Source organism: Pontibacterium sinense, assembly GCF_015209595.1.
GTDB lineage: Bacteria > Pseudomonadota > Gammaproteobacteria > Pseudomonadales > Balneatricaceae > Pontibacterium > Pontibacterium sinense.
The window spans coordinates 1-115,343 of the sequence record NZ_JADEYS010000013.1; the positions used below are offsets into that span (position 1 = coordinate 1).

109 protein-coding genes (1 of these 109 running past the window's edge) are annotated in these 115,343 nt (G+C 49.8%); 62 read left to right on the top strand and 47 right to left on the bottom strand.

Going from position 1 to position 115,343, the window contains the following annotated elements; genetic code table 11:
• The first annotated feature begins 624 nt into the window (after window positions 1–624).
• The 10 genes from mobA (at window position 625) to rfbB (ending at window position 10,542) form a co-directional block, all read left to right on the top strand.
• Complete coding sequence (mobA, locus tag IOQ59_RS21635) at window positions 625–1,734, top strand: molybdenum cofactor guanylyltransferase MobA (protein WP_193953813.1); 1,110 nt, start codon at window positions 625–627, stop codon at window positions 1,732–1,734.
• 429 nt (window positions 1,735–2,163) lie between these two features.
• Window positions 2,164–3,285 carry an alanine racemase gene (gene alr / locus IOQ59_RS13010; RefSeq protein ID WP_193953814.1) on the top strand — a complete coding sequence of 374 codons (1,122 nt, stop codon included), beginning with the start codon at window positions 2,164–2,166 and terminating at the stop codon, window positions 3,283–3,285.
• Window positions 3,286–3,304: 19 nt separating this feature from the next.
• Window positions 3,305–4,093, top strand: a complete 789-nt coding sequence (locus IOQ59_RS13015; RefSeq protein ID WP_193953930.1) for a putative hydro-lyase — start codon at window positions 3,305–3,307, stop codon at window positions 4,091–4,093.
• Window positions 4,094–4,167: 74 nt separating this feature from the next.
• Window positions 4,168–4,902 carry a 5-oxoprolinase subunit PxpA gene (locus IOQ59_RS13020; protein ID WP_193953815.1) on the top strand — a complete coding sequence of 245 codons (735 nt, stop codon included), beginning with the start codon at window positions 4,168–4,170 and terminating at the stop codon, window positions 4,900–4,902.
• Entirely contained in the window at window positions 4,899–5,585 is a 687-nt protein-coding gene (gene pxpB / locus IOQ59_RS13025) for a 5-oxoprolinase subunit PxpB (RefSeq protein WP_193953816.1), read from the top strand. The genes IOQ59_RS13020 and pxpB overlap by 4 nt, the downstream gene beginning before the upstream one ends.
• Complete coding sequence (locus IOQ59_RS13030; protein WP_193953817.1) at window positions 5,575–6,531, top strand: 5-oxoprolinase subunit C family protein; 957 nt, start codon at window positions 5,575–5,577, stop codon at window positions 6,529–6,531. The genes pxpB and IOQ59_RS13030 overlap by 11 nt, the downstream gene beginning before the upstream one ends.
• Before the next feature lie 28 nt (window positions 6,532–6,559).
• Window positions 6,560–7,435 (top strand): DUF4392 domain-containing protein, encoded by an 876-nt coding sequence (locus tag IOQ59_RS13035; RefSeq protein WP_193953931.1) that lies wholly within the window; start codon window positions 6,560–6,562, stop codon window positions 7,433–7,435.
• 106 nt (window positions 7,436–7,541) lie between these two features.
• Window positions 7,542–8,399 (top strand): D-amino acid aminotransferase, encoded by an 858-nt coding sequence (locus IOQ59_RS13040; protein ID WP_193953818.1) that lies wholly within the window; start codon window positions 7,542–7,544, stop codon window positions 8,397–8,399.
• 505 nt (window positions 8,400–8,904) lie between these two features.
• Entirely contained in the window at window positions 8,905–9,387 is a 483-nt protein-coding gene (locus IOQ59_RS13045) for a Crp/Fnr family transcriptional regulator (protein ID WP_193953819.1), read from the top strand.
• Window positions 9,388–9,534: 147 nt separating this feature from the next.
• On the top strand, window positions 9,535–10,542 hold the full coding sequence (rfbB, locus tag IOQ59_RS13050) for a dTDP-glucose 4,6-dehydratase (RefSeq protein ID WP_193953820.1): 1,008 nt from the start codon (window positions 9,535–9,537) through the stop codon (window positions 10,540–10,542).
• Window positions 10,543–10,658: 116 nt separating this feature from the next.
• Here rfbB and IOQ59_RS13055 read toward each other — a convergent pair whose 3' ends face one another.
• Entirely contained in the window at window positions 10,659–10,871 is a 213-nt protein-coding gene (locus IOQ59_RS13055) for a hypothetical protein (protein ID WP_193953821.1), read from the bottom strand.
• Window positions 10,872–11,234: 363 nt separating this feature from the next.
• On the opposite strand from IOQ59_RS13055, the gene IOQ59_RS13060 reads away from it, so the two are divergent.
• The gene (locus tag IOQ59_RS13060; RefSeq protein WP_193953822.1) at window positions 11,235–11,678 is read left to right on the top strand and encodes a MarR family winged helix-turn-helix transcriptional regulator; all 444 of its coding nucleotides are present in this window, start codon (window positions 11,235–11,237) and stop codon (window positions 11,676–11,678) included.
• Window positions 11,679–11,836: 158 nt separating this feature from the next.
• Here IOQ59_RS13060 and IOQ59_RS13065 read toward each other — a convergent pair whose 3' ends face one another.
• Window positions 11,837–13,369, bottom strand: a complete 1,533-nt coding sequence (locus IOQ59_RS13065; RefSeq protein ID WP_193953823.1) for an aldehyde dehydrogenase family protein — start codon at window positions 13,367–13,369, stop codon at window positions 11,837–11,839.
• A gap of 385 nt (window positions 13,370–13,754) precedes the next feature.
• On the opposite strand from IOQ59_RS13065, the gene IOQ59_RS13070 reads away from it, so the two are divergent.
• A complete protein-coding gene (locus tag IOQ59_RS13070) occupies window positions 13,755–14,189 on the top strand; it encodes a VOC family protein (RefSeq protein ID WP_228050891.1) in 435 nt (144 codons plus the stop codon).
• A gap of 391 nt (window positions 14,190–14,580) precedes the next feature.
• Here the strand turns inward: IOQ59_RS13070 and IOQ59_RS13075 are convergent, their stop codons facing one another.
• The 3 genes from IOQ59_RS13075 to IOQ59_RS13085 form a co-directional block, all read right to left on the bottom strand.
• Window positions 14,581–15,132: an outer membrane beta-barrel protein gene (locus tag IOQ59_RS13075; protein ID WP_193953824.1), complete on the bottom strand. Its 552-nt coding sequence runs from the start codon at window positions 15,130–15,132 to the stop codon at window positions 14,581–14,583.
• Window positions 15,133–15,429: 297 nt separating this feature from the next.
• Window positions 15,430–16,803: a molecular chaperone gene (gene yegD / locus IOQ59_RS13080; protein WP_193953825.1), complete on the bottom strand. Its 1,374-nt coding sequence runs from the start codon at window positions 16,801–16,803 to the stop codon at window positions 15,430–15,432.
• Window positions 16,804–16,913: 110 nt separating this feature from the next.
• Complete coding sequence (locus IOQ59_RS13085) at window positions 16,914–17,441, bottom strand: RNA methyltransferase (protein ID WP_193953826.1); 528 nt, start codon at window positions 17,439–17,441, stop codon at window positions 16,914–16,916.
• Window positions 17,442–17,626: 185 nt separating this feature from the next.
• Here IOQ59_RS13085 and IOQ59_RS13090 point away from each other — a divergent pair, with 185 nt between their 5' ends.
• Window positions 17,627–17,956 carry a hypothetical protein gene (locus tag IOQ59_RS13090; RefSeq protein WP_193953827.1) on the top strand — a complete coding sequence of 110 codons (330 nt, stop codon included), beginning with the start codon at window positions 17,627–17,629 and terminating at the stop codon, window positions 17,954–17,956.
• A 73-nt stretch (window positions 17,957–18,029) separates the two neighbouring features.
• On the opposite strand, the gene IOQ59_RS13095 is transcribed toward IOQ59_RS13090, so the two are convergent.
• Complete coding sequence (locus tag IOQ59_RS13095) at window positions 18,030–19,226, bottom strand: MFS transporter (RefSeq protein ID WP_193953828.1); 1,197 nt, start codon at window positions 19,224–19,226, stop codon at window positions 18,030–18,032.
• 651 nt (window positions 19,227–19,877) lie between these two features.
• Between IOQ59_RS13095 and IOQ59_RS13100 the strand changes: the two genes are divergently transcribed.
• Entirely contained in the window at window positions 19,878–20,939 is a 1,062-nt protein-coding gene (locus IOQ59_RS13100) for a hypothetical protein (protein WP_193953829.1), read from the top strand.
• A gap of 21 nt (window positions 20,940–20,960) precedes the next feature.
• On the opposite strand, the gene IOQ59_RS13105 is transcribed toward IOQ59_RS13100, so the two are convergent.
• Entirely contained in the window at window positions 20,961–21,536 is a 576-nt protein-coding gene (locus IOQ59_RS13105; RefSeq protein ID WP_228050892.1) for an NnrU family protein, read from the bottom strand.
• A gap of 92 nt (window positions 21,537–21,628) precedes the next feature.
• Window positions 21,629–22,630 carry a permease gene (locus IOQ59_RS13110; RefSeq protein ID WP_228050893.1) on the bottom strand — a complete coding sequence of 334 codons (1,002 nt, stop codon included), beginning with the start codon at window positions 22,628–22,630 and terminating at the stop codon, window positions 21,629–21,631.
• A 131-nt stretch (window positions 22,631–22,761) separates the two neighbouring features.
• Here IOQ59_RS13110 and IOQ59_RS13115 point away from each other — a divergent pair, with 131 nt between their 5' ends.
• The 4 genes from IOQ59_RS13115 (at window position 22,762) to IOQ59_RS13130 (ending at window position 25,287) form a co-directional block, all read left to right on the top strand.
• Complete coding sequence (locus tag IOQ59_RS13115; protein ID WP_193953831.1) at window positions 22,762–23,064, top strand: ArsR/SmtB family transcription factor; 303 nt, start codon at window positions 22,762–22,764, stop codon at window positions 23,062–23,064.
• 106 nt (window positions 23,065–23,170) lie between these two features.
• Entirely contained in the window at window positions 23,171–23,620 is a 450-nt protein-coding gene (msrB, locus tag IOQ59_RS13120; protein WP_193953832.1) for a peptide-methionine (R)-S-oxide reductase MsrB, read from the top strand.
• Between the two features lie 3 nt (window positions 23,621–23,623).
• Window positions 23,624–24,163, top strand: a complete 540-nt coding sequence (msrA, locus tag IOQ59_RS13125; protein ID WP_193953833.1) for a peptide-methionine (S)-S-oxide reductase MsrA — start codon at window positions 23,624–23,626, stop codon at window positions 24,161–24,163.
• Window positions 24,164–24,318: 155 nt separating this feature from the next.
• The gene (locus tag IOQ59_RS13130; RefSeq protein WP_228050894.1) at window positions 24,319–25,287 is read left to right on the top strand and encodes an SEC-C metal-binding domain-containing protein; all 969 of its coding nucleotides are present in this window, start codon (window positions 24,319–24,321) and stop codon (window positions 25,285–25,287) included.
• A gap of 74 nt (window positions 25,288–25,361) precedes the next feature.
• Here the strand turns inward: IOQ59_RS13130 and IOQ59_RS13135 are convergent, their stop codons facing one another.
• The gene (locus IOQ59_RS13135) at window positions 25,362–26,165 is read right to left on the bottom strand and encodes a thiazole synthase (RefSeq protein WP_304621443.1); all 804 of its coding nucleotides are present in this window, start codon (window positions 26,163–26,165) and stop codon (window positions 25,362–25,364) included.
• A 70-nt stretch (window positions 26,166–26,235) separates the two neighbouring features.
• Window positions 26,236–26,439 (bottom strand): sulfur carrier protein ThiS, encoded by a 204-nt coding sequence (gene thiS / locus IOQ59_RS13140; RefSeq protein WP_193953834.1) that lies wholly within the window; start codon window positions 26,437–26,439, stop codon window positions 26,236–26,238.
• A gap of 1,007 nt (window positions 26,440–27,446) precedes the next feature.
• Between thiS and IOQ59_RS13145 the strand changes: the two genes are divergently transcribed.
• From IOQ59_RS13145 to thiM, 9 genes are all read left to right on the top strand, one after another.
• Window positions 27,447–28,838, top strand: coding sequence for an aminotransferase family protein (locus IOQ59_RS13145; RefSeq protein ID WP_193953835.1), 1,392 nt, complete (start codon window positions 27,447–27,449; stop codon window positions 28,836–28,838).
• Between the two features lie 409 nt (window positions 28,839–29,247).
• Complete coding sequence (pdxR, locus tag IOQ59_RS13150; protein ID WP_193953836.1) at window positions 29,248–30,723, top strand: MocR-like pyridoxine biosynthesis transcription factor PdxR; 1,476 nt, start codon at window positions 29,248–29,250, stop codon at window positions 30,721–30,723.
• Window positions 30,724–31,021: 298 nt separating this feature from the next.
• The gene (gene ald, locus IOQ59_RS13155; RefSeq protein ID WP_193953837.1) at window positions 31,022–32,128 is read left to right on the top strand and encodes an alanine dehydrogenase; all 1,107 of its coding nucleotides are present in this window, start codon (window positions 31,022–31,024) and stop codon (window positions 32,126–32,128) included.
• Window positions 32,129–32,196: 68 nt separating this feature from the next.
• The gene (xsc, locus tag IOQ59_RS13160; RefSeq protein ID WP_193953838.1) at window positions 32,197–33,960 is read left to right on the top strand and encodes a sulfoacetaldehyde acetyltransferase; all 1,764 of its coding nucleotides are present in this window, start codon (window positions 32,197–32,199) and stop codon (window positions 33,958–33,960) included.
• A 188-nt stretch (window positions 33,961–34,148) separates the two neighbouring features.
• Entirely contained in the window at window positions 34,149–35,153 is a 1,005-nt protein-coding gene (gene pta / locus IOQ59_RS13165; RefSeq protein WP_193953839.1) for a phosphate acetyltransferase, read from the top strand.
• Window positions 35,154–35,650: 497 nt separating this feature from the next.
• Complete coding sequence (locus IOQ59_RS13170) at window positions 35,651–36,853, top strand: OprD family outer membrane porin (RefSeq protein WP_193953840.1); 1,203 nt, start codon at window positions 35,651–35,653, stop codon at window positions 36,851–36,853.
• Between the two features lie 249 nt (window positions 36,854–37,102).
• The gene (locus IOQ59_RS13175) at window positions 37,103–37,402 is read left to right on the top strand and encodes a DUF6506 family protein (RefSeq protein ID WP_193953841.1); all 300 of its coding nucleotides are present in this window, start codon (window positions 37,103–37,105) and stop codon (window positions 37,400–37,402) included.
• A 12-nt stretch (window positions 37,403–37,414) separates the two neighbouring features.
• On the top strand, window positions 37,415–38,032 hold the full coding sequence (locus IOQ59_RS13180; RefSeq protein ID WP_193953842.1) for a helix-turn-helix transcriptional regulator: 618 nt from the start codon (window positions 37,415–37,417) through the stop codon (window positions 38,030–38,032).
• Between the two features lie 48 nt (window positions 38,033–38,080).
• The gene (gene thiM / locus IOQ59_RS13185) at window positions 38,081–38,899 is read left to right on the top strand and encodes a hydroxyethylthiazole kinase (RefSeq protein WP_193953843.1); all 819 of its coding nucleotides are present in this window, start codon (window positions 38,081–38,083) and stop codon (window positions 38,897–38,899) included.
• Window positions 38,900–38,970: 71 nt separating this feature from the next.
• Here thiM and IOQ59_RS13190 read toward each other — a convergent pair whose 3' ends face one another.
• Both IOQ59_RS13190 and IOQ59_RS13195 read right to left on the bottom strand, forming a co-directional pair.
• Entirely contained in the window at window positions 38,971–42,789 is a 3,819-nt protein-coding gene (locus IOQ59_RS13190) for a bifunctional diguanylate cyclase/phosphodiesterase (protein ID WP_193953844.1), read from the bottom strand.
• 621 nt (window positions 42,790–43,410) lie between these two features.
• Complete coding sequence (locus IOQ59_RS13195; RefSeq protein ID WP_193953845.1) at window positions 43,411–43,602, bottom strand: hypothetical protein; 192 nt, start codon at window positions 43,600–43,602, stop codon at window positions 43,411–43,413.
• Window positions 43,603–43,839: 237 nt separating this feature from the next.
• On the opposite strand from IOQ59_RS13195, the gene IOQ59_RS13200 reads away from it, so the two are divergent.
• Window positions 43,840–44,457 carry a LysE family translocator gene (locus IOQ59_RS13200; RefSeq protein ID WP_193953846.1) on the top strand — a complete coding sequence of 206 codons (618 nt, stop codon included), beginning with the start codon at window positions 43,840–43,842 and terminating at the stop codon, window positions 44,455–44,457.
• Window positions 44,458–44,461: 4 nt separating this feature from the next.
• Here the strand turns inward: IOQ59_RS13200 and IOQ59_RS13205 are convergent, their stop codons facing one another.
• The 6 genes from IOQ59_RS13205 to IOQ59_RS13230 form a co-directional block, all read right to left on the bottom strand.
• Window positions 44,462–45,010, bottom strand: a complete 549-nt coding sequence (locus tag IOQ59_RS13205; RefSeq protein WP_193953847.1) for a MerR family transcriptional regulator — start codon at window positions 45,008–45,010, stop codon at window positions 44,462–44,464.
• Between the two features lie 106 nt (window positions 45,011–45,116).
• Window positions 45,117–45,491: a hypothetical protein gene (locus IOQ59_RS13210; RefSeq protein ID WP_193953848.1), complete on the bottom strand. Its 375-nt coding sequence runs from the start codon at window positions 45,489–45,491 to the stop codon at window positions 45,117–45,119.
• 82 nt (window positions 45,492–45,573) lie between these two features.
• Complete coding sequence (locus tag IOQ59_RS13215) at window positions 45,574–46,254, bottom strand: haloacid dehalogenase type II (protein WP_307727006.1); 681 nt, start codon at window positions 46,252–46,254, stop codon at window positions 45,574–45,576.
• A gap of 137 nt (window positions 46,255–46,391) precedes the next feature.
• The gene (locus IOQ59_RS13220; RefSeq protein ID WP_193953850.1) at window positions 46,392–46,736 is read right to left on the bottom strand and encodes an antibiotic biosynthesis monooxygenase family protein; all 345 of its coding nucleotides are present in this window, start codon (window positions 46,734–46,736) and stop codon (window positions 46,392–46,394) included.
• A 147-nt stretch (window positions 46,737–46,883) separates the two neighbouring features.
• On the bottom strand, window positions 46,884–48,017 hold the full coding sequence (locus tag IOQ59_RS13225; RefSeq protein ID WP_193953851.1) for a pyridoxal-phosphate-dependent aminotransferase family protein: 1,134 nt from the start codon (window positions 48,015–48,017) through the stop codon (window positions 46,884–46,886).
• Between the two features lie 64 nt (window positions 48,018–48,081).
• Window positions 48,082–48,777: a hypothetical protein gene (locus IOQ59_RS13230; protein ID WP_193953852.1), complete on the bottom strand. Its 696-nt coding sequence runs from the start codon at window positions 48,775–48,777 to the stop codon at window positions 48,082–48,084.
• Between the two features lie 319 nt (window positions 48,778–49,096).
• On the opposite strand from IOQ59_RS13230, the gene IOQ59_RS13235 reads away from it, so the two are divergent.
• A complete protein-coding gene (locus tag IOQ59_RS13235; protein WP_193953853.1) occupies window positions 49,097–49,264 on the top strand; it encodes a hypothetical protein in 168 nt (55 codons plus the stop codon).
• Between the two features lie 113 nt (window positions 49,265–49,377).
• Here the strand turns inward: IOQ59_RS13235 and IOQ59_RS13240 are convergent, their stop codons facing one another.
• The 4 genes from IOQ59_RS13240 to IOQ59_RS13255 all read right to left on the bottom strand — a co-directional run bounded on the left by IOQ59_RS13240 (window position 49,378) and on the right by IOQ59_RS13255 (window position 52,960).
• Window positions 49,378–49,875 (bottom strand): universal stress protein, encoded by a 498-nt coding sequence (locus IOQ59_RS13240; protein WP_193953854.1) that lies wholly within the window; start codon window positions 49,873–49,875, stop codon window positions 49,378–49,380.
• Window positions 49,876–49,953: 78 nt separating this feature from the next.
• Window positions 49,954–51,297: a TRAP transporter large permease gene (locus IOQ59_RS13245; protein WP_193953855.1), complete on the bottom strand. Its 1,344-nt coding sequence runs from the start codon at window positions 51,295–51,297 to the stop codon at window positions 49,954–49,956.
• 15 nt (window positions 51,298–51,312) lie between these two features.
• Window positions 51,313–51,870: a TRAP transporter small permease gene (locus tag IOQ59_RS13250; protein ID WP_193953856.1), complete on the bottom strand. Its 558-nt coding sequence runs from the start codon at window positions 51,868–51,870 to the stop codon at window positions 51,313–51,315.
• A gap of 85 nt (window positions 51,871–51,955) precedes the next feature.
• Entirely contained in the window at window positions 51,956–52,960 is a 1,005-nt protein-coding gene (locus tag IOQ59_RS13255) for a TRAP transporter substrate-binding protein (protein ID WP_193953857.1), read from the bottom strand.
• A 657-nt stretch (window positions 52,961–53,617) separates the two neighbouring features.
• On the opposite strand from IOQ59_RS13255, the gene IOQ59_RS13260 reads away from it, so the two are divergent.
• From IOQ59_RS13260 to IOQ59_RS13270, 3 genes are all read left to right on the top strand, one after another.
• On the top strand, window positions 53,618–54,211 hold the full coding sequence (locus tag IOQ59_RS13260; RefSeq protein WP_193953858.1) for a helix-turn-helix domain-containing protein: 594 nt from the start codon (window positions 53,618–53,620) through the stop codon (window positions 54,209–54,211).
• Between the two features lie 637 nt (window positions 54,212–54,848).
• Complete coding sequence (locus IOQ59_RS13265) at window positions 54,849–56,189, top strand: NAD(P)/FAD-dependent oxidoreductase (RefSeq protein ID WP_193953859.1); 1,341 nt, start codon at window positions 54,849–54,851, stop codon at window positions 56,187–56,189.
• A 10-nt stretch (window positions 56,190–56,199) separates the two neighbouring features.
• Window positions 56,200–56,565, top strand: coding sequence for a cupin domain-containing protein (locus IOQ59_RS13270; RefSeq protein WP_193953860.1), 366 nt, complete (start codon window positions 56,200–56,202; stop codon window positions 56,563–56,565).
• Between the two features lie 273 nt (window positions 56,566–56,838).
• Here IOQ59_RS13270 and IOQ59_RS13275 read toward each other — a convergent pair whose 3' ends face one another.
• The 4 genes from IOQ59_RS13275 to IOQ59_RS13290 form a co-directional block, all read right to left on the bottom strand.
• Window positions 56,839–58,221, bottom strand: a complete 1,383-nt coding sequence (locus tag IOQ59_RS13275; protein ID WP_193953861.1) for an L-serine ammonia-lyase — start codon at window positions 58,219–58,221, stop codon at window positions 56,839–56,841.
• Between the two features lie 127 nt (window positions 58,222–58,348).
• Window positions 58,349–59,602: a serine hydroxymethyltransferase gene (gene glyA, locus IOQ59_RS13280; RefSeq protein WP_193953862.1), complete on the bottom strand. Its 1,254-nt coding sequence runs from the start codon at window positions 59,600–59,602 to the stop codon at window positions 58,349–58,351.
• A 17-nt stretch (window positions 59,603–59,619) separates the two neighbouring features.
• A complete protein-coding gene (locus IOQ59_RS13285; RefSeq protein ID WP_193953863.1) occupies window positions 59,620–60,075 on the bottom strand; it encodes a GlcG/HbpS family heme-binding protein in 456 nt (151 codons plus the stop codon).
• A 124-nt stretch (window positions 60,076–60,199) separates the two neighbouring features.
• Window positions 60,200–61,336: an aminotransferase class V-fold PLP-dependent enzyme gene (locus tag IOQ59_RS13290; protein ID WP_193953864.1), complete on the bottom strand. Its 1,137-nt coding sequence runs from the start codon at window positions 61,334–61,336 to the stop codon at window positions 60,200–60,202.
• A gap of 358 nt (window positions 61,337–61,694) precedes the next feature.
• On the opposite strand from IOQ59_RS13290, the gene IOQ59_RS13295 reads away from it, so the two are divergent.
• From IOQ59_RS13295 to IOQ59_RS13335, 9 genes are all read left to right on the top strand, one after another.
• Window positions 61,695–63,344, top strand: coding sequence for an electron transfer flavoprotein-ubiquinone oxidoreductase (locus tag IOQ59_RS13295; protein WP_193953865.1), 1,650 nt, complete (start codon window positions 61,695–61,697; stop codon window positions 63,342–63,344).
• 413 nt (window positions 63,345–63,757) lie between these two features.
• Window positions 63,758–65,947, top strand: a complete 2,190-nt coding sequence (locus tag IOQ59_RS13300) for a bacteriohemerythrin (protein ID WP_193953866.1) — start codon at window positions 63,758–63,760, stop codon at window positions 65,945–65,947.
• A gap of 530 nt (window positions 65,948–66,477) precedes the next feature.
• Window positions 66,478–67,887 (top strand): aminotransferase-like domain-containing protein, encoded by a 1,410-nt coding sequence (locus tag IOQ59_RS13305; protein ID WP_193953867.1) that lies wholly within the window; start codon window positions 66,478–66,480, stop codon window positions 67,885–67,887.
• A gap of 419 nt (window positions 67,888–68,306) precedes the next feature.
• Window positions 68,307–69,167: a hypothetical protein gene (locus IOQ59_RS13310; protein WP_193953868.1), complete on the top strand. Its 861-nt coding sequence runs from the start codon at window positions 68,307–68,309 to the stop codon at window positions 69,165–69,167.
• Between the two features lie 311 nt (window positions 69,168–69,478).
• Entirely contained in the window at window positions 69,479–70,909 is a 1,431-nt protein-coding gene (ccoN, locus tag IOQ59_RS13315; protein ID WP_193953869.1) for a cytochrome-c oxidase, cbb3-type subunit I, read from the top strand.
• Between the two features lie 20 nt (window positions 70,910–70,929).
• Window positions 70,930–71,550 carry a cytochrome-c oxidase, cbb3-type subunit II gene (gene ccoO / locus IOQ59_RS13320; RefSeq protein WP_193953870.1) on the top strand — a complete coding sequence of 207 codons (621 nt, stop codon included), beginning with the start codon at window positions 70,930–70,932 and terminating at the stop codon, window positions 71,548–71,550.
• A gap of 46 nt (window positions 71,551–71,596) precedes the next feature.
• Window positions 71,597–71,740: a cbb3-type cytochrome oxidase subunit 3 gene (locus tag IOQ59_RS13325; RefSeq protein ID WP_193953936.1), complete on the top strand. Its 144-nt coding sequence runs from the start codon at window positions 71,597–71,599 to the stop codon at window positions 71,738–71,740.
• Window positions 71,737–72,654 (top strand): cytochrome-c oxidase, cbb3-type subunit III, encoded by a 918-nt coding sequence (ccoP, locus tag IOQ59_RS13330; RefSeq protein ID WP_193953871.1) that lies wholly within the window; start codon window positions 71,737–71,739, stop codon window positions 72,652–72,654. The genes IOQ59_RS13325 and ccoP overlap by 4 nt, the downstream gene beginning before the upstream one ends.
• A 92-nt stretch (window positions 72,655–72,746) precedes the next feature.
• Window positions 72,747–73,871 (top strand): phosphoserine transaminase, encoded by a 1,125-nt coding sequence (locus IOQ59_RS13335; protein WP_371871865.1) that lies wholly within the window; start codon window positions 72,747–72,749, stop codon window positions 73,869–73,871.
• Window positions 73,872–73,999: 128 nt separating this feature from the next.
• Here IOQ59_RS13335 and IOQ59_RS13340 read toward each other — a convergent pair whose 3' ends face one another.
• Window positions 74,000–76,429, bottom strand: coding sequence for a GcvT family protein (locus IOQ59_RS13340; protein ID WP_193953873.1), 2,430 nt, complete (start codon window positions 76,427–76,429; stop codon window positions 74,000–74,002).
• 140 nt (window positions 76,430–76,569) lie between these two features.
• Between IOQ59_RS13340 and IOQ59_RS13345 the strand changes: the two genes are divergently transcribed.
• Both IOQ59_RS13345 and IOQ59_RS13350 read left to right on the top strand, forming a co-directional pair.
• The gene (locus IOQ59_RS13345) at window positions 76,570–77,460 is read left to right on the top strand and encodes a LysR substrate-binding domain-containing protein (protein WP_228050900.1); all 891 of its coding nucleotides are present in this window, start codon (window positions 76,570–76,572) and stop codon (window positions 77,458–77,460) included.
• Between the two features lie 36 nt (window positions 77,461–77,496).
• On the top strand, window positions 77,497–78,405 hold the full coding sequence (locus IOQ59_RS13350) for a LysR substrate-binding domain-containing protein (RefSeq protein ID WP_193953875.1): 909 nt from the start codon (window positions 77,497–77,499) through the stop codon (window positions 78,403–78,405).
• Window positions 78,406–78,410: 5 nt separating this feature from the next.
• On the opposite strand, the gene IOQ59_RS13355 is transcribed toward IOQ59_RS13350, so the two are convergent.
• The 5 genes from IOQ59_RS13355 to IOQ59_RS13375 form a co-directional block, all read right to left on the bottom strand.
• A complete protein-coding gene (locus tag IOQ59_RS13355; protein WP_193953876.1) occupies window positions 78,411–78,884 on the bottom strand; it encodes an acyl-CoA thioesterase in 474 nt (157 codons plus the stop codon).
• Window positions 78,885–79,120: 236 nt separating this feature from the next.
• Window positions 79,121–79,663, bottom strand: a complete 543-nt coding sequence (locus tag IOQ59_RS13360; RefSeq protein WP_193953877.1) for a hypothetical protein — start codon at window positions 79,661–79,663, stop codon at window positions 79,121–79,123.
• Window positions 79,664–79,922: 259 nt separating this feature from the next.
• Window positions 79,923–80,780, bottom strand: a complete 858-nt coding sequence (locus IOQ59_RS13365) for an ABC transporter permease (RefSeq protein ID WP_193953878.1) — start codon at window positions 80,778–80,780, stop codon at window positions 79,923–79,925.
• A 3-nt stretch (window positions 80,781–80,783) separates the two neighbouring features.
• A complete protein-coding gene (locus IOQ59_RS13370) occupies window positions 80,784–81,593 on the bottom strand; it encodes a taurine ABC transporter ATP-binding protein (RefSeq protein WP_193953879.1) in 810 nt (269 codons plus the stop codon).
• A 97-nt stretch (window positions 81,594–81,690) separates the two neighbouring features.
• Complete coding sequence (locus IOQ59_RS13375) at window positions 81,691–82,692, bottom strand: taurine ABC transporter substrate-binding protein (protein WP_193953880.1); 1,002 nt, start codon at window positions 82,690–82,692, stop codon at window positions 81,691–81,693.
• A gap of 450 nt (window positions 82,693–83,142) precedes the next feature.
• Here IOQ59_RS13375 and IOQ59_RS13380 point away from each other — a divergent pair, with 450 nt between their 5' ends.
• The 5 genes from IOQ59_RS13380 to folD all read left to right on the top strand — a co-directional run bounded on the left by IOQ59_RS13380 (window position 83,143) and on the right by folD (window position 89,414).
• Complete coding sequence (locus IOQ59_RS13380; protein WP_193953881.1) at window positions 83,143–83,892, top strand: electron transfer flavoprotein subunit beta/FixA family protein; 750 nt, start codon at window positions 83,143–83,145, stop codon at window positions 83,890–83,892.
• Window positions 83,892–84,854, top strand: a complete 963-nt coding sequence (locus IOQ59_RS13385; protein WP_193953882.1) for an electron transfer flavoprotein subunit alpha/FixB family protein — start codon at window positions 83,892–83,894, stop codon at window positions 84,852–84,854. Before IOQ59_RS13380 ends, IOQ59_RS13385 begins: the two co-directional genes overlap by 1 nt.
• A gap of 122 nt (window positions 84,855–84,976) precedes the next feature.
• Window positions 84,977–85,831, top strand: a complete 855-nt coding sequence (gene purU, locus IOQ59_RS13390) for a formyltetrahydrofolate deformylase (protein WP_193953883.1) — start codon at window positions 84,977–84,979, stop codon at window positions 85,829–85,831.
• 54 nt (window positions 85,832–85,885) lie between these two features.
• Entirely contained in the window at window positions 85,886–88,333 is a 2,448-nt protein-coding gene (locus IOQ59_RS13395; RefSeq protein WP_193953884.1) for a GcvT family protein, read from the top strand.
• A gap of 232 nt (window positions 88,334–88,565) precedes the next feature.
• Entirely contained in the window at window positions 88,566–89,414 is an 849-nt protein-coding gene (folD, locus tag IOQ59_RS13400; RefSeq protein ID WP_193953885.1) for a bifunctional methylenetetrahydrofolate dehydrogenase/methenyltetrahydrofolate cyclohydrolase FolD, read from the top strand.
• 3 nt (window positions 89,415–89,417) lie between these two features.
• Here folD and IOQ59_RS13405 read toward each other — a convergent pair whose 3' ends face one another.
• The gene (locus IOQ59_RS13405; protein WP_193953886.1) at window positions 89,418–90,239 is read right to left on the bottom strand and encodes an HNH endonuclease; all 822 of its coding nucleotides are present in this window, start codon (window positions 90,237–90,239) and stop codon (window positions 89,418–89,420) included.
• Window positions 90,240–90,301: 62 nt separating this feature from the next.
• On the opposite strand from IOQ59_RS13405, the gene IOQ59_RS13410 reads away from it, so the two are divergent.
• The 3 genes from IOQ59_RS13410 to IOQ59_RS13420 all read left to right on the top strand — a co-directional run bounded on the left by IOQ59_RS13410 (window position 90,302) and on the right by IOQ59_RS13420 (window position 92,296).
• Window positions 90,302–91,042 (top strand): transposase, encoded by a 741-nt coding sequence (locus tag IOQ59_RS13410; RefSeq protein WP_228050895.1) that lies wholly within the window; start codon window positions 90,302–90,304, stop codon window positions 91,040–91,042.
• Between the two features lie 221 nt (window positions 91,043–91,263).
• Window positions 91,264–91,872, top strand: coding sequence for an MBL fold metallo-hydrolase (locus IOQ59_RS13415; protein ID WP_193953887.1), 609 nt, complete (start codon window positions 91,264–91,266; stop codon window positions 91,870–91,872).
• Window positions 91,873–91,888: 16 nt separating this feature from the next.
• Window positions 91,889–92,296, top strand: coding sequence for a DCC1-like thiol-disulfide oxidoreductase family protein (locus IOQ59_RS13420; protein WP_193953888.1), 408 nt, complete (start codon window positions 91,889–91,891; stop codon window positions 92,294–92,296).
• A 63-nt stretch (window positions 92,297–92,359) separates the two neighbouring features.
• Here IOQ59_RS13420 and IOQ59_RS13425 read toward each other — a convergent pair whose 3' ends face one another.
• The gene (locus tag IOQ59_RS13425) at window positions 92,360–93,745 is read right to left on the bottom strand and encodes an aminotransferase-like domain-containing protein (RefSeq protein WP_193953889.1); all 1,386 of its coding nucleotides are present in this window, start codon (window positions 93,743–93,745) and stop codon (window positions 92,360–92,362) included.
• A 181-nt stretch (window positions 93,746–93,926) separates the two neighbouring features.
• Here IOQ59_RS13425 and IOQ59_RS13430 point away from each other — a divergent pair, with 181 nt between their 5' ends.
• Window positions 93,927–94,526 (top strand): LysE family translocator, encoded by a 600-nt coding sequence (locus IOQ59_RS13430; RefSeq protein ID WP_371871866.1) that lies wholly within the window; start codon window positions 93,927–93,929, stop codon window positions 94,524–94,526.
• Window positions 94,527–94,571: 45 nt separating this feature from the next.
• Here the strand turns inward: IOQ59_RS13430 and IOQ59_RS13435 are convergent, their stop codons facing one another.
• Window positions 94,572–95,159, bottom strand: coding sequence for a fasciclin domain-containing protein (locus tag IOQ59_RS13435; RefSeq protein ID WP_193953890.1), 588 nt, complete (start codon window positions 95,157–95,159; stop codon window positions 94,572–94,574).
• Window positions 95,160–95,588: 429 nt separating this feature from the next.
• Between IOQ59_RS13435 and IOQ59_RS13440 the strand changes: the two genes are divergently transcribed.
• Window positions 95,589–97,652, top strand: coding sequence for a methyl-accepting chemotaxis protein (locus IOQ59_RS13440; protein WP_193953891.1), 2,064 nt, complete (start codon window positions 95,589–95,591; stop codon window positions 97,650–97,652).
• A gap of 45 nt (window positions 97,653–97,697) precedes the next feature.
• Here IOQ59_RS13440 and IOQ59_RS13445 read toward each other — a convergent pair whose 3' ends face one another.
• The gene (locus tag IOQ59_RS13445) at window positions 97,698–98,882 is read right to left on the bottom strand and encodes a DegT/DnrJ/EryC1/StrS family aminotransferase (RefSeq protein WP_193953892.1); all 1,185 of its coding nucleotides are present in this window, start codon (window positions 98,880–98,882) and stop codon (window positions 97,698–97,700) included.
• Window positions 98,883–98,894: 12 nt separating this feature from the next.
• Window positions 98,895–100,202, bottom strand: coding sequence for a histidinol dehydrogenase (gene hisD / locus IOQ59_RS13450; protein ID WP_193953893.1), 1,308 nt, complete (start codon window positions 100,200–100,202; stop codon window positions 98,895–98,897).
• Window positions 100,203–100,389: 187 nt separating this feature from the next.
• On the opposite strand from hisD, the gene IOQ59_RS13455 reads away from it, so the two are divergent.
• Window positions 100,390–101,295 (top strand): LysR family transcriptional regulator, encoded by a 906-nt coding sequence (locus IOQ59_RS13455; protein WP_193953894.1) that lies wholly within the window; start codon window positions 100,390–100,392, stop codon window positions 101,293–101,295.
• A gap of 144 nt (window positions 101,296–101,439) precedes the next feature.
• Entirely contained in the window at window positions 101,440–102,879 is a 1,440-nt protein-coding gene (locus IOQ59_RS13460; protein WP_228050896.1) for a pyridoxal phosphate-dependent decarboxylase family protein, read from the top strand.
• 19 nt (window positions 102,880–102,898) lie between these two features.
• Here IOQ59_RS13460 and IOQ59_RS13465 read toward each other — a convergent pair whose 3' ends face one another.
• Window positions 102,899–103,843 carry a DMT family transporter gene (locus IOQ59_RS13465; RefSeq protein WP_371871867.1) on the bottom strand — a complete coding sequence of 315 codons (945 nt, stop codon included), beginning with the start codon at window positions 103,841–103,843 and terminating at the stop codon, window positions 102,899–102,901.
• 226 nt (window positions 103,844–104,069) lie between these two features.
• On the opposite strand from IOQ59_RS13465, the gene IOQ59_RS13470 reads away from it, so the two are divergent.
• A complete protein-coding gene (locus IOQ59_RS13470) occupies window positions 104,070–104,264 on the top strand; it encodes an Ada metal-binding domain-containing protein (protein WP_228050902.1) in 195 nt (64 codons plus the stop codon).
• A gap of 21 nt (window positions 104,265–104,285) precedes the next feature.
• On the opposite strand, the gene IOQ59_RS13475 is transcribed toward IOQ59_RS13470, so the two are convergent.
• From IOQ59_RS13475 to IOQ59_RS13485, 3 genes are read right to left on the bottom strand one after another with little or no spacing between them, the layout of a single operon-like run.
• Window positions 104,286–105,203 carry a DMT family transporter gene (locus IOQ59_RS13475; RefSeq protein ID WP_228050897.1) on the bottom strand — a complete coding sequence of 306 codons (918 nt, stop codon included), beginning with the start codon at window positions 105,201–105,203 and terminating at the stop codon, window positions 104,286–104,288.
• 59 nt (window positions 105,204–105,262) lie between these two features.
• Complete coding sequence (locus IOQ59_RS13480; RefSeq protein ID WP_193953895.1) at window positions 105,263–105,769, bottom strand: DUF934 domain-containing protein; 507 nt, start codon at window positions 105,767–105,769, stop codon at window positions 105,263–105,265.
• Window positions 105,753–107,411, bottom strand: a complete 1,659-nt coding sequence (locus IOQ59_RS13485) for a nitrite/sulfite reductase (protein ID WP_193953896.1) — start codon at window positions 107,409–107,411, stop codon at window positions 105,753–105,755. The genes IOQ59_RS13480 and IOQ59_RS13485 overlap by 17 nt, the downstream gene beginning before the upstream one ends.
• 225 nt (window positions 107,412–107,636) lie before the next feature.
• Between IOQ59_RS13485 and IOQ59_RS13490 the strand changes: the two genes are divergently transcribed.
• Both IOQ59_RS13490 and IOQ59_RS13495 read left to right on the top strand, forming a co-directional pair.
• Entirely contained in the window at window positions 107,637–108,071 is a 435-nt protein-coding gene (locus IOQ59_RS13490; RefSeq protein ID WP_193953897.1) for an HIT family protein, read from the top strand.
• A gap of 2 nt (window positions 108,072–108,073) precedes the next feature.
• Complete coding sequence (locus IOQ59_RS13495) at window positions 108,074–108,490, top strand: DUF1294 domain-containing protein (RefSeq protein ID WP_371871868.1); 417 nt, start codon at window positions 108,074–108,076, stop codon at window positions 108,488–108,490.
• 60 nt (window positions 108,491–108,550) lie between these two features.
• Here IOQ59_RS13495 and IOQ59_RS21470 read toward each other — a convergent pair whose 3' ends face one another.
• From IOQ59_RS21470 to IOQ59_RS13505, 3 genes are read right to left on the bottom strand one after another with little or no spacing between them, the layout of a single operon-like run.
• Window positions 108,551–108,781 carry a GDCCVxC domain-containing (seleno)protein gene (locus IOQ59_RS21470; RefSeq protein WP_304621444.1) on the bottom strand — a complete coding sequence of 77 codons (231 nt, stop codon included), beginning with the start codon at window positions 108,779–108,781 and terminating at the stop codon, window positions 108,551–108,553.
• Entirely contained in the window at window positions 108,781–109,248 is a 468-nt protein-coding gene (gene merC / locus IOQ59_RS13500) for an organomercurial transporter MerC (RefSeq protein WP_307727008.1), read from the bottom strand. The genes IOQ59_RS21470 and merC overlap by 1 nt, the downstream gene beginning before the upstream one ends.
• A gap of 20 nt (window positions 109,249–109,268) precedes the next feature.
• A complete protein-coding gene (locus IOQ59_RS13505; protein ID WP_193953899.1) occupies window positions 109,269–109,664 on the bottom strand; it encodes a MerR family transcriptional regulator in 396 nt (131 codons plus the stop codon).
• A gap of 291 nt (window positions 109,665–109,955) precedes the next feature.
• Between IOQ59_RS13505 and IOQ59_RS13510 the strand changes: the two genes are divergently transcribed.
• The 3 genes from IOQ59_RS13510 to IOQ59_RS13520 all read left to right on the top strand — a co-directional run bounded on the left by IOQ59_RS13510 (window position 109,956) and on the right by IOQ59_RS13520 (window position 112,793).
• A complete protein-coding gene (locus IOQ59_RS13510; RefSeq protein ID WP_193953900.1) occupies window positions 109,956–110,390 on the top strand; it encodes a c-type cytochrome in 435 nt (144 codons plus the stop codon).
• Window positions 110,391–110,830: 440 nt separating this feature from the next.
• Window positions 110,831–111,295, top strand: coding sequence for a cyclic nucleotide-binding domain-containing protein (locus IOQ59_RS13515; protein WP_193953901.1), 465 nt, complete (start codon window positions 110,831–110,833; stop codon window positions 111,293–111,295).
• A gap of 328 nt (window positions 111,296–111,623) precedes the next feature.
• Window positions 111,624–112,793, top strand: coding sequence for a MerR family transcriptional regulator (locus tag IOQ59_RS13520; protein ID WP_193953902.1), 1,170 nt, complete (start codon window positions 111,624–111,626; stop codon window positions 112,791–112,793).
• 158 nt (window positions 112,794–112,951) lie between these two features.
• On the opposite strand, the gene IOQ59_RS13525 is transcribed toward IOQ59_RS13520, so the two are convergent.
• The gene (locus tag IOQ59_RS13525; RefSeq protein ID WP_193953903.1) at window positions 112,952–113,293 is read right to left on the bottom strand and encodes a DUF2956 domain-containing protein; all 342 of its coding nucleotides are present in this window, start codon (window positions 113,291–113,293) and stop codon (window positions 112,952–112,954) included.
• Window positions 113,294–113,411: 118 nt separating this feature from the next.
• Entirely contained in the window at window positions 113,412–114,386 is a 975-nt protein-coding gene (locus tag IOQ59_RS13530) for a nucleoside recognition protein (RefSeq protein ID WP_193953904.1), read from the bottom strand.
• Window positions 114,387–114,517: 131 nt separating this feature from the next.
• Between IOQ59_RS13530 and IOQ59_RS13535 the strand changes: the two genes are divergently transcribed.
• Window positions 114,518–114,979 carry an Lrp/AsnC family transcriptional regulator gene (locus IOQ59_RS13535; RefSeq protein WP_193953905.1) on the top strand — a complete coding sequence of 154 codons (462 nt, stop codon included), beginning with the start codon at window positions 114,518–114,520 and terminating at the stop codon, window positions 114,977–114,979.
• A gap of 297 nt (window positions 114,980–115,276) precedes the next feature.
• Here the strand turns inward: IOQ59_RS13535 and IOQ59_RS13540 are convergent, their stop codons facing one another.
• Window positions 115,277–115,343, bottom strand: partial view of a hypothetical protein gene (locus IOQ59_RS13540; RefSeq protein WP_193953906.1) — the end only. 278 nt of this gene lie beyond the right edge of the window; 67 of the gene's 345 nt are visible here — the last part of the coding sequence; its start codon lies off the right edge, out of view; the stop codon is at window positions 115,277–115,279.

Below are 115,343 nucleotides of genomic sequence, written 5' to 3' on the forward strand. Positions count from 1 at the left end.
TGAAACAGCAAACTGAATATGTACCTCAAATGACCTAATCAATCACTTGAGGCACATATGGAGAGATGGTATCTACAGGGCTAAGTTGTTGGGGCTGATGTAAGTGCTCTGCCTATCAGCAGCGTTAGGTTAATAGACGCGTAGTGATGCCCCGCATTTGTGCCTGCTATCAGGTTGAGTGTTGGGTATCGCGTTGCTCGACCCAACCTACAGGGTAGCAATGCTTAATGTCGGTTGGAGCGAGCGCAGGTAATTTCCAGCAGGTGTCTTCCACTTCTGTGATCTGTGCTTCGCTCGTTTGCGCAACGTTCTGTGTTGGGTATCGCGTTGCCTGGCCCAACCTACGAGGCTGTAATGCTTAATGTTGGTTGGGACGAGCGTAGCGATTCCCAACATCTATCTCCCAATTCAGCGACCCGCGTCTCGCTCGTTTTCCCGCAGTACCCATCCGTTCCGCCAAATTGGTCCTAACCTTAATCGTTGTCGTTAATACACTGATTAATCAGGTAAATATGGCAAATCGAAATTCAGCGTTATATTTAGAGTATTCAGGCTTTTAGTCGAGGTGTCGTTCAGGTACTTTGGCTAGCTTTGTTTCCGTTCGGTCGATCAGGAGTGCGCCACATGTCAGAGTTGAACAAATACGCCGAGAAGGTGACCGCGGTCATTCTGGCCGGTGGTATGGCACGCCGTATGGGAGGAATGGATAAAGGTTGGGTGGAACTCAGCGGAAAACCGTTGATCAGCCATGTACTGGAAACAATCCGGCCTCAGGTTGGTCGTTGTCTGATTAATGCCAATCGCAGTATGGACGCGTACAGTGCATTAGGGATGCCTATTGTTAGTGATCTGGAAGGGGATTTTCAGGGGCCATTGATGGGGATGGCAACCGGCTTGCATCATGCTCCCACGGACTGGGTGATGTTTGTACCTTGTGATACGCCTTCGCTGCCGGATGATCTGGTCAACCGGATGTTGAAGATGGCTGAAGCATCGGGTGCAGAGATTGCTGTCGCGAATGACGGTAATCGTATGCAGTCGGTTGTTGCGCTGATGCGTCGTGAACTACTGAGTAGTTTGCAAACGGCTCTTAAAGAGGGCGAGCGTAAAGTTGATCGCTGGTACGGTCAGCATAAAGTGGTCGAGGTCGACTTTTCCGATAAACCGGATGCATTTGTCAATGTGAATAGCCGCGATGAACTGGCGGAGTTGCAGCAGATGCCAGCGCTGCTCGGGTTTGTGGCGTGGAGTGGTACAGGCAAAACCACCTTGTTTCGAAAGTTGATCCCGTTGCTAAAAGAGCAGGGGGTACGTGTGGGTGTGATTAAGCATGCTCACCATAAGTTTGATATTGACCACCCCGGTAAAGACAGTTACGAATTACGTAAATCCGGCGCAGATCAGATGTTGATTAGCTCCCACACCCGCTGGGCTTTGATGGTGGAGGAGGATCAGGGGGATTATCCTTCCTTTGCCCGCATGTTAAGTCGCATGGATCACTCAACTCTGGACTTGGTGCTGGTTGAGGGTTTCAAGCGCGAAGCGATCCCAAAAATTGAACTGCATCGTACAGTGTTGGAGAAAGATCTCATTCATCCAACCGATGACAGTGTTATCGCAATTGCTGCGGATAGGCCATTAGCCCTTCAGCGAGAGATACCACAGCTGGATATCAATGATGAAACGGCGGTATTGCAGTTTGTGTTGGACTACTTGGCGGAGCAGCAACGCTAGGCATATTCGGCAGGTGTTCTGAGCGCTAGCTATTCTAGGGCGTCGGTATCTCTGAGAGGAGAACCGGCGTTTTTCCGTTTTAGGGAACGTGATTCGGTCTTTTTTACTCCAAAATAAAGTGGTTTGGACAATTGGCCCAACGCCGATTTGTCTGTTGGTCCTTAGTGGGGCTCCTTGTGCTTTTCTATAGTGCATGTCTGGGTCGGTTTTGTGGGCCTTTTTGTGCCGTTAGTGGTTTATGTTGGTGCAAGTCGTTGTAAGAAACTTTGGTTTTGGGGTTTTATCCTGTTTGAGTTTTCTTAACGAAAATTAATCCTGAAAAATGCAGTGAAAACGCAGCTATTTTTCTGGTTTGGGTATTGGGTATCAGTACAATATTCGGTTCGGGTTTTATTTGCTGCCCGATGTGCTGCTAAAGAGGAATGTTGAATGTTCTACCGTGACACCTGGGTCGAAGTCGATCTGGATCGTATCGCCGAAAACGTAAGCAATATTAAACGCCATGCGGGGTTTGAAAACCTTTATGCCGTGGTGAAAGCGAATGCGTATGGTCATGGTGACGTTGAAGTAGCCCGTGCAGCACTGGATGCCGGTGCCAACATGCTGGCCGTCGCCTTTCTGGATGAGGCGCTGAATCTGCGTCGTGAAATTAGAGACGTTCCGGTATTGGTGATGGGCCCGATTCGCCCAGCCGATATTGCAGTTGCTGCAGAACAGAATATTGATGTAACGGCCCACGATCTGAACTGGATCGAAGCCGCTGCGGGTTATCAGGGTGTACCTGCAAACGTGCATCTGAAAATTGATAGTGGCATGCATCGAATTGGTGTGACCAATGCAGAAAGCTTTGCCAAAGCCTGCAGCATGCTAGATGCGGAAACGAACCTGAATCTGATCGGTTTGTTCACGCACTTTGCGACCGCCGATGGCTGTGTTGATCACTACCAGAATCAGATCGATAAAGTGAAAGCGATTACGGCTGATACTGATCTGAGTCGCTTCAAATACGTGCACCAGTCCAACAGCGCTGCCTTGTTGCGTCATCCGCAGCAGACGGCGGCAAATGGTGGTCGCCTTGGTATCTCCATGTATGGACTGGCACCGAGTGATGAGTTCGAACTGCCATGCGAACTGAAGCAGGCATTTTCTCTGCACAGCCGTATTACCCAGGTTAAACGTCTGAAGGCGGGTGACAAAGTGGGTTATGGCGCGACATTCGAAGCAGAAGAAGACATGTTGGTCGGCGTGATGCCAATCGGTTATGCCGATGGCTGGTTGCGCTACCATCAGAATCGTCCTGTTGAGATCAACGGGAAAGAATACCCAATCGTTGGACGTGTGTGCATGGATCAGACCATGATTCGCGTTGACGAGAGCGTGTGTGTCGGTGATCAGGTCAGCCTGATCAATGACAACATTACTGTTGATAACGCCGCTCAGGATCTGGGCACCATCAACTACGAGATCGTTTGTTCCATCTCTGACCGTGTGCCACGTGTTTATAAACGTGGTGGTGAGACCGTATCTGTACGCAACGATCGATTTAAATAAGGAGCCGTTAAAGATGGTCATGAATACTGAAATGTCTCCGGTAGAACTGCGTCGCGCAGTGCGTTCCGGCGAATTTACAGGCAACACCTCCGGTGTGGCGCAGGGTTTCGTACAGTGCAATCTGGCGATCCTGCCGGCTGACTGGGCGAATGAATTCCTGCAGTTCTGCCAGCTGAACCAGAAACCGTGTCCGCTGGTGGGTATGTCCGCACAGCCGGGCGATACCGGCATTCTGGCGCTGGGCGAAGATCTGGATATCCGTACCGATGTGCCGAAATACCGCATCTTTAAGGACGGTGAATTCGCACAGGAAGTCGATGATATTCGTGACTACTGGCGTGATGATCTGGTGACCTTTGCTTTGGGTTGCTCATTCTCTTTTGAAGAAGCACTGATTGCTGATGGTCTGGATGTGCGTAACGTCACCGAAGGTGTGAACGTTCCGATGTACCGCACCAACGTGGCCTGCAAACCAGCGGGTCGTTTCAGCGGTGATACGGTTGTCTCCATGCGTCCAATGAAACCGGTTGATGCGATCCGTGCGATCCAGATCTGCAGCCGTTTCCCATCTGTACACGGCGCACCGATTCACTTTGGTGATCCTGCGCAGATCGGCATCTCAGATATCAATACGCCGGATTACGGCGATGCCGTGACCATTAAAGACGGTGAAGTTCCTGTGTTCTGGGCGTGTGGTGTAACACCACAGGTCGCGCTGGAACAGGCTAAACCACCGTTCTGTATCACTCACAGCCCGGGTCACATGCTGGTGACCGATCTGCCAAACAGCCGTCTGGCCGTGCTCTGAGTTCTGAATACGTATTAAGTGAGTAAGCGGTCTGGAACGCGCAACGTCCGGACCGGTTACAGAGGATTATAAGAATGACAATAAAACTGAACTGCGATCTTGGTGAAAGCTTTGGTGCCTGGACAATGGGTCTGGACGCCGCTGTGATGCCCCACATTGATCAGGCAAATATTGCCTGTGGTTTCCATGCCGGTGATCCACTGGTAATGCAGCGCACACTGGCGCTGGCGAAAGAGAACAATGTCACCGTGGGTGCACATCCGGGTTATCAGGATCTGGTCGGTTTTGGTCGTCGTTCTATGAATTGTCAGCCAGCGGAAATTGTTGCACTGATGCATTACCAGATCGCTGCGCTGGACGGCATGGCCCGTACGCAAGGTCTGGAACTGACCTACGTTAAACCGCATGGCGCACTGTACAACGACATGATGGCACGCGACGACGTTCGCGCCGCTGTGATGCAGTCTATTGCTGAATACCACCGCCCAATCGCGTTGATGTTGCAGGCAACACCGCAGGGTGACCAGCACCGTGCCGAAGCGAAAGACACAGGCATTGAAGTGTTGTTCGAAGCTTTTGCCGACCGTTGCTATGACGATGACGGCAAACTGCTGGCCCGCAGCAAGCCGGGTGCGGTGCATGACCGTGAAAAGATGCTGGCTCAGGTTGAACAACTGTGCAGTGAAGGCACAGTGACAACGGTCAGTGGTAACACCCTGAAAATTGATGCGGATACGCTGTGTGTACACGGTGACAACGAAGCCGGTGTGCGTGCGATCGAAGCGATTCGCGGAGTGATTGAAGCATGAGAATAGAGGTTGCAGGCGAAAATGCCCTGATCCTCTATCTGGGTGAACACGGTGAGCCGGGTGTGGCAAACCGGGTTGAACAGGCTTCCCGACTGCTGAAGCAGGAACTGGGTGAGAAGCTGATTGATCTGGTGCCTTCATACGCCTCTGTATTGCTGATTTTTGATATGTTCCGCTGCGATCATCTGGACGTACGTCGGGGTATCCGCAAGGTGATGGCTAATCTGTCCGATGAATCATCCGAGCAGGGTCGTATCGTGACGCTGCCGGTGTATTACGGTACAGACTCCGGTGAAGATCTGGAGCAGTTGGCACGTAATGCGAAGCTGACCATCGACGAAGTGATCCAGATCCATCAGGCCGGTGAATACCGCGTGTATGCCATCGGCTTTGCACCGGGTTTTGCGTATCTGGGTGATGTGGATGAGCGCATTGCTGCGCCGCGTCTGTCGACACCTCGCCAGCGTGTGCCGCGCGGCGCTGTGGCGATTGCTGATCGTCAGACCGCCATCTATCCGGCGGTTTCTCCGGGTGGTTGGAATTTGATTGGACGTTGCCCGCAGCGCATGTTCGATCCAGACGCACAGCCAACGATGCCGGTAGAAGTCGGTGATCGCGTGCGTTTCGAAGCGATTAGCCGCAACGATTTTTTTGAACTGGGAGGCAGCTTAGATGACGCATAACAATGCTCAAACTCAAGGCTTCCGAGTTCGTCAGCCGGGCCTGATGACGTTGATTCAGGATGCCGGTCGATTTGGTAAACACGGCATTGGTCTGACATGTGGTGGGCCGTTGGATGCTGAAGCGTTCAGCTGGGCTAACCGCCTGTGTGATAACAGCACTGACGTCACCGCGCTGGAAGTCAGCTTTGGCGGATTGATTCTGGAAGCTCAGATCAACACTCGTATTGCAGTGACCGGTGCTGAACTGCCATTGAGCATCAACGGTCAGGCAAAAGAGCAATGGCGCAGTCATGCCATTAATGCCGGCGATGTGATTGAGCTGGGTTATGCCACCGCAGGTTGCCGCGCGTATCTGGCAGTTGCAGGTGGATTCCATATCGAACATAGCTTTGGCAGTGCCGCAACCGTCACGCGTGAATCCATTGGTGGGTTGAACGGTGGCAAGCTGGCACCCAATGATTTTCTGCCGTGTACCGCTGCATCGGCGAACGGTTGTCTGGTCCTGCCGGAACAGCACCGTCCGACCTATGACAAGCGTGCACATCTGCGTGTGATTCCGGGTTATCAGAAACATGCGTTCAGTGATCTGCAAATGGCGCGCTTTTTCAGCAGCGAATACCAGACGACGGATCGCAGTGATCGCATGGGATATCGCGTCAGCGGACCTGAGATCAAGCCTTCACTGGATGGCATCTTGTCTGAAGGGATCTGTCACGGTGCGATTCAGGTGCCTGCAGACGGTCAGCCGATCATTCTGCTGAACGACCGTCAGACGATTGGTGGCTACCCGAAACTGGGTTCTATGTTGTCGTTGGATACCGCGAAGCTGGCGCAGATGACGCCGGGCGCAACCCTGACATTTGAAGCCATCACCATTGATGATGCCCACAATTTGCACCTGCTGACCCAACGCCGCAACGCGGTGATTGAACCGCTGGCCTGCTAAGAATAATAACTGGAGTACCTTCGTGAATATGAAACAGGAAATTACCCCCCAGTCCCAGATGCAAGAAGCGATGAAGCTTAGCCTGGCGATTGAAGAACTGTTGGTATCCCGTGACCTCCGTGGCATGAAAACAGTGCAGGGCATGATGTTGCCAGGTTACTGCTTGCGTGCAGCGATGATGATGCAGCAGTGCACAGGTACGGTATTGATTGGTACTGGTTTCCCAGTTGCAGGTACATTTGAGACTGATGGCCCTGTGGGTGCGATCTCTTTGTACCGTGCATTCGAAGCCTGCGGTGCGACACCAATCATGGTGTGTGGCGACCCACTGGCAACTGAACTGGCGACTGACTACCGCATCCACAAACTGCCAATTGGTGAGATGGATCTGGAAGCACGCCTGACGGTTGCAGATGAGGTGCTGGAACAGTACAAGCCGCAACTGGTGATCTCTATTGAGCGCCCAGGACAAGCTGAAGATGCGGGTTATTACAACATGCGCGGTGAATCAATCACTCCGCATTCCGCAAGCTTCGATGAGATTATGAAAGAAGCCGGTTGCCCATCCATTGCGATTGGCGACGGTGGTAACGAAATTGGCATGGGTAACGTTCGCCCGGCACTGCGTTCTCTGGATATTACGCCAGCAGTGACCCGTTGCAGCGAACTGGTTGTCGCTGATGTATCCAACTGGGGTGGCCATGCACTGGTTGCACTGATGGGTTGGTTGGAAGGAAAAGACCTGCTGTCTGATTTCGACAACGTAGCGATTCTGCAGTACCTGTCTGAACGTGGCAGTGTTGACGGTGTTACCCGTGACAACACCCTGACAGAAGACAGCCTGCCTGCCGCCGATGGCGAAGCGATGTTGCTGGAATTGCGTAAGTTAACTGGATTTGCATGATTAATCGCACGCACTGCGGCCTGCGGAGTGCGTGATTAAGTTTATCGATAGGGTGGTGAAGTGAGGGGACTCACGGTTTGAAGCCACCGATGGTTTGGAGTTTGTTATGAGTATTGTTTTTTTAAACGGATCCTACATGCCAATGGACGAAGCGAAGATCTCGCCGATGGACCGTGGCTTTTTGTTTGGTGATGGCATCTATGAGGTGATCCCTTCTTACGATGGCAAACTGGTTGGTTTCGCTCCACACATCGAGCGTATGGATCAGGGCATGGACCTGATCGGCATTAAATTTGGCTACTCTCAGGATGAATGGCGCGCAGTCTGCGAAAACCTGATTGAAAAGAATGGCGGCGGCAACCTGGGTATCTACCTGCACGTGTCCCGCGGTACTGATAGCAAGCGTTTCCACGCGTACCCAGAAGATGTAGAAGCGACTGTATTTGCATTCGTATTCGAAATTCCAGCTGCGCCTGTTGCTGATAAAGCAGTTGCTAAAGCATACAAAGTATCCAGCACCGAAGATCTGCGCTGGAAACGTTGCAACATCAAATCGACTGCACTGCTGGGCAACGTTATGCACTTCCAGCAGGGTTATGAGTCTGGCAACAACGAAATCATTTTGTACAACGCTGACGGTGAAATGACCGAAGGTAGTGCATGCAACGCATACATCGTTAAAGATGGCGTTGTGATCACGCCTCCGCTGGATCACCAGATCCTGCCGGGTATCACCCGTCTGATGCTGCTGGATATCCTGGCGAAAGATGGCTCTATCAAAGTTGAAGAGCGCATCGTGACTATGGATGAAGTTCGCAACGCGGACGAAATCTGGCTGACCAGCTCCAGTAAAGAGATCGCTCCGGTTGTAGAACTGGACGGCCAGCCTGTCGGCGACGGCCAGATCGGTGCAACTTGGGAAAAAGCCCAGGCTCTGTACTCTGCTGGTAAGTACAACTACTAAGCACGTCGATTTATCGACATAGCGAATTCGGATGACAGCCTTACCGGGCTGTTATCTGTCCCTTCTTACCTTACAAGTGGTAAGACCCAGCGTTTATTTTCGGCTTCGGGTGGCGTTGCGCAGATCCACCAGTCATTCGAAGCTCAGTTAAACGTGCTCGCTCAAACGGTTTACGGATGAACCGCACTCATATAGAGGGGCTTTATAGCCCCTCTTTTTTTATCTGTTTTTTGGGTTTCGTTTCGTAAATATGATTGAAACACCGTGCAGAATGGACTTCGCCTTCATTGAAGGTAGTTAGCCAGCTTGCAGTATGAAGGGCGGCCCTGCATCGGTATGCAGGCGTATCCCAGCATCGAATATTATTGATGAATGGTTGATCTGACATACCAGATAGCAATATATCAATGGGTTAGTCGACCTTCTGGCTATCTACGGCAGCTTGCCATAGTGCTACGATTATATTGACTATACTTGGTAGCGCTTCCGGCTAAGGGATCGAGCTATGCAACAACAGACGTACGCAGAACTAAAAAGCCAATTTCCGCTAACTTACTGTCGTGATCTGGCGATGTTTGGTGCGCTCTCCGATGAAAGCCTCACCTATCTTCTGGAGCAGGGAAACCTGATTCACTGCGCCCCCGGCGATAAGATTTACTCTGCTAACGACACCTCCGAATCCTTTTATATCATCATCAGTGGCGGCACACGTTTCCATAAAGCCAAAGAGGTCTGCGGTCAGATGGTGGAATTGCGTTACTACAAACCCGGCGAGCAGGTGGGTTTTGTCGGTATGATCGGCCTGCAAAAACGTCACGGTAACCAAGTGATGGAAGACGATGGCTATCTGCTGGAGATTCCAGCTGAGTTATTTCACCACTTTTGCGAGAAATTTCCTGAAGAGTTTAAGATCCTGATGATCAACGTCACTCGTGAAATGAGCCGTGAAATCTCTGATCTGGATACGATGTGTACCGAATATAAGTGATTTACCATCTATAACGCGGAAATAGGATGGGGCGTTTGCTCTTTTTCATTCTCAGCTCAGCTTCCCTTATCCGCGATATGGCTTCTTCCTCTGTTTCCGTATTGGTAAAATCGGTGTTTATCTTATCTATGCGGAGCTGCAATCTGAATGCAGATTCTTGTTACGGGCGGCGCCGGTTTTATCGGTAGCGCGCTGGTTCGCTATATCCTTACTCAAACCGATCATTCTGTTATTAACGTCGACATGCTTACCTATGCGGCCAATACCGACGTCCTGATCGAGTTTGCAGCTTTTGAAAAGCATCATTTCGTGAAAGCGAATATTTGTGACTCTCATGAAATGTCAGGCGTTTTTGAACGGTATACACCCGATTGCGTGATCCATTTGGCGGCAGAGACCCACGTAGATAACTCGATTGGCGGTCCGGACATTTTTATTCAGACGAATGTGGTGGGGACGCAGACGCTACTGGAGCTTTCGCGGAGTTATTGGTTGGGGTTAGAAGGGCGGCAGAGAGAACGCTTCCGCTATCTACAAGTATCAACCGATGAAGTTTATGGTGATCTGGGGCGTGATGGGGGATTGTTTAACGAATCCAGCTCCTATTGCCCGAGTTCGCCGTACTCTGCCAGTAAAGCGGCCGCCGATCATCTGGTTCGTGCCTGGGGTCGTACCTATGGCTTGCCAGTGCTAGTGACATGTTGCTCCAACAATTATGGTCCTTATCAGCATGATGAGAAGCTGATTCCGCTGATGATCAAGCAGGCGTTAGCCGGCAAGCCGCTGCCTATATACGGCGACGGTCAGCAGGTTCGTGACTGGTTATACGTGGATGATCATGCCGCTGCATTGATACACGTGCTGGAGAAGGGCACGCCAGGAGAGACATATAACGTTGGCGCTAATAACGAACATAACAATTTAGAACTAGTGCGGCGTATTTGTTCGGTGTTAGAAGACAAGATACCGGATAAACCGCGTGGCGTGTGTCGCTATGAGGATTTGATTACGTTCGTTGAAGATAGACCGGGACACGATCATAGATATGGTTTGGACACGCATAAAATCCATAACGCGTTAGGGTGGTTGCCTGAGATTGGTTTCGATGAAGGTTTGAGCAACACGATCGACTGGTATCTAGAGGTTTTACGCTGAACACCTGAATTGGTTTGAGCGTATTAAATGTCGCAGGTGTGCTTGGCGTAAGGATCAAAACGATCCCTCGCTAGAGGAATCGTTTTGAAGGGGAGATGTTGCAAAGAGTTCAGGCCTTAGTGGGAACCAGCGTACAGGTCCACATTGTAAGGGTGAGTTGGAATGTTCGCGTCATCAACTACAACTTCTTCAGAAGAAGCAAAGTGAGAAGCTGTTTCAACCTGAATACCATCGCCGAAGTGACTTTCCTGAGTGCTTGCAACAGCAACAGAAGCGGAACCAGCGAAGATAGCAGAAGCCAGTGCGAATACAGTTACGATGTTTTTCATGTGTGTGTCCTCAAATATAAATTATGTAAAACTTTCAGTTCGATCGGATCGGGATGATTAATCAGTCTCTGCGCTGCAACTTCATCGGTTCGTTTTGTGAGCTCTATCTGCTGAGTACTGAGTTGTTCTGCCTGACTCATACCCGATAGAGAAAACAACAGTGCCGAAATCATTAGCGATGCTTTCTTGATGTACATACATAACCTCTGAAGTCGTAGTTGAGATTAAGGATCATCCTGATAGAATTTAATGGTGGCGAGCAATTAACTTGTGCGCAACCAACTTGAGAGCAATCTTACTTGTCATTTAGATTGCGCGCAATATAATTGTGTACATATTAAAATAATAATTCGGGATAACGATATGAGCCAAGAGAATAACGACGCGTCATTGTGTATTGAAAATCAGAGCTGCTTTTCACTGTATAGTGCGGCGAATGCGATGGTGCGGTCGTATAGAACAGCTTTGCTAGATCTGGATCTGACCTATCCACAATATCTGGCGATGATGGTGCTGTGGGCTGAGGATGGCATCAGTGTTAAGGCGCTTGGGGAGAAGGTCCATATGGATTCCGGTACCACCACGCCATTGTTAAAACGTTTGGAAGGAAAAGGGCTGCTTGAACGTGTGCGCTGTAAACAGGATGAGCGTTCCTGCCTGTTACAGCTGACAGATGAAGGAAAGTCACTGAAGTCGCGGGCTCAGGAGATTCCTAAATCCATGGCGTGCCAGTCTCCACTGACTCAAGAAGAGTCCGACCAGCTAAAAGCCTTATGCGATAAGCTGCGTCTGAAGATTAGCGCATAGTCATTGGCGCATTCTTCGACGCAGAGAACAAAAAAGGGGACTGAATTGAATTCACTCCCCTTTTTTGTGTGTGTTGGGAATTGCTGTGCTCATCCCGACCTACATCGTATCTGTGTAGGTTGGTGACGAGCGAAGCGATTCCCAACATTCACTTCAGATCAGCTTGCCACGCAGCTACGCACAGAGCTATCTGCAGGCTTTGCTTCCGCTGGTTTGTTACCGCGAGGATCAACCACACGTACGGTAGCCACTTTGTTCTGGGTGAAGAAGTCGATCGCATCTTTACCCTGAACCTTGTTGTTACCAACCAGAGAGCCTTTGATACCGCCAAACGGCAGGTAGGGGTGCGGTGCACAGATACCGACGTTTACGCCGACCATGCCGACATCAGCTTCATTGATGAATTTTTCGGTATAGAACGCGTTTTGGGTAAAGATGACCGCGCCGTTACCCATATCATGGTTTTTGATCATGCGTAGCGCACCGTCGATGCAACCCACTTTCATCACGCTCAGCACCGGACCGAAGATCTCTTCACGGGCGATCTGCATGCAGGGGGTGACATCAGTGAATACGGTGGGCCCAACGAAGTAACCGTCCTTGTTTGCATCCGCGATGTCCGGATTACGACCGTCCAGTGCCAGCGTTGCACCTCCTTCTACACCGATATTGATGTAGTTTTCGATCCGCTCTTTCGCGTTTGCGGAGATGACCGGACCCATAAATACATCCGGGTCCATGGCATCACCCACACTGATGTTTTTAGAGGCTTCCAGCAGCCGCTCGACAAATTCGTCGTAGATTTCCGGTACCACAGCGATATTGGATACTGCCAGACAACGTTGTCCCGCAGAGCCGTAACCGGACATCAGGATGTTCTCGATCATCAGGTCCATTGGTGCATCTTCCATCGCAACAAGGAAGTTTTTTGCGCCGCCCAATAGCATGGTTTTTTTGCCGCCGCGACCACAACCTTCAGCGATTGCTTTTGCCGTTGGCGTAGAGCCGACCAGGCATACGCCCGCTACATTGTCATCGTCGTACCAGGCTTCAACGGTTTCACGGTCACCGTGTACGATGTTTACAACACCTTCAGGCAGGCCAACATCAACCATCAACTGCATCATCTTCTGCATGAACAGTGGCGATTCGGTGGATGGTTTGTACACGAAGGTGTTGCCGGTACCGATGGCGAATGGGATGAACCAGCCAAATACCAGCGCCGGGAAGTTGAACGGTGCGACACCGCAGAACACACCCAGTGGCGCTTTAATCAGGCGGCCGTTGATGTTGTTGGCGATGCCCTGAACCGTCTCACCCTGAATCAGTGCTGGAATGGTGCATGCCATCTGCAGGATCTCGATTACACGACCCACTTCACCGCGTGCTTCGGCGATGTGTTTGGCCTGATCAATCGCGATTGCCTCTGCCAGAGGCTCCAGGTTGTCCTGCATCGCACGATACATCTGGAAGATGTAATCCATACGTTTTGGCAGCGGTGTGGCGCTCCACGCAGGGAATGCTTCAGCTGCAGCAGCAACCGCTGCACGGGAGGTTTCCGGAGAAGACAGCGGTACTTCTCCAATCACTGCACCGGTGGAAGGATTACGCAGCGGCTCGTACTGACCGTTGCTTTCATCTACCCAGACGCCGTTGATGTGGTTTTTTATTTTGATGTAAGGGGTCGTCATGAATCGGTTCCTGTTTATCGGATTAGGCCCTAGAAGAGGTTGTGATAGCACTCTGGTTCGCGGCGTGGCTCGTATTCGTGGCAACACTTAGCAGGTATCGGGCCCGTAAAGTGTGGTATCGGATATCGTAATCACCGCTAGCCCTTGCGCAGCAAAACAACGTTATGCCTCACAAGTCGGGTATTGGGATCTGGATCACAGACACCAATACCCGCAGAGCACTAACAGAACCTCTCCAAAGGCTCAGGGCTTTTTAGCTCATGGGATCACTATAAATTCGAGGCTAATATGATCTATAGACCCAACCCGTTCATGATGTGTGGTTCCAGCCTGAAGGCCTCTTGGTTGGGCGGTTTTGGGATATATGATCAAATAGGATGATTGGATGGAACGAGGGAGCTACAAAGATGAGGTTACGATGAAAGAGATTACCGGAATCAACCATGTGGGGTTAAGGGTGACGGATCTGGATGTTGCCCGTGGCTTTTACGAAAAACTCGGATTTGTATTTATTGTGGGTCCAGTGGGCCCGGAACCCGTGGCGGTGATGGAACATCCATCAGGCATTAATATCAACTTCATTCTGAATGGCTCCGAATCGAAGACATTGAATGTATTGATGGATGTCCCTGAAAAATATACAGGTTTCACCCATATCGCGCTTGAAGTCACAGATTTGCAAGCGGCTCAGGCGTATCTTGAATCGATCAATTACACGATTACCGAAGGGCCTATCGTTACACCGGATGGCGCTTCGTTTATCTTTGTCCGTGATCCCGATGACAACGTGATCGAGTTTCATCAGACGACTGCTAGTTAAAGTATTTGCCTGCACTGCACTGCGAATAGCGTTGCTATGTAATATTGGTGATCGGGTAGATTCTTGGGCTTTTATTTATCCTCTGAGTGCCTCAGATGGCGTTTCCCCCGGTGATACTTCTATAAGAGCAATGATGAAAAACGTGAAGGTGAACACTGAATACATACGACACATCAACAAGGAGATGGTGTTATTTCAGATAATCTAGATTAGAAGCTGAGTCTAGAGAATGTCGTATGGACCAGTCATTTTTCGCCGTTTTACGTTCATCGTATTTTTCACAGTATTGCCGGTGAAACGGTGCCCAAGATGATTAGATCACTGCAAAGTGCTTAGGGCACTAGGTGATTTTCAGATTGCTGCTCCCACTTATAAGTGGGAGCTATAAGCGTTAGAAGTTAATTGTCACACCTGCAGTAAGTAAGTCTACGTCTTCAGTATCAAGCTCGAAGCGCTCGAACTCACCTCTGAAGGTAACTCGTTCATAGGTATAACTTAGACCTAAACCGTAATTTACATCGGTATTATCATCACTGGCGTTGAAGCCATTAGTCGAGGAAAAATCTGCGTCCCATGAATGAAAGCCCAGCGATGCATACAAATCGAAGCCGTCCCCAAAAGGAGCCATCATCAATAATCTTGCACCCACTCCATCCGCATCAACCGTGCCTGTATCAACACCATCAGTCACACTAGCTTCACCAAAATCCACATAGAAAGCTTCTACTGCATAGTTTGGGGTGAACCGATAGCCTACGTTTGCTTTGTACCCCGTATCATCATCGTCAACACTCCCCCCCGCCGAAGCGACTGCAGCTTTGTCCTCAGAGGATACCATCACCTTACTGTTACCGACTGAACCACCTATATAAAACCCTTCCGCACTTGCTACAACCGGCGACAAGGCAAGAAGAAAGCTTGTACCTAAAACTGCTTTATTCATACGCCCAATTTCCTATTTATTGTGTTGTTTTTGGTTCTGGTAAGGTAGTTCAATGTTTAGCGGAGTACATATAAGAATATTTCCTATTTTTTTGGGGGCGTGCCTCTGCTGATTCGTCCAGCGGTAGCTCGTCGGCCAGGAGTCGGGCTTGAGCATCAACCCGCGTCAGTGGAACGGGTGAACACCCAATAAAGCTGAGAAGCATTGGCTGAGTTTTGTCTTGGGGAGAGCCGGAAGAGCGCTAGCGCGTGAAGCAGGGAATTCCGGCGAAGATCAGGGTATCTCAAAATTACGGTTTTAACGGTAGATCTTTTCCGCCCACTGAGTCAGACCTGCGGTCACACTGCCAAAGTGATCGCCATCGACGACGGGGATATCACCTAACTTGCGTGCAATGGCTTCACGCACAACCGGTGACTTTGCGGTGCCGCCCGTGACGTAGATCAGGTCAGGCTGGCACTGTGCCTGTGTCAGCGCTTCGCTCATCAAATCAACGATTTTGGATACTGGACGTTCTACCGCCTGTTCGTATAAATCTGTGCCGATGCGCTGGGTTAGGTCTTTGTCGATATAGCCTAAATCAACATCGTATTCAGCCTGATCCGACAGCTTTATTTTGGTCTGCTCGGCGCTGCGCACCAACTGATAGTTCTGCTTATGCTCTTGGAGTTGCAGCAAACGACCCAGTTTATGTGGCTCTTGTGCATCACGCTGTAGCTGCTCCATCAGCTCGATATTCTGCATGGAGTTAAACTCTGTTTGCGCCGGGATATCGTTGACCGATACCGCATTCCAGTAGGGCTGTGTTGGCAGTGGGCGACCGCTTTTAAGCTGACCTCCCAAGCCAAATACCGGCATCAGGCCTTTGTAGGCGAGATTGATATCCAGATCATTACCACCTACACGGGAACCACTGTGACCGAGGAAATCGTCTTTTCGCTCTGCCTTTACACGATGATCCGGCCCCATACGCACCACGGAGCAGTCTGTGGTACCACCGCCAACGTCGACCACCAGTACGGTTTTATTGTCCGTCAGATCGGATTCGAAATTGATACCTGCGGCTAGCGGTTCGTACAGAAGCTCAACGGATTCGAAACCTGCACGGGCTGCCGCACGGTGCAGAATTTCACTGGCTTGTCGGTTGGAGTCTTCACCGCCGGTACCCTGAAAATTGACCGGACGGCCGATGACGGTATGACGAATCTTTCCATCCAGATTGCGTTCAGCGGCTTTTTTAATCTCACACATCATCGCACTGACAATATCTTCGAAGAACGCCAGGTGTTCTGCACGCAATCCACTTACACCCAAAAATGATTTGGGTGATTTGATGAAATATCCCTCTTCAGGCAGATCGATATAGTTCTCGATGGCGGCTTCGCCGACAAACAGGGTCTGTTCACCGGATTGGATATCGTGTTCGCGTCGGGATGCGGCCGCCATCCGCAACTGATTAGCGCGCTCAGCCATATAGCGTTCACGCAGCACCGGGTTTTCAATCTGTTTTGCCACGGCTTCACAGATCAATTCACGTGACAGGGCGTACAGGGTTGAGGGCAAAAAACGCTGGTCGCCATGGAGTGGCAGCAGTTCAATACCTGAAGGAGAGGTGGTATTTAGAACGCCAATGGCGCAATTGGAGCTTCCGTAATCGAATCCGGCGATCATGGTTGTGAGAAATCCGCAGAACAAAAATGGCCGCGCACGGTAGCATATTCGTTCGGCAAATGGGAGGGCTGCGGACTACGTTGGGGACCCCGGGTGAGTTGATTTATAGATCAGGCGTTTTCCAGGACTGGTGTCGTCACTTTCACTTTATTGTTGGTATCGCGGCTGGCACGGATCAAGTCATCACCGGCAATACTCATCTCTGATTTAGCCAGTCTGTCATACAGGAGCACATTGACTGAAGCTGCTAGATTCAGGCAACCAATGGTCGGGACGTAGACTACGGCATCAGCCTGATCAATGATGTCTTGAGTAATCGTGCCATCTTCTGGCCCAAAGATATAAAAGGCGTTTTCAGGGTGTTCAAACTGGGGTAGGGGCGTCGCGCCTTCAACCAGATCAACACACACCACCTTTGCACCTTCTGGAATACTATCGAGCAGTGAAGGTGTGCCTGTTAGCGGAATACTGAGCGTACGATTTTTAGTATCGGTATGAAAACGTGCCGCTTTGTCGTAGCGCTCGCCCGTGTAGAAAACAGCATTTGCCTGAAAGCACCCCGCAGCGCGCATCACCGCTCCCACGTTTGTCGGACTTTTTGGATTACTTAAACCTATGCTGATTTGGGGCTTGCTCATTGTGCTGTCTCATTCACCGATAATGTCACGGGGGTGAAATATGAACGCTTTTACTGTCGCCGTAAACCGTTAGTTAGCGTGATCGTCCTGAATTTAAATCCATTTACAGCCTTTGTATCGCTGTCTATACCTGATTAAAGAAGCAGCCATTTCTATTTTCCCGCCTGACGTTATCAGGAGGCACTATGAATACCAAAATTGTTGAGGTAGTTGAAAAACTACGTACCAGTGGAGAGGATGCTGGGATGCACTGCGATCTGTCGAGTTCGTCAGTGAAAAACGTAAAAACGCCGATCCCAACCGAACTGTATGACCAGCTCAGAACGATGGAGTTGGTGTATAACAAAGATATGAGCTGTATCGCAGCAGAATTGTTGGAAGTGGCGTTCCGCGAAGCACTGGAATGCTTTACCGAAGAGGAACTGGATCAATTAGAAACAGTGCGTAAATCTGTCGAGAAAGATGAGGTGCTCAGGCATCTGGAAGATCAGCGTTATGACGCTGGTTGTACTTGATTTGAACCCTCTTTTGCGATGTGGCGTATTCATTTGACAGGCCACATCGCAAAGCACCTTTAGTGCACGACTCTTAGCTGGTCTGATCCTGTAACAAGGGCTTGAAGTAAAGCATCCCCATCAGGGGGCCTGGTACAAGTATTAGAAAAAGCCACTGGTCAGGTAGTACACCCACCAATGCTTCCATCGCCTGCAGGCTTACGATCGAAATACTGAAACCGATACAGTTCACCATGGTCAATGCTGAACCGGCCAGCTGGGGCGGTGCATTGACCGCATTCAGTGCAGAAAATTGCGGGGAGTCACCCGCCACCGCGACACCCCAAATCACAAGTGCTAATAGAAAGGCTTCCACGGGCAGTAGAAAGATCAATGGTGATAACAGGCAACAGATCCCGGATACAGACAGCTGAATACCAGCTACCGGTGGCGGGCCTATGCGTGGCGTGAGCAAACCTCCTCCTGCGCACCCGATGCTACCGGCCGCGATAATCAGGAAGCTCCACAATGAGACCGGTAATGGGTCGATCTGGTGCCATTCCTGATAGGCGACAAGCCACAGTGGTACAAACGCCCAGAATGTATAGAGCTCCCACATATGGCCAAAGTAACCACAGGCGGATGCACGAAAATTCCGTTGTCGAAATGCGTCGATCAGCGCACGTGGATGCAGTTCACCCGCAACAGGGCGATTGGGACCATCTCCGAGCAGTGTCCAGATGATTAAGCCGCCGATGACCGCTGAAGCAGACGTAGTTTGAATCACTGTTTGCCACGGCCAGTCCTGTCCCAGCGCCCTTACCAAATGGGGGAATGCGGTGCCCAGTACTAGTGCGCCGACGAGAAAGCCCAGGGCCATTCCTAATCCCTTAGGATACCAGCTGACGGCTATTTTCATCCCGACGGGATAGATGCCTGCAAGAAAAAAGCCGACGAGAAAACGAGCAATCAGGACACCGGAGTACTGATCGCTGACCCAAACCACACTGTAGTTAGATAGTGCAGCCAGAGCACTGCTAATCATAAAGACCCGACTGGGAGCAAAGCGGTCGGCGATCGCAAGGGCGGCAAACGTGAAAGTGCCCACGATAAAACCCAATTGTACGGCAGTGGTGATATCTGCAGGTGTCTGACCATCGCCCAAGGCTTTGGCTAAGGAGGGCATAACCGCATTGGCAGCAAACCAGACGGACGATGCGAAAAGGGTCGATAGCGCCAGCAGGGGCAGCACGTGTAGCGGGGTGCGGTAATCGGATAATACCCTGTCCATTACATCCATTTGCCTGATAGTGAGTTTTTAAACGAGTTTTAGGTTCTACTACGCTCATTCTACCATGCGGGGTGGTCTCGGGAGGCCGGGGAAGTGGTGAGTAAAGGAAATAGAGGTGTAAAGCGGATGTTACAGTCATGAAAGGGATTTATTAGATAAGAATGTGTGTGTACAAAAATTCACCAGCAGTAACGTTATGTTTTTGTGCGGTTTTTAGGGAGCGGGATAAGTAAGTGCAAAAAAATGCAATCAAACAGCAAAATAATCCCAATTGTTAAGCTGGGTTAACGCTAGGGTTGAGACAAGCAGAAATTAAATGTGCATATCAACCTGAACCACTGTGCTATGCCTCCTGTGGTGAGAACCTAGGGTAAACGGAAGGACCGGTAGAGTGAGGGTGGAAGCGAAAATGGCTAAAGGTGATGTTGAGTCTGATTGTGAAGGTGCCAGGTATAGGTGCTTTCAAATAAAGTACCGATAGGGTGTGGGGCCGTTCCTGATGAACGGCGCGTAGAACCCCAATCTCCCTTCGACCTCACAGATCGTGTCACACCGGTGACGGGTGAGGCCGCAGTTGACTGCATGTCGATGCCGTCAGGTTACTTCGATTGTATCGGTTGATACGCAGTGTACTTATCGGGAATGGTGATCATGTTATTACTACAGTACTTGTTCCTGACGGTTATGGCTTCTTTTTCGGGGCGTCTATGCTCCGATGAGCGCCGTGTCATGATGTCAAAATGTGTACGGCACATTACGTTAGGTAAGGTGTTGCCGGGTGACTCTGTACATCGGATATTGTATTTCGATAATCCGACTGACCGACCACTCAAAGTTCGCAGTGTTCAGCTGACACCACCGCTCGTAGCCCATGATGTGACGCAAACCGTTGCTGCAGGGGGTGTCGGTGAATTCACATTGGGATTGGCAGATCAGCGTTCGTTAGGGCCTTATGGCGGAACAATAAAAGTTCACTTTTACGAAGACTCTGTTGCACCGGTTGAATTTACGGTAGATGGATTTTTTGTACCTCCTATCGAATTCAAACCGTACTCGGAGTTTTTCGTCGCAACAGATTTAGGGCACTCTGAGCAGGCAACCATCGAAATTATCAATCACCAGTCGCAGCCATTATTTATCTCGGACACGGAGCATGGGAGTAACCGCTTTGATGTAAACGTCGCTACGCTGGTGCCGGGTGAGCATTATGCGGTGACACTGACGTTAAGCGGTATTAAACCCGGGGCTAAACTCAGTGAGCCGGTTTATCTGAAGACCGGAGAGGGCGAAGGTGCGTCGATGACGCTGACGGCCAATACCTGGATTAGGGAGCGTGTTTATACCTTTCCTGAAAGAGTCGACATGAGCCGATTGCCACTGTCGCTCACTAAAGATCAGAAAATCGTAGATGCATTAACCCAGAGATTAATGGTGTACCGGAAAGGCAGTGGTGACTTTGAAATCACGGTGAGCACCGATTTAGACAATATCCAGATTCATTCTGAGCGACTTCCCGAAGGGGATCGCTACCAGTTGATGATTCGGTATTTGCCGGATAAAACTCAAGTCGGGGACTTCAGTGGTGAGGTGAAAATTCAGACGAATGATGATCAGATACCAGAGCTTTGCGTACCTATCAAAGGGTGTCTTTTTGCGCGAGATCGAAGGGCACAGCAGGAGCGACGGGATAAAAACAACAGGGGCCGCTCCTGACGTAGGTTAACGCCTTAACCGTTAACCGAATGGCGAGACGCCGATCAGCATGCGGTGGAGATGTAACGCAAAGACCACGTAAAGTCCGATACCGACAACCAGTGCAATCACATCGTTCATTGCCTTTTTAGGTGCGCTTGGCACAACGCGCTGTGGACGGCGCTTAAGCGAGATTCGCACCAGCACGGCCCAAATCAGAAAACTACCAAACAGCAAAATCTCAGCGACTCGACCGTTTACCAGCAGGTGGGATAAAGCCCACAGTTTGGTCGCAACCAGCATCGGGTGCTTGGTAATGGATTGGATCCGCCCAGGTAGGTAGGTGGCCAGCAGGAGAGGAAATACCGGCAGCATTAACAGCGCCACCAGATGCCCCATCCACTGTGGTGTAGTGTAAAGAAATTCAGAGGTCAGACGGGCTTCACCGTATCCCTTGATGATCAGCAAAAAGCCTGCCAGTGATATCAGGGCGTAGAGCGCTTTCCAGGTCAGTTCACCGACCTGTTTGGTGGTACGGTCACGCCATTGATGATTCACCACAGAAATCATGTGTGGGATAAAAAACAGTACCAGTCCGAGAATAAGCAGATCCATCATGCGGGTCCTTTGGTTTTGGGTCCCCCCTAGTATATGTGAACTAGAAGACAGATCTATTGCCCGGAGAAATAAACCTGTCTTTTTTGAACGACTTAAAACATGTAGTGGAAGAGAGCACCTGCCATTATCGCCATGCTAAAGATCACGATGAGGAAGGCGATAATCATCGGTGATTTGAACATCGATTTGAGCAGGATGACTTCAGTCAGGCTGGCGCCTGCGCTGCCAATGATTAATGCCATAATGGCTCCCATTCCCATCCCTTTGGTGGCGAGTACCGAGGAGAGAGGAATCACGGCTTCAGCTCGAATGTAGAGTGGCACGCCAATGACTGCTGCAACAGGAATGGCGAGTGGATTGTCTGCCCCCGCATATTGCGCAATCATGTCGGCAGGCATGAAACCATAAGTGAATGAGCCGATGGCAATGCCCAGCAGAAGGTAGGGCAATACCTTAGTGAACTGACTCCAGGTTTCTGCGCCGATCCTTTTCCAGCGATTATCGACGACTGGCAAGCTCGCCACGCCGTTGCATGAAACAGAGATGCTATCTGAACTGCCAGATCTTTCATCACTGACACTGCATGATGGCGCTGAAGATGAGGTCGGTTTTTCACTCCCGCAACCGGTATTTGCGGAGCAGCTTCCCACGGGTTTGTCTCCGAACACCTCAGGTCGAATGTATCGTGCGAAGTTTAGTCTCTCCAGCAGGTATCCGGCGACAACGGACACGCTTAAAGCAACGGTAGCGTATGCCAGTGTGACCTCTAGCCCAAATGTCGCGAGGAACAATCCGATAATGATTGGGTTGAGCAGCGGTGATGTGAATAGAAACACAACGGTGGGGCCAAATCCGGCCTTGGCTTTTAGCAGTCCGGTTAGCATCGGAATGGTCGAACAACTGCAAAATGGTGTAATCCCACCCAGGACTGCGGCAGAAAAGTAACCTTTACCACTTTTCGCGCTGAGGATGCCTTGTATTTTTTTTGCCGGGATAAATTCCTGCAGGACACCCACAATAAAGCTGATCACCAGAAATAGCGCCGTGAGCTCCACCCCAAGAAAGGCGAACATCCCCAGAGCATCGTTGAGCATAGAAATGAATTCGTTAGATATTTTATAATTCCATGTTTGTAGAAATATGGAATTATTCTGACTCAAGAGTCTTTGTGGCGTCAAGTTATTTCTAGTATTATCGAAATAAGAATGGCAGGAAGGAAGATGAAATGCAGATCGAAATCGCTGCAAAACGCCTGGCTGAATTGGGTCATGCCACCCGTCTGGAAATCTTTCGCTATCTGGTCAAAGGCGGTAAGACCGGTGTTCCGGTGGGAGAGATTCAATCGGCTTTAGGTGTACCAGGTTCAACGCTGTCCCATCATATTACACGGCTGGTGAATGTGGGATTGGTGGTCCAGCGTCGGGAAGGCCGTACATTATATTGTGTGCCTCAATATACGGAGTTGGATGCGCTGGTCGCTTTCCTGCAAGATGAGTGCTGCATCAACGAAACGACGGACAGTACATAAATTTTCAGTGATGAGTTGAGCAAAACAGTAAAAACGACGTCCAATGAATTGCCGCACGTGGTCTTGCATGTGCAGTTCTAGTTTGGCTTCGAGAAGGAGATGAACCATGTTGAAATGGGGTGATGTACTGGGGCTAGCCGACAACGGTAACCTGGCACCTGATCATAAAGTTGTTAAAACGGATGCAGAATGGCGCGCGCAATTGGCCCCGGATGAGTATCGTGTTACCCGCCAAAGTGGCACTGAGCGGGCGTTTAGTTCAGAGATGTGCAGTCTGTTTCAGCCCGGTATTTACGCGTGTGTTTGCTGTGGTACCCGCTTGTTTGATGCCAATGAAAAGTTTGAGTCCGGTACGGGGTGGCCGTCGTTTACCCAGCCACTGACGGACAATGTGATCGCCTATCATGGTGATAATTCGCTGGCGTCACGCCGCATCGAAACAGTCTGCAATACGTGTGATGCGCATTTGGGACATGTGTTTCCTGATGGGCCGGAACCGAGTGGATTACGTTACTGCATGAACGCAGTAGCGCTTAAGAAAGTAGAAGGACAGTGAGCCATGAGTAATAGCCAAACAGAGATTGCAACCTTTGGTGGTGGATGCTTCTGGTGTACTGAAGCGATCTTCCAAAACCTGCGTGGTGTAAAGACGGTGGCGAGTGGATACAGCGGCGGCCAGATTAAGAATCCGTGTTACCGCGAGATCTGCACCGGAACGACCGGCCACGCTGAAGTCATTCAAATAGAGTTTGATCCGGCGGTCATCAGTTATGAAGACCTGTTACGTGTTCACTTCGGCACCCATGATCCTACGACTCTGAACCAGCAAGGCGCGGATCGTGGCACGCAATACCGCAGTGTGATCTTGCCGCATGATACTCAACAGCAAGAAAGCGCAGAGAAAATTCGCGCGGAAGCACAGGCTGACTTTAGTGATGCAATCGTCACGACTGTTGAGCCGTTTCAGACATTCTACAAAGCAGAAGACGGACATCAGAATTACTATCAAGAGAACTCCGGTGCAGGGTATTGCCAGATGGTGATTAGTCCAAAATTACAAAAGCTCCGGGCCCGTTATAGCGATAAGCTGAATACCTGAGCTGCTGTACCGGGTCGACGTGTGAGGGTGGTCTATATCGGAAATAGATTCGACCCTCAAAAATTTTCTAATATGGAAAAGGAAGAACTGTTCATTAGTAATTTCGAAAGAACAACATGAACATTTAAGTATTTGTATCGGAAAAGGATAGCGGATTGAATACTCAAGAGATGTTGGAAATACACAAAAAAGTTGTGATTTCATTGATGGGAGAAGACTGGTTTTCGAAACCAAAGTATCGGATTGATCATCATCCCGCTTATAAAGTGTTTGCAATAGCAGATCAGCTTCAAATTCAGCAGAATATATTGCGTTTCCCTGATAATGAAGAGTTAATTTACTCACTATGTGGCGTTCTTTTAGATTTGGATGTCCTTGTACGATGCAGTGGTACGCCGGTCCATATGACAGACCTTGAAAAGCTTGTACTTAGTGATTTCTCAAACTTTGGCGATGAGCAAGTTCGTTCCAGAATTAGATCTGGAGTACATGATCCAGGTATCTATCTAAGCCTTCAAACTGAGTTAAACCTTGCTTCATGGGCTAATTCGAAAGGCTTTTCGGTAACTCCTTATGAAGAAAATAGTTTCCCTGACTTTAGATTAGACGGACAAGGATTAGAGCTGCCCTGTTTAGTGGAATGCAAAAAACTCTTAGATACAGTAAGTCTTAAGCGAATATCAAAGATTATTGTTAAAGCCAATAAGCAAATAAAGGCTGTCGGGATCAATTGTTTTGGTCTTGTGGTGATTGATGCATCTCTTTTTATTCCTGATCTCCAAGGAAAGGTTGCGAGTGAGCGATTAAAGGAATTAGAAGTCGAGATACAGCATGCTATATCGAGAAGTAATAGCGCGGTGAGTGCAGTGTTGTTGGTTTGGTTAGAGAGATCGATGACAATCCATAACTCAGGTTATGTAGAAGCCTGTTTGAAGCGCAATCAACTTCTTATTCATCATGGTAAGCCTATCAAGGCTCTACCGGAGTCGATGAAATTTGATGGTTATGTTAATGAAGTCTGTATGGGTATAAAGACGCAGAAAAGAATGATGATTGGCCGAAACAATCCCTGTATATGTGGTAGCAATAAAAGATATAAGCATTGCTGCGGTTCTTTGCAGTAAAAGGGGACGGATCTATCAGCGCGTTAGCGATAACAGGTCCGTCCCCTTTATAGCGATATCGGTGTGACTCCGGCTTACTTGGAGCCGATCAGTCCTTCCATCGGTGAAGACGCAGTAGCATAAGATTTACGTGGCATACGACCTGCCAGATAACCCTCGCGGCCACACTCAACCGCTTTGCGCATCGCTTGTGCCATGAGGACAGGGTTCTGTGCATGAGCAATGGCACTATTCATCAAGACACCTTCACAACCCAGTTCCATCGCCAGTGTTGCGTCGGAAGGGGTGCCCACACCCGCATCCACGATGATTGGAACGTTGGCGTTTTCCAGAATCAATTTGATGTTATTCGGGTTACAGATACCCAAGCCAGAGCCGATCGGCGCACCCAATGGCATGACGGCAACACAGCCCATCTCTTCCAGACGTTTCGCAACCAGCGGATCATCGCTGGTGTAAACCATGACCTTAAAACCGTCTTTGATCAGGGTTTCGGCAGCAGCCAGCGTTTCCGTCACGTTTGGATATAAAGTTTTGTCATCACCCAGTACTTCCAGCTTCACCAGATCGTGGCCGTCCAGTAGCTCACGAGCGAGCCGGCAAGTACGTACGGCTTCGTCTGCGGTGTAGCAAAATGCGGTGTTCGGCAGGATGGTGTATTTCTCTGGTGATACGACATCCAGCAGGTTGGGCTCACCCGGGTTCTGGCCGATGTTCGTGCGGCGCAGGGCAACGGTGACGATCTCTGCACCACTGGCTTCGATGGCTTGCTGTGTCTCAGCCATGTCTTTGTATTTGCCGGTACCCACCATCAGGCGAGAGTTAAAGCTGCGGCCAGCGACGATCATCGGATCGTTAAGGGAAATCTCTGTAGTCATGCGTATTACCTGCACTCAAAGGCTCTTTACGAGCGGGGTTTAGGGCTGCGGAAGGGGCTGGGCAGGAGCCTTAGCCACCGCCAATCGCACGTACGATTTCGATGCGATCACCTTCGCGTACACGGGTTTGCGCGTGCAGGCTTCGCGGGATAATTTCGCAGTTAACTTCTACTGCAACGCGCTGGGCACCCAGGTGCAGTTTGTCCAATAGCTCTTGCAGGTTGTTTGCACTGTAGAGCTGCATGCTTTCGCCGTTTACGGTGAGTCGGATCATGTTCTTAGCCTCAGAATCGGCTGTTGGAGTAGCCGATTTGTTTTTATTTTTGGTTGGTGTGTATGTTGGGAGAGAAGAGGGGAAGGGGTTAAGGTCCAGCTTTGTGGACGATATGAGTCCAGCAGGTTGGTGCCAGTGGGCAACATGACCAGCGAGAACATCAATCTCGTAGGTTGGATCGAGCCATAGGCGACACCCAACAAACCCATCTTCAGATAACCTGTGTGTTGGGTGTCGCTTCGCTCGACCCAACCTACGGGCTGATTTTGTGATAGGAGAAAGTTTCGTTAAATCTAAAATAACTTTCGCCGAGTTAAGTGAATAAATAACTTATGTGGGGATTCGTTAAGTGGTTGAGGGGAAGAGCAGAGGCTTTGCAGAGGTTTTGCTGGGATAGCCTTCCGGCTGCCCTACATCGGATCTCATCGCGCCCATGTTATCAGTTGGCACGAAACTCACTCCCCTCTACGCCGCCGAGTATTTCGCAAATAAAACGACTAAAAGCAAATTCTGTCTGGGGCCTCTGGCCGAATTTATTTGCTTCGTTTTATTTGTGAAACGCGCAGGGTACCGGGCTTGTCCGGCAAGTAGCGGGGCCGTGGGGGATTGGTAAGGGGGGCGCGGTTGCACCCCTTGTCTTGCCCTTAAGGGGCGACACCAAAGAAATCCATCAAGATGATCAACTAACTTTTTCCCCTGATTAACAGCGAAAAATTTAAACCTGGCACCAAGCTGTAACCCCTGTAAACCGGAGCTTCAACCAAAACGAAACCCCCATAAAACCTACTGGCATCATGTTTCCCAATCATCTGGTTCTAACTGGTTTTCCTCGATGATCGGTAGCTTATGAGGCATTGAAGGACATCAGGGCACGCCCGGTTTTGTCGTTCGTGAAGATGGGTGGTTTCGATATTCGGAAACACACTTTGAGCTAAGAGTAAGCCGGAAGATGGGAGTGTGACTCCCGCCTCTGCATAAAAATAACAGTACCCTCAGAGGAGGTGAGTATGACTTATAACGCTAACGAATTTGACGCCAAAGAAGTTGTGGGCAACGACCGTAACCACGTTTGGCATCACATTACCCAGCATAAGCCTTTTGAAGAAAATGATCCGATGGTGATCGTTAAGGGTGAAGGCATGCGGGTCTGGGACGCAAAAGGTAACGAGTACCTAGACGCGGTTTCCGGTGCTGTATGGACAGTAAACGTTGGCTATGGCCGTACTGAAATTGCTGACGCAGTACGCGACCAGCTGGTAACCATGAACTACTTTGCACAGACTGCGGGCAACGTACCAGCGGCGCAGTTTGCTGAAAAACTGATCGACAAAATGCCGGGTATGAGCCGAGTTTACTACTCTAACTCCGGTTCTGAAGCGAACGAGAAAGCATTCAAAATCGTTCGACAGATCGCTGAAAAGAAATACGGCGGTAAGAAACATAAAGTGCTGTTCCGTGAGCGTGATTACCACGGTACAACCATTACTGCACTGAGTGCGACGGGTCAGTACGAGCGTAAGAATCAGTATGGACCTTTCACTCCAGGTTTCGTTGAAGTACCACACTGCTGCGAATACCGCGCACAGGATGATGCAGATACCGAAAACTACGGCGTATGGGCTGCAGACCAGATCGAAAAAGTGATTCTGGCTGAAGGCGCGGACACTGTTGGTGCATTGTGCCTGGAGCCAATCACTGCCGGTGGTGGTGTAATTGAGCCACCTCAGGGTTACTGGGATCGCGTCCAGGAAATCTGCAAAAAATACGACATCCTGCTGCACATTGATGAAGTGGTATGTGGCCTGGGTCGTACCGGTAAATGGTTCGGTTACCAGCACTACGGTGTTAAGCCAGACATGGTAACGATGGCAAAAGGTGTTGCTTCCGGTTACGCAGCGATCTCCTGCACCGTGACCACTGAAGAAGTCTTCAACATGTTTAAAGACCCTGAAGACGCTCGTATGGATTACTTCCGTGATATCTCCACCTTCGGTGGCTGTACTGCGGGTCCTGCGGCGGCTCTGGTTAACATGGAAATCATCGAAAATGAAAATCTGCTGGACAACGTTGTAGAGCAGGGCGAGTACCTGCGCGGTCGTCTGAACCAGCTGATGGAAAAATACGACGTTATCGGTGATGTACGTGGTAAAGGTTTGTTCGCGGGCTTCGAGCTGGTGAAAGATCGTGTAACCAAAGAGCCGGTTGATGAAACACTGCCGATCCAGATTGGTGCACACTGCATGCAGAACGGCGTCATCATCGGTCGTACTAACCGCTCTTTCAAAGAGTACAACAACACCGTATGTCTGAGCCCGGCGCTGATAGCGACTCAGGCTGACATCGACAAGATCGTTGATGCAATCGACAACGCGCTTGCGGAGCTGGCTCCTAACGCGTAACGCCTTACCATGAGGTCCTCCGGAGTCTCGGCATTGCTGTTGCCCTGACTCCGGTTTTTTTATCAGGCCTGTGTGATGGGCCGTCTTGCAGCGCCCTTCACTACATCTTTTCTTGAATGAATGATCATTGACTGCAGTCTGCGGTCACTTAAATAAATACGTGCTACATCTGGTAATGACTGGGTGAATCGTATAAAACAAGTTGTTCTCTAATAAAAACAACAAGATAAGAGAATGATGCTGCTGGCAACCAGTGGTAATGATCTATACTGACTCCGTAACGCCTGTTTTCTGCTCTTTGCAGACTTTCTGCTGTTTTAAAGGAACAAAACTTGCAGGAGTACGCTCTCTAATGGATTAGATGGTCAGTACATGAGTGCAAATAATAACGATAACGAAGGCGAAGTAAATGTTTCAGCTATTCCACTTAACGCCAGGCAAAGGTGGCAGCCTGCAGCAACAGCTGAGAGAGCAGATCGCAACGGCGATACTCAACGGAAATATCCCGGTGGATGCTCCGCTCCCATCAAGTCGCAAGCTTGCGCAACAGCTTGATGTGGCGCGTAACACGGTGGTGTTGGCATACGAACACCTGCTTGATGACGGTTACTTAATTGCGCGCGAACGCAGTGGCTATTATGTGAATCCAGATATTCTGTCTGGACAGGTGACGCTGGCCGAGCAACCTGAATCTGATACCCGCGGTGAACCAACGCACCCCCCTATATGGAGTAAGCGTTTTAAGCTGAATCCAACCGATCAGACCAATATTTGTAAACCTCGCGATTGGCAAAAATACGAATACCCATTTATTTATGGTCAGTTCGATGCCTCGCTGTTTCCAACGGTGAACTGGCGCGAGTGCTGCCGTGATGCGGTGAGTGGCCCGTCTATCAGCGACTGGGCGGCAGACCGCTTTGATAATGATGATCCTCTGCTGGTGGAGCAGATTCGGACCCGTTTGCTGCCCCGTCGTGGTGTGTGGGCTTCGTCGGATCAGATTTTGGTGACGGTGGGCGCCCAGCAAGCACTCTATATCCTTGCGCAGTTGCTATTGGATAAACAGAGTACGATTGGTCTGGAAAACCCCGGCTATGTTGATATTCGCAACATCGCCAAGTTGAACCCGTCACAGGTGCGTCCAATTCCCGTCGATAAAGACGGTATGCTGGTGGACGATCGCCTGAAAGGGTGTGATCTGGTATTTACGACGCCAAGTCATCAGTGTCCGACGACGGTGACGATGCCTATCGAGCGACGCTACGAGTTGCTTAAGCGGGCCGATGAAGATGATTTCGTGATCATTGAAGATGACTACGAGAGTGAAACCAACTTTAAGTCTAACCCGATCCCTGCCTTGAAAAGTCTGGATAAAAACGACCGCGTGTTGTACATCGGGAGTTTGTCCAAAACGTTGGCGCCTGGCTTGCGTGTGGGTTATCTGGTGGGGCCTGCGGAGTTTATCCGTGAGGCAAGGGCGTTGCGTCGTTTGATGGTGCGGCATCCCGCTGCGAACAATCAGCGTTCAGTCGCCTTGTTCCTGGAGCGGGGTTATCACGACTCCCTGATCATGAACATCATGCGTAACTATCAGACGCGTTGGCGCGCAATGGATGAAGCGCTGACCCGGCATCTGCCGGAGTCCCATGATCAACCAACGTTCGGTGGCTCCTGTTATTGGGTAAAAGGCCCTGAGGGTCTGGATACTGATGAGCTGCAGAAGCGGGCGAAAGAGGAAAGTATCCTGATTGAGCCTGGGGCGATTCACTTCCTTCAAGAACCCGCACCGAAGAATTATTTCCGTTTAGGGTATTCCTCTATATCCACAGACCGGATCGAACCTGGCATTAAAAAGCTGGCTGAATTGATCCACTCTATGGTCTGATTTGTAACCAGTAAACACCCAAACGACCACCTGGATCAGGTGGTCGTTTTGTTTTGGTTCCATTCTGTAACTTGCTGAAATTGTTAGATTTTTAAATATCCTTTCCCTGTTTTTGTCTCTGGCTCAACCCGTACCTCAAAACTGGTTCTACTGAGAATTGGGCCACCCTCCTAATCTGTTTACCAAGACATTCGTACAGGCATCTGCCGCTTCACTTGATCCTTAGAGATAGGACGTCGGTACGAAACAACCTCTACTACTCATAACGATAAAAATAGAAAAACTGGGAGTGGACAAAATGTTGATCGGTGTACCTAAAGAGATTAAAAACCACGAATACCGTATCGGTATGGTTCCGGCCAGCGCTCAGGAGCTGACGAGCCGTGGTCATCAGGTTGTTGTAGAAACCAACGGCGGTATCGGTATTGGTTTCAGTGATGATGATTACCGCGCAGCAGGCGCAACTATTGCTAACACAGCAGAAGAGATTTTTGCTTCTGCTGACATGATCGTAAAAGTAAAAGAGCCGCAGGCGGTAGAGCGCAAAATGCTGCGCCCGGGTCAGCTGCTGTTTACTTACCTTCACCTCGCACCAGACCCAGAGCAGACCGATGATCTGCAGGCGAGTGGTGCAACTTGTATTGCATACGAAACAGTGACCTCTGACCGCGGTGGCCTGCCTCTGCTGGCGCCGATGTCTGAAGTTGCCGGTCGCATGTCCATTCAGGCCGGTGCGGCATGTCTGGAAAAATCCCGCGCCGGTCGCGGCATGCTGCTGGGCGGGGTGCCAGGCGTAGAGCCTGCAAAAGTCACCATCATTGGTGGTGGTGTGGTGGGCTCAAACGCGGCGCGCATGGCCATTGGTATGGGCGCACAGGTGGTCATTCTGGATCGCTCTGTTGATGTATTGCGCCGTCTTGTATCTGAATTTGGTACGGCTGTGACCACTGTTTACTCCAGCAAAGCATCGCTGGAAGAGCATGTGCTCTCAGCTGATCTGGTGATTGGTGGTGTCCTGATTCCGGGCGCTGCTGCACCAAAACTGGTAACCGCAGAGATGGTCTCCCGCATGAAGCCGGGGTCCGCTGTGGTGGATGTGGCGATCGATCAGGGTGGTTGTTTCGAAACCTCCCACGCGACGACACATCAAGAACCAACCTACATCGTTGATGACGTAGTGCATTACTGCGTTGCCAACATGCCGGGTGCGGTTGCTCGCACCTCCACTCTGGCACTGAACAATGCGACCTTGCCATTTATCGTGTCGCTGGCCGATCTTGGCTGGCAGGAAGCGATTCGCCGAGACCCACATCTCGCGAATGGCCTCAATGTGCACGATGGCAAGATCACCAGCGAAGAAGTTGCCGTTGCTTTAGGGCGTGAGTACACACCTTACAGCGTTTAATTACTCAACCGTTGACGGCGGTGGCCTTTGGCTGCTGCTTATAAAAATAACATTAAGGAATTCCTATTATGGCTCGTATGACTCCTAGTGAAGCGATGGTAGAAACCCTCGTTGCGAACGGTGTTACCGATTCCTTCGGTATCATGGGTTCTGCATTTATGGATGCGATGGACATTTTCACCCCAGCAGGCATCCGCCTGATCCCTGTAGTACACGAGCAGGGTGCTGGCCACATGGCTGACGGTTACTCTCGCGTCTCTGGTCGTCACGGTGTATGTATCGCTCAGAACGGTCCGGGTATCACTAACTTTGTAACTGCAATTGCTGCTGCTTACTGGGCTCACTCCCCAGTAGTATGTATCACTCCAGAAACCGGTACTAACACTCAGTGGTTGGGTGGTTTCCAGGAAGCTCAGCAGCTGCCGTTCTTCGAAACAATCACTAAGTACCAGGTAACTGTTACCAACAACAGCCGTATGGCTGAATACACTGCGCGTTGTTTCGACCGCGCTATGTTGGAAAACGGTCCGACTCAGCTGAACATCCCACGTGACTTGTTCTACGGCGACATCGATTGTGAAATCCCTGAGCCAATTCGCATCGAACGTGCTGCGGGCGGTGAAGAATCTCTGAAAGCTGCTGCAGAATTGCTGGCGAGCGCTGAGTTCCCAGTAATGATCTCCGGTGGTGGTGTTGTACTGGGCGATGCTTACGAAGAAGCAATCGCACTGTCTGAGCAGCTGGGTCTGCCAGTTGTAAACAGCTACCTGCACAACGACTCCTTCCCTGCATCTCACCCTAACTGGTGTGGTCCTCTGGGTTACCAGGGTTCTAAAGCAGGTATGAAACTGTTGGCACAGGCTGACGTTGTACTGGCACTGGGTACCCGTCTGGGGCCTTTCGGTACTTTGCCTCAGCACGGTCTGGATTACTGGCCGAAAGATGCAAAAATCATCCAGGTTGATTGCAACGCTAAGATGCTGGGTCTGGTTAAGAAAGTTGACGTTGGTATCTGCGGCGATGCGAAAGCAGCAGCTAAAGCACTGATGGCACTGATGGCAGACAAAGCACCTAAGTGTCTGGAAAACCGCGAAGCGCGTGCTGAAAAGATCGCAGCTGAGAAAGCGGCTTGGGAAGCTGAGCTGGACGAGTGGATCCACGAGCGCGACGATTACTCCATGGAGATGATCGAAGAGCAGTCCGGTGAAGAAGGCAACTACCTGCACCCACGTCAGGTTCTGCGTGAGCTGGAAAAAGCGATGCCTGCAGACGTAATGGTGTCTACCGATATCGGTAACATCAACTCTGTTTCCAACAGCTACCTGCGTTTTGACCGTCCACGTTCTTTCTTCGCAGCGATGTCCTTCGGTAACTGTGGTTACGCACTGCCAACAATGATTGGTGCAAAAGTTGCGGCTCCAGAACGCCCAGGGATCTCCTACGCGGGTGATGGCGCATGGGGCATGTCCATGATGGAAATCATGACCTGTGTACGTGAAGACATCCCGGTAACTTCTATCGTATTCCACAACCGTCAGTGGGGCGCAGAGAAGAAGAACCAGGTTGATTTCTACAACCGTCGCTTCGTAGCAGGCGAGCTGGAAAACCCAAGCTTCGCAGAAATCGCACGCTCCATGGGTGCTGAAGGTGTAACCGTAGACAAGCTGGAAGATGTTGGTCCTGCACTGACTGCTGCACTGAACGATCAGATGGAAAACCGTAAGACAACTGTTATCGAGATCATGTGTACTCGTGAGCTGGGCGATCCGTTCCGCCGCGACGCACTGTCCAAGCCAGTTCGTCACCTGGAAAAATACAAAGACTTCACATAAGTCTGAGTAATCCAGATCTATAAAACCGGAGGCCATATGGCCTCCGGTTCTTTCCTGACCTAAGCGTTAGGAACTTCTGAATAAACCACTTGCTGCTTGTCTGGTCAGTGTTACACGCCCGTTCTCTGCTCGCGGGCAGTGAGTGGTTTATTCAGAGGCTCCTCTCAATCTACCTAAGGAGTAACCGGATGAAGGCCCTCAATAATATTTTTAAACGTGCAGGTGATGACCCGCGTGCCATTGTTCTGGCTGAAGGTGAAGACCCACGTATTATCGAAGCTGCTGCGACCGCAACCGAGCGCGGTATCGCACGAATCACGTTGCTGGGTAACGTTGCTAACATCCAGTCCAAAGCAGCTGAACAGGGCGTTAGTCTGGCAGGTGTTACGCTGGTTGACCCATCTGAGTCTCCCGCCGCAGATCGATATGCAGCAGAACTGTATCGTTTGCGTCAGGCGAAGGGTATGACCGAAGAGAAAGCCGCTGAGCTGATCTGTGATCCTTTGCACTTTGCCCAGATGATGGTGCACTTGGATGATGCAGATGGTTCAGTGTGTGGTGCGGTGTATACCACGGGTGACACGGTACGTGCGGCGATTCAGATTATTGGTATGGCGCCGAACAGCAGCATGATCTCCAGTTTCTTCCTGATGATGCTGTGCGAATCGTTTCATGAGCTTAAAGGCGGCGTGATCTTCTCAGACTGCGGTCTGGTCATTGATCCCAACGCCGAGCAGCTGGCGCAGATCGCGATGTCCGCATCGAACAGTGCACGCACGCTGTTAAATGAAGATCCAAAAGTGGCGATGTTGTCCTTCTCTACCAGCGGCAGTGCCAAGCATGCTGCCGTAGATAAAGTAGTCGAAGCCACGCGTCTGGTTAAAGAACAGCTGCCTGATCTTGCGATCGATGGTGATGTGCAGCTTGATGCCGCTATCGTGGCAGAAATAGCCGAACGTAAAGTGGCGTCATCAGAAACACATGGTCGAGCTAACGTATTGATTTTCCCGAACCTTGAGGCAGGGAATATTGGTTACAAGCTGGCTGAACGTATTGGTAAAGCAGACGCAATCGGTCCTATTTTGCAGGGTTTGAAAAAACCGGCAAATGATCTGTCCCGCGGCTGCAGCGCCAATGATGTGGTAAATGTCATTGCCATTACGGTGGTGCAGGCGCAAACCGCAGAAGGTTAATGTCTATTACCGAGACGTGACTCTTCGATATGTCCCAAAAGTGATTTCAACTCAATCATTGTTTTCCTATCCGTTCTTTTTAACCCTGCGTTAACTCTATTCGGCATGATGCTGAATTTACCGCTCCTCCTATCCGGGAGGGGCGGGCTTTTCTTTATGCTCTGTCCTGACTTCTGCCTAAAAATACACGTTAAGTCCCGTGTTATCTGCGTTTCAGCGGCGTGAGAAAAAATCATTTCAGAAATATGAACTATGCTACGTATACGTGTTCTGGGGCTCTGGCGCACGGATCTACTGTTTTTTAACAGAAGAATGAGCTCCAGACAGCTTTACGACCTGAAGGGGATGCGCTTTGCCCCTCCTATTTGGTTTGGCTAACGCGTCTGGTGTGTGCGTATTCTGTCTGCACCCCTTCTGCTAAGAGTCCGACACTCTACTTTGACCGGAAAGCCACAACTGACTGAACAACTAACGTGTTGATAGGACAGGATCTGAGTATGGCTAACTTTCCAAAGACTCTGGTAAATAGTGCGGTACTGGTTGCATCCATTGCGACAGTGCCTTTCGTTAGTGCTGCTGATGAGGCTGAGTTTTCGCTCAGTACTCGAACCTTCTACTTTAATCGTGACTTCCGTGAAGGGCCTGAAGACAGGGTTGCGATGGCGCAGGCGTTCAGGGCAGATTATATGTCCCCGACGTTCGCAGAGCGTTTACGAGTAGGATTGACCGGGTTGGTGAATATCAAACTGGATGGTCGAAATAACGATGCAGGTACAGATGTATTGCGCGTCGAAAGTGATGGAGGAACCACGAGCTCGGCTAAGATAGGCCAGGCATTTGTTGACGTTGCAATAACTGATGGCGTCGACGTGCGTGTGGGGCGGGTCATCATGGGGCTGCCGCTGCTAAATGATCCGGATATTCGTTCTACTCCCGGTGCCCATCAGGTAGCGATGCTGACTGGTAGCGTTGATAGTGCGGAATTTTATGCGGTTTATAGTGATGAGGCACGCACCCGGTCAAACCTTTCCTTTGACGAGTTTACCTCCAATGGTGAGGACTACGAGATCGTCGTCGTCGGGGGCGGGTATACGGCTGATAACGGCTTAGGGGTTCATGCGTCCTACGGCTATGCAGATGACTATCAACGCCAGATATACCTGAATGCCAACTACACGTTTGATTTGGGCGATATGAGAAGCCTGTTGTTGGATTTCTATCACTATGATGGCGAAGCAGAAGGGAATCTGTATTCGAATCCTGACTATAACTCCACCATGACGAATATCGCCGCGCGCTATTCGATGGGCAACCTGAAACTGCTGGCATCCTTCCAAACGATCGGAGGGGATTATGCCTATGATTTCGCATGGGGTGGCAGTGACCAGACCCTGCCGGGCGTGTGGAACTCGGTGCAGTTCAATGACTTTAACCGTAAGGATGAAGATTCTTATCAGCTTCGGGCAGACTACGTATTTCCGGGCGTCCCTGGCTTGAAAGGGCTGATCAGGCACGTTGAGGGTACCTATGAGGTTGGTACCACCGAAGTGGATGAAACGGAAACCAACGTAGATATGACCTATACGCTGGCGGACGGTAACTTGCAGGGTATGAGCTTCCGTGTGCGTTACGCCCATATCGAGGCAGATGCGTACAGTGATATCGATGAACTCCGACTGATGATGAATTACACCTTCTAATCGGCCTGATTTGGCTAAATCGCTCCTCCTTTAAGGGGGAGCGCCTTTCTTTTACATTTTTCCTCGCGTTCCCATCTCTGGCATAACTTGCACCGATATGATGCGATTTGGCGGCTAATATAGCTTGTTCTGCTTTGTAAATTGGCTGGCTCTAAAATCCGAAAAGTTCTGGCTCTAATCGATTTCATGTAACCGGTCTTTAATGAACCTATGCCGTTCAAATTATAAGAATACACAATGGAGTGCGACATGCCGTTACAGCGTTATGGTTTTATTGTTAAAAGCGCCGATCTTGAAATGTTTAAACATCATGCCCGCCTACATAGCGAAAACTTTGATATGTCAGTGGCTGGTGTTTCTGATGTATCGCAGGCTGTGTTGGTTGCTCAGGAGATGCTCACCAAAGGTATACAGCTTATTGAGATGTGTGGTGGCTTTTCCGCAGAGGACGCACAGCAAGTACGTGAAGCGATCAACGACCATATTCCCGTAGGCTACGTTCAGTACACAGATGAAGAACGTGCACGCTTACAGCGCGAACTGAGCTAACAGGGCGCGACCATGAAAATCATTATTGCTGATTCATCACCGCTTTATGCATTAGGTGTAGAGCTGGTTATGGGTAAGTCCGGTATTACTGTCGTTTCCCAGATCGTCGAGAGTTTTGACGGTTTGCAGCATGCTGTAGAGCATGTGCAAGGGGCAATGATGATCGTCGTGGATGCCCGTCTTCCGGGGCTTGTTGAACTGGAAGCGCTGGCACGCTTTAAGCAAAACAACAATGCCCGCCTGCTGATGCTCACTGATGATACCGATGTGGCATTGATGCGCCGTGCGCGTATGAGTGGTGTCGATGGTGTTGTCGCCAAAACCGCACCGTTGAGTGAGTTGGGTGAGGCCCTGCGTGAGATTCTCGCGGGGGGTACCTGGCGCTTCAATGAAAAAGTGTCACTGGACCAGTGGGGCGCACAAAAGACCCGCCTTGGGTATGCCCTGTGTCGGTTGTCTAATCAGGAAAACAAGGTCCTGAATCTGGTGAAGTGCGGTCTGCGTAACAAGCAGATCGCTGACAAGATGTCGTTGACTGAACATACGGTCAAAACGCATATGTCTAGCATCCTGCGAAAACTTGAAGTTGAAAACCGAACCCAGCTGGTGGTTGCCTTGCAACAAATTTAGCCGATTGCAGCGCAGGTGCTGCATTCAGATCCGTATCGGAGGCCGTATATGTCAACCGTATTTAAAGTGTTTGATGTTGAGTCCCAGAGCAATCTGGATTACGCGCGTTCTTGCGCAACAATGCTGTCGACCATTGGCCAGCAGAAACCTCGTGTGCAGTGCATTACCAATACTGCTGCCATGGATTTTACTTCTGATATTGTGTTGGCTGTTGGCGCACGACCCTCTCTCACGATGGGTATCGATGAGATTCGTGAGTTTGTTGCCAGCTCCGATGCGCTGAGTATCAATATCGGTACCTTGGACGCAGCACGTAAGGCCGCCATCATTCCCGCGATCGAAACGGCTAATGACTATCAGCGTCCTTGGGTGTTAGATCCGGTTTCCGCGCATGCGTCAGAGAAACGGTGCGAATATGCACGTGAACTGCTTGAGCTAAAACCCACCGTGATCCGTGGCAATATCGCCGAAATTAAAGCATTGGTAGGGCGGGATACGCCCGATGCAGCCTGGATTCTGGCTCAGGAGACGGGCGCTGTTGTCGCGCAGACGGGTGAAGCCGATATTATTACGGACGGGACGAAAGCCCTGATGATTGCAAACGGCGACGAAATGCAGACCCGTGTGTCGGCGATGGGTTGTGCTGCGACCGCGTTTGTTGCGACGTTTCTGGCGGTTAACCGTCGTGCGTTTGATGCGACTGTTCAGGCATTGTTAGCGTTGTCTGTTTCTGGTGAAGTTGCTGCTGCAAAATCTGAAGGTCCGGGCAGTCTGCATATGCATATCCTGGATACCTTATATTCGTTGGATAAAACGTTGCTGGAGCAGCGCGCTCATCTGCTTAAATGTGAAGAAGTTGCTGCCTGATTTCAGATAAAAAACAGTTCATATAACAAAAAAGAGAGCGCTTGCTCTCTTTTTTTCGTTTAGGTGTTTGGCTATATAGTGCTTAGCTGTTGGCGAACATCATCAACTAAGTACTCTAACTCAGGAAGACGTGAGCGTGCTTGTGCAACATCACCACAGCGATATTGATTTTCGATTTCCTGGGCCAATAGGTGGACGTGGTCACGGCGTTCGTCGATATCACGTAACATACTTTCGCTGATCAAATGCTCTTTACGGCATCGTTCGCTCCAAGCGAAACAATGGGAGAGTTGTTGATCCGCAATCGGCCACGCAGGTTCGATCGATGGGTCAGATCTGAGTGCTTGCTCAAATTCCGTAGTCCAGTAATTGAGGGAGAGCAGGAACAGTTCGATCATGGTTTGGCGCTGAGACAGATTGCGCCCCTTAAATGCCTGCCATGCATCAAAGGGTTCAAAGCCCTTCAGCCAAGTGGGGAGCTTTTCTGCAGGCATTGGGCGCGCAATAGCATAGCCCTGTGCGTTTTCACAGCCCATCAGTAGCAGCATCAATCCCTCCCAAACAGTCTCGACACCTTCTGCAATGACATTACGGTCAAATGCTTCGGCAAGCCTGATGACGCCGTCGACGATGCGGAAATCGTCCGGACTCGACATTAGATGGGTGACAAAACTGCAATCGATCTTAATGTTGTCGGCGGTCAGGTTTCTCAGATGCGCTAGTGAGGAGAATCCGGTACCAAAATCATCCAGGGCGAAACTCACGCCCAGGTTGTTTTGACAGCTCTCGATGATCTTATTGATCGCCTGAAGGTTTCCGAAGTCTGTGCTCTCCAGTATCTCCAGCTGAATATACTGCGTATCGATCTGTGGGTATTCGGCCAGACTGACGGTGAGTTCAGACTCAAAGTCTGGAGACAACAGATGAAAGGCGGACACGTTGATACTCACGTCCAGCTTCAAGCCTGCCTTATGCCAGTTGCTGACTTGAAGAAGTGCTTCTTTGATGACCCAATTGCCGATCTCGATTTCAAGGTTTGTACCTGAGATAGCAGGCAGGAAGCTAAAGGGTGGAAGTATTCCTTTTTCGGGATGGTTCCAGCGGATCAAGGCTTCGACACCCCACACTTCGCCGGTACACATGTTCACTTTAGGTTGGTAATAGAGCACAAACTGCTGCTCACGGAATGCCTGTTCAATGTCACGCCGTTTGTTATGCGTCTCTATCAGTTGCTGATCGTCTTTGGCGTTGAACATATCAAAATTGTTCTTACCGCCCAGTTTGACTCGATACATTGCCTGGTCTGCATGGCGGAGTAGGGTATCAATGTCTACCTGATCGTGTGGGTAGATAGTGATCCCGCTGGAAGCGGTGATATGCAGTTCATGTCCATCGATATAAAACGGTTCGCAGATCGTACTGTGGATGCGGTCCAGAGCTTCACGGCAATCTTCTGTGGAGTGAATATCGCCGATGAGAATAGCAAATTCGTCTCCGCCCAGTCGGGATGCAGTATCTTCATCTCGGATACAGGAGAGAATGCGCTCGGATACCTGGACGAGCAGTTGGTCACCGATGTTATGGCCGTAGTGATCGTTAACCTGTTTAAAGTTATCGAGATCCAGAAAGCAGACAGCGAGCAAGCTGCCGGTTCGATTGCAGCGCGCGGTGGCCTGTTGGAACCGATCTGTTAGCAACACACGGTTAGGTAGCTGGGTCAGTACGTCGTGGTAGGCCATCATCTCCAGTGCCTGCTGTTGGGTTTTCAGCTGGGTGATGTCAGAAAAGATGCCCACGTAGTTCGTGATCTCACCGGAGGTATTGCTAATATCGGAGATCGTGAGCTGCTCGATGTATAACTCACCATCTTTTCTGCGATTCCATATCTCGCCACGCCATGAGCCTTCTCGTTTAAGCTCCTGCCAAAGATCGTTGTAGAAAGACGCATCCTGTTTGCCGGAACTAAGCATGTTCGGATTATTATTGAGGGCTTCTTCCCGTGTGTAGCCGGTGATTTCACAGAATTTCGGATTGACGTCGACGATACGAGCGAGAGCATCTGTGACCATAATGCCTTCTTCTGCTTCATCGAAGACATTGGATAACAGGTTTAACCGGGTATTCGTCCGGGTTTTATCGATCGCCAGCATGGCAAGTCGGGCTGCAAAATCAATGATTTCCAAATCTTGCGCATTGGGTGTTGAGGGTATTGGATGATAGATGGCAAACGTACCAAGAATTTCCCCGTCACCATGCAGAATGGGTTCTGACCAGCATGAGGCCAGTCCCGCCTGCTGGGCCAACTCTGTGTAGGGTGCCCAATAGGGGTGGGTGTTGATGTCTTCTACGATGACGCGTTTCTTTAGAAACGCCGCTGTGCCGCAGCTACCAACGCCGTCACCAATTGCAATACCTTCAACTGCCTCATTGTAGAAATCCGGTAAGTTAGGTGCTGCGCCCATATGCAGATGTTTCTTCTCTTCATCAAGCAGCAAAATACTGCACAGTGCACCACGGCTCGTGTCTTCGATCATGCTGATGATCGACATAAAAATGGTGTCCAGTGGGACGTTCTGGACCAGTTGCTCCAGCACTTTGAGACGTGCAGATTCGAGAATTTCTGTGTGCTTGCGCCGTGAAATATCGGTGACGACACCGATCACCCGGGTAGGGGTGTCGTCTTCTGCTACATGCACAATTTCAGAGACAGCGTGCAGCCATAGCCAATATCCTTTTTTGGTGCGACGACGAAATTCGATCTCTGTGGTTTCGCCGGTTGTCGCGCACGTTTCAAGCATCTCAGTCAGTTGAGCCAGATCGTCTGGATGTACGCCGTTTTTCAAGGTGTCCAGATCGGTCTGGAATTCGTCCCGTTCGTAGTCAAGCAGCGCGGGGTATTCATCGCCCACCCAGATTTCACCACTATTGAGGTCCATTTCAAACCAGCTTTGGCGAGCGGTCCTGAGTGCGAGTTCGGTGTGTTTAAGTGTCGTGGTGAGTGCGGTAGTCCGTTGTTCAACCGCTTGTTCAAGTGTGGCCTGATCCTGTCGTAACTTTCTTACCAGCAGCACAGTGACAACAACCAGCAAGCAAAAAGACAGCCCGGCAATGATATCCAGTAGCAACCAGTATCCGTTACGCCAACCAGACACCGGCGTGACTTCGAGTTTCCACTCGCCATCAGGGACTGCAATGGGTACAGAGATTGGACTATCGCTGATAGGGCTGTCGGACTGGGCCAGCAGCATCGGTATTCCCGAATGTGGGTCGACGCTGAATAGACGATATGCAAGTCCCTGTTCATCCAGGTTGTGGAGCTTGGTATTTTCCAGGACATCAGGAAAACGAATCAAGACGTTGCTGAATCCCCAGAATTGTTGTTTTTGCTCGCGTGTTTCAAGAAAAACGGGTAGTCGTCCGGCAGCCGCGAGTCCTCCTTGTACCAGGGTGAAAGGATCGCTCATGGTGAGCTGTCCGGTCTTCATGGCACGAAATGCTGCTTCATCCCTTCGACTATCTTGCAGTAAGTTGTATCCGAGCGCGCGTTCGTTTCCCTCCAGTGGGTGGGTGTGGCTGATAATGCCGTTTGGCGACAACTGAATGGCTGTAGCGCTTGGATAGTAGTTGAGGAGTTCTGAAGCGACCTGATCGAAGGTTTCAACGTTGCCTTGATTTTGTCGAACGAAGGTTGCAAGCGCATAAGTTGCAGAAAGTGCATGGTCTACGTTCTGTTTGATCTGGCTCGCAAATCCGGTCGCCGTGTTTTTTATCGCGTGGCGTTTCGCCTGATAATGAGCCTGATCGACATAGACGACAGCAGAGACTGATAGCAGAACTGTGACTGCGATCAGCATAGTCAGATAACGTGTGCTATTGGAGAATGACTTCATGAACTCAACATTCCATACCGAGCATGATAGGTACTTTCTGCGTGCTCGCCCGACGGCATAAATTTATTACCAGTTTGGGCGGTTGGGCAGATGGGTGCAAGGCTCTTATAACGACATCGGACAAACTGAGGCTAACGATATCGCGGCAAACTAATTCTTGAATGATATGAAAATAAAACAATATTACTACGTAGAAATTAGCAATTACAGGCTTTGCGGGTAATTATTGAAACGGATTCTAACATTATTTTTGTAGGTTTGAAGCTTTTTAAGGGGGTTGCTTCGGCGCATAGTCCAAATAACACCATGATTTGAAAGGTGCTTGTATAATACATTTAATTTTGTGGGTATTTTTAAATGACAAGACGCTTCACCTATTGCGAGCATCTGCCTTTCGGTGATTTCCTATGGATAGGGATTACGACTATTTATGACTTCAGGCCCGACTTCCGGATTCTTTTGATGGTGGGTGAGGGCTTAGATAAAGAGGGGGTCATACAACGTCTGATAAGGCGTGTGGATATTGCGGGGGGGTAAGGGTGACTAATTTTCATTAGTAACTCTTTTAAGGGGCTGGGCTGGTCTTGGTTGATAGAGACCAGCAAATCAACGTTATCGTGATCAGACGGTTTTGCGAGAATTAATGTGGTAAGCCGGATGAGCAAGAAACGGAAGTCGAATACTTAGCAGCGTCTTGATGCCACTAGAAATCATCTTTGCAACTGAAGTCAATTCACTAATCAGAGCCAGCTTTTGACGTAATTCTGGATCATTACGAAGAATCTGAGCGAGTTGTGTTTCAGCGTTGTTCATGGATATCACCTTGGCGTGCAGATTGGTGTGGTTATATAAGTGGGTTGTATTGTAGGGGCTGACCTTTGGATAAAATAACGAGTTATTCTTGAACTAAAGATTAGAAAAATTCATGTAATTTTCGGGATAGATTTTAGGGGCGAATTTTATAGGTATCAGGTATAGCTGGTGTTATGTATATGGGGATATGATAATTGGCTTCTCGATTTGTAACGTTTACTTTGCTGAATTTCTATCATGACTATTGAAAGTGCAATCTCATTCTTTATCGCGATCCTGATCTTTGGTGTAACACCGGGCCCTGGCGTGTTTGCCATTCTGGCGCGTGCGTTAACCAATGGGGCGAGCAGCTGTGTGTTGTTGGCACTGGGTATGACGATCAGCGATATTCTCTATCTCATCGCCGCGTGTTTAGGTTTGGCTGCTATCGCGACACACTGGTCGGAGCTGTTTACGGTGATCCGTATTGTCGGGGCTGCATATCTGCTTTATCTGGGATGGAAGATGTGGACTGCACCGGTGTCCCTGGATCAGAGCAATAACCGATTGACGCGTTCGGGCATGGCGTTGAGCTTTGTGCAGGGCTTTCTGATCTCCGCCTCTAACCCCAAGGTTATCCTGTTTTATGTGGCTTTCCTGCCGACCTTTATGGATCTGACTGTGCTGAGCAGCGGTGATATTGTATTGGCGTCTGTGCTGACGCTGGTGGCATTGATGATCGGTTTGATGGCTATCGCTGTATTTGCGTCCAAGGCCCGCGGCTGGTTTCGTTCTGAGCGGGCGATGAAGCGTTTAAACCGCGGGGCAGGATCTATTATGGCCAGCGCTGGTGCATATCTGGCATTGCGCAACTAAAGCATCACTCCTGTGTGGCGGGGCGTGTCCACTCTGCTTGTGAGCAGCGACGAATGTAAGCAATTTCGTCGCTGTCTATATTAAGCGATTCCAAAAAATCCTGATGTGCTTCCGGCAGGCTGCGTTCGAACTCAACATGCCACTGCCGCATCGCCGTTTCATCCATTCCTGTTGCTTCAAGAATCGCGACCCATTGAGCTTTATCCATTGTACGGCTGTTCCGCAGTGCGGATGCTTTTCCAAGTATTTTTAGTACCCGCTGTTGTTGTTGCCGAAGCTGGCCAATTTCATGATTGAGGTTGGCCAGATGTTGTTCCAGTAACGCGGTGGACTGACTGTTGGCTTCATTAAGCAAGCAGGCAATTTCTTCCAACGGTAAGCCAGCGTCTTTATACAGCGTGATTTGTTCCATGCGCTGCATATCCTTCTGTGTATACATCCGGTAGTTGGCGTTGCTGCGGGCGGAGGGTTGCAGCAGGCCGATCTTATCGTAGTAGATCAGTGTGCTACGCGATAATTGGAATTGCTTCATCAACTGGCCGATGGTGTACATGAATCATTGTCTCTTCTTCACATGAGATCTTCGGATGCATGGCCGACAGCGCGTATGCAGGCCATACATCCTTCTATTATCGCCAACTCCGTTATGTGCGTGGCGCTTATTTTACGAGCGTTGCATCGTACTGGCGGATAACGCCCTTAGCATCGTCAACTAAATCCTTATTCTGATCTAAAAACGTCGCCCAGTTTGCTGTGGTATCGGCATCAACGCGTTGTGACATGATGCGCACAAATGCTGCTGTGAGTGGATAGTCAAATTTATCCGTAGCACCGAGGCTGGTGGCATAAGATTGAATTCCGTCACAGGTGCGTTGAAGGGCGATATCCAGAGAATAGCGATTGAGATAGAGCCAGCAGATTCGCATATGGCCTTTGTGGTCAAATAGTTCAGGCGACAGGCTTAGATCTTCAAATGCGGAGATGAATGCTTCGTCGTTAAGTGGTGATGGGGTAGGGCATGTGGTGGCGTTCATAGTGACCTCTAAGCCAGATGTTGTGGGATCAGTGTATTGATGCGCTCAACATAAGGCTTGAGGTTATAGTAAGGTCAACAGGTTAGTCGATAATATTGCTTTTCAGTTCGGTCAGGTTGCTGACGATCGTTGTGGGTTCGATACCCCATGGATCAAAGATGGCATTGGGGGAGCGTTTTACCCAGGCAGCGTTCATACCTGCGGAGATGGAGCCAATGACATCAAACGGGTTGCTGGATATGAGCCAGGCCTCTGCGCCAGTCACGCCGCTTTCGCGCATGAAGTGGCTGTATACACCCGGATTGGGCTTGAATGACTTCATGTCGTCCACGCTCACCACCCCGTCGAAGAATTCGCGGATGCCCGCTGCTTGCAGTAGAGTTTCAACCGCATCCGCGCTGCCGTTGGAAAACGCGAACAGTTTGCAGCCTGCATTTTTCAATTCGGTCAGTCCACTTTCAACGTCATGGAAGGCGGGCAGGGTGCGGTATACCGCAAGTAGTTCACTTTTCTGGGCGTCAGTGAATTGGGTTTGGCAAAACTGATCGGCATAGTTAAGGGCGTCGCGGGTGACCACTGCAAAGTTTTCGTAGTTCTGCATCAGCCCTCGGCGGAATGAATATTCCAGTTGTTTATCGCGCCATGTCTGAGAGAAGGATTGAGCCTTTCCATCATCGCCGAGAAGCTCGGTGAGTTTGCCGACGACCCCATGGGTATCGATAAGTGTGCCATAGACATCAAATGCTAATGTTGGGGCCATCATCTGTTCCTGAAACGGTTGAGCTAAATTGTTGTGTAGAATCCACCTATTCGAAGAGACATAGGTGAATTACCACTGCCTGTGCTGATGCGCAGAATACCATCAGACTACAAGCGTAAGGTTGCAATAGGAATGGCTATTCAGTCGAGTGCCGTCACTGAATCTGCCGGGGCTTCTGCGCGTACATCAAGGCTGTAATCACGCACAACGCTGGCAACACGGATGCGGTAGTTTTTGAAAAGCTCCAGTTTACCTTGTTGTTGAGCGCAGCGGTGTTCAAACAAATTTCGCCATACACGGATGGCTTCTTCATCGCGCCAAAAAGAGAGACTGAGGATCTTACCTTCATCGTTTAGGCTTTGGTAACGGTCAATGGAGATAAAACCATCGCGATCTTCAAGAAATGTGCGCAAATTAGCCGCGATCTCTAGATACTCTTTTTTGCCTTCCGTAGTTGGCCAAACTTCAAAGATAACCGCAAGCATAAAAACTCCTGAGCAAATTTAAACAAAGCTGACAGGAAATATAGGCGAAATTTTGGGATAGGAATAATGAATATTCCAGAAAGGGGTGTTCTGAATATGGAATATAACGTTGCTACCGAGGACACGGTAACAACGTTGGTGTTTGGTTTAGGCGTCTACTACGTTGGTGAGTGCTGTTTCCAAGGCTGCGACTGTGCCGTCAATGTCGGTCAATTTATCCAGCCCGAACAGTCCGAGTCGGAAAGTCTGGAAGCCTTCAGGTTCGTCGCATTGCAATGGCACGCCTGCTGCAATTTGCAGGCCTTCTGCGACAAACATCTTACCGTTCTGGATCTCTGCATCGCCAGTGTAGCTCACAACAACCCCCGGTGCCTGAAAGCCTTCAGCGGCGACGCTCTGTATGCCTTTGCTGGCCAGCAGGGCACGCACACGATCTCCCAATGTTTGCTGAGCATTGCGGATGTTATCGAATCCTAGTGCTTCGGTTTCTTTCATAACATCGCGGAAGCGGGTCAGGGAGTCCGTTGGCATCGTGGCATGATAGGCATGCGCACCGCCTTCATAGGTCTCCATAATCTGCAGCCACTTCTTCAGATCACAGGCGAAGCTGCTGCTGGTGGTATCGTCGATCATCTGACGGACGGTTTCGTTCATCATCACGAGGCCACAGCAGGGGGAGCCACTCCAGCCTTTTTGTGGTGCGCTGATCAGGATGTCGACGCCAGAGGCTTCCATATCCACCCACAACGTACCGGATGCAATACAGTCGAGGACAAAGATACCGCCCACTTCATGGACAGCATCAGCCACGGCGCGGATGTAGTCATCAGGCAGAATCATGCCGGATGCGGTCTCGACATGCGGCGCAAACACCATATCAGGACGTGCAGCTTTGATCGCAGAGACGACCTCTTCGATGGGTGTCGGCGCAAAAGGCGCAGTCGCGTCATCTGATGTTTGGCGGGCCTTAAGGACAATCTCTTCAGATGGGATTTTTCCCATTTCGAAAATCTGGCTCCAGCGGAAGCTGAACCAGCCGTTGCGGATAATCAGGCACTTGCGGTTATTCGCAAACTGTCGGGAGACCGCTTCCATTGCAAAAGTGCCGCTGCCAGGTACAACCGCCACGGAGTGGGCGTTATACACCTGCTTCAGTGTGGATGAGATGTCCTTCATGACACCCTGAAAAGCTTGGGACATATGGTTCAGCGAGCGGTCGGTATACACCACTGAATACTCGAGCAGCCCCTCAGGGTCCACGTTTGGCAGTAGTCCTGGCATGATAGTCCTCCGAAATCGTAGTTCTTAGTCTTGCGGAAACGGCAAGATCTGATGTGCAGTCAGATCATGCTGTCAGTAGATGGTGAATCAGGCATCGGCGCTGCCACCAGTCACTGCCACGCAGTATCTGGTTGATCGCGTCGATTTCGCGCACGGTGCCGTATTCTGCTGCCGGCGCAGTGCTGTGAATATGAGGTAGCAAGTGGCTGAACTGCTGGCGACAAGCCTGATGGTATTCCGCGTAACTGTTCAGGACGGATTTGCCCTGAGTATCAGCAATCACATTGCGTAAAACATCATTCATCGGGAATACGGGCAGCGGCGGGCAGAGGTAGTAGAGCAACCAGCTAGAGGCTTCCTCTTGATAGCCGGTGCCAAACACGTCATTTGCCGCACGCTCAACCAGCTTGATTGTGAGCTGATGCTTTTCGTCGTGGGTCAGGTGTTCAAATTCCTGCCATAACGGCTGCAGGTGCGCACGGACAAATGCATCCAGATCTGAAGCCATGCGTGTACGATCAACCCCCGTTGGGGGTAGATCGGCCGCTTGCCAAAGTATGTTGATGTAGGTTTTATCGACCAGCGTGCGGCCAGCATTCAGCCACTCAAATCTAGAGGCGTGCTCCAGGCTGCCGTACATAATTGTCAGCAGGCCATTTTCGCTGCTGCGCGCATCGTAACCGCTGCCAACCTGCTGGCTAGGCGTGTTCCAGTCTGAGTGCTGGAGCGAGGGGGTCTGAATATCGATTTGGGTGTTCATTGTTCCTACTCTCATCAACTTTTGACGATCAGATAAGCACTATATGAATCGTGGCCGTCAGGACCAAGCGCCAGTGAATAGGTCGATTTAGGACCAGACTGAAAAAATATTGTGTGATATTTGTACAGAGCTGCTCTGAAAATAGTCTTTAGTTTTAATGGGTTATGTTTTATATTTCTTTTGGTTATTAATAATTAGTTTTTTATTCGTTTACAGTTTGTGCGGATTCTCTATACTGGCTCCATCGTTAATTAATAACTGGCCCCATCCGAACCGCTAAATGGTTCGTCATTGGCCCTAACCTGTAAGAGAGGCGAATATGTTGGCTCAAGCTGCGGTACAACCATCGGTAACTGTTCGTAACCCTGTGCAAGCTGTAAAAGTGTGCGCAACTGTAAAACAGGAAAAGCCAATGATGCGGGAAGTGCCAAAAGCGCAGCCGAAGGTCGAAGAGCCTCGTTACGATTTCGTAGGTATCGCGGGTTAAGCGATAACTGTAGATTCGGTTTCCCGAATCGCGTTCTGTCTCCATAAAAAAAGCCCCGTCTCTTGTGAAACGGGGCTTTTTTGTTGTCCGGCTTTAATTCGGAGTCGAAGAGGTTAACCCTCTTTCTCTGGAAGCGGGACGATCAATACAGGGATGCGGGAGCGATTCAGTACGTTCTTTGCGACGCTGCCGAGGAAGGTATGCATGATCCCTTTCTCGTGCGTACCCATAACAATGATGTCTACATCTAACTCCTTCGAGTATTTGATAACGGTCTCTGCAGGATAGGCTTCGACAACATTGATGGATTTTATCTGTTTACGTACGTCGGATTCGTCTTTATAGAGCTCATCCCAGAAGTGTTCCTGTCGCACCATCAGTTTATCTTCTGCACGGTGTACGCGTTCTTTCAAAATATCATGACGGCTCTTTGAATCCATCACGTAGGTCTGGAAGGTGATTTTCGCGTCGCTGGAAAGCTTCTCTACCACATGCAGGATATGAATCTCTGCACCGGTTTTCTTAGCCAGATAAGTTGCCTGTTCAAATGCAGCTGTAGAGCCTTTAGACAAGTCAGTGCTGTAAAGAATTTTGCGGATTTCAGGTAGCATAATCTTAATTCCTGATTGAGCTATTTGAGCAGTCCGCACCTGAGAGACAGGTGCGGACTAAGCGAAGTCCCTGTTTATCTAATAGCCAAATACGCGTGGCAGGAACAGAGAGATCTCTGGGAAGAACGCGATAATAAATACGGCGATTGTCGAAACCAATGCAAATGGCAATGCTTTCACCGTAACCTCTTCCAGTGAGATGTTCGATATACCGGAGGCGACGAACAAGTTCTCACCCAATGGCGGTGTCGCGAAGCCTATCGACAAACTACATACCATGACGATACCGAAGTGAACCGGATCGATACCCAGGTTATAGGTCACAGGTAGCAATACAGGCGTCAGGATCATGATCGCTGCCAGGGTTTCCATAAACATACCCACGAACAGCAGGAATGCGATGATCAGGAACCAGATCAGGTAGATGTTATCCGTCAGGCTCAGCATCGATTCTGCAACAATTGCAGGAATCTGATTCTCTACCAGCAAGCGACCAAATACGGTTGCTGTGAACAGGATCAATAGCACGCGACCAGATAGCCATGTCGTGGTTTCCAACGAACGGAACAGATCTGCCCAAGTCAGCTCCTTATGGATAAATACGCCGACAAACAGGGTGTAGAAGATCGCAACAATCGCAGACTCTGTTGGTGTAAAGAAGCCGGAATAGATACCGCCCAAAATAACCAATGGTGCCATGACAGACCAGAAGCCAGTACGGAACGCTTCAGCGATATGTTTGAAATCCCAACCTTCTGCGGTGCCTTTGTAACCCAGGCGGCGACAGCGGATATAGTTCAGCGTCATCAGGCTGATAGAGATTACCAGACCTGGCAGTACGCCTGCGATAAACATCTTAGTGATGGATACGCTCTGGAACTCACCGTGTTTCGCGACTGCTTCCATCGGTACGCTCAGACCAATCGCAGAGATACCAAAGATAACCATCGGAATGGACGGTGGGATAACGATACCCAGGCCTCCTGAGGATGCGGTAATTGCAGAAGCGTAGCCTTTATCGTAACCGCGTTTAACCATCGCAGGGATCATCAGCATGCCTACCGCTGCAGTGGTTGCAGGGCCGGAGCCGGAGATCGCGCCAAAGAACATGCATGCCAATACGGTTGCAGCGGAGATGCCGCCAGTTACCGGGCCTGCGAAACTTTCAGCGAGCGTTACCAAGCGTTTGGATATACCTGCAGCCTCCATTAATGCACCCGCAAGGATGAAGGAGGGTAGTGCCATCAGCGGGAATGAGCCCACTGACGTAAATGCAATCTGGACGAACTTAATAGGGTTCTGTTCGAGATACAGAAAAGATGATAGTGCCGCGACCCCAAGTGCTACTGTCACGGGTGCGCCCATCACCAGCAGGACCAAAAAGGACCCGAATAAAATGAGTACAATAGATGATTCAGCCATTGACCTGCTCCTGGATTATGCGGCGTCTTTTTTCTTATCTTCGTCGATATCGTGGTCCATTAACTCTTCCAGTTCCTGAGAGTCAGGGTCACGGATGTCGATGCCTTTAACCAGTTTGTAGTAGTTCACCTGGATGATGCGAATCGTCATAAGTGCAAACGCAATCGGTAAGATCAGATAGATATACTTCATCGGTATACCCAGCGTCTGAGACTTCCAAAACAGGTTCATACGGTTGAAAACAAAGTCGTAAGCCAGATAGACGAAGTAGCAGTTGAAGCCAATCCAGATCAGATCGGATAAAACTTCCAGAATGGGTGGTAACCATGCTGGCATCAGTTTGTATTGGAATGTTACCCGGTTGTGAGCGGCAAGTTTGGCGGCGTAACTGGCACCAAAGAACACAAACCATACAAACATATATACGGAAAGCTCTTCACTCCAAGAGAAGGAGTAGCCAAATAACTGGCGCGAGACAATCTGAGCAAACAGCAGTGTGACAAACATGGCCAGCAGCGTGCGACAGATATAGCTTTCAATATTATCGAGGAATTTAAAGATTTTACTGCCCATGTGGCTATCTCCCGTAAAGATCTATGCACCCGAGGACGGGTGCATAGACTGGATGGATAAAAACTCCGGTTTAAAGAATTAAACCTTAGATTTCATCACGACCCAGAGAGCGCAGCAGTTCGTTCACTTTGCCTTTACCGCCTACAGATTCGTAGAACTTAGGCCATACAGCGTTCTGAGCGCGCTTCGCCCATTCAGCTTCGTCCTGCAGAGAGTCGATCTGCATGCCGTACTTGCTCACCAGCTCTTTCTTGATGGTTGCTTCCTGGTCTTTCAGCCACTGCAGGCTGTAAGCGGTCGCTTCAGTACCCGCTGCCAGAATTGCCTTCTGAGTTGCTTCGTTCTGATCCTGGAACAGGGATTCAGAAATGATCAGAGGCTCCAGCAGGAACAGGTAATGCAGGTCAGTGATGTACTTCTGTACTTCACCAAACTTCATCGCGTAGATAGTGGTGTATGGAGTGTCCTGACCGTCAACAACGCCCTGTTGCAGAGCTGTGAAGGTTTCAGACCAAGCCATAGGCGTAGGGTTGTTGCCCCAAGACTTGTAGGTATCGATCATGATTTCGTTTTTAGGAACACGAACCACGACACCGTCCAGGTCAGCCAGCTTCTGGATAGGCTTCTTAGAGTTACTCAGTACACGGAAGCCGGAGTAAGTCCAGCCTACGATACGAACACCGGAATCACGAATGGTGTTCTTGATGAGTTCTTCACCAACAGGCCCTTCAACAGTCTTCTGAGCCTGATCCAGGTTTTCGAAGATGTATGGCAGGGACAGAATACCCAGAGTAGGGGAGAAAGGAGCGAGGTTGTTACTTGCCAGGATGGAAAAATCCAGTGTGCCGATCGCTGCATCGTTCACAGTATCCTGCTCGGAACCCAGCTGACCATTCAGGAACAGCTTAGCGGAATGTTTACCGTCGGTGTTCTTCTGCAGAGCTTCAATGAACTTGAGGCCTAACGCTTCCTGTGCACTACCGCCGCCGTCACCTACAGCGATATTCCAGTTTGCTGCCATGGTGCTTGCAGAGAAGACCAAGCCAGCGGTCAGGGAAAGTACTTTTGCGATCTTATTCTTATGTGTCATAAGTAACTCCTGAAATTTTTGATCCACCCATCCTTAGACGGGTGGGAGAGTCATGGTGGTCAACCTGGGCTGACCGACCCGCAAACGTTGAAGTGGAATGTCTCTGTATAAGCAGACGGTCACATCTCAGGCTCCCGGGCCATCATCACTCCGTGAAAATCTGTTTCTTGTTATCTGCCAGGGTTGCCAGCAGGTTTCAGAATCTCAGCGTGATAATGCTATACATACTCAACCCATGAGATTTTCTTTTTTAGGACCAGCTTTCCGCATGGAGTGGAGCCAGCCTGAAAGGCCCGTATTTAGGGAGCTTCAAGGGAGTTTCTAATGTAAGTACTATAGTTGAGTTCGCCCAGCTTTGAGGGGGTTCACTCTTTGGTATTACAGATAGATTCCCCTGTATTCGTTGGTTGTTGAATCTATGATCAGTCTGCGCTACTCAAAAGGGCGCCTACTCTCTCTGAATTAGTGCGCTATGTTAAATAAATGAAAGTTATAGCTAATAACCATACAATATATGAAAAATAGCGTGTTACCTTCATTACTATGATTTTGTATAGTCCCAAATGAATAACAGCTGAAGGTACAGTCAGGCTCAGTCCATTATGGACAGGTAATGTTGCCTATAAGAGGCGCAGAAATCGTTGTAGCAGGTAGTCTATGAACCAGAAAGAAAAGGATACTGCAGAGGCAGAGAACTTACGTATCGGTCGCCAGATTCGCGATCTTCGTAAAGCCAAGAAGATTACATTGACGACTATGGCAGAGAAAATTGATCGCTCTGTTGGGTATGTCAGTCAGGTAGAGCGGGGTGTGTCTGCTTTACCTATACCGGTACTACAGAAGATCTGTGAAGTTCTGAGTGTGCAGATCAGTTGGTTCTTTCATACGGATAACGAAGCCCCCGTCGATGAGCTCAATTACATCGTACGTGGTGATGCCCGCCGTAGTCTGAACTTTTCGGGAACAGGAATACGTGAAGAGCTTTTGTCGCCACGTCTGAGTGATCAGTTACAGATGATCCTTACCACCTTTGCCCCGGAAGCGGGCAGTACCGAGTCTCGCGAGCGTAAGGGTGAAGAAGGCGGCTTTGTGCAATCGGGTATGCTGGAACTCGGTGTCGGTGATAAGCGCTACCTGCTACAGGCCGGAGATAGCTTTTCCCTAACGGGTAAGGAAGCACACTGGGTACGTAATCCATCAGCGAATGAAGATGCCGTTGTTATATGGACGATAGTGGGTGGTGGGTACTGAGTGTTAACCCGGCATCGATCTTAGTTACCGCCGTGTATCCATAGACATGCTGCAGCTCTATGCAGAGCTCAACAACCTAAATAGCTGTATCGCAGATAGAAGCCGGGGATTGATCTGGTTTGCCGTCAGTGCAAATTCAGTTCTTTCCCCTTATTTTTGTATGAAATTTATACCGTTATCTTACGTCTCTGTTTTTGATTCCTGGAACCTTCGTTATCAGTCGGGGTAGGTGTCTTCTGCCAGTACTTCTACCGTCCGATGCCACGGGCTCGCGTTTCTCCTGTTCTGCTCCTTTCTTCTCACTCAAAATTTGACCTTTCATGGAAGGCGGCACGCGCCGTGCATTCTTAACAAAGGCCAGACAGGTTTTTGCTCCCAGAAAATTTTCATTTCTCATGATGTAATTAAATCTGCATTGGCTGGCTAACTGTCTGATTAAATTAGATAAAGGTTCAATAAATGGACGATTATTTCCTGTGATAAAAATCACGTAAATTTAATAAAAATGAAAATATAGTTGATAATTTCATTTGTGGGATTTATCTTTGCACTCAACAAGCCGGGTAAAGCCGAGCAAAAAAATAAAAAATTGAGTTTATGACCTCGGCGAAAGCCTGAGTCATAACAGGAGTGTGTGATGTACGATCCATTAGTGTCTGCTGATCCCGGCGGACTGTCTTATCCCGACTCTTACTGGGTAGATACAGCCGGTAATGCCCCTGATGATGACGGTCCAGTGCAGGCCGATTTTGACGTCGAAGTTGCGATTATTGGTGGTGGGTATACCGGCCTGAGTGCAGCCTATTATTTGGCGAGCGAACACGGTGTAGAAACCGCTGTATTGGAGGCCAACGGTTCCGGCTGGGGGTGTAGCGGTCGTAATGGAGGCTTTGCTCTAAAAGCGGGTGGTCGCCTTTCCTATCAGAAAATGATTAAACGCTATGGCGAAACGATGGCTCGTCGTATGTTCGATGAAATTTTTGAAGGCTTGGATCGGGTGCGTGGCCTGATCAAGGACGAAGAGATTGATTGTGACCGTCAGCCTGAAGGCCTCCTCTGGGTCGCGCATCGCCCGCGTATGATGGATGTGATCCGTTCTGAAGCCGGGTTCTTGAAGGATTTCTTCAACTACGATGTCGATATTCTTGGTGCCGAAGAGTTGAAGGCCCAGCACTTCAATAGTGATGAAGCTCACGGAGCCATGCGTTTTCGAGATGGCTTTGGCGTGCATCCGCTTAAACTGGCATACGGCTACCATCGACTAGCCCGTGCAGCCGGCGCGCGTATCCATACGAATAGCCCGGTTAAAGAGTGGTATCGCGAAGGCGATCGTCATTTGCTGGTCACCCCGGGTGGCGTGGTGCGTGCAAAGAAGGTGATCTGCGCCACCAACGGGTATACCTCACAAACATTGCATCCCAAACTGAAAGACCGTTCCTTCCCCGTGCTATCGAATGTCGTCGTGACCCGTGCATTGACGGACACCGAGCTGTCTGCGACACAGTTTGTCAGTAGTGATGTCATTACGGATACCCGAACGTTGCGTTTCTACTATCGCAAGTTGCCGGATAACCGGATCTTAATTGGCGGCCGCAGCGCGATAACCGGCGCGGATGCCGGTAATCCTAAACATAACGATAACCTGATGCGTGCACTGAAATCGAAGTTCAGCGCATTGGGGGATCTGACCTATGACTACCAATGGGGCGGTTGGGTGTGTGTGACGTTTGACGATGTGCCACATATTCATGAGGCAGAAGACAACTCCATCTATTACGCCATCGGTTATGGCGGTAGTGGTGTCACCTTTTCGGTGCAGGCAGGTATGCGTCTGGCTGAAAAGGTTGTCGGGCGTACCGAAGGCCATGACCTGCCCGTATTGACTAAACCCGCACCCAAATTTCCGTTTGCGCCGTTTCGCCGTGTAGGTCAGCGTGCGCTTTACCACTACTACTTTGCTCGTGATGAAAAACGTTAAGGAGATAGCGATGACACCCAGCTACATTGATCAGGTTGTAAATTTTGATGACCATCCCGCGCCACTCGGTGCATTTGTTACGCCACCGGATCGCCTGCTGAAAGGGGATCCAAAACAAGGCATCGTGAATTATGTCGAGGAACTGGACGGCAAATTTATTGCGGGCTTGTGGGAAAGCGAACCGGGTAAGTGGAAAGCGGTGCCAGGGCGTCGGGAGTTTTGTTACATCATATCAGGCGATGTGATCATCAGTGACGCCAAAGGTGGACAGAAGCGTTACAAAGCGGGTGATTCATTTATGTTGCCTTACGGGTTTGATGGCTACTGGGAAGTGCTGGAAACCTGCCAGAAATACTACGTTATTTTGCAAGACTAAAATCAAAGCCTCACCTGATCGAGCCAAGGATGGCTCATCTCTCTTCCGTTACTCTTTCCTTTACACGTCTCTTAGGCCCGACTGATATTTCCTATCGATCAGTCTAAGCGTGGGTCTATCCATCGAATTATCGGGTATCTCATTTAGAGTGATTAAATACCGGTGTCTACGTTGCACTTATCAGACGAATGCCAGGCAAAAAAAGACCCGGTAAAACCGGGTAAAAAGAGCGTTGGGGATCGTACCTATACAGCAACTATAAAATCGTGATGGTCAACATTCGATGACGTTGACGGCAAGTCCTCCTCGTGATGTTTCTTTGTATTTTTCTGACATGTCATGGCCCGTATCACGCATCGTGGTGATGGCTTTGTCTAACGAGACGAAGTGGGTGCCATCGCCACGAATCGCCATGGACGCCGCGTTGATCGCTTTCATGGCTGCCATGGCGTTACGTTCGATACAAGGCACCTGAACCAGCCCGCCGATCGGGTCGCAGGTGAGTCCAAGGTTATGTTCGATGCCGATTTCTGCTGCATTCTCGACTTGGGCGGGTGTGCCGCCTGTTGCCTCTGCCAGTCCCGCCGCTGCCATCGCGCAGGCAGAGCCAACTTCGCCCTGGCAACCGATTTCAGCCCCGGAAATAGACGCGTTCAGCTTGCACAAGATGCCGATCGCCGTCGCGGCCAGCAGGAACTTGATAATGCCTTCTTCGTCTGTGTTGGGGCAGAACTTGTCGTAGTAGTGCAGCACCGCTGGGATAATGCCCGCCGCACCGTTGGTGGGTGCTGTGACCATGCGGCCACCGGCCGCATTCTCTTCACTGACCGCCAGTGCGTAGAGATTGACCCAGTCCATCGCGCCCAGTGACGGGGTGATCATATCCATACGGGTGCGCTGCTTCAGGTCGCTATGCAGGGACGCTGCACGACGTTTTACCTTCAATCCACCGGGCAAGATACCTTCGTTACGGAAGCCGTTCTGGACACACTCACGCATGACCTGCCACAGATGCAGAATGCCTTCGCGGACCTCGTTTTCGGAGCGCCATGCCTTCTCGTTTTCCATCATCAGGTCGCTGATGGAGAGATCATTCTCCTCGCACATGATGAGAAGCTCTGCCGCATTACGAAACGGGTAGGGAAGTTGGGTTTCATCTTCCATAATCCGGTTCGCGCCCGCAGCGTCTTCATCCACCACAAACCCGCCACCTACTGAGTAATACACGCGGTGTGACAACGTGTGACCGTCTGCATCCCATGCGGTAAACGTCATTCCGTTGGGGTGATACGGCAAGCTGTCTTTGCGGTGATAGATCAAGTCACGTTCGACGTTAAAGTACACGTCATGCTGCGCCATCAACCGAAGCCGGTTATAGAGAGTGACTTCAGTAACGCGTGGATCAACGGTACCTGGATCGACTGTTTCCGGCGCATGACCTTCTAATCCCATAATCACCGCGGAGCCGGTGCCATGACCTTTGCCGGTCGCGCCGAGTGAGCCATAGAGTTGCGACTCGACGCGGGCAACCCGCGAGATCAGGTGGTTGTCCTGTAAGCCTTCGACGAACAATAATGCGGCCTTCATAGGGCCTACAGTGTGCGAGCTGGACGGGCCGATACCGACCTTCAGCAAGTCAAAAATACTGATAGCCATAGTGCATTCACCTTTATTGCATCCACTCGCGTACACATGCTGCGTACGTGAGCGTAGCGATATTGAGTTTACGAATAGGTGCTAACCGGCTGACGCGCAGCCGGAGCACCTGCATCAAAACTGTCGGTTAGCGATACACGGGGAAATCAGCACATAATGCAGTCACTTGCTGTTTAACCTTCTCAATGACCTCTGGGTTGCCCATGTCATCAAGAATGTCGCAGATCCAATGGGTCAACTGACGGCACTGCTCGATTTTAAAGCCTCGGCTGGTGACAGCCGGAGAACCAATACGCAACCCGCTGGTCACGAACGGCGAGTTCGGGTCGTTGGGAACGGAGTTCTTGTTGACGGTAATGTTCGCAAGACCCAATGCCGCATCTGCGTCTTTACCGGTAATGCCCTGTTTGATCAGGCTCAGCAAAAACAGATGATCATCGGTACCGCCGGAAACAACGTCATAACCTCGCTCGATAAACACGTCAGCCATGGTGCGGGCGTTGACTAATACCTGCTTCTGATAGGATGAAAACTCAGGTTCCAGTGCTTCTTTGAAGGCGACGGCTTTGGCGGCGATCACATGCATCAGCGGGCCACCCTGACCGCCCGGGAACACCGCAGAGTTCAGCTTCTTCTCAATCTCAGGGTTGGACTTCGCCAGAATCAAACCACCACGCGGGCCGCGCAGGGTTTTGTGGGTTGTGGTCGTAACCACATCGGCAATCGGCACCGGTGTTGGGTAGAGACCTGCTGCGACCAGACCCGCAATGTGGGCCATATCAACAAACAGGTATGCGCCGACCGCGTCCGCGATATCACGGAAACGCTGCCAGTCGATGATGCGGGAATAGGCGGAGAAACCGGCCACAATCATCTTCGGTTTATGTTCCTGCGCCAAACGCTCCACCTGATCGTAGTCGATCTCGCCGGTTTCATCGTTCAGACCGTACTGAACTGCGTTGTATATCTTGCCGGAAAAACTGACTTTTGAGCCGTGAGTCAGGTGGCCGCCGTGGGCGAGACTCATCCCCAGAACCGTATCACCCGGTTCACACAGCGCCATGTATACAGCGGCATTCGCCTGAGAGCCGGAGTGGGGTTGTACGTTGCAGTAGTCTGCACCGAAGAGTTCTGCTGCGCGATCGATCACTAGTTGCTCAACCGTATCGACGTGTTCACAACCACCGTAGTAACGTTTACCCGGATAACCTTCGGCGTATTTGTTGGTCAGTACCGAACCTTGTGCCTTCATCACACGTGGACTGGTGTAGTTTTCAGATGCGATCAGTTCGATGTGTTCTTCCTGACGCTGTGCTTCCTGCTCCATCGCAGTCCAAAGATCGGCATCATAACCCTGAATAGTATCGTCTTTCTTAAACATCAGTGTGTGTCCTCAGATCAGTTGCAGGCTTGCATCGGTTGGGTTTCGGTATTGATCAGTTCCAGGAAAGCATCAACGCCTGCCTGGGAAACCATCTCGTCCTGATCCGGTGTGCCGGAGCTGCAACCCACACCACCCACAATCTGGTCGTCGGCAAACAACGGAAGACCGCCAGCCACAATAGAGAAGCGGCCCTGATTACTGGTGTTGATACCAAAAGCCGGTTTGCCGGGAACACTGATCTCGCCATAGGCGCGGGTCGATTTGCGTGCAGCCGAGGCGGTAAAAGACTTGCCAATACTGATATCAATACTGGTCACGCGGGCATTATCCATGCGCTGAAACATCAGCAGGTTGCCGCTGTCATCCGTGATCGCAATGTCCATATCAACATTGATCGCTTCGGCCTCAGAGACACAGGCCTGCATGATGACTTTTGCATCGTCGAGCGTAAGTTTTGGTGCCATTTTCATCGCTTTTCACCATTTATTTTTATTTGAAAACGTTGGCCCTGGCTGCACATCAAAGGCTGTAATACAGCACTGGTGACATGCAACCAAGACGAATATGACGGGGCTTAGCTGGATGAGGTCAGGATTAACTAATGCGATCCAGAGTGTCCGCAAAGGTCTTTACGGCGGCGTCGACATCATAGAGTTTATCGAGACCGAACAGGCCAATGCGGAAGGTTTTGAAGTCAGCGGGTTCATCACACTGAAGTGGAACACCGGCGGCGATCTGCATGCCTTCGGATGCGAACTTCTGACCGTTGTGAATGGCGCTGTCACCGGTGTAGCTCACAACAACACCGGGTGCCTGGAAGCCTTCCGCGGCAACACTCTTAATGCCGCGCTCAGCCAGCGTTGCACGGACTTTGTCGCCCAATTTCTGCTGAGCCGAACGCAGTTTGTCAAAACCATAAGCTTCAGTTTCGTTCATCACTTCGCTGAAACGCGCGAGGGAGTCGGTCGGCATGGTCGCATGGTAGGCATGGCCGCCTTGCTCATAGGTTTCCATGATCTGTAGCCATTTCTTCAGATCACACGCGAAGCTGCTGCTTTGGGTGTCTTCGATCCTGGCGCGCGCGTCAGCGTTCAGCATGACCAGAGCGCAACACGGAGAACCGCTCCAGCCTTTCTGTGGTGCGCTGATCAGAACGTCAATACCGCAGGCATCCATATCGACCCAGATCGTTCCAGATGCAATGCAATCCAGAACAAACAGACCGCCGACAGCGTGAACCGCATCGGAGACAGCACGCAGATAGGATTCCGGCAAAATCATGCCAGAGGATGTTTCCACATGAGGTGCAAACACCACATCTGGTTTCTCTTCCAGAATCTTGGCTACAACCTCATCAATAGGTGCTGGGGTAAACGGCGCCAGTGATTCATCGGAGGTTTTACGGGCTTTCATCACCGTGCAGCTGGATGGGATATCACCCATTTCAAAGATCTGCGTCCAACGGTAGCTGAACCAACCGTTACGGATCACCAGACATTTCTTGTCGCTGGCAAACTGGCGAGCCACCGCTTCCATACCGAAGGTGCCGCTGCCGGGTACAACAACAGCTGACTGTGCGCCATAAACGCTTTTTAAGGTGCGGGAGATGTCGTTCATCACCGTCTGAAATGACTTCGACATATGGTTCAGGGAGCGGTCGGTATACACCACTGAGTATTCGAGCAGGCCGGACGGATCAACACTGGAACGGGTATTAGCTGTATGTATCATTGTGTTTTACATGAAATATATAATTATTTTTTCATTTATCCTGCACCAAACTATTTTTGATGGCAACCCTGTCTGTTCGTTTTTTGTGCATTTTTACTTCAATTGTAAATTCATATAAAACAATAAGTTATGTGTTTTTCGGGTCATGTATTACCTGAGCTTATTGATGGGATTAGTATATTTATCGATTAATGCTCAAAAGATGGTCATATGTGCATTTATATTCATATATGAAAAATTGACTTTATAATTTCATGTATTTATAAATTGGTGATCGCGGTTGTATTTAGACGGATTCCGAACGAGTCCTTAAGTGATACGCCTATATAAGTAGTGATAAGAATAAGAGGAGTGCATTATGGAACGCGAAGCGATGGAGTTTGATGTTGTTATAGTGGGAGCAGGGCCATCAGGCCTGTCCACTGCGTGCCGCTTGATGCAGCAAGCTCATGACCAGAATCGTGAGCTGACCGTATGTGTCGTGGAAAAGGGATCCGAAGTCGGTGCCCATATTTTATCGGGTGCAGTCGTTGAACCCCGTGCGCTGGATGAATTGTTTCCAGACTGGAAAGAACGCGGCGCACCGCTGAATACAGCTGTTACTGAAGATCAGATCTTCCTGTTAAAAGGCGCAGAAAAAGCGCAGAAACTCCCCAACTGTGTCGTACCGAAAACGATGCATAACCATGGCAACTACATCGCCAGCGTGGGGAATTTGTGTCGCTGGCTGGCGGAGCAGGCAGAAGGGCTGGGTGTTGAAGTCTTTCCGGGATTTTCCGCCGCCGAAGTGCTGTACAACGATGACGGCAGTGTAAAAGGTATTGCCACCGGCGATATGGGCATCGGCATGAACGGCGAACAGAAAGATGGTTATATGCCGGGTATGGAATTACATGCGAAATATACGGTGTTCTCCGAAGGTTGCCGTGGGCATCTGGGTAAACAATTGAATGAGCAGTTCAATTTAAGCTCTGATGCTGACGCTCAGCACTACGGATTAGGGATCAAAGAACTCTGGGATATTGATCCTGCATTACACCAGCCAGGTTTGGTGTTGCACGGTGCGGGCTGGCCGCTGACGGGTAATACCAGCGGTGGTTTCTTTCTGTACCACACGGATAATAATCAGGTCGTTGTGGGATTGATCGTTGACTTGAACTACGACAATCCGTACGTCAGCCCGTTTGATGAGTTCCAGACCATGAAGCATCATCCGGTGCTGAAACAGTATTTGGAGGGCGGCACGCGTATCTCCTACGGTGCTCGTGCAATTACTAAAGGCGGGCTGAATGCACTGCCGAAGATGACTTTTCCGGGCGGACTGCTGGTGGGCTGTGACGCAGGCACGCTGAATTTCTCCAAAATCAAAGGCACGCATACTGCGATGAAGTCGGGTATGTTGGCCGCCGAAACGATATTTGACGCTATCGTTAACGGCTGTGAGGGCGGCAAGGAACTCACGGGTTACATTGACCGCTTTGAGTCCTCATGGCTGTATGACGAGCTGTATCGCAGTCGTAACTTTGGTCCGGCGTTGCATAAAATGGGACCGATCATGGGCGGCGCATTTAACTTTGTGGATCAGAACCTGTGTAACGGTAAGCTTCCCTTTACCTTGCACGACAATCACGAAGACTACGCTCAGCTAAAACCGGCCAGTGGTTTTGCTCCGATCTCCTACCCAAAACCCGATGGTAAGATCAGCTTCGATAAACTGTCCTCGGTATTTTTGTCCAACACCAACCACGAAGAGGACCAGCCCTGTCATCTGCAGCTGGCCGATTCAGATATCCCGCTCACCCAAAATTTGCCAACGTATGCAGAACCGGCGCAACGTTTCTGTCCGGCTGGGGTATACGAAGTGATCGAAGAGGAGGGGAGTCCTCGCTTCCAGATTAATGCGCAAAACTGTCTGCATTGTAAAACCTGTGACATTAAAGACCCTGCGCAGAACATCCGCTGGATGACACCTGAAGGAATGGGTGGACCGAATTACCCGAATATGTAGTTTGAACTTTGACAGGTTGGGTCTCTATTGCTCAGACCTAGGCTGACTTCGGTTTCCAAGCCCTCATCTTTGCTTGTCATTTTTACGGCTAACGTGAAGCTTTCAGTGCTCCGTTCTCTATGTGTTTTAGGCTACTGATGAGAGTTGCACCTGTGATCATGTTCTTTACGTGGTCCACATGTTAAGTGGGCTGGCGTTGTTGAGTGTTCTCTATGATGTTAAACATATACTCCGTTTTAACGGTTGGTAACCTAGAGTTACACAACCGTTAAACTATAATGTCTAGGTGAGTCGGCTTTGCAGTGCCGAACACGCACCTTTTCCCAATAGCTGTAGTCAAAGCACCGCCTTATCAGGCATTTATTTGAGCCAAGGAAGAGCAATATCGTCAGCTAGCGGAGAGCGGATGCCTGATGGCAATGATCGAATGGAATGATGGTTTGAGTGTCGGTATTCAAGCCATTGATGATGATCATAAGACCCTGATAAAGCTAATCAACGATCTCTTTGACGCGTTAGAGCAAGGCGCGGAAGAGGCTGTATTGAGCCATACGTTCGGGAATCTCGAGCGTTACATCAGGCATCATTTTGCGCGTGAAGAAGAACTCATGATGCGGTGTAGCTTCGAATACACGGGTCGCCATGTACAGCAGCATCAGCAGTTTATTAAAGATATCGAGCAGTTAAAAAGCGCTGTCGTAACATCGTCGTCAAGGAGTGTTGCAGAAGACGTTGTGCATTATTTGTCCGATTGGTTGATAAAGCACATAGTGACAGAAGATACTAAGTTAGCTCAACTATCCGAAGAAGAAAGTTATCCGAGACGGTTTTCAGGCGTTGACAATCGTTTTAATAAACTGGCCAGTTGGTTAGCCAAGAGCGTTGCATTTAAACGCCGTATGTTGATGGTGGTTTGTATTCCCGTGTTTTCAATGCTGATATTTTGCTTGATTAATATCTGGAGTGATTTTCAACAGCTAAAAGAAGCACAAAAATTAAATGTTATTTTTGAGACGGTGAAGAGCTCATCAGAATTAATACATTTATTGCAAGCCGAAAGAGGTATGAGTGTTGGGGTTATAAATTCTGGTTTCACCAACTTTTTCTCTGACGTCGGGGATATTAGAGGGAATACCGATGCCGCCATTGATTCGCTATGGCGGCGTTATTCAGAAGCTTCGGATTCAAGACTCAAAAGTCAGGCAGAAACGGTTGCAAATTGGCGAAATGATATTGCTCAGTTAAGACGGTCGATGGACGCCCGAGCAATCAAGTCAAGTGTGCTACGTACAGGCTACACCTCGGTTATAGAAGGGCTGCTGACAATCGCGGATCAGATGATTCATGTTGAAATGCCCCATGACCTGAACAATGCAATCATCGCTAATATATCGGTGATGCATTTTAAGGAAAAGGTCGGAGTTGGGCGAGCTCTTGGTACAAAATCAATTGAACTACGCAGCGTCAACGCAGACAGTTTGCATATGTTCTTAAAGGTGTTGGGCGAACAGCGTGGTTTCATAACCACGTTCTATCGGACCGCAGTCCCGAAACAACGTGAAATGTTTAAAGAATTAGAATTCGGTGAAATATATAGAACTGCAAAAAAGGAAGAAGCGAAACTAATTGATGCATGGAGTAAACAAAATCTTAACTATTTAGATCCGATTGTTTGGTGGAAAAGTCAAACGCGTCGCATGGATGAAATTCAAGTATTGAATCGCCAGCTTTCCTCTTACCTTCAACAGCAAACATCTAACTTTGTATTAGAATTACGCCAAAATATGATGTCATTAATATTGTTGGCGGCTGTGTTAATGACTATCTCTATTACGGTATGTTTTCTTTTAGTACGCAGTGTTATCGCACCTGTCAGCCATCTAACCAAGGCGTTAACACATCTTTCTACGGGTGATCGATCAGTGAAGGTCGAAGGTATTGAGGCTAATGATGAGTTTCGTCATATGGCTTCGGCATACGAACTGTGTCGGCGTGGCTTGTTGCGCAGTGACTATGAGTATGTCCGTTCACTTATCAACGAAAGGGAGGTGATCCGCTACAAGCATCTATCGTCAATCGATATTCTCACAGGTGAATATAATCGTCGAAAGTTTACGGAATTGGCCGCGCAAGAGATTCATCGTGCTCGGCGTTATCACCGACCCATTGCGGTTCTGTTACTGGATGTTGATCACTTTAAACGGGTAAATGATTGCTATGGACATGCACAGGGGGATCTGGTGCTTAAATCCATCTGCCGGCGTGTGAGCGATCAACTGAGGAGCAGTGATACCTTAGGGCGTATTGGCGGTGAGGAATTTGCGATCATCTTACCTGAAACTACACAAGAACAATCGGTGCAGTTAGCCAAGAGGATCTGTGCAACCGTAGCTGATCAACCGTTTAAATTCCCTCCGCACGTTATCCACGTGTCAGTGAGTATAGGTTTGGTATTTGAGCATGAGATTTCCCCGTCTGTATCCTTAGATGCTCTGATGAGCCGGGCAGATACTCAGTTGTACCGTGCCAAGGCTGAAGGACGTAACCGGGTGTGCTCCGAGATGGAGGCGGCGTCAGTAGCGAAAGATAGTGTAGAAAACTAGACTCCCGTTTGGCGTGCTCGATAGTCTGGCGCTATGCATTACGTAGGCCGCGTTGTATTTAAAGGGTTAATTCTTAGATATAGCCATATCCACATGCTTTGTGGACACACGAAGCCACACCAACTCCTCCCCAAAGAAGCTGTCAAGCAGGCACCTGTGATCAGCAATTCCGTCAGAAGTAGCAGATCATGCCAAGAGAAGGCGCGACTAAATAGGACAATACGTTGTTGCTCGATGATAAAAAGAAACCAAGGGTGACCGTCAATCTGTATCCAAACCAGACCGAAAAGCAATGTGATCAGAGGCCAGTTGGTTAAGTGTCGTAGTTTTTGAAATTTGCCTTCTGTTAGATGAACGCGAACTTTTCCATCGTTGTTTGTAGGAGAAGTTCCAATGTAAGTGACAAGTATCTTTTCCATCATTGATCGCACATGAATTGTTGATGAAAGAAAAATACGCTTGTGTTGAATGTGGGTACAGGTGTAAAAAAAGTAACAACGATGTGCACAGATTGATGTTTGGAGAAAAAAATGGCGACCGATTACCTTTATCACCAGCTGGAAAGTTGGTTACAGGAGGGGATCCAGAAACAGCGGTGGCGCTTGGGGGAGCGTTTACCGTCAATTAGAACGCTTTGCCAAGAGCACGGTTTATCCAGATCTACCGTACAGCATGCATTGCAGCGGTTAGAGGCCCAGGGGTTGTTGGAAGCACGTCCAAAGGCGGGATATTTCGTGCGTTTTCAGCCCAAGGCGCTTGAGATACCGCAATCCCGTGTCCAAATCGACGAGCCTCAGCTGGTTACAGTAAGTGATCTGTTACTCGATATTATGGGACGAAGTGCGGCGTTTGATCTGTTGCCTGATCTCAATGTGGGTGACCTGCCTCCAGGTGTAGTGGCGTTAAACCGTTCTATCGGGAGGTCGTTGAGACGGCAGCGAGGGGATGATTATCAGTATTATGATGAGCCCGCAGGAAACCTGCGATTGCGAGAGCAGTTGGCTTTACACAATTCGAGACGTGGCTGGATCGTTTCGCCAGATGAGTTATGCATTACCTCGGGGTGTCAGCATGCACTGTTTCTTGCACTTATGGCAACGTGTGAGAAGGGAGATGTTGTTGCAGTAGAGTCTCCGGGGTTTTACGGCGCTTTGCAGTTACTGGAACAGCTGGAACTAAAAGTTGTAGAAGTGCCAACATCGGTAGAATCGGGGATAGATACTGATTCGCTGGAAGAAGCTCTAAAGAATTGGAAAATTAAAGCCTGCATTGTTTCGCCCGCATTTGGCACGCCCAGCGGGGTGTTGATGCCCGACTCATCCAGAAAGCGCATTCTTGAACTTGCGGAACAGTATGATTTAGCGATTATCGAGGATGATATCTATGGTGACACCGCATTTGGCGCGGTGCCGGATCCTCTCAAAGCGATAGACACTGAAAGCAGGGTCATTTTGTGCAGCTCTTTTTCTAAGTGTATGTCACGTGATCTCAGGCTTGGCTGGATCTCAGGGGCCCGTTGGCACTCTCGTATCATACGGTTAAAACTCGTGACTCAATTGGCTAGCAGTCGATACCTGCAGCAGGGCGTGGCGGATTATATGGAAGAAGGTGGATTTGCGACTCACCTACGCAAACTGCGAAAGGAGTTGAGGGAACGTCGTGACTGCTTGATTGCCCATTTGCACGACTGGCCATGTGATTTACGCGTTAACCTTCCTCAGGGTGGTTTGTCGGTGTGGGTTGAGCTTCCGGAATCCGTGGATACGCTTGGGGCATATACCAAAGCGTTGGAACACAACGTGGTGATTACTCCAGGGCCACTTTTCTCCGTCTCCGGTCAGTTCCAGAATTATCTGCGCATTAGTTTTGAACACCCGTGGAGCCCAAAGAGGGTGAATGCCCTGAATCGTTTACCCGAGATACTACTCAGTGACCGCTAGAACCTGATCTGTGTACATTAATTTTGATAAATCTAGGTCTGTGCCTATCCTTTCCCATGTTTTAGTCTCTGTTCAACATTCTGTCTGAACGCGAGTACTAAGGCTTTGTATCAATATGACGAAGATGACCATGCATTGTATGAGGCGAGGAAGCGCTTTTATCCCTCAGTGCCTGCGTGGTTTATCAGATCATTCCATCTCAAAGCCTGCAGTCAGGTTTCGTTTCCGGGAGGTCGTTATGATTTTTTCGTGGATGTTACTCAGGCATTAAAAAAACACATCTAGAGGGCAAGCTATAGCGTTTATATGGTTTTCTCGTAGCGATGAGTCCACTGAATTAATTCGATGGGACAGAGAAATAATTTATTCGGTGTGCATGTTGTTTCTCCTCATTATCGTAAACGCCAGCGGTTTTTATCATGATTGATATTATCTATACATCTGTACCCATGAGTGATTGTGAACGTAATGAGCTTTTATATAACGGTAGTTTGATTGTTTTTAAGCAAATCCCTGGAATGTTAGAAGTTAATTGTATTTTGGATAGGATGATCCGTGAAAACTTCGGCAATGATCCTATGCGGGTCGTTTCGAAATGTCCGGATTTGTTTGACGTCAATATGAAAAATCTACAGAAAGATTTTCGCAATAACAGGGATGTCTTGCCATTTTTTAAACTGGCATTAGGTCAATCCGGTATGGATTTGGGAGGAAATTATGCGGATAGTTTATTCCTGCGCTGTGTCCCTCCAATACCAAACGTAACAAATTTGACCAGAGGAAAGATTGGCGTTCATCGAGATACATGGGGCAGCAATATTCAGCAGCAGATCAACTGGTGGAGTAGTGTTTATTCTCTTACAGAAGCAAACACAATCGTGTTTTATCCCAAGTACTGGCAGACCCCAGTATCAAATGATACGGATAATTGGTCATACGAAGCGTTTTGCGCCGCTCGAACAACAGCGATGCTGAGCGATCGACCATCATGTATCGAATACCCGTATGCGCCTTCGGCGACTCAGGAACTACAGAGCTCTGATGCAGTAAGCGTTGTCGTTAACCCTGGTGATATCCTTTGCTTTTCCAGCGCGCACCTTCACGCCAGCACACCAGATCCAGAAAAATACAGTCGGTTTAACATCGAATTAAGGTCATTTACCGGGCGTGATGTCCGTGATGAGAATGACAGTGAACCGAGGAATATCGATAACGCTCAGGTTGATCCGAAATATGAATGGTTTAAGTGTCTCAGGGATGGGAGTGACTTTCATGCATAAGAGCAAGTAAAACGAAAACCTGTACCCTCCTTGGCTGTCTGTTTGGAGACGGATATATCCCTGCTTAACGCTGCTGGAAAATAGCTGAAAATCTTAGCGTGATTGGCTCGTTTAACTCGGTTGGTTTTCAGCTTTTTATGCCTGTTATTTTCTGTTAGGAAATATCTTTTTGTTCTATATGGGTTTCATTTTGGTATTTGAATATTAAGAGGTAGGGGGTTGTTCATATGGAAGTATCAAGGTCGTGTATAGGAATTATTTTTTAGAAAAACAAATAAATATTATGAATGAATTGGTGATGAGAGCCTAATATGAGCACAGCAGCGGAACACCCCACGTACAATTACAAGGTGGTGCGCCAGTTTGCCATTATGACAGTCGTTTGGGGTATTGTCGGAATGGCTATTGGTGTCCTAATTGCAGCCCAGCTGGTCTGGCCTGCACTTAACTTTGATACGCCCTGGTTAAGTTTCGGACGGCTACGGCCGTTACACACAAACGCAGTTATTTTTGCGTTCGGAGGTTGCGCCTTATTTGCAACCTCTTACTACGTCGTACAACGGACGTGTCGGGTTAGGTTGTTTTCCGACAAATTAGCGGCCTTTACCTTTTGGGCTTGGCAGCTTGTCATTATCAGCACAATCATCACGCTGCCTTTGGGCATGACCTCTACAAAAGAGTATGCAGAGATGGAGTGGCCAATTGATGTACTTATTACCATTGTATGGGTGGCCTATGGGATTGTGTTCTTAGGCACAGTGAAAGTACGTAAAACCTCTCATATCTATGTGGGCAACTGGTTTTATATGTCTTTCATTATCACGATCGCTGTTCTGCATATCGTGAACAGTGCAGCAATACCGGTGACGCTGTGGAAGTCTTACTCGGTATATGCCGGTACCGTCGACGCAATGGTTCAGTGGTGGTACGGCCACAATGCGGTAGGTTTCTTCCTGACGGCGGGTTTCCTGGGAATGATGTATTACTTTGTTCCTAAGCAGGCGGAGCGCCCAATTTTCTCTTACCGTCTATCCATCGTTCATTTCTGGGCATTGATAGCAACGTACATGTGGGCGGGTGGTCACCACCTGCATTACACATCCCTGCCTGATTGGACTCAATCTGTAGCAATGGTGATGTCCCTGATCTTGTTGGCTCCATCCTGGGGCGGAATGATCAACGGCATGATGACCCTGTCTGGTGCATGGCACAAACTGCGTACTGATCCGATTCTGCGTTTTCTGGTTGTGTCCCTTTCTTTCTACGGTATGTCTACCTTCGAAGGACCGATGATGTCGATTAAAACTGTAAATGCTCTGTCCCACTACACAGACTGGACGGTTGGTCATGTACACGCAGGGGCGCTAGGTTGGGTTGCGATGATCTCTATCGGTTCTGTGTATCACATGATCCCTCGCTTATTTGGCAAGACACAGATGTATTCCATGGGCCTGATCAATACACACTTCTGGCTGGCCACCATTGGTACTGTTTTGTACATCTGTGCGATGTGGGTTAACGGCATCTTACAGGGGTTAATGTGGCGTGCAGTCAATGAGGACGGGACCCTGACATATAGCTTTGTGGAAGCTCTGGAAGCCTCTCACCCTGGATTCTTCGTTCGATGGTTGGGCGGAATATTCTTCCTGACAGGGATGCTGTTGATGGCATTCAACACCTGGCAAACCATTCGCAAAGACAGTTCAGCACCACAAGCAACTGTTACAGCGCACGTCGCTTAAGGCCATAGGGGTAGATGAATATGATCAAGCATGAATTGATTGAAAAAAATATCGGCCTGATGAGCCTGCTTATTATTCTCGTGATCAGTGGCGGTGGTCTTGCAGAGATTGTGCCTCTTTTCTTTCAACCATCAACAACCAAGCCAATCGAAGGTCTGCGTACTTATACTGCACTGGAGCTGGAGGGGCGTGATATATATATTCGCGAAGGTTGTACGGTATGCCACACCCAGCAAATCCGACCGTTTCGTGCAGAGACAGAACGTTATGGCCATTTTTCCACGGCAAATGAACATGTTTGGGAACATCCTCATCTTTGGGGTTCTAAGCGCACCGGGCCTGATCTGGCACGCGTCGGTGCTCGTTACTCTGATGATTGGCATCGTGCTCATTTGTACAACCCTCGTGATGTTGTACCTGAGTCTAAGATGCCATCTTACCCATGGTTGTTCGAAAACAAGTTAAGTGGCGACGATACCGCCAGGAAGTTTGAAGTTCAGCGTGCTTTGGGGGTTCCTTTTACCGATGAGCAGATCGCGGGTGCACAGAGTGCCGTCCGGGGAAAATATGAGATTGATGCAGTCGTAGCGTACCTCCAGTCGCTGGGTAAGCTGCACACTAACTACGATAAAGTACGGTAATCAGCCTGTGAGTTACGATGTTTATGGTCCCTATATTGTGGTGGTAATGCTCATCACATTCCTCGCTTTGTTTGTCTGGGTTTTGCACCCAAAGAACACGTCAAAGTTTAATGATGCTGCAAACCTCCCCTTCGCGGATAGAAACGAAGGGGCTGCTGTACAGATCGATAACAGGAGAAGAACAAAATGAGTGCTTTTTGGAGTGCATGGGTATCTGTAATTACCCTGGCAGTCATTTTTGGCTGTACCTGGTTGCTATTGGCGACTCGTAAGAGTGAGACGCATAAAGAAGCAACTGAAGAAACATTAGGGCATGAATTTGACGGTATCGAAGAGTATGACAACCCTCTGCCACGCTGGTGGTTCCAGATGTTTATGGCCACAGTTATTTTTAGTCTTGGCTATTTAGTACTTTATCCAGGTTTAGGTAATTTTCAGGGGTTGTTGGGTTGGTCTTCTACTGGTCAATGGCAGGAGGAAATGGCGCATGCAGAAGAACAGTACAAGCCGGTATTTGCAAAATATGCAGCAATGTCTGTTGAAGAACTGCAGCAACCCGGTAATGAAGCGGGCTTAAAAATGGGTCAGCGCATGTTTGCCAATAACTGTGCTCTGTGTCATGGATCTACCGGATCGGGTTCGTATGGTTTTCCAAACCTAACCGACACTGATTGGTTGTACGGTGGAGATCCTGCGACTATCCAGACAACCATCGCTCATGGTCGACAAGGCGGCATGCCACCCTGGGGTGCGGTTCTGGGCGAAGAGGGTATACGTGATGTAACGTCTTACGTCCTGAGCCTGAGCGGTGGACAGGTGGATGCTGGCTCCGTTGAAAAAGGAAAACCTCAATTTCAGGCACTGTGTGCGGCGTGTCATGGCGCCGATGCCCGTGGAATGTTGGCACTGGGAGCACCGAATCTGACTGATAATATTTGGTTATACGGCGGTGCTTTTGAGAATGTTGCCCACTCCATTCGTAATGGCCGTAACGGTGTGATGCCAGCACATAATACGTTGTTGAGCGAAGATAAGATCCACTTGATCACAGCCTATGTTTACAGTCTGTCTAATAAAAGTGGGGTAGGGATCAGTCGTCTGTAAAATATGAGTCGAGATCTAATTTAGCATATTAAACAACTCAGTTTGAGATGCTGTGGTCACATCGCAGCATTTCTATTTCACCGGGATATAGCGTGAACTCTCATCCAGATATTAAGCCTAAAAATCCTTACTTTTCTTCTGGTCCATGCCGTAAGAGGCCAGGCTATAACGTTGCAGATCTAGACATCACAGTATTAGGCCGATCACATCGTTCTACGTTGGGTAAACATGTATTGAAGCGATCTATTAACGATACAGCTGAATTACTTGGTATACCGGATGATTATAAGGTCGGGATTGTTCCCGCATCTGATACTGGTGCAGTTGAAATGGTGTTGTGGAGTATGTTGGGTACGCGCCCTATCGATGTATGTTCTTGGGAGAGTTTCGGAGCAGCTTGGTATGATGACATTACTGAACAATTACAACTGAATGCTAACCACATAACGGCGAACTATGGGGAGTTACCTGATCTCACCCAAACAAATCCGTATCACGATATCGTTTTTACATGGAATGGTACTTCGTCTGGAGTAAAAGTCAGCAATGGTGATTGGATTGCTGCAGATCGTGAGGGGCTGACCATTTGTGATGCAACTTCAGCTGTGTTTGCAATGGAATTGCCATGGGATAAGCTCGATGTCATCACATTTAGCTGGCAAAAAGTGATTGGTGGAGAGGGAGCCCATGGGGTTGTCGTTCTTAGTCCTCGTGCCATAGAGCGCTTAGAAAGCTATACACCTAATTGGCCCTTGCCCAAAATCTTTCGTATGACAAAGAACGGGAGGTTGATTGAAGGCATTTTTGAGGGGGCGACGATCAATACACCGTCGATGCTTTGTGTTTCAGACTATCAGGATGCACTGAACTGGTTTCGTTCAGCAGGTGGTATCACAAGTGCCGTACAAACAAGTAACGCAAGCCTCAAGGAAATTGAAGCCTTTGTTAATGAGCGTGATTGGATTCAATTCTTAGCTAGGGATCCCGTCACGCGATCTAATACAAGCGTGTGTTTAACACTTAGTTTAAATGTTGATCAGGTCAATGAACTGGTTGAGTTACTTCAGAGTGAAAATGTTGCTTACGATATAGGATCGTATCGAGATGCGCCTCCGGGACTTAGGATATGGTGTGGAGCGACTGTAAGTACAGAAGATGTTAGGGCGTTGCTCCCTTGGATTGAGTGGGGTTATCACCAAGTAACTATGAAAAACTAGTTACTCCTTCTACGTAAGAGTTTTTAGCTTCATAGACTAATCGCAACAGCTATTGAGCGCTCCTTTGAAGAAAAAAGCCCGACGCAGGGTCGGGCTAAACGTAACGTAAAGTTACTTATGACAGAACTTTATGCATCCGACTTCAACAGTTCGCCTTTCGGATCGTAAACACAACCTTTTGTTGCTTTTGCTGGGTAGTGGTTGCCTAGAATCTTCACGGTGAGGTCAGCAGCGATGGCATCAGTGTTGATGTACGCGAGCGCCAGACTCTTCTGTACACGGTGACCGTAACCACCCGAGCTGACCTGACCCACAACGTTGCCATCCTGATAGACCGGTTCCATGCCGGTGGCTGCATCTACGTCGGTGGTATCGATTTCCAGCAGTACCAGCTTGGTTTCTACACCTTGTTCTTTCTGGAGAGCGAGTGCTGCACGACCTTCAAACTCGCCTTTATCCAGCTTAACGAACCAGCCCAGATTCGCTTCCAGTGCCGTGAATTCGGTAATCAGATCGTGGCCCCACATTGGGTAGCCTTTCTCAAGACGCATGGAGTCCATAGCCCGCAGACCGAAGTCTTTAATATCCCACTCGTTACCCGCGTCGATCAGGGCGTCATACAGTGCCGCCTGATGCTCAATCGGGTGATGCAGCTCCCAGCCCAGCTCGCCGACGAAGTTCATACGCAGGGCGCGAACAGGTGCGCCTGCTACTTCGATCTCCTGTCCGGTGAACCAAGGGAATCCTTCATTGCTCAGGTCAGAGTCGGTCAGTTTAGCCAGCACTTTACGCGCATCCGGTCCGGCCAGAACCAGTGTGCCGTACTGACGGGTGATGTTGGTCAGTTCTACGCTGGTATCGGTTGGCAGTCGCTGGGTCAGCCAATCTTCGATCAATAACTCCCCGGCAGCAGGGGCCATCATGTAGTAGCTGCCGTTCTGCAATTTGGTGATGGAGAATTCCCATGCCACGCCGCCTTCAGCTGTCAGCGGGTGGGCCAATGCGGTTGCGCCCACGTCCGTTGGGATGCGGTTTGGTGAGAGTGACTCCAACCATGCATGCGCGCCATCGCCGGCAATTTCAAACTTGGTAAATGGCGACAGATCCAGCAAGCCGACATGTTCTTGTACGTGAGTACATTCTGCTGCCACCGGCTCAAACCAGTTTCCGCGACGGAAACTGTGGTGTTCCTGAGGTTCTACACCTTCCGGAGCAAACCAGCTTGCACGTTCCCATCCGTAGTATGCGCCGAATACCGCGTTTTTCTCGCTCTGACGGTCGTAGGCTGGTGCCTTTTTGAGGCCGCGCTGTGCAGGGCGCATGGCGTACTCGTTCGGGAAGCCGAGCTGATATTCGTTTGCGTACACTTCGGTCGCTTTATCAACGCAGTACTTGTGATCGGAGTAATCACCAAAACGACGTGGGTCCAGTTCGAAGAGATCCAGCTCTGGATGACCGTTGACGATCCACTGGGACATGAAGTGGCCCGCGCCACCGCCCTGAACGATGCCGAAGTTGAAACCGGTGCAGACGAAGTAGTTGGTGTAACCATGCACCGGACCAATCAGTGGGTGGCCGTCTGGCGTGTAGGTGATCGGACCATTCACGACAGTTTTGATACCGGCCTTGGTGATCAGTTCGACCTGTTCCATCGCGGTGCACATGATGTCTTCGATACGATCCAGATCCGGTTGAAGTAGTTCCTGACCGAATGCAGCAGGCACACCATCAACGGCCCACGGAATACCACCTTTTTCGTATGGGCCAAGGATGAAACCTTTGCCTTCCTGACGCAGGTAGTAGGACACATCCGGGTCGCGCAGCATGGGCAGCATATGGTCGCGTTCTTCCAGTTCTGGAATGTTATCGGTAACGATGAACTGGTGCTCCATGGACGCCATCGGCAGGTGATGCCCAACCATTTCTGCCACTTCATTCGCACGGAAACCCGCTGCGTTGACGATCACACCGGCATCAATCACGCCTTTTTCGGTGGTGACCAGCCAGCGGCCATTGTCTTGTTGCTCAATCGCGGATACCGGGTTGCTACGCACGATGGTTGCACCGGCGGCACGTGCACCGGCAGCCATTGCGTTGGTGACACTGGTCGGATCGATGTGACCATCGGCCGGATCCCACATACCGCCCAGCAGGCCGGTTGTATCCAGATACGGGTACAACTCCTGCAGGCGTTCAACGGAGACCATCTCCAGATTCAGGCCCGCCAGATCGGACATCGCAACCACGCGTTCAAACTCGTCCATGCGATCCTGAGTGTGCGCCAGACGCACTGCACCGGTTGGATGATGGTCAACCGGCTGGCCGGTTTCTTCCTGTAAACGGCCGTACAGATCGATACTGTACTGTTGGAGTTTCATGACGTTGTAGCTGTTACTGAAGTGCGGCAAATTGCCGGCAGCGTGCCAGGTAGAACCTGAAGTCAGCTCAATTTTTTCGGTGAGCATGACATCGGTCATACCCAGTTTTGTCAGGTGGTAAAGAGTACTCACACCCGCAATGCCGCCGCCAATGATTAATACTTCAGTTTTATTCTTCATATGTGTATTCCCATCGTTGAGCCAATACTGGATCGAATTAATTATTGTTGTAACTGCTTAGCTATCGATGTTATGAATGTGTTCGACCTCTTACAAACGATATATTTCTCGCTTTTGGATAAGTACTGCTTATGAAAGAGATGCTGACAAATAACATTCAACTCAATTGGCTTCGAACGTTTGAAGCAGCAGGAAGGCGTTTGAGTTTTACCCTGTCTGCGCAGGAACTGAATATGAGCCAATCCGCTGTAAGCCAGCAAATACAGCTGTTGGAGCATCATCTGAATCAAAAATTATTCCTACGAGCGAACCGTACAATTCAGCTGACGGATGCGGGTCGATCCTTCCTTCCACTGGTTCAGGACAGCATGCGACAGCTGAATACCGGCGCCGCACAAATCTTTACACCGCTCAATCAGGCGGTGGTTGAAGTGAATGTAAACAGTGCTTTTGGTGTGCTTTGGCTTGCGCCGAGATTGCATCGGTTCAATACGATCTATCCGCAGATCACGATTCGGCAGCTCGGCACCAACTGGGCGACGGATTTTGACATCTCCACGGCGGAACTGGAGATCCGATATGGCGCAGGGAATTGGCCGGGGTTTGAATGTCATCCACTGGTTTCAAAACAGTTACGACCCTATTGCAGCGTGGCAAATGCTAAACGGATTCGTCAGCCATCAGATCTCGAAAGCATGGTGTTATTGGATGTGATTGGTACACCGCAAGGCTGGAGTAAATGGTTGGAAATGATGGAGCTGGATAATACGGATGAGCAATCTCACCAGTATATGGACAGCCATGCAACGGCGGTATCGATGGCGGCAAACGGGTTTGGTGTGTGCCTGATGTATGACGAATTAATGCGGGAGGGGGTGCTGGCCAAGCAGTTAGTGGCGCCGTTTGTAGACAGCATTTCAACCGAAGGCAGCTATTATTTGTGCTATCAGAGCGATAAAGATCTGTCAGACGCCTCAAGGATCTTCAGGGATTGGTTGTTAGGCAGTGGCGCGCACCGTTCAGCACGTTAGTGCGGGTCTGGTAGGTATAGAGGGCAAGGAAGGGACATGAAACGGCATATTCCATCATTACATGCGTTGCGGGCATTTGAGGCAACCGCGCGTTTGCTGAGTTTTCAGCAAGCAGCGAAAGAGCTGAATGTGACACATTCGGCGGTTAGCCACCAGATTAAAAATCTGGAACAGGATTTGGGGCAACCGCTATTTGAGCGATTGGGCCGAAGCATCGCCTTGACTGAAGTGGGCGCCAGATATGTTGTAGAGATTCGTGATGCCCTGAGTGCAATTGAAAGCAGCACTTATCGGATTTTTGGCGACCCGGATAAGGGCGATCTGTCCGTTCAGGTTTATATGGGGATCGCATCGCGTTGGCTGGTTCAGCGGTTAGGTAACTTTCAGGAGCAGTATCCAGATATCAGGATCGAACTGTACAGCTCGTATTATGACTGGGATTTCGAACCGGACGCTGCCGATATCGGTATTATTTACAGCGAAAAAACTGAGCCGGGTCTGGTGTATCAGCCGTTATTTAAAGGGATGTTAATTCCGGTCTGTAGCCCATCTTTGATGGAAGATAAACCGACGCTCTCGGTAATTGAGTTGTTAGAAAAGCCGTTTCTAAATATCACTGAATCGCCGAAAAACCTCTCGGCATGGCTGGCGGCCGTTGGCATGGATGAAAGCCATATCAACGTGGTGAGTGAGCATGGTAATCACCAGTTAGCAATGGAAGCGGCTATTGCAGGGCAGGGTGTTGCGGTGGTGCAGTCGTTTTTTGCCAGCGGCGATCTGGCGGACAAAAAGCTGGTGATGCCGCTGGACCTGAAAGTACCAGAGATCGGTGCCTGGTATCTGGTTCGCTCGTCGCGCAGTTTGTCTGACTCCAAGGTTAATTATTTTTCCAACTGGCTGTATCGTCAGATCATGGCGGATAAAGCGCTGCAGCGTGCGGGTTGAGCGCTTCAGGCTTGAGCCTTCTCAAGCCGGGTTTTAACACGGTGCATCACGTCTGAAGGTGGGATGACACCTTGCTTACTGATTACACAGCCCCGTGATGTCCCTTCGGCGACAACTCGATCACCGACGACGAACGTGTGCGTCATACTAAAAAATTTCTCATCCCATCCAGTGATCTCCATGCTCACCTCATATTTTTGAAATAGGCCCAATGGTTTTCGATAGCGCATGGAATGTTCTGAGATCACAGGCATCCAGCCTTCTTTAACCATCGTTTTGGCCAGCCCGGTACGTATAAACATATCAACGCGGGACAAGTCACAGATCGTCAGATAGCGTCCGTTATTCATATGCCGGTTGATATCAATGTCGTTGGGCAGCACGCGCATCGACAAGGTATTGCTCGGGTGCTCAATGGGTAGGCGAGGTTTAAAAAAGGATGCAGCCAGAAGATAAAACATTCTCAGGAACAGATTCATACTAATCACTTTATCGGGAAGATGATGAATTATCTTACTGGTGGTAGGCGACTCTCTTCACTGGCTGTTCGCGTCTGATTGACTGGCAATTTCCTTCAACTGATCGGTCACTATGAGATGGGGCAGCGTGAGCTTATAAGGTCGATGTGGGCATCATCGAAAAGGCCGCATGAGGAACAAACTGCGGCCTTACCTTATTCACTCTTAGGTCATCGGTGATGACGGTTGGGATTAGCTCAATGGCTCACTTTTTCGTGTGCGAACTTAAATGGATTGATCCAGGTGGTATCTTTCCCGGCAAATTGGGCTTCAGGATGCTGGTTTTCCATCAGCTGCACGACATCGGGTTCCCGGGCTTTTCTGAAATCGACCATGATCAAATACTTGCCTGCATCCAGATCATCATGGAAACGCTTTATCTTATAGCTTTCGTGCGACAGACCCGATAAACCGCCCACCCACGTGCCAAAGAGCGTAAATAGCGCGACGATGGCACCGATGGCGATCAGATCAAGTGCAATTCCGAACGGCTTACCCAGCATCAAAGCCACCCCGATGCATAATCCAATCACGACGCCGATCAGCGCACCTTGTTCACCGGAATGGATCAGGTCCAGCCTTTGTAATGTATTTGCACCGTGGATGTGGTGGCGGAAGAGTCCGTCATCGTCCTTACTCAGAACATGAAGGTTCCAGTCGGTTATGCCTAAAAGGTGAAGGTCTTTAGAGATGCTTTCCGTGCTGTCTATCGTATCGGTGAGATAGTAGAGGCGTTTCATACGGCCACCTCCTGTTATGTGAATCACTATTCATGGACCGTATACATCCATGAACCTGTGTTGAGGCTCCATATCTATAGCTTAGTGGCTCTGGGTATAAATGCTGCGTAAATAAGGCGGTGTCGTGTGGGGAAAGGGGCGGTATGGTAGATACAAAAGAGCCCGGCCGGATTTGGCTGGGCTCTTTACGGAAGGTCAGTAAGCTGGCGTACTCGTGGATGCTATTTCAAACCTTTACCATCGAATGCAATTGAGACGATCAGGCTCTGCCTTTCCACGGAATCAGTTTTGCTTCGAGCTTGCGCATCAATATATCGATGGCATAGCCGATCAGACCTACGATGATGACGCCAAGCACCACTATGTCCGTCGCCAGGAACTTACTGGCGGCCATAATCATAAAGCCGACACCCGATTCAGCGGCCACCAGCTCCGCCGCAACTACGGTACCCCAGCAGATACCCATCGCAACGCGCATACCGGTGAAGATCTCAGGCAGTGAGTTCGGCAGAATGACATGCATAAGGATCTGGCGTTTGGTTGCGCCCAAAGAGTAAGCAGCATGGATCTTGGACAGTTTTACACTACCGACCCCGGCACGGGCCGCGATCACCATAATCCAGAGTGCAGCAAAGAACAGCAGCAGGATTTTGGAACGTTCACCGATACCGGACCAGATGATCACCAGTGGAATAAATGCCAAGGGTGGGATCGGACGGAAGAACTCGACAATCGGATCAAACCAACCGCGCATGAGTTCAGATAGACCCATTGCAAAGCCCAGTGGAATACCGATCAGGCAGCCCAGCGCGAAGCCGACAAAAATTCGGTAGAGGCTGGCCCAGATATGCTCCCACAGAGAGAAGTTACGGTATCCATCCTGCGAGATTGCCGTGAACTGATCCCAGACTGCGGACGGGGCAGGCCAGAAAATAGGGTTGACCAGCTCTAATGCGCTACCTAGGTACCAGGCAATAGACAGCACAAATACGGAGAGAAAACTCCACATCCGGCCATCGGATACGGCGGTGGTATCACCAAACGTTACGGTCTTACGTTTAGTCAGGCCGTCCGTACCGAAACCAATTTTATGCTTAAGTGTTTGTATAAGTGTCATTGTTTAACCTCCTGTACCGGTAGCCAGACCCATAATTTCCTCTTCCATCTCCCAGATCATCGATAGAACCTCTTCACGGGTAGAGATGAATTCAGGAGACGCTTTTATGTCACGAGGGTTTTGGGTAAGGCCAGCGTCGGCAAAGGGTAGAGAATATTGCTTTTTGATACGGCCCGGTCGGGGCGCCATCACAAACAGTTTTTCACCTAAGAACAGCGCTTCTTCAACACTGTGGGTGATCAGAATGATGGTCTTCCCTGTCTCTTTCCAGAGTTTCAGAACCAGACTTTGCATCTTTTCACGCGTCAGGGCATCCAGTGCACCCAGCGGCTCATCCATCAGGATAACGTCGGGGTCATTGGCCAGACACCGGGCGAGCGCAACGCGTTGTTGCATACCGCCGGACAGTTCATAGATCGGTTTGTCACCGAAGTCCTGCAGACCGACAGTCTGCAAAAGATGGTCGACAGTTTCATCGATCTTTTCCTTTGGCATGCCTTTCATCTGGGGACCAAAACTGATGTTTTCGGCCACCGTGAGCCACTCGAATAGAGCGCCTTGCTGAAACACCATGCCGCGATCTGAACCGGGACCATGAAGCTCCGTAGAGGCCAGCGCCACAGTGCCTTTTGTGGGCGCAAGAAAGCCCGCAATGATATTCAACAACGTACTTTTACCGCAGCCGGATGGGCCAAGGATGGATAACAACTCTCCCTGTTTTAATGAGAAAGAGACGTCATGCAGCGCCTGCACCTGTTCGCCATTGGGTGTGTCGAACACCATGGATACGTCATTCACAACGAGATCTGACATAGCTAAATCCTTACAAACCAGAAAATTGAAAACACAAAAATGGATGCCGGGCAGGGCGACTGGTGCGCCTTACCCGACGGCTCAGATTGAGTACGTGTTAATCCACTTTCTGGTAAAAGCTGCTGTCGATGCTTGCGCTGTAATCAGGCAATGCTTTTGGAATCTGTTTGTGCAGTACAAAGAAATCAGCCACTTCTTTGGTGTAGCTTTGAACCGTACCGCCCATCCAGTCAGACGATAGCTGTGCATCTTTGAGAGGGAAGTCGAACAATGCGAGTACCTGATTGGAATCGTCTAGATTCAGGCCGGACGCCTTAGCAATAACGGGCTGGTATTTCTCTGGGTTTTGAAGGAAGGAGCTGTTGGAGTCGTTAGTCACTTTAAGGAACTGAGTCACAAGTTCAGGATGCTTTTTCGCGAACTTGTTGTTGACGGAGATGACATCAAATACGCGAATACCGATCTTTTCCTGGTCTTCTGCGCTCATCAATACATCGCCGTACGCCTTCATGCGGCGCAGCGCACCACCCCAACCACAGGCCATGGCAACGTCACCACGTGCAATCGCGGCGGCACTGTCAGCCGGTGCCATATCCAGCAGGTGGATATTCGTGCTGTCGACATTCAGGTGGCTCATCACTTTCAGCATTTTGTAATGCGCAACTGTACCGAACGGTACAGCGACTTTTTTGCCTTCCAGTTCTTTCGCGTTTGCCTGAGTAATGCCGGATTTTTCGCTGACAACACAGTTGTCATTCTCTGCATAGGACACGGCGATCCCTACCATGGTGATAGGTAAGCCCTGTGATACCGCTACGGTAAACGGCACGAGTCCCTGTGAGTAAGCCATGTCTACATCGCCGGACGCCATAGCTGCTGACATTGCGGTGCCAGAGTCAAATGCACGCCACTCCATGTTGACACCCATGACCTTGTCGTACGTTTTTTCTACCTGAGCGATCTGGTTGGCAGTCGGCCATTCGAGAAAATACCCTACGGTAACAGTGTCAGGTTTATCTCCTGCGAGCGCAGTGCTTGCCGCGAATGCTGAAGACGTTAAAACAACGGCCTTAAAGATATTCGTAACGGTCACTTTCATAATTACCTCTGCATCGCATATGCGAATTCTTATTTTTAGTGTGTCCGGTTCGTGGTGAGCGAACTTGAGAACGTATGCTTCGGTGCCCTTCTTTCGATACTGCAAGGGAATGAGGAGGGGGACAATTGAGTATTTCTTTTTAGATGTTAGTTTTTCTAACAGGTAATAAATCTTGATGCTCTGATTATTAATTGATCAGCGGAAAGCATGTTGGATTCGAATCTGTTTAGACGGTTGGAAAAAACGTCTTTTCCTTGGGTGATGTATTGAGCGCGCCATCGTCATGTTTCTTTTTTCCTTCTGCCCCAAAACAGTGCGGCAGTCATTCAGTCAAAACTATTTAAATAAATTCATTGACAGTGCGGGTGGATAAATTTAATCATTAATGTGAAATAAATAATAAAAATTTCATTTAAGATGAAAAAGTAATCCAAATATCACGAGGTAGTGATGAAAGTACTGGTTGCTATAAAGCGGGTTGTTGATGCCAACGTCAAAGTCCGTGTGAAAGCCGATAACTCGGCAGTTGAGCTGGCGAATATCAAAATGGCCATCAACCCGTTTTGTGAAATCGCTATTGAAGAAGCTATCCGATTGAAGGAAAAAGGCCACGCGAGTGAAGTGCTGGTCGTCAGCATTGGTCCTGATACCTGTCAGGAACAGCTGCGCACGGCACTGGCGCTGGGTGCCGATCGTGCCCTGCAGATCAAGACGGATGAATCCCCTGAACCGCTGGCTGTTGCCAAGCTGCTAAAAGCAGTTGTTGATCAGGAGCAGCCAGGCATGGTGATTCTGGGTAAACAGTCTATTGATGGTGACAATAATCAGACGGGCCAGATGCTGGCTGCGCTGACGGGTATGCCACAAGGCACCTTTGCCTCTGAAGTCGCTATTGAAGGTGATGCACTGCAAGTCACCCGTGAAATTGACGGTGGATTGCAGAAGGTAAGCCTGAAGCTTCCGGCTGTTGTGACAACCGATCTACGCCTGAACGAACCGCGTTACGCATCACTGCCAAATATCATGAAAGCGAAGCGTAAACCGCTGGAAACTCAGACGCCGGAAGACCTTGGCATTGATATCAGTCCGCGTCTGACCGTGCTGGAAGTGACTAACCCACCAGAACGCGCGGCGGGTATAAAAGTAGGCTCTGTCTCTGAGCTGGTCGAGAAACTGAAAAACGATGCGGGGGTGCTGTAATGGGCGCAGGTAATGCAATTCTGGTTGTTGCAGAACATGACAACAGCCAGCTGAAAGCGGCGACGCTGAACACGCTACAGGCTGCCGTAGAAGTGAAAGCTCAAAGCGGTGGTGCGATTGAACTGATCATCTGTGGTCAGGCGTGCAATGCCGTTGTAGAGCAGGCCGCAGCCCTTCCGGACGTAGACCGCATTATGGTTGCCGATGCTGAGAGTTTGGCCCATCAGCTACCGGAAGATGTAGCGAATGTACTGATCGATCAGTTGCGCGGGGGTGAATACGGTCACTTGCTGGCATCTGCGACGACAATGGGTAAGAACCTGATGCCTCGTGTTGCAGCATTGATGGATGTGGCGCAGATCTCCGAAATTACAGAAGTTGTATCTGCCGATACCTTTATACGTCCGATCTACGCGGGTAATGCACTGGCTAAGGTTCAGAGCAGCGATGCGCTGAAGGTCATCACGGTACGTTCCACTGCGTTTGCTGCGGTGGCGGAGACGGGTGGTAGTGCAGAAGCGATTAACCTGGAAACGACGAGTGCGAGCGGTCTCTCTTCCTTTATAGGTGAAGAGTTGAGTGTTTCCGAACGTCCTGAGCTGACCTCCGCACGCATTATTATCTCGGGTGGTCGTGGCATGCAGAGCGGCGATAACTTCCCATTGCTGGAAGCGGTGGCAGACAAAATGGGTGCGGCTGTGGGCGCGTCCCGTGCGGCAGTTGATTCCGGTTTCGTGTCCAACGATATGCAGGTCGGTCAGACCGGCAAGATCGTGGCACCGGATCTCTACATCGCTGTGGGTATCTCAGGTGCAATTCAGCATCTGGCCGGTATGAAAGATTCCAAGGTCATCGTTGCGATCAACAAAGATGAAGAAGCTCCGATCTTTAACGTGGCTGATTTTGGTCTGGTCGCTGACCTGTTCGAGGTATTGCCAGAGCTTGAAAAAGCGCTGGGTTAAGCCTCCTGTTGTACGCCGTGCCCGGATGATGACTGAGGTCATCAGCGGGCACCCATAATAACAATTCGCAGATTAAGACCCGCGTTCGTCAGGTGAGACGACAGGTCTGAAGGATAAATATCATGAGCCGCAATTTTCGACTGATATTGGATTGCCCCGATCAGGTGGGCATTGTCACACGTGCCGGAGAAGTGATTACCCGTAATGGGGGATGGATCTCTGAAGCAGCGCATCACTCCGATGAAGAAAGTAACTGGTTCTTCTCTCGCTTTGAAATTCAGGGTGACTCATTACCGTGTGGCATCGATGAGTTGCGCCGTCAGTTTGAATCTCTGAAAGACGAACTCAAGCTTAATCTGCGATTGATCGATACAACTGAAAAGAAGCAGGTTGTCATTATGGCCAGTAAGGGCAGTCACTGCCTATCTGATCTGTTGGACCGTTGGAAGAGTGGTGATCTGGACTGCGACATTCCGTGCGTGATCTCCAATCATGAAGATATGCGCGGGCTGGTTGAATGGTACGGCATCCCGTTCCATCACGTGGTGATCGAGAAAGACAACAAAGCACCGGGCTTCGCTCAGGTTGAACAGCTGGTGGACGAGTACAAAGCTGATTGTGTGGTACTCGCTCGCTACATGCAGATTCTGCCGCAAGCGTTATGTGAAAAGTTGCGTCATAAGGTCATCAACATCCACCACAGTTTCCTGCCATCGTTTATAGGCGCGAAACCTTACCATCAGGCGTCCCGCCGTGGTGTGAAACTGATTGGTGCAACCTGCCATTACGTGACTGAACAGCTCGATGAAGGCCCGATTATTGATCAGGACGTAGTCCGTGTTAGCCACAGCGACAAGGTCGATGATCTGGTCCGTCTGGGTAAGGATGTCGAGAAAACCGTATTGGCCCGTGGTCTGCGTGCCCATTTGGAAGACCGTATTCTGGTGCACGGAAACAAAACGGTTATCTTCAGTTAATAGATATAGCAAGCATAGTTCCCGTGTCAGGGCGCGGGATTGTGGAGAATAATAATGACGAAGCAACTACCAACATCTGCACAGGTGGTCATTGTCGGCGGCGGCGTAATCGGCTGCAGCGTGGCATACCACCTGACCAGACTGGGTTTTACCGATGTCGTGCTACTGGAGCGTCGTACGCTCACATGCGGTACAACTTGGCACGCGGCCGGTCTGGTACCGACACTGCGCGCAACCTACAACATGTCCATGCTGGCCAACTACAGCGCCAGCCTGTACGAACAGCTGGAAGCCGAAACCGGACAAGCCACAGGGTTTGTACGTAACGGCTCGCTGACAGTAGCGACTAATAAAGAACGTCTGGCGGAACTGAAACGCGGCGCGTCGATGGCGAAAGTTGCGGGTTTCCCGTGTGATGTGATCTCACCAGAGCAGGCCAAAGAGATGTGGCCGCTGCTGAACACCGATGATCTGTTAGGTGCGATTCATCTGCCGATGGACGGTATGGCCAGCCCGGTTGATGTGACGCAGGCACTGGCAAAAGGCGCTCGCATGGGCGGCGCTCAGATCTTTGAAAACTGCAAAGTACTGGATATCAAAACACGCGATGGTAAAGCATCGGGTGTTGTTACCGAGTTGGGCGATATTGACGCCGAATATGTCGTGAACTGTGCCGGTATGTGGGCGCGGGAATTCGGCCGTAAAGCGGGTGTAAACGTACCTCTGCATGCGGCTGAGCACTTCTATGTTGTGACCGAAAATATGCCGGACTTGCAACACGGTTTGCCAACTCTGCGTGATATGGACGGTTACTGCTACTACAAAGAAGATGCGGGCAAGTTGCTAGTCGGTATGTTTGAACCGGGCGCTAAGCCTTGGGGTATGAAAGGTATTCCGGAAGATTTCCATTTCGATCAGCTGCCAGACGATTTTGAGCATCTCGAGCCGTATCTCGAAGCTGCGATGCATCGTGTGCCGCTGTTGGAGCAGACCGGTCTGCAGGTGTTCTTTAACGGTCCTGAAGCGTTTACGCCGGATGACCGTTATCACCTGGGTGAGGCACCAGAGCTGCGTAACTACTTTGTTGCAGCGGGCTTTAACTCAGTGGGTATCCAGTCAGCGGGCGGCGCTGGTAAGATGCTGGCGGAGTGGATCCATAAAGGTCATGCACCACGTGATCTGTGGGATGTGGATATTCGTCGTAATATGCCGTTCCAGGGGACGCAGGATTACCTCTACGACCGTACCACTGAGTCGCTGGGTCTGCTGTATGAAACCCATTTCCCATTTAAGCAGTTCAAAACCGCCCGTGGCGTACGCCGCTCTGTTTTGCATGATCAGCTGAAAGCACAGGGCGCAGTATTTGGTTCCGAGAATGGCTGGGAACGTGCGAACTGGTTCGCCGATGAAGGTCAGACGCCGGAGTACGAATACTCCTTTGGTCGCCAGAACTGGTTCGGCAACAACAAAGCTGAACATGAAGCCGTACGCAACAGCGTGGGTGTGATGGACCAGTCTTCTTTCTGTAAGTATCAGGTCGAAGGCCCGGATGCGGAAAAATTCCTCAACCGCATCTGTAGTAACAATGTGGCCGTACCTGTTGGCAAGATGGTCTACACCCAGTGGTTGAACGAGCGCGGTGGTATTGAAGCCGATGTGACCGTGACCCGTCTGGCAGATGACCGTTACCTAGTGGTATCCGGTGTGGCGTGTCAGACCCGCGATATGGACTGGTTACGCCGGCACAAAGAAGACCACATGGTTGTCCTGACGGATATGACCTCTGCGTACGCGGTGGTGACCGTGATGGGACCGAATGCGCGTAAAACGTTAAGCAAAATCACTAAGGCTGATCTGTCTCATGAAGGGTTCCCGTTTGCGACCTCCCGTGAGATTGACATGCACTATGCGATGGTTCGAGCGTCACGTATTACTTACGTGGGTGAGCTGGGTTGGGAGCTGTATATCCCGACTGAATATGCGCCAAGCGTCTACGATGCAGTGATGGAAGCGGGTGAAGAGTTTGGTATCCGTCCATACGGCTATCACACCATGAACTCTCTGCGTATGGAGAAGTGCTACCGTCACTGGGGACACGACATTACGGATGAAGACACCGTGCTGGAAGCAGGCCTGAGCTTCGCGTCTGACTTTGAGAAAGAGGGTGGTTTTATCGGTAAAGAAGCCCTGCTGGAACAGAAAGCGCAGGGACCGCTGACCAAGCGTTTTGTCGCCTTCGTGTTCGAGAATCCTGAACCATTGTGTTACCACGAAGAGCCGATCTGGGCTGATGGCAAAATCGTCGGTCGTACGACGGCCGGTATGTTCTGTCACACCGTTGGCGCGACTGTCGCAATGGGATATGTAGAGCGCCCTGAAGGTGTGGTAAAAGATTGGCTGGACAGCGCTCACTTCGAAATTGAAGTGGAGTGTGAACGCTATACGGTGAAACCGTCTCTGCGTTCAGTATTTGATCCAACCATGGAAAAAATTAAGTGCTAGAGGACTAATTTCTAGCCACGATTAGAAGCGCTGCGTGTCCGGGCTAACCAAGGTTCTGTGTCTGGTTGGTTGCTGCAGAATATTGGAGGTGCCCTGAGGCCGGGGCACGTAGTTGCTTCGCCCTAACTTTTGAACAACCAAGAATCCTATACAAAAGCTGAAAGAACAGGTAGTTTTTCGGCTCTTGTTACACCACAGTTAAATTAAGACATTTTCTTAAGAGGTTTGATCGATGTCCGCCCTGATTCTGGATGGTAAAGCACTGGCGAAAAGCCGCGAAGAACAACTGCACAGTTCCGTAGAAAAACTGATCGCAGATGGCGGTCGTAAACCAACGCTGGCAACGATTTTGGTCGGTGACGATCCAGCATCAGCCACCTACGTGCAGATGAAGATCAATGCCTGTAAGCGTGTCGGGATGGGCTCTCTCAGCATCGAAATGCCTGCCAGCACCACCACTGAGCAGCTGTTGGCTGAGATCAACCGTCTGAACAATGATGCATCCGTTAACGGTATCCTGTTACAGCATCCTGTACCGGATCAGATCGATGAGCGCGCTTGTTTTGACAGCATCGCCATCGAAAAAGATGTTGATGGTGTGACTACGCAAGGTTTCGGCCGCATGGCGATGGGTGAACCTGCATTCGGTTCTGCAACACCAGCGGGCATCATGACCTTGCTGCGCCATTACGATATCCCGATGGAAGGTAAGCATGCGGTGGTTGTTGGCCGTAGCCCTATTTTGGGTAAGCCGATGGCAGCGATGCTGCTGAATGCCAATGCTACCGTGACGATCTGTCATTCCCGTACTGAAGATCTGGCAGAGCAGGTGGGGCGTGCAGATATCGTTGTCGGCGCCGTCGGTCGTCCGGAACTGATCAAAGCCGAATGGATCAAAGATGGCGCGGTGGTAGTCGACGCTGGTTATCATCCGGGTGCGATTGGCGATATCGAGAAAACAGGTTTAGAAAACCGTGCTGCGGCTATTACCCCTGTACCGGGCGGTGTGGGTCCAATGACGATCAATGCATTGATCAGCCAGACGTTGGATTCAGCACTCAAAGGACGAGAACGGTCGTAAAGGTTATCGAGGCTCCTTTCTAAGGGCGACGGTCTTCAGTTTCTCATTGAATGATTGCGCATCTTTAGAGTAGTGAGCTTTGCGATGACAGTTAGGGCAAAGGGCCACCACATTTTGTGGGTGGTCTGGCCCTCCGTCTGCTAAGCGATGTAGATGATGACACTCTAAGAAAGGGCCTTTTGATGATAGAAAAGGCGCGTCACTACCACAACCTTCACACTTTCCCTCAGCACGTTTCTGAACATATATTTTTAGCGCTGCTGAACGTCGCCGTGCAATGTGCGTTTTTTCTTTCTCAGAGTTTGGGATCAGGCTTGTACGGACCGCCAGGTCTCTGAGCTGACTAAGTGATAGCTTTGGGAAAGCTTTTATATCAGGCGTTGCGTATGAGGGAGCATGCTCTTCCACTGTATTGCTATTAGGTGATGAATCAATATCCAGATGGAATATAAACGCTTTGCGATCCATTCCATCTTTATCTGGACGAGTCTCTTCGTGATGGCCTAGATATTCACCTTTGCCGATGAAGCGAACATATGATTTGCGAGTTTGCTCAAATACAAAGATCGTCTTGCCATTTTCAGCATGATCGCGTATTTCACGATTACCTGAAATCATCTTCATGTCCCCAGTTTGTCCCATCCCGGTATACCAGAAAATATCGTCATGAAACTCATCCTTATAACCGTAATCCTTCCCTGTATTAGAAGAAAAAATGAAGATATATGGATGATCTTTCGGACAAGAAATCCCTCCTTGCTGTTGTCCATTGTATAGAGCGTGGATTTCACTGCGACGACGATATTCTCTACCTGGTTCAAACATGACATTTCCCTATGTGTTTGTGACTGGCTTCTTTGTAACACAAAAGGGGACAGATTTATTTTTTGTTTGAGAATAACGAGATAGGTCGTGATATAACTTTTGATGTCTTAGGTGAAAGTGTTCAAGGAGGAACAAATATGCCCAGGTCAGGACGGCTCGTCGTTACAGGATACCCTCATCACGTCATTCAACGAGGTCACAACAAGCAGCCCGTCTTTCTTGAAGATGAGGACTATTCCTATTACCTCTCTTCTCTTAAAGATTGGCGGTGTGAGTATGGAGTGAAGTTGTATGCGTATTGTCTTATGACAAATCACATCCACCTTCTTTTAGAGCCCTCAACATCTGAAGGGCTTGGACTGCTGATGAAACGATTAGCAGGAAGGCAAACGCGGTATTTTAATGCAAAATATTTAAGAAATGGCACCTTGTGGGATGGGCGATACAAGTCCAGTGTCGTGGATAGTGACGCTTACCTATTTAATTGCGCCCGTTATATTGAGCTGAATCCGGTCCGGGCAGGAATTGTCCCTACACCGCAAGATTACCGCTGGTCAAGTTTCAATGAACATATAGGGAATAGCCATTTTAGTAACGTTTGCGATACGTTATCTGGTTTATCCGATCCAGAAAATTACGAAGCATATGTTTCCGAGGGGATCGGAGACGATGAGCTGAGCTTTATTCGTAGCTCAGTCAATAGGAACCAGTTAACGGGCTCAGCCTCTTTCATCTCCAAAATAGAGCGTATTACTTCTATCAGAGTCGAACATAGGGGAAGAGGGCGTCCGCGTAAAAAATAAATCTGTCCCCTAAGTTCTTCAAGGGTCGGAAATTTCCGGCCCTGCTATCTTTCGTACCCCTTCACTTCATCATCTCCTTCTCATACTTGGCCCCGCCAGCGTTTCCTCATCTGACTTTATCTCTGCTGTACACCATAATTAGCGAATGCAATTGATATGGGACGGCAGATGATACCCCGTGCCTGTCCGTCAAACACACCAAACGCCGTTGAGAGATTGTTATGAAACTGCTTCATAAAAATAATCTGTATTGCTGGAGTGAATTTGATGAAGATCGGAATATCGATTTTCACAGCTATCTGTGGGTGAGGGATGAAGGGAATGCAGTGTTTGATCCGCTGCCGCTATCTGAACACGATAAAGCGCATCTGCTATCGCTTGGTAAAGTCAGTCATATTCTGGTCTCTAATTCAGATCATATCCGTGCTGCTGAAGCGTTGGCGCAGATAACAGGCGCAGAAATATGCGGGCCAATGGCTGAGCAGGAAAGCTTCCCGATTGTGTGTTCCCGCTGGCTGGACGAGGGGGATGACCTATTGGGCGGGCTTGATGTGTATCGCTTAGATGGATCAAAAACACCCGGTGAGCTGGCCTTTGTTGTTGAAGGGGATACCTTGATTACCGGTGATTTGATCCGGGCGCATAAAGGCGGCGAGCTTTGTATTCTGCCACAGGGAAAACTAAGTCATCCTGATACCGCTGTCGCATCGGTGATGAGGATCGCGGATATTAAAGGGATCAGTGCGGTCTTAACCGGTGATGGTTGGCCCGTTTTCAGAGATGGGGATCAGGCCCTGGCCGCGTTAGTGGATGCAATATCGGAGTCTTGACGGAGAAAGAGCCGCTATGAGCAACAACGAAGTATTGCTGATTTATGATAAGGAATGTCCGGCCTGTGACAATTATTGCCAGGTGGTCAGAATACGGGAAACAGTGGGGAAGCTTCGGCTGATTGATGCCCGTGAAAACAGTGAAGAATTGGAAGAGATCACAGCATTAGGGCTGGATATTGATCAGGGTATGGTGCTGAAATTGGATGGACAGATCTATTACGGATCGGATGCGATTCATGCTCTGGCGTTGATCAGCAGTCGCTCCGGCCTGTTGAATCGGCTTAACTATTACCTGTTCCGATCCAAACGCCTATCCTATATTTTTTATCCCATGCTGCGGTTTCTTAGAAACGTCCTGCTGAAGGTGTTGGGCAAAACAAAAATTAATAACCTGCATATTGACGGCAACCATCGGTTCTGACGGATTGCCGATCTCTGTACTCCACTGCTTTTTAATTCTTGTCCTACCCAGCCTTACGGCAGTTTATAAAGCAAAGCCGCCGGTAGGTTCCTGTTCCAGCAATTCTCGCACTTTTAACAACCCTGACCGCAGAATATCGCGGTTGGCAGGGGAGCTTACCGATAGTCGTACCGCAGGTGGCACCGCACCGCCGGGAGGGACGAACAGCTCGGCAGATTTCAGACTGATCCCGTTTTCTGTTGCGGCTGTGACAAACTCTCCAAGGCGCAGGTGCTCTGGCAGCGTCAGCCAAATATGGAAGCAACTTTCACTGGTACGCAGATCAAAGTCCCCCAATATTTCACGGGTGATCTCCAGACGTACCTTCATCTCACTACGGATTTGCGACAGGACTCTTACCGCATCACCGCTTTGAATCAATTCCGTAGCAATACCGGTCAGCAAAGGGCTGGTCATCCAGCTGTGATTTTGCAGGGTGGTAGTCATCTGCTCATATAGCCGCTGGGGAACCTGTATGTAGCCAACACGGAGTCCTGGTGCCAGACATTTCGACAGTGCCCCGATATGGATGACTTGTTCAGAATCAAGGTTCACAAAAGGGTCGGGGCGTTCTTCGGGTAGCAGGCCGTTCACCTCATCTTCAATGAGATAGAGGTTGTGCTTACGGCATACGTCGAGAATGGCGTGACGTCGTTCCAGACTCATGGTTGCGGTCGTCGGATTCTGCAATGTGGGCATGCTGTAGATCAGACGAGGTTGGTATAGGCGGCAAGCCGCATCCAACGATTCAGGAATGATCCCTTCATCATCCATCTCTAGCGGTTTGAGGCTCAATTGGTGTTGTCGCGCAAGGCTGATCAGGCCGGGATAGCTGTATTTTTCGACCAGCAAGGTGTCACCGGCACGGCAATAGGCATCAAGGGCCATTTGGGTCGCGTGTTGAGCACCTGAACTGAAAAGCAGCCGGTCCGCGGATAGATTGACACCTTGCTGTTGCAGCCAGTGTGCGAGGACTTCACGGTGCTGCATGATGCCTTCGGGTAATTGATACAGCATGAGTTGATTAAGTGTTGCCGGATTACCAGCCAGCTTTTGCATGGCCCGGTTGAGCATATCCGCCCGATCTAATAGGGGAGGGACGTTGTATCCGAAATGACATTCCAGCTGTGAAGAGTGCGGCGTGTCGAAGGTCCAGTGATTGGTTTCACGCGCACAGACATAGGTGCCTGCGCCAACGCGGGCTTCGACGAGCCCTCTTCGTTCGGCTTCAGCGTATGCACGGGTCACTGTGCCTACAGTGACACCCAACTGATCAGCCAGTGCACGGTGAGTGGGTAAGCGAACGTTGGCTGACAGCGTACCGTTTTCAATCAGTGTCGCTAATTGATCCGCAACCTGCTTATAACGTGGGCCTGCATTGTCGGAAAGTGCGATATCTAGGATTGTCATGGTGACAATAAAACCTTTGTCATCGTTTTTATTGTTTGGTAGCTTTGATTGTACCCCTTAAATATACAAATCAACGCATAATTGAAGCCTATCTTATAAATTGTATCGATACAATGTAATTGTTCGAACACGACATGGATCAGCTTTGTATATGCACCTCTCGACATAGGAGACTACCAGAGTGGATATACAGTTAATGCTTTCGGTTGCTTTGTTTGCAACCGTGACATCCGGTACACCCGGTCCCAATAATGTGATGCTGACAGCATCCGGTGCGAACTTCGGTTACTGGCGTACGCTGCCCCATATGGTTGGAATCGTGATCGGTATTTTGGTTATGAATGTACTGGTCGCCGCGGGGCTGGGCGTGGTTTTTGAACGTTATCCGGCGGTGCAATCAACGCTAAAAGTTGCCGCCAGCTCTTATCTTGTTTATCTAGCGTGGAAGATCGCGACGGCAGAAACATCGCGGGTGGACGGCGAGAGCGACGCGCGACCAATGAGTTTGATGGGTGGTGCGTTATTTCAGTTTTTGAACCCCAAAGCCTGGATGATGGTGATTACCGCCATCGGTTCATTCACATTAGCTGGAGATGACTATTGGATGTCGGTGTTCTGGGTAGCGGTGATTTTCATGCTGATGGGGTTTCCATGCATTTCACTATGGGCTGCTTTTGGCACCGTGGTCGGTCGCTTTCTCTCGTCACCTGCAGCAATGCGCTGGTTTAACCTTATTATGGGTGGATTGACTGTGTCGTGCTTGGTGTTTATCTGGCAGTAACGTGTAAAGCCCACCTACTGGGGTGGGCTTTATCGGGCGTAGCGATTAAGAACAGCCGCCGGGACCCGGATCGGGCAGTATTGGTAGAACAACCGCTTTAATTGCATGAATAATCCCATTATCCGCTTCAACATCTAGCGCACCGGGAATGAGCTCGGCATCGCGCATCAGGTTGTCGGTTAACACCGCTGATTTGTGCTTCAGAAAATCCCCTGTCAACATTCGAATACGACTTGAACCTAGTACATCAGATGAATCACGGCGCCCGTGAGCCACGTGATACAGCAACACAGTATTTACTACCTGTGGGTCAAGATCTGCCAGGCTGCAATAACCCAGCGTTAAAACTGTCTGTTCCAGCGCGGCAAAAGCGTCATCCGTGGGGGCAAACACAGTGTATTGGCGTTTTCCATCAAGAGCATTAAGGATGTCTGCTCGGCCGGGAACGTCTTCGGTTAATAGCGCGATCAATGTGTCAAAGCTGCCTTTAAATGGACTGCCTTCTCCGTTGACCGCCAGAGCAGCATCAACAACGCTGTAGTTGTCTTTTGGACCTCGATGGTCGTCGGCTAATGTCGCCATAGGTAGTGATAGAGCGATGGCTGCGATGGTTGCACGTATTGTTGTTTTCACGGGTGTTACTCCCATTTTTCGCGATGCTGTCGCATATTGGGTTATATCAAGTTTCCATTCGTGAGTTGTCCTGAGAGTTACTTACCCATACGTGGTTAAAATTTGTACAGATCACATGGGAAAGAATTTTGTGCAATATTTTTTAGTGTTTTTTGGGAATCGTTCAGAAAGCTGCTTTGTTTTGGAAAACCAACGAGCGCGTATATATACAGGAGAGAGGGATTGAGTTTGCAGGGGCTGCCTTGTTTTCAATAATCTGCGTTCTAATTCTGTTTTTTAGGATTGGATATACGCCTTTTGTGCAATAGCGAAAAACAGACTTGTTAGTAAAGGTCGATTTATTGGATAGACGACTTGCACAATTCTGGTGCACGACTAGTGTTACCTGTTAATAGAGAAGGATTTACATCAATAACAGGGAGGTAGTGCATGTTCCGTGCCCTTAATATCCGTCAAAAGTTACTCATCGCGCTTCTGTTCATGGGCATCGTACCTTTATTTGTCGCTATGTGGATCAGTAGTGTTGATACTGCTAGGTCGCTGGAGCAGCAGGGTTACCAACAGCTAACAAGTATCAGAGAGCTTAAAAAGCGCTTGTTGGATGACTACTTTACCGAGCGCTTTGCTGATCTGGCGATATTGGCTTCAGCAACAACACACCTGCAAGTCCACAACGGTCGTATGGATCTGGATAAGGTCGATGCAGACGCGCATGCGTTTTATACCCAGTTTAAAGAGTTGGAAGAGTATTATGATCTCTTTCTGATCAACGCTGATGGCTACATTTTTTACTCTGTGGAGCGTGAACCGGATTATCAAACAAGCTTAGCCAGCGGCCCGTATGCAAATTCCAATCTGGCTAAGCTGTATCGCAAGATTACGAAAAGCCACCGGTCTGAAATTGTTGATTTTGCCTCGTATGCGCCTTCCCAAAATGCACCGGCAGCATTTATAGGACAGCCAATACTGGATAAAACCGGCACTCTTGAGATGGTTGTTGTATTGCAGCTCTCTATCGATCACCTGAATGATGCGATGAAAGAACGGGCAGGTTTAGGTGAGACGGGCGAAACCTATCTTGTCGGACCCGACAAATTGATGCGGTCAGATTCCTACCTCGATCCAATTAACCATACGGTACTGGCGTCGTTTGCGAACCCAGAAAAAGGCAGTGTGGATACCGATGCAAGTAATGCGGCATTAGCAGGAGAAACCGATACGCGTATTGTGATTGATTACAACGGAAATCGGGTGTTGTCGTCATTCACGCCAATCAAAATTAAAGACATTACCTGGGCGATGATGTCTGAGATGGATGAAGCGGAAGCCTTGGCCCCCGTTGCTGCGATGCGTATGGATTTGATGATGGAGATTATTGTATCTGCCATTCTTGTTGTTATCGTTGCGTATCTGCTGGCTGGCTCGCTGGTCAAACCTATTCGTGAGATGACGGATCATATTGGTGCCTTGGCAGACGGACGTGGAGACCTGTCCGTTAAGCTCACGGTGCGCACCAATGATGAGATTGCGACGCTGGAACGGCGATTGAATAGCTTTCTGGAAAAGATTCATGCTGTGGTTAGTAGCGTGGCTAAAACAACCCGCGTGATTGATGATGCCACTGTGTGTGTTTCACAAAGTGTTGATAAAACCACCGCGGGTGCGGATCGCCAGCACGAAGATAGTCATGCGGCGAAGATTGCCATTGAAGAACTGACTGCATCAGTTCAATCCATTGCGACTAGCACGTCTGAAGCACGTGTGGCCTCAGAGCATGCTTATCGCGAAATCAATGAAGGCATGGCCGTAACGGATAAGACGGTTAATGTGATCGAGAGCCTGTCGCACGAAGTGGCGAATGCGGCGGATGTCATTGAAAAGCTGAATGAGCAAAGTAAGTCGATCAGTACTGTGCTTGAGGTGATACAGGGGATCGCTGAGCAAACTAACTTACTGGCGCTGAATGCAGCTATTGAAGCCGCCCGTGCTGGTGACGCTGGACGTGGTTTCTCCGTGGTTGCTGATGAGGTGAGAAACCTCGCTGCACGTACCCAGAGTTCGACTCAACAGATACATGACATCATCGATGAATTGCAGCACCAGGCGCGTCACTCAGTTACTGTGATGAATGCGGGTAAAAAGAGCGCAGATAAAGGTGTGGAACATGTGAAACACACAGGGGAATACTTCCAGCGCATTACTGACGCAATGAGTATTCTCGCGGAGATGAACATTCACATTGCTGAAGCTTCGGAACGGCAAGCGAGCACGGCCGAAGGCATTTATGAGCGAGTGGTGCATATGGATCAGATCGCCGATGATACGGCAAACGGTACTGTTGATGCGCGTCGGGTCAACAATCAGTTGGTTGATCTTTGCCATCAGCTTGAAGGGCTGGTTAACCAGTTTAAATTGGGCGCAGGCGCAGCAGGTACGACGGTAGAGCTGCAAGCCACTCAGCGCTTTAATAGATCAGAAAAAGCTGTAAGTTAAGTTAAACGGGGCATGCGTGACGAACACGACATGCCCCGGCATGGATTAGCCGTTTACAACCTCCACGATAATCTCCCCGATCAACGTGCAGTCATCTTCACTGAAGGTCAGTGGGATGCGCATGTCCAGCAGAGTCGATAGTATCTTTTCGGTCTTAGGTAACTGCGGCATATCTTCGATATAGCGCCAGCTATCGTATCGGCTGGTGTAATCCCGCGGGATATCATCGCCAAACCATTTTAGGATCACCCCACGTTCACCGCATCGTTTCACCACGTCCTGAATCTCATCCGCGGTAAATCCGGGCAGGGAGAACTGGATGGAACTGGCGACAAAGTGTTCTGCGTCAGGCCGTGCCGGAATGTTGATCGCACTGCTCTGGTTAAAGAGTGTTTCCAGAATACGGTAGCGGCTGTTCCAGCGTTCGCACTGGGTTTCCAGATCGGCCAGTTGCGGACGAAGAATCGCTGCACGCAGGTTATCCATACGTCCGCTGTAGTTTGGCGTCTCATAACGGATCTGCTCAAACACCTCTTTGGGTGGTGCGGCAAAGTGGCGTTCAAACAGCATGTACGAACCGGAGTGCATGATCGCCCGCGCCATCACTTCAGGGTGGCGGGTGGTCAGGAAACCACCTTCACCGGAGTTGATGTGTTTGTAGGTCTGGGTGCTAAAACAGGCAACATCACCAAAGGTCCCGCTTTTTTTGCCGTTCCAGCTGGCGCCCATCGTATGCGCGCAATCTTCGATCAGAAAGAGGTTATAGCGTTCACAGATCGCCATGATGCGATCCATGTCTGCCAGATGCCCCCGCATATGGGACAGCATTAGATATTTCGCGCCGCTGGCCTCTGCTTTCTGTTCCAGGTCATCCAGATCAATGCAGTAGTCTTCTGCTACATCGATCAATACCGGCACCGCACCACTGTTGTGGATCGCGCCGGGGACCGGGGCTAGCGTAAACGCGTTACACAGCACCTTGTCGCCTGCTTCTACACCCGCAGCACGCATGGCCACATGCAGTGCGTAACCGCCGGAGGAGCATGCCAGCGCATAAGGCACGCCCATATATTCGGCGAACTCCAGCTCCAGCAGATCGGTTTCGCTCTTTTCATCGGGTAGGGTGTTGTAGCGGTGCAGACGACCGCTACGCATCACCTCAACCGCCGCCTCGATACCTGTGTCAGGGATCGATTCCTGCTGCGTGAATGACTTCGTAAACTGTTTCATTGTCTGCTGTCCTCAGTCGTAACGCTTCTGATCATACACATGGAAATCCCACTCCTGATCAGGGAAGTACTTACGCAAGCGCCAATCGCAGGCACGCGCATGACCTTCCATCCCTTCCGCACGGGAGATACGGGAACCGGCAGCACTGAATTCAAGATTCGCCTCTTTGCTGATCGCTTGATAGGTCAGGATCTTCAGGAATTTATGTACGTTCAAACCGCCACTGTAACGGGCAACCCGTTTGGTGGGCAGGATGTGGTTGGTGCCGGAGCACTTGTCGCCATGGGTCACGGTCGCACCTTCACCGAGGAACAGAGAGCCGTAGTTCTTCAGAGTATCGCGCCACCAGTCCAGATCATCGGCAATGACCTGTAGGTGTTCAGAGGCGTATTCGTCGCTCACACGTACACACTCTTCGCGAGTTTCGCAGAAGATGATTTCGCCATGATTATCCCACGCGGATTGTACAACCTCCTGATTGGGCATGTCGGCAGCCACTTTTGGCATCAACTCAGCCACTTGCTCACCAATACGACGGCTGGTGGTAAACAGCCAGACTGGAGAGTCGTAACCGTGTTCAGCCTGAGAGACCAGATCCACCGCGATGGTCATCGGGTCGGCACTGTCATCTGCGATGATGGCGGATTCGGTAGGGCCGGCGAATACATCGATACCAACTTCCCCGAACAGCAGACGTTTGGCTTCGGCCACATAACCGTTACCCGGTCCGACCAGAATATCCGCGGACACGCCGGTAAACAGGCCTTTAGCCATGGTTGCTACTGCATGGACACCGCCCATCTCCAGAATGATGTCGGCACCGGCCAGATCCATCGCGTAGACAATCGCCGGATGGATGCTGCCATCTTTTGGTGGTGAGCACGCAACGATGGTTTCTACACCCGCGACTTTCGCAGTGGCGATGCTCATCAACGCGGATGCCGCATGGGAATAGCGTCCGCCTGGGACATAACAACCTGCACAGTTAACCGGAATAACTTTCTGACCCAGTTTAACGCCCGGTGCGGATTCAATCTCAAACTCAGTCAGGCTGGCGCGTTGTGCTTCGGCAAAGGTTTTCACCTGTTTATAGGCGAACTGAATATCCAGTTTGGTCTGTTCGGGTACTTGTGCGATCAGTTCAGCACGTTTTTCGTCAGAGAGGATGAAATCTCCCTGCCAGTTATCAAACTGTGCAGCGTATTCGCGCACCGCACTTTCACCGTCGGCTTCAATACGCGCCAGCATCTGCTTCACAGTCTGGTGGATACGTTCGTCGTTTTCAGCGACCGGAGCGGTGGATCTTTTCAGATATTCCATTGGCACATCCTTCATTCTTATTCTTCGTACTTTAGTGTGGACGGGTCTTAACCGGTATAGCCCCTTGATGGTTAGATAGTAGGAGTAGGGCGTCGCAACAGACCAATGCTATTTTTAGAGAAGGCGGTTACTTTTCGGCATGGGTGATTTACAGTCCTGAATTCAAGCGGTATGGACGGGTGCATTGATGGAACTGAAATGGTTAAAAGACTTTGTTGCGCTGGTGGAACAGGGCAGCTTTTCAAAGGCAGCGGAGTCTCGGTTTGTGACCCAACCGGCGTTCAGTCGGCGCATTCGCTCGTTGGAAAACTGGCTGGGTGTCAGCTTGGTGGATCGCGATAAATACCCCACCACGCTAACTCCGGCGGGGGAAGCCTTTGCAGATCATGCGCGCCAGCTGATTAGCCAGACCTACGCGGTGCGCAATCAGATGCGGGATATCCAATCGGCGCGGGAACAACTCTTAATTGTGGCGCAGCACGCACTGGCCGTTTCTTTTTTCCCTCCGTGGATGAAAACACTGGAAGCGCTCACCGATGGTGCGTTAATCAAAGTGGAATCCGGCAATCTGCACGATAATGTGGAAGCCTTCCTTTCTGGCAACGGCGACTTCCTACTGTGTTATGCCTCATCCGATATTTTCAGCCAATTACAACGTGATGATGTAGAAAGCCTGCAAGTGGGTGTCGATGAACTGGTGCCCGTATCGGGTGTGAATGAAGGGGGGCTGCCTCTGCACGCCATTGTTGAGGGCGAACCACTGAAGCTGCTGGGTCATCCGGCGGAGTCCTTCTTTGGCCGTTTGTTACAGCGGGAGTGTCTGTCACGTCTGCCGCCCGAGCTGGATATTCATCTGGCCTGCGAAAATGCCTTATCAGAAGCTCTAAAAGCACTGGTGTTGAACGGCTATGGTATGGCGTGGTTGCCGCGCAGTCTGATCCGTCCTGAACTGGAACGTGGTCAGTTGGTGATTCTGGATGAACCGCTGCACAGCCTGGATCTGAGCATCCGTCTCTATCGTCTGCACCAACCTGCCTGCAGTGCTGCCAATCAGTTCTGGAACTACCTGCAGGAACTCTACAACCAGGAGTAATTCCCGCACTTCAATTGTGCCTCATGCCGAAAAGTAACCACTCTTAAGCAAATCAGCATTGGTTGCCGCGCAGAACTCCTGAATATACTCATTGGCATAGATAAAGCAGCGGTTAAGACGTTGAGTTCCCATGCTGCAAACAGAATGATGCGTAGATCACGCACCGATGAGGCAAGAGCGATGCAAGAGAATCTGGAAATCCTGATCCGGGCGGTAAACGAGTGGTTACCTGAAGGCCGTCCCGTTGTGCAGGCTCCGCCAGCCGCTGAGCTGGAGCAGAAATTGGATCTGACATTGGGTCAGCAGGGAAGTGATCGGGAGACGCTGGAATCTGCCATTCAGTCCTACCTGCATTACAACCCCGATGTATCGCAGGCCGAATTCTACAAGCTGCTCTATTCCGGCCAGAACAAATACGCCGTGCTGGGTGACTGGATCACCAGTCTCAGCAACGCCACCATGCACACCTATCAGGTTGGGCCTGTTGCGACCTTGATGGAGATGGAGCTGATCCGTAAATGGAATGAACTGGTGGGTTTCAATCAGGACGGCAATCCCGCCGAAGGAGTGATGGTTGCCGGTGGTAGTCAGGCAAACCTGATCGGTATGATGCTGGCCCGTCACCACGCGTGCCCAGACTATAAAACACAAGGTGCAAACGGTAAAACGCTGGTCGCGTATGTCTCCGATCAAGCCCATTACTCCGGGCAAAAAGCCGCGAACGTGCTGGGTATCGGTACCGATAACCTGATCGCCGTCGCCACCGATGAAAATGGCCGGATGCGACCGGATGCCTTAGCGGAAGAGATCGAGAAGACGCTGGCAAAAGGCCATGTACCGTTCTTTATTGGCCTGACCGCCGGTACGACCGTGACGGGGGCGTATGATCCGGTCGCAGCATGCAGTGAAATAGCCAAAGCCCATGATATCTGGCTGCACATCGACGGTGCCTGGGGGGGACCCATTCTGTTCTCTGAAACACACCGTCACTTGCTGGAAGATAGCCATTTGGCGGATTCTTTCGCATGGGATGCGCATAAACTGATGAACGTACCGATTACCGCCGCAGTGATTCTGGTGAAACAACCGGGTGCGTTGAAAGCCTGCTGTTCCGGTGGTGGTGGCGATTACCTGTTCCACGCCGATGAAAATGCGGATTACAACTTGGGTGAACGTTCGATTCAGTGCGGCCGTCGCGCCGATGCGCTCAAGGTATGGTTGAGTTGGAAAGCGATTGGTAATCAGGGGTTCTCCGATAAGATCGATTATCTGCAGACCATGAAAACAGAATGCGTGTTGCAGATTGAACAGCGGGAATCACTGGAGATGCTGGTCCCTGCCAGCTACCTCAACGTGTTGTTCCGCTATAAACCGGAACATATCTCTGATGAAGAGGAGCTTCGCCAGTTGAATATCACTATCTGTAAAACGATGATGCGCTCAGGCGGCCCTTATGTGGACTATGCCCAATACAAAGGCCGCACCGGTATTCGTCTGATACTGGCAAATACCGAAGTTACTCAGGCGCACCTTGAACGCCTGCTGGATAAGGTTGAACGGATCGGACAGGAATTGTCGGCATAAGGCGGTCTACGCCGGCATATTATTCAGGGTTGTGGCGGCTGTGTGCGATCTTGTATCGCCACAACCGTCCGTCAATCGCGGACAACCCGACCGCAATAAACGCCATACCGATAAAATGATAGGTGTGCAGGGTTTCGTTAAGAAACAGCGCGCCGAGCACAATGGCCGAAACCGGGATCAGTAGTGTCACCAGCAGCAGGTTGGTCGCTCCAGCTGATTCCAGCAATTTAAAGTACAGTACATAGGCCAAGGCTGTAGACAGAATTCCCAAACCAAGCAGTGCGGCCCAGCTCTGCATGCTTGGGGCGCTAATATCGAATGGACCATCATATAGCATAGCGATAGGGATCATAATCACCGTTGATGCGGTGACCTGTCCCGCGGCCGTGATCAACGGATTCACCGCCATCTTTTTGAAACGGCGACCATACACACCGGCAAACGCATACGACAGCGCTGCCACGAGTATGGCCACTTGAGCAATGAGGCTGGCCCCCTCATTTCCCGCGCCGACTTCGGGTAGCCCGATCATAACAGCGACACCGAAGAAACCGATAACGACACCCATCAGCTTCGATACGGTTGCGCGCTCGTCTGCCAAAACCACACCTGCCACAATCACAGTAAACAGCGGTGTTGTGGCATTAAGAATGGAAGCCAGACCTGATGCAATCTGTGTTTGTCCCCACACGATCAGTACAAACGGGATGACATTGTTCAGCAGCCCCATACCCAGAAATGCAAACCAGGTCCGTGGGCATTTGGGGATCGTTAGTCCCATTATCAGAGCAATAGTCCATAACGCTGCCGCTGCAATACCGACGCGTAGGGCCACCAGCGTTAGAGGCGGCAGTTCGGTGACGGCCACGCCGACGAAGAAGAATGACCCGCCCCATAAGACAGACAATGCGATCAGGATGATCCATTCACGCAGATTCATTGAAGTATTAATCGATAGCGTCACGGTAGTTTCCACACGTTTATAAAAGCAATTTGGTCAATGTATCGGGACAGTCGTACAAGGGCCACCCGATTCTTGCACGCTTTTCATATGAGTCGTTAATTGGCTTTTTCAGTGGACTACGGTGTGTGCAAGATTCGGGTGGTGTCAGGTTGAAAAATGGACTGTGATGGTAAATATCATCTTAGAAATTGCAGGTAGCGGAGTGTCTATGCCATCAATACAGGAAATGAGAGAAGCAGTTAAGAAAAGAGATGCGTCTATGGACGGTTTGTTTTTCTATGGCGTGGTGACGACGGGCATTGTGTGCAAACCATCTTGTTCATCACGTTCCGCGAAACCTGAAAATTTGCGGTTTTTTGCGGATATGGAGGCTGCAAGTATTGTGGGATTCAGACCGTGTAAACGCTGTCAGCCAGCGTAAACACGGGAGACTGTTAGTACTTCAGCGCAGGGTAAGGCGGGGGCTGTTGATAGTGACTTTGCTTCGTCTGCTTTGCAGCAACGTATAGGCACCGCTGACCACCACCAACAAGCCGCCGAGCAATGTCATTGCATCAGGTTCTTCATTGAAGATCAGCATCCCCAGAATTAATGCGAACAACAAACGGGTATAGCGAAACGGGGTGACCACAGAGACATCCCCAGTACGCATTGCGATCGTTAGGGAATAGTAGGCGATCACGCCAAACACGACGGAACCCAGAATGAGCCATGCGGCATTCGGGTCAGCGATTAATGTGTGTATATCCAGGGCCTCAAAGCCGAACAGATCACCGGACAGCTGAAGTACAATGCCTGTTGGTATCAATACGAAGAAGCCATATACGCCCAGCTGCATATTAGACAGAACGGGCGGCGCCGCACGGGTAGCCAGATCACGTCCGGCAAACCCTAGTGTGCTTATAACGGCAAAGATAGATGCCGGGTTAAAGCCATCCAGCCCCGGTCGTACGATCATCAGGACACCCACAAACCCTATCAGGATGGCCAACCATCGCTTAAATCCGACATGTTCCCCAAAGAGCAGTGCGGCACCGATCACCACCACCAGTGGCGTTGCTTGCAGAATCGCAGAGGCACTGGATAGCGGCGTCAGGATGATCGCCAACGCAAAGCAGAGGCGGCCGACCACTTCACAGGCTGCTCTGATCAAAATAGGGCGGGAGAGCACGGCACGGTTAAATACCTTTTCACCCCGGCGCCATGTCAGTCCGATAAAGATCAACATGCCGCCCAGACCAAACAGCGTGAGCACAACACCCAGCGGGGCAAAGTCCGCCGCTGCCTTAATGAACATATCTTCGACGGCAAAGGCTGCCATTGCCAAGATCATAAAGATACTGCCGCGGGTGTTATCCAACGTGTGTTGTCTCCTTGTAGTCTAACGTCTGTCCGGCCAGATGTGTTATTCAGTGAGTACTATTTTGCGATGCGCTGCTGGAACGGTGTTCTCGGGGTTTCGACGTCACCCTGATAACTCTGTCCGGCTCCTCCGGTCAGCGCTACGGCGTGTTGCAGATCTTCAGCACGGGGAAATTCCACGCTGTTAAATCCACATCGCAGTAGATAAGGCACCTGATCCGGCAAAATTGCGCCCATTGCCCTCAACTCGCCGTCGAATTTGTAATCTTCACGTAGCAATGACGCGGTTGAAAAACCGGAACCATCGGTGAAACTACAGAATTCGATAGCGATCAATGGAACGCGTTCAATCGCATCTGCGAGGGACGCTAAATCGGCGTCAGCGCTGATTGTAATACCAGGGCAGCTTATGAATCCGCTGAAGTCACCGGCGAAACCCTGCCAGATGTCGAGTGGCAGTATATAGTGAACCTCAGGCTCAGGCGTAAAGTCAGCGCCAATCTGCGCATCAAGATGTGACCAGTGATCATCTTGAATGACACCGTTTTTAAAGACCTGTTGCATATACTCGCTCCTTAAACGGGGCCTTGCCCAGACGCTGATAGGTTGTGGTAAAGGTTTCGGTGGCGCTTGAACGTGCTTCTAAATACACCTCAATGATGCGCTCGACAGCAGGTGCGACCTTATCGTGTGGGAGCGACGGCCCCAGTACTTTCCCAATGCCTGATTGCCTGCCTGTCTGTCCGCCCAGGGTGATTTGGTAAAATTCCTCACCGTTTTTATCCACCCCCAGAATGCCTATATTGGCGATATGGTGATGGGCGCAGGCATTGATGCAGCCGGATATGCGCAGGCTCAAATCGCCGAGCGCGTAGAGCCGGTCCAGATCTTCAAAACGTTGCTGAATCGCTGCGTTAACCGACAGAGAACGGGCATTTGCCAAATTACAGAAATCTCCGCCCGGGCAGCACACCGTATCGATCAATGTACCTACTGTCGGCGTCGCCAAATTCAGTCGGTTAATCTCATGCCAGAGGTTAAACAGGTCCGTGCGTTTCACATCCGTTAGCACGATGTTTTGCTGCTGTGTGGTGCGTACTTCGCCGAATGAGTAACGATCAGCCAGTTCTGCGATACTTTCCAGCTGCTCGGTTGTTATATCACCGGGGGCTTGTCCGAAGTATTTCAGAGACAACGTGACGATACGGTAGCCGTGCTGTTTGTGCGGCCGTACATTGCGCTCAATCCAGCGGTGGTATGACTCGGGGGCGGAAATAGGTACCGGTAAATCGCTGTCTGCTTCGAATGGTTCATAATCCGGTGCAGAGAAGAAGGACTGGGCGTAAGAGATCTCCTCATTGCTAAGCTGGGGATCGGCTGCGTAGTTACGCTCGAACTCCTGCTCTACCTGATGGGTGAATTCCTCGGTCCCCAGACTGCTGACCAGAATTTTGATACGTGCTTTGTACTTGTTGTCTCTACGGCCATAGCGGTTATAGACGCGCAAAATTGCTTTGAGATAACCCAATAACTGCGTTTGGGGTAAGAACTCACGGATCAAGCTGCCCAGCATTGGGGTGCGGCCTAATCCGCCGCCAGCCCAGACATTAAATCCTAACTCGCCACTGTCTGATCGTACCAGTCGCAGGCCGATATCGTGTAAGCGGATAGAGGCGCGGTCTTCTTCGGCACCAATCACGGCAATTTTGAACTTCCGTGGTAAAAAGGCGAACTCAGGATGCAGCGTCGACCACTGACGGATGATCTCGCAATAAGGGCGTGGATCGGTGACTTCATCGTCGACGACACCCGCCAGTGGATCGGAGGTGGTGTTGCGGATGCAGTTACCGCTCGTCTGGATTGCGTGCATCTCTGCGCTCGCCAGCTCGTCCAGAATGTCGGGCACATCTGTGAGTTCAACCCAATTAAACTGGATGTTCTGACGGGTCGTGATGTGGCAGTAATTGCGATCATAGTCCCTACAGATCTTTGCCATCATGCGCAGCTGTGTGGAGGAGAGCATGCCGTAGGGCACCGCAACCCGTAACATCGGGGCATGTTTCTGCACGTAAAGTCCGTTTTGTAAGCGCAGAGGTAAAAAGGCTTCTTCGCTGATATCGCCGTTCAGATAACGTTCCATCTGATGTCTGAATTGCAGAACCCGGTTTTGCACAACCTCGTGGTCTAATTCATCGTACTGATACATGCTGGAAAAGGTCTCGCTTAGAAAGGACAGTCATTGATTCCATTAGAGTAAAACGAGCGTTGAAACGAGCACAGACACAAAATAGTTAATATTCAGGGGTACAGAATTGAGGGGCCGTGGCTGAAAGGCCTATGGGTGAGCAGGTCAAGAGGGTGTTATGTTGACACTGAGTTTGTAAGATACGCACCGTTACCATTGAGTCATTCACACGAAAGGAAGTCTGCGATGAATCCTGCATACGATGAGAACAACGTTTTTGCTCAGATCCTGAGGGGAGAAGCTCCCTGTATCAAACTGTACGAAGATGACCAAACGTTGGCAATTATGGACATCATGCCGCAGACTCACGGACATGTGCTGGTGATCCCCAAAGAGCCTGCAATCACCTTATATGATCTGTCGGAAGAGTCTGCTAATGCCTGCCTGAAAACGGTGCGGTTGATGGGGCGCGCGGTTGAGAAAGCGATGGGAATCAGCGGTTCCACATTGTTTCAGCATAACGGGCGTGTCGCTGGACAGAGTGTTCCGCACTTTCATTTTCATATCTTTCCCGGATCGCTGAAAGGACTGTTCGAACATGCTAAGCGGTTTGAAGAGCCAGAGGTCTTGGAAGAAAATGCCCGCAAGATTATTGCTGCACTAGCTACTCTGGATCACTGAACGTGGCAACTTGTATCACTAAACCGCGAATAATCCGCGCTTCGGGGCTGCTCATTAGTGCGGCTGTCGTATTCCTCAGTACGGTGGGTGCGGCCACGTATTTTACATGGATTCCAATGCCATTGGGCATGGCTTATCTGGCGCTGAGTCTGCTGACCTTTGTCATTTATGCTATCGATAAGTCAAAAGCGAAACGTGGCGTCTGGCGGATTCCGGAGAAAACGCTGCACCTCTTATCATTGGTGGGCGGTTGGCCCGGCGCATTATTAGCGCAACAGCTGCTGAGGCATAAATCGAGCAAGACGCGTTTTCGAATCGTTTTTTGGCTGACCTTATGCCTTAACTTAGCGGTGATAGGGTGGTTGTTTTCAGCGACCGGAAACGCGTTTGTAAGGTCATTAGTTGTAACGTTTTCTTGAGTTCTTTTGACTTGATTTGGCATTAAATGTCCCGCTTTCGGCACAAAGCGTACATCTCAGTCAGGACTGAATGTTGGATGAACAACAACTTGTGCCTTCCTGTATTGGCGGGCAGGGAACCGTGCCATAAGAGCAGTACACACAACAGTCTCCAGGAAGCGGCTTCAGCAACTTGCCGCACCCTTCACATTCGTAAAACCATTGGCACGCGTCGGTTGGCATGGATTCAATTTTTGAATAGCCGCACTCGGGGCAGGTAATAGTCGATTCTAAAACGATCTTGTTGCTCATTACGACTCCTTGCTCTGTCTAATGGTTTGGCAAACTCGGTGCAGCGGTGAAGTTAGATCCCAGACGGCTACCCCAAACATGAGTGCAAGCGCGGCATAAAACATGTAAGTACTCCATGCGTCGGTCCAGAAAAGGTACAAGGTGGCCAGCACCATAATCGGTCCTGCAATGGTTAGAACGCCTCTCAGATGGTGTTTATATGACCACCATGAGGCTAAGGCAGAGACGAGTGCAATGGTCGCAAATAACGGAAGTAACGTATTGATGAAGGTTCCTTCAAATTGTGCCAAGAACCCCATTCCTAATGCGGACCCCAGTGCACCTAGCACGGGAAAGCATGATGCGCACCCCATTGCCGAGACTATAGCTCCCAGCGCCCCCAACTTTTCGGTAAGTATTGATAACTGCATACCTATATCCCAACACCTCAAAATCAATCGATACATTGAGTATAAACTCCGTACCATGGTACGGAATCAAGCATGAGTCATTGGCCCTGTGAAATGGCCTCAATGATCGGGCAGGAAGTATTAGAGCTGTTGTCTTCGCATGAGTTGATCAGTGTCTCTAGCGTATTTGCGATAGCACGAAGGTCTTTGATTTTCCCTTTTACATCATCCAGCTTACTGGATGCCAGTTGCTTGGTTTGATCACAACTCCCCTCACCAAGGGACAGCAGAATCTTAATCTCAACAAGACTAAATCCGAGTTTCTTTGCTCGCTGTATGAACTGTATCTGCTGAACATCTTGAACGGCGTATGTTCGATACCCTGAAGCAGGCTTCGCTGGTTCAAGGATGAGTCCAATACGCTGGTAATATCTTATGGTCTCGACACCCACACCTGCCTTTTGAGCCACCGTGCTGATCGTCAGTTTGTCCATTGATCTCTTACATTGCTCCTAATTAACCAAGGGAGGAGCCTTACTATAGCTTCAAACACAACATACTGTGAACGTCCGCTTTGGGTCGGAAAGTGACTTCCTTTCTGATGATTGTAATCAAACTGGCTTTGCGACCAGGATGGTCGCTTAATGGCTCGATGTGGATGTTATCGCAGCGTTAAAAAAGCAATTTGGCAAGCTTAAATTCGGTTACTATGGGCTAGGATATTCGCCCGGATGTAGTCAAACGTCATGGTATTATCAGTAACTCGATATTGAAGGATAGAGTGTATGAATTTCAGGTCCAAAGTGCTTTTTGTCACGTTTTTTACTTTCTCTTCCACGCTTTGGGCTCACTCAGGAGCGACGGGTATCGTTAAAGAACGAATGGATAACTTCAAAGAATCTAAAAAGTCGATGAAGCTGCTCAAGAAAGCGGTTCGCAACGATGACTTTACTGTTGTCGCCCAGGAAGCGATGGTAATTAACCGATGGGCAAGGAAGTTGACAGACTACTTCCCTGAAGGCTCAAATCAGCCTCCATCGGAAGCGCTGAATCTAATCTGGGAAGAGTTTGAACGGTTTGAAGTACGTGCCGACACTCAAATCAGGGCTTCAGAGCGGCTTCAGCGGTCTGGTTTAAACAAAGATGCTGACGGGGCTGCTAAAGCATATTCTGAATTAGCGCAGTCCTGCAAAGCTTGCCACAATGATTACCGTGAATAACATCGAATAACCTGCATTGCAGGCTCCCGGTTGTACAGATTGAATGTCCGCTTAGGGTCGGAAATCGTCCATCTCAATGATCCTAAGCTTTACGTTTCCAACCGCAACAAAGGAGCCTTACCATGGCTGCTCCTCTATACCACTCCAAACACTCACCGTGAAACAAAGGGAAACGGGTCGGTCAGAAGAAATCACTCAAGCTCAGGGACATCTGGGTTATCCGCATCAGGATTCAGATCGCCGAAGCTCATCGAGAACTTGCTCTGTTTAAGCGGGTTATTGATAGCAAGTTGAGAGCACCGTTCGTTATCTCGGCATTGATGTAGATGGCGCTCTGGATATGACATAACAGACTTTTAGCATTGAAAATAACCACCTGTTGCGATGCAACCCGGTGAGGGCTTAACTACACTGGATGCAGAGTAGTGGAGGTAGTATCCATGGAGCCATTAACTAAAGCGCAGTTTGATCAGCATTACACCATTGAGCACCTTCGGGAGTTGTCAGTGTTTGGTGCTTTGAATCAGGACTTTGTCGAGCATCTGTTGGATCAGTGCGAGATATACCGCACGGAGCCCGGCGATCTGCTATTCCAGGATGGCCAGTCACCGAACGGTTTTTACATACTGATCGACGGTGATAGCACACTCTATTGTGGCCCACAGCTAAAAAACCAAATCGTTAACGTTCTCAGGCCTGGCGAATGTGTGGGTTTTATCAGCATGCTTTCAATGAATCCGGTGATCGGTGATGTGACACCGACCGTGGGTTCTGTAGTACTGCATATTCGAAACCCTTTGTTTGCCTCCCTGCCGGAGATCGATGGTGAACAGTCCTTTATCCTCTTAATGAACCTGACCCGTAATATCTGCCGTGCCTATATCAAACATGCGATTCAGGAGTAGCCAACCTGAGCGTTGTCTAGAAACTCGCGATACCGCGTCAGTGCAGTTTGCCTGAAAACACAAATCCCCAGATCTGCTTTTGTAACTTAGCAAGCATCGCGAACGGTCTATCCTGAATGCCTTACCTGAACTCTCTACAGGTCGTTTACCGAGATAATGTGGACATCTGAAGAGATGTTTTTCATCACGTCTCTTGGTTCTTTTCGCTGACTTTTGTAACCACCACATTGGCCTGATTGCTTAGCGATCTCCCTATTGACCTGTCTACTGATTTACAGTTTATGATGGTTTTCAACAGGGATAAGCGCTCCTTCAAGAGGAACAATTGATGTATCGAATATCAGAGCTTGCGGAGCAGGTTGGGTTATCACGTACCACACTACTGTATTACGAAAAACTAGGGCTGATTGAAGGGAAACGACTCAGCAATGGTTATCGCATATACAGCGAATACGATATCCAACGTTTACGATTGATACAGCAGCTCCATGCCGGAGGGCTCACGCTAAATGAATGTAAAGCGTGCTTAAACGCTCGGATAGATCGAGAGGTGCTGCTGAATCGATTATCTCAATTGGATGATGAAATCGCCGAAAAACAGAAAGCCAGATGCTTGCTCTCTGCGCTGTTAGGGGAAAAAGGCCATAAAGAATGGCATGAAACCATCGACAGAGTGGCACCCGATGCACATTTAGATTGGCTAATAAAACAAGGCTTCAACGAAAAGGAAGCTCTAAGATTAAAATGGTTATCAAAGAATATGAACGAACATGAGCGTTATATGGCTGACTTTCTCCGTGTGTATGAAGCACTCGACAGATGGGGCCCCGGTTCAGACGCTGAGACATTAAAAGCGTTATCAAAAATCCCGTTCACGCCGAAGAAGATCCTTGAAGTGGGGTGCGGGAATGGTGTTGCTACCTTTGTGCTCGCTGAACAGTCCGAAGCACAGATCACCGCAGTCGATAACGATGCTCCAGCGCTAGCGCGTTTAGTGGAGCGGGCAAAGGAGGTGGGTGTCGATCACAAAGTAATGACAAGCTGTGCAAGCATGATGGATTTACCATTTAAGGCAGCCAGCTTTGACGTTATCTGGTCAGAAGGCAGCGCCTATATTATGGGCGTGACTAAAGCGCTTAATGAATGGAAAACACTGTTGGAAGACGGTGGAGTCTTGGTGTTTAGCGACTTAGTCTGGCTCACAAACAGTCCCAGTGAAGAGGTTGCAGCTTACTGGGAAAAGGCCTACCCGGAGATGGCAACCGTCGATGAACGTGTTAAACAATCGGAAACTGAAGGTTATGAGGTCGTTGGTAGTTTCACCTTAAACGAAGAGGCGTGGACTGCCTACTTCGAACCACTTCAGGCGCGAGTCAATTCCATTAAAGATAAAATGATAGGGTCACCTGCGCTTAAGGATATTGAAGAGGAGCTTGCGATCTGCCATCAGTACCCGGATGAATTTGGTTATCAAATGTTTGTGCTTCGCAGGGTGTAACTCTTCCCTTATTAACGTCTCGTCTCTAGCGCATGGGATATGTGTCTTTTTGGGCCAGACAGCGACCGGGGTTGGTCGCTTATCGGTTGAAGAAGGACACTGTGCCTACCCTATATTAGAACCATTGCTTGGATGATGAACGGTCGGCCAGAAAGCACTCAGCCACTGTGTTGATTGAACAGGTAAGCGGCGAACGCCAGCCAGGAGATCACAAGTAGAATCCATGGGAGTTTAGAGCCATGGGCCGTTTGGGGCGTGTCGTTAACTGATTCAGGTGCAGCGGCAGAGGCTGCGGATTTCACCTTCTTTCGCTGGCGATCCTGCTCACGAGCCTTGGACTTTTGCTGTTTTTTGTACTGAGCAATCCCTTTCTCGATCCCCTGGGCGATCAGTTTGGTCTGTTCCTTGGTCTGGCCCGGCTTTTGGGTTGCGCGGGCGATCTTCAACGCGTCCGTTTTGGTTTCGTCTGATACGACCTCTTTCTTCGGGGATTTTGCCATGGTTCGCCGTGTCCTTCGCAGATGGTGAAAGCGGTAAGTATACCGCTTTCACGCCGCTGCGTTCTTCCTTCGCTTACTTCTTCAATTAGGCAGAGATAGAGACGCTGGTGAGAGTCCTCTAGTTTTGATGAGTTGACGTGATAGGGTGCCTAAATTTGTTTAGCACAATGGCAATCATCGCTACGACCACCACGGAAAAGATAAAGCGTCCTAGCAATACACCGGTAGCGTCCGCCCCGAGGGCCATTACAAACAACGTATCCTCTATCAGGCTGTGACACAGGCTCATAAAGCACAGTGACAGGAAGATGTCCTTCTTAGCGACATGACCCGCTTGGGCTTCCTTGATAATCAGTGCGCCGCCGTAGGTCAGTCCTAGCAGCGTGCCGAACATGGTCAGTGTAGTCGCGCGGCCTTCAATGCCCATCACTCTGAGGATGGGGGTCAGAACTTTTGATAGCAGATCGGTGATCTTTAGCAGATCAAATAGCTTCAGTACAACCAGCAACACCACGATGATGACAAACACCCAAAATAACGACTGAACATTACTCCAGGTCCAGTCTGCCCACGTCGCTTTACTGGTGTCTTCCAGTTGAGGCAACCAGGCCAACTCCAGTGGTTGTTGCAACCAGCCTCCGGCTTTGTAGATTGCGTTGAGACCTGCGCCATAGATCAGTGCGCCAAAGAATCTCAGCGCTGCGGTAAACCAGAAGCTGGCACCGGCTTTCTGTGCAATGCGTTGTTCAACGGGCAGGGCGTGGGCAATCAACACCATCGACCAGAGCACGGTCACTTCGGCCACGGTGATTTCTAGATTGGGCAGAATGCCGATAAATACTGCGGCACCGCCGTAAATGTTGACCAGCAAGGCACTGACCCAGACCAATCCGGCCTGTTCTGGCAAACCGACGATACCCATCAGTGGGCTTAACCACAGTGCGAGTGTATCGATGACACCCAGATCCTGAGCCACCTTCACGGCGATCATCACCGGAATCATGACCTTAACAAGCGACCAAAAGAGATGGATCGAATCTTTGATGATCGATTTTAGGTGTTCGAAAACAGAGGAGATCAGGGTAATAGACATTTCATTGTTGCCATAAGTCATTAGATTCTATGGCTTTATGCTATCGAAAAGTGTTTCGAATGTGTGGTCAATGATTTTGCATTTGTGCGCTATTATTGCGTAAGTGATATTAATAGTGGTTAGAAGTTGCAATGGATAACATTGATCGTCGAATTCTAGAGGTGATGCAGCAGGATGCGTCACTATCCAATGTGGATCTGGCGGCATTGGTTAATTTGTCTCCATCCAGTTGTTTGCGCCGGGTACAGAAGCTTAAAGCGGACGGTGTGATTACCAAAACCGTGGTGCTAGTGGACCCGGATAAGCTGGACCGTTCATTGTGTGGCATCGTTGAAGTGAGTCTGGAGCGTCACGGTACGGAGGCACGCAAGGATTTCGTTGAAAAGGTGAAACAGGAAGGTGCGATCACGCAGGCGTATTCTGTTACTGGTGAGGCAGATGTCATTCTGGTGTTGCACCTAAGGGATATGAAAGAGTACGCCGCGCTCTGTGATCGTCTGTTGAACTACGATCCGAATGTGGTGAAGTTTAGTACCTTGTTTGCCATGGAAGAGTATAAAAATACCACGGAGATTCCCGTCACGAATGAGTAGGCGGTTGGATAGAGCAAAGACTGGGGTTGATTGCCTGTATCTTTGTAGATGGCGTACCAATGAAACGCTTAAATTTCCTGACTGAACCGCGATGGGCTGTTGTAGTTGACCCGCAATCAGTCACGATGACTTTAACGTGGAAGTAAACCTGTCTGGTGCGGTGATTGAGAGCGACGATAAAGAGGATTTGAAGAGAGTGCGTGTCTATGTCGACACCGAAGCCATATAGAAAAAGACCCAACGGTCATTGATGCTGCGATCAAAACCATCAGGTCTTTTAGGGTCGATCGGTTGGAGTTAGCCTAACTCATCGACTAACACCGCATTGGAATAGATCAGTGCGTCATCAGTAGCTCGGTGGCCT

Excerpts from the sequence above, each read along its gene's own strand:
- mobA (WP_193953813.1), top strand. The coding sequence starts at position 625 with ATGTCAGAGTTGAACAAATACGCCGAGAAGGTGACCGCGGTCATTCTG.
- alr (WP_193953814.1), top strand. The coding sequence starts at position 2,164 with ATGTTCTACCGTGACACCTGGGTCGAAGTCGATCTGGATCGTATCGCC.
- IOQ59_RS13015 (WP_193953930.1), top strand. The coding sequence starts at position 3,305 with ATGAATACTGAAATGTCTCCGGTAGAACTGCGTCGCGCAGTGCGTTCC.
- IOQ59_RS13020 (WP_193953815.1), top strand. The coding sequence starts at position 4,168 with ATGACAATAAAACTGAACTGCGATCTTGGTGAAAGCTTTGGTGCCTGG.
- pxpB (WP_193953816.1), top strand. The coding sequence starts at position 4,899 with ATGAGAATAGAGGTTGCAGGCGAAAATGCCCTGATCCTCTATCTGGGT.
- IOQ59_RS13030 (WP_193953817.1), top strand. The coding sequence starts at position 5,575 with ATGACGCATAACAATGCTCAAACTCAAGGCTTCCGAGTTCGTCAGCCG.
- IOQ59_RS13035 (WP_193953931.1), top strand. The coding sequence starts at position 6,560 with ATGAAACAGGAAATTACCCCCCAGTCCCAGATGCAAGAAGCGATGAAG.
- IOQ59_RS13040 (WP_193953818.1), top strand. The coding sequence starts at position 7,542 with ATGAGTATTGTTTTTTTAAACGGATCCTACATGCCAATGGACGAAGCG.
- IOQ59_RS13045 (WP_193953819.1), top strand. The coding sequence starts at position 8,905 with ATGCAACAACAGACGTACGCAGAACTAAAAAGCCAATTTCCGCTAACT.
- rfbB (WP_193953820.1), top strand. The coding sequence starts at position 9,535 with ATGCAGATTCTTGTTACGGGCGGCGCCGGTTTTATCGGTAGCGCGCTG.
- IOQ59_RS13055 (WP_193953821.1), bottom strand. The coding sequence starts at position 10,871 with ATGAAAAACATCGTAACTGTATTCGCACTGGCTTCTGCTATCTTCGCT.
- IOQ59_RS13060 (WP_193953822.1), top strand. The coding sequence starts at position 11,235 with ATGAGCCAAGAGAATAACGACGCGTCATTGTGTATTGAAAATCAGAGC.
- IOQ59_RS13065 (WP_193953823.1), bottom strand. The coding sequence starts at position 13,369 with ATGACGACCCCTTACATCAAAATAAAAAACCACATCAACGGCGTCTGG.
- IOQ59_RS13070 (WP_228050891.1), top strand. The coding sequence starts at position 13,755 with ATGGAACGAGGGAGCTACAAAGATGAGGTTACGATGAAAGAGATTACC.
- IOQ59_RS13075 (WP_193953824.1), bottom strand. The coding sequence starts at position 15,132 with ATGAATAAAGCAGTTTTAGGTACAAGCTTTCTTCTTGCCTTGTCGCCG.
- yegD (WP_193953825.1), bottom strand. The coding sequence starts at position 16,803 with ATGATCGCCGGATTCGATTACGGAAGCTCCAATTGCGCCATTGGCGTT.
- IOQ59_RS13085 (WP_193953826.1), bottom strand. The coding sequence starts at position 17,441 with ATGAGCAAGCCCCAAATCAGCATAGGTTTAAGTAATCCAAAAAGTCCG.
- IOQ59_RS13090 (WP_193953827.1), top strand. The coding sequence starts at position 17,627 with ATGAATACCAAAATTGTTGAGGTAGTTGAAAAACTACGTACCAGTGGA.
- IOQ59_RS13095 (WP_193953828.1), bottom strand. The coding sequence starts at position 19,226 with ATGGACAGGGTATTATCCGATTACCGCACCCCGCTACACGTGCTGCCC.
- IOQ59_RS13100 (WP_193953829.1), top strand. The coding sequence starts at position 19,878 with ATGTTATTACTACAGTACTTGTTCCTGACGGTTATGGCTTCTTTTTCG.
- IOQ59_RS13105 (WP_228050892.1), bottom strand. The coding sequence starts at position 21,536 with ATGATGGATCTGCTTATTCTCGGACTGGTACTGTTTTTTATCCCACAC.
- IOQ59_RS13110 (WP_228050893.1), bottom strand. The coding sequence starts at position 22,630 with ATGCTCAACGATGCTCTGGGGATGTTCGCCTTTCTTGGGGTGGAGCTC.
- IOQ59_RS13115 (WP_193953831.1), top strand. The coding sequence starts at position 22,762 with ATGCAGATCGAAATCGCTGCAAAACGCCTGGCTGAATTGGGTCATGCC.
- msrB (WP_193953832.1), top strand. The coding sequence starts at position 23,171 with ATGTTGAAATGGGGTGATGTACTGGGGCTAGCCGACAACGGTAACCTG.
- msrA (WP_193953833.1), top strand. The coding sequence starts at position 23,624 with ATGAGTAATAGCCAAACAGAGATTGCAACCTTTGGTGGTGGATGCTTC.
- IOQ59_RS13135 (WP_304621443.1), bottom strand. The coding sequence starts at position 26,165 with ATGACTACAGAGATTTCCCTTAACGATCCGATGATCGTCGCTGGCCGC.
- thiS (WP_193953834.1), bottom strand. The coding sequence starts at position 26,439 with ATGATCCGACTCACCGTAAACGGCGAAAGCATGCAGCTCTACAGTGCA.
- IOQ59_RS13145 (WP_193953835.1), top strand. The coding sequence starts at position 27,447 with ATGACTTATAACGCTAACGAATTTGACGCCAAAGAAGTTGTGGGCAAC.
- pdxR (WP_193953836.1), top strand. The coding sequence starts at position 29,248 with ATGTTTCAGCTATTCCACTTAACGCCAGGCAAAGGTGGCAGCCTGCAG.
- ald (WP_193953837.1), top strand. The coding sequence starts at position 31,022 with ATGTTGATCGGTGTACCTAAAGAGATTAAAAACCACGAATACCGTATC.
- xsc (WP_193953838.1), top strand. The coding sequence starts at position 32,197 with ATGGCTCGTATGACTCCTAGTGAAGCGATGGTAGAAACCCTCGTTGCG.
- pta (WP_193953839.1), top strand. The coding sequence starts at position 34,149 with ATGAAGGCCCTCAATAATATTTTTAAACGTGCAGGTGATGACCCGCGT.
- IOQ59_RS13170 (WP_193953840.1), top strand. The coding sequence starts at position 35,651 with ATGGCTAACTTTCCAAAGACTCTGGTAAATAGTGCGGTACTGGTTGCA.
- IOQ59_RS13175 (WP_193953841.1), top strand. The coding sequence starts at position 37,103 with ATGCCGTTACAGCGTTATGGTTTTATTGTTAAAAGCGCCGATCTTGAA.
- IOQ59_RS13180 (WP_193953842.1), top strand. The coding sequence starts at position 37,415 with ATGAAAATCATTATTGCTGATTCATCACCGCTTTATGCATTAGGTGTA.
- thiM (WP_193953843.1), top strand. The coding sequence starts at position 38,081 with ATGTCAACCGTATTTAAAGTGTTTGATGTTGAGTCCCAGAGCAATCTG.
- IOQ59_RS13190 (WP_193953844.1), bottom strand. The coding sequence starts at position 42,789 with ATGAAGTCATTCTCCAATAGCACACGTTATCTGACTATGCTGATCGCA.
- IOQ59_RS13195 (WP_193953845.1), bottom strand. The coding sequence starts at position 43,602 with ATGAACAACGCTGAAACACAACTCGCTCAGATTCTTCGTAATGATCCA.
- IOQ59_RS13200 (WP_193953846.1), top strand. The coding sequence starts at position 43,840 with ATGACTATTGAAAGTGCAATCTCATTCTTTATCGCGATCCTGATCTTT.
- IOQ59_RS13205 (WP_193953847.1), bottom strand. The coding sequence starts at position 45,010 with ATGTACACCATCGGCCAGTTGATGAAGCAATTCCAATTATCGCGTAGC.
- IOQ59_RS13210 (WP_193953848.1), bottom strand. The coding sequence starts at position 45,491 with ATGAACGCCACCACATGCCCTACCCCATCACCACTTAACGACGAAGCA.
- IOQ59_RS13215 (WP_307727006.1), bottom strand. The coding sequence starts at position 46,254 with ATGATGGCCCCAACATTAGCATTTGATGTCTATGGCACACTTATCGAT.
- IOQ59_RS13220 (WP_193953850.1), bottom strand. The coding sequence starts at position 46,736 with ATGCTTGCGGTTATCTTTGAAGTTTGGCCAACTACGGAAGGCAAAAAA.
- IOQ59_RS13225 (WP_193953851.1), bottom strand. The coding sequence starts at position 48,017 with ATGCCAGGACTACTGCCAAACGTGGACCCTGAGGGGCTGCTCGAGTAT.
- IOQ59_RS13230 (WP_193953852.1), bottom strand. The coding sequence starts at position 48,777 with ATGAACACCCAAATCGATATTCAGACCCCCTCGCTCCAGCACTCAGAC.
- IOQ59_RS13235 (WP_193953853.1), top strand. The coding sequence starts at position 49,097 with ATGTTGGCTCAAGCTGCGGTACAACCATCGGTAACTGTTCGTAACCCT.
- IOQ59_RS13240 (WP_193953854.1), bottom strand. The coding sequence starts at position 49,875 with ATGCTACCTGAAATCCGCAAAATTCTTTACAGCACTGACTTGTCTAAA.
- IOQ59_RS13245 (WP_193953855.1), bottom strand. The coding sequence starts at position 51,297 with ATGGCTGAATCATCTATTGTACTCATTTTATTCGGGTCCTTTTTGGTC.
- IOQ59_RS13250 (WP_193953856.1), bottom strand. The coding sequence starts at position 51,870 with ATGGGCAGTAAAATCTTTAAATTCCTCGATAATATTGAAAGCTATATC.
- IOQ59_RS13255 (WP_193953857.1), bottom strand. The coding sequence starts at position 52,960 with ATGACACATAAGAATAAGATCGCAAAAGTACTTTCCCTGACCGCTGGC.
- IOQ59_RS13260 (WP_193953858.1), top strand. The coding sequence starts at position 53,618 with ATGAACCAGAAAGAAAAGGATACTGCAGAGGCAGAGAACTTACGTATC.
- IOQ59_RS13265 (WP_193953859.1), top strand. The coding sequence starts at position 54,849 with ATGTACGATCCATTAGTGTCTGCTGATCCCGGCGGACTGTCTTATCCC.
- IOQ59_RS13270 (WP_193953860.1), top strand. The coding sequence starts at position 56,200 with ATGACACCCAGCTACATTGATCAGGTTGTAAATTTTGATGACCATCCC.
- IOQ59_RS13275 (WP_193953861.1), bottom strand. The coding sequence starts at position 58,221 with ATGGCTATCAGTATTTTTGACTTGCTGAAGGTCGGTATCGGCCCGTCC.
- glyA (WP_193953862.1), bottom strand. The coding sequence starts at position 59,602 with ATGTTTAAGAAAGACGATACTATTCAGGGTTATGATGCCGATCTTTGG.
- IOQ59_RS13285 (WP_193953863.1), bottom strand. The coding sequence starts at position 60,075 with ATGAAAATGGCACCAAAACTTACGCTCGACGATGCAAAAGTCATCATG.
- IOQ59_RS13290 (WP_193953864.1), bottom strand. The coding sequence starts at position 61,336 with ATGATACATACAGCTAATACCCGTTCCAGTGTTGATCCGTCCGGCCTG.
- IOQ59_RS13295 (WP_193953865.1), top strand. The coding sequence starts at position 61,695 with ATGGAACGCGAAGCGATGGAGTTTGATGTTGTTATAGTGGGAGCAGGG.
- IOQ59_RS13300 (WP_193953866.1), top strand. The coding sequence starts at position 63,758 with ATGGCAATGATCGAATGGAATGATGGTTTGAGTGTCGGTATTCAAGCC.
- IOQ59_RS13305 (WP_193953867.1), top strand. The coding sequence starts at position 66,478 with ATGGCGACCGATTACCTTTATCACCAGCTGGAAAGTTGGTTACAGGAG.
- IOQ59_RS13310 (WP_193953868.1), top strand. The coding sequence starts at position 68,307 with ATGATTGATATTATCTATACATCTGTACCCATGAGTGATTGTGAACGT.
- ccoN (WP_193953869.1), top strand. The coding sequence starts at position 69,479 with ATGAGCACAGCAGCGGAACACCCCACGTACAATTACAAGGTGGTGCGC.
- ccoO (WP_193953870.1), top strand. The coding sequence starts at position 70,930 with ATGATCAAGCATGAATTGATTGAAAAAAATATCGGCCTGATGAGCCTG.
- IOQ59_RS13325 (WP_193953936.1), top strand. The coding sequence starts at position 71,597 with ATGCTCATCACATTCCTCGCTTTGTTTGTCTGGGTTTTGCACCCAAAG.
- ccoP (WP_193953871.1), top strand. The coding sequence starts at position 71,737 with ATGAGTGCTTTTTGGAGTGCATGGGTATCTGTAATTACCCTGGCAGTC.
- IOQ59_RS13340 (WP_193953873.1), bottom strand. The coding sequence starts at position 76,429 with ATGAAGAATAAAACTGAAGTATTAATCATTGGCGGCGGCATTGCGGGT.
- IOQ59_RS13345 (WP_228050900.1), top strand. The coding sequence starts at position 76,570 with ATGCTGACAAATAACATTCAACTCAATTGGCTTCGAACGTTTGAAGCA.
- IOQ59_RS13350 (WP_193953875.1), top strand. The coding sequence starts at position 77,497 with ATGAAACGGCATATTCCATCATTACATGCGTTGCGGGCATTTGAGGCA.
- IOQ59_RS13355 (WP_193953876.1), bottom strand. The coding sequence starts at position 78,884 with ATGAATCTGTTCCTGAGAATGTTTTATCTTCTGGCTGCATCCTTTTTT.
- IOQ59_RS13360 (WP_193953877.1), bottom strand. The coding sequence starts at position 79,663 with ATGAAACGCCTCTACTATCTCACCGATACGATAGACAGCACGGAAAGC.
- IOQ59_RS13365 (WP_193953878.1), bottom strand. The coding sequence starts at position 80,780 with ATGACACTTATACAAACACTTAAGCATAAAATTGGTTTCGGTACGGAC.
- IOQ59_RS13370 (WP_193953879.1), bottom strand. The coding sequence starts at position 81,593 with ATGTCAGATCTCGTTGTGAATGACGTATCCATGGTGTTCGACACACCC.
- IOQ59_RS13375 (WP_193953880.1), bottom strand. The coding sequence starts at position 82,692 with ATGAAAGTGACCGTTACGAATATCTTTAAGGCCGTTGTTTTAACGTCT.
- IOQ59_RS13380 (WP_193953881.1), top strand. The coding sequence starts at position 83,143 with ATGAAAGTACTGGTTGCTATAAAGCGGGTTGTTGATGCCAACGTCAAA.
- IOQ59_RS13385 (WP_193953882.1), top strand. The coding sequence starts at position 83,892 with ATGGGCGCAGGTAATGCAATTCTGGTTGTTGCAGAACATGACAACAGC.
- purU (WP_193953883.1), top strand. The coding sequence starts at position 84,977 with ATGAGCCGCAATTTTCGACTGATATTGGATTGCCCCGATCAGGTGGGC.
- IOQ59_RS13395 (WP_193953884.1), top strand. The coding sequence starts at position 85,886 with ATGACGAAGCAACTACCAACATCTGCACAGGTGGTCATTGTCGGCGGC.
- folD (WP_193953885.1), top strand. The coding sequence starts at position 88,566 with ATGTCCGCCCTGATTCTGGATGGTAAAGCACTGGCGAAAAGCCGCGAA.
- IOQ59_RS13405 (WP_193953886.1), bottom strand. The coding sequence starts at position 90,239 with ATGTTTGAACCAGGTAGAGAATATCGTCGTCGCAGTGAAATCCACGCT.
- IOQ59_RS13415 (WP_193953887.1), top strand. The coding sequence starts at position 91,264 with ATGAAACTGCTTCATAAAAATAATCTGTATTGCTGGAGTGAATTTGAT.
- IOQ59_RS13420 (WP_193953888.1), top strand. The coding sequence starts at position 91,889 with ATGAGCAACAACGAAGTATTGCTGATTTATGATAAGGAATGTCCGGCC.
- IOQ59_RS13425 (WP_193953889.1), bottom strand. The coding sequence starts at position 93,745 with ATGACAATCCTAGATATCGCACTTTCCGACAATGCAGGCCCACGTTAT.
- IOQ59_RS13440 (WP_193953891.1), top strand. The coding sequence starts at position 95,589 with ATGTTCCGTGCCCTTAATATCCGTCAAAAGTTACTCATCGCGCTTCTG.
- IOQ59_RS13445 (WP_193953892.1), bottom strand. The coding sequence starts at position 98,882 with ATGAAACAGTTTACGAAGTCATTCACGCAGCAGGAATCGATCCCTGAC.
- hisD (WP_193953893.1), bottom strand. The coding sequence starts at position 100,202 with ATGGAATATCTGAAAAGATCCACCGCTCCGGTCGCTGAAAACGACGAA.
- IOQ59_RS13455 (WP_193953894.1), top strand. The coding sequence starts at position 100,390 with ATGGAACTGAAATGGTTAAAAGACTTTGTTGCGCTGGTGGAACAGGGC.
- IOQ59_RS13460 (WP_228050896.1), top strand. The coding sequence starts at position 101,440 with ATGATGCGTAGATCACGCACCGATGAGGCAAGAGCGATGCAAGAGAAT.
- IOQ59_RS13470 (WP_228050902.1), top strand. The coding sequence starts at position 104,070 with ATGAGAGAAGCAGTTAAGAAAAGAGATGCGTCTATGGACGGTTTGTTT.
- IOQ59_RS13480 (WP_193953895.1), bottom strand. The coding sequence starts at position 105,769 with ATGCAACAGGTCTTTAAAAACGGTGTCATTCAAGATGATCACTGGTCA.
- IOQ59_RS13485 (WP_193953896.1), bottom strand. The coding sequence starts at position 107,411 with ATGTATCAGTACGATGAATTAGACCACGAGGTTGTGCAAAACCGGGTT.
- IOQ59_RS13490 (WP_193953897.1), top strand. The coding sequence starts at position 107,637 with ATGAATCCTGCATACGATGAGAACAACGTTTTTGCTCAGATCCTGAGG.
- IOQ59_RS21470 (WP_304621444.1), bottom strand. The coding sequence starts at position 108,781 with ATGAGCAACAAGATCGTTTTAGAATCGACTATTACCTGCCCCGAGTGC.
- merC (WP_307727008.1), bottom strand. The coding sequence starts at position 109,248 with ATGGTACGGAGTTTATACTCAATGTATCGATTGATTTTGAGGTGTTGG.
- IOQ59_RS13505 (WP_193953899.1), bottom strand. The coding sequence starts at position 109,664 with ATGGACAAACTGACGATCAGCACGGTGGCTCAAAAGGCAGGTGTGGGT.
- IOQ59_RS13510 (WP_193953900.1), top strand. The coding sequence starts at position 109,956 with ATGAATTTCAGGTCCAAAGTGCTTTTTGTCACGTTTTTTACTTTCTCT.
- IOQ59_RS13515 (WP_193953901.1), top strand. The coding sequence starts at position 110,831 with ATGGAGCCATTAACTAAAGCGCAGTTTGATCAGCATTACACCATTGAG.
- IOQ59_RS13520 (WP_193953902.1), top strand. The coding sequence starts at position 111,624 with ATGTATCGAATATCAGAGCTTGCGGAGCAGGTTGGGTTATCACGTACC.
- IOQ59_RS13525 (WP_193953903.1), bottom strand. The coding sequence starts at position 113,293 with ATGGCAAAATCCCCGAAGAAAGAGGTCGTATCAGACGAAACCAAAACG.
- IOQ59_RS13530 (WP_193953904.1), bottom strand. The coding sequence starts at position 114,386 with ATGTCTATTACCCTGATCTCCTCTGTTTTCGAACACCTAAAATCGATC.
- IOQ59_RS13535 (WP_193953905.1), top strand. The coding sequence starts at position 114,518 with ATGGATAACATTGATCGTCGAATTCTAGAGGTGATGCAGCAGGATGCG.